The organism is Citrobacter sedlakii NBRC 105722, assembly GCF_000759835.1.
GTDB lineage: Bacteria > Pseudomonadota > Gammaproteobacteria > Enterobacterales > Enterobacteriaceae > Citrobacter_A > Citrobacter_A sedlakii.
In genome coordinates, this window is sequence record NZ_BBNB01000001.1 from 396,307 (window position 1) to 511,649 (window position 115,343).

Annotated in this window: 102 protein-coding genes, 2 tRNA genes and 2 other RNA genes (2 of these 106 only partly in view); 31 read left to right on the plus strand and 75 right to left on the minus strand. The window is 55.7% G+C overall.

Annotated features, from left to right (window positions below; translation table 11 throughout):
- A protein-coding gene (gene cls, locus CSE01S_RS01880; protein WP_042283506.1) for a cardiolipin synthase crosses the window boundary here: on the plus strand, window positions 1-56 show its 3' end. 1,405 nt of this gene lie to the left of the window's left edge; only the last 56 of its 1,461 coding nucleotides appear in the window; its start codon lies beyond the left edge, outside the window; the stop codon is at window positions 54-56.
- A gap of 34 nt (window positions 57-90) precedes the next feature.
- Window positions 91-420 carry an HI1450 family dsDNA-mimic protein gene (locus tag CSE01S_RS01885; protein WP_042283511.1) on the plus strand — a complete coding sequence of 110 codons (330 nt, stop codon included), beginning with the start codon at window positions 91-93 and terminating at the stop codon, window positions 418-420.
- Window positions 421-465: 45 nt separating this feature from the next.
- On the opposite strand, the gene CSE01S_RS01890 is transcribed toward CSE01S_RS01885, so the two are convergent.
- The 7 genes from CSE01S_RS01890 to CSE01S_RS01920 all read right to left on the minus strand — a co-directional run bounded on the left by CSE01S_RS01890 (window position 466) and on the right by CSE01S_RS01920 (window position 8,367).
- The gene (locus CSE01S_RS01890; protein ID WP_042283514.1) at window positions 466-1,302 is read right to left on the minus strand and encodes an ion transporter; all 837 of its coding nucleotides are present in this window, start codon (window positions 1,300-1,302) and stop codon (window positions 466-468) included.
- A gap of 49 nt (window positions 1,303-1,351) precedes the next feature.
- Window positions 1,352-2,356 (minus strand): murein tripeptide/oligopeptide ABC transporter ATP-binding protein OppF, encoded by a 1,005-nt coding sequence (gene oppF / locus CSE01S_RS01895; RefSeq protein WP_042283516.1) that lies wholly within the window; start codon window positions 2,354-2,356, stop codon window positions 1,352-1,354.
- Complete coding sequence (locus CSE01S_RS01900; protein ID WP_042283521.1) at window positions 2,353-3,366, minus strand: ABC transporter ATP-binding protein; 1,014 nt, start codon at window positions 3,364-3,366, stop codon at window positions 2,353-2,355. Before CSE01S_RS01900 ends, oppF begins: the two co-directional genes overlap by 4 nt.
- An 11-nt stretch (window positions 3,367-3,377) precedes the next feature.
- A complete protein-coding gene (gene oppC / locus CSE01S_RS01905; protein ID WP_042283524.1) occupies window positions 3,378-4,286 on the minus strand; it encodes an oligopeptide ABC transporter permease OppC in 909 nt (302 codons plus the stop codon).
- A 14-nt stretch (window positions 4,287-4,300) separates the two neighbouring features.
- Window positions 4,301-5,221: an oligopeptide ABC transporter permease OppB gene (gene oppB / locus CSE01S_RS01910; protein WP_042283529.1), complete on the minus strand. Its 921-nt coding sequence runs from the start codon at window positions 5,219-5,221 to the stop codon at window positions 4,301-4,303.
- Between the two features lie 119 nt (window positions 5,222-5,340).
- Complete coding sequence (gene oppA / locus CSE01S_RS01915; RefSeq protein WP_042283533.1) at window positions 5,341-6,969, minus strand: oligopeptide ABC transporter substrate-binding protein OppA; 1,629 nt, start codon at window positions 6,967-6,969, stop codon at window positions 5,341-5,343.
- Between the two features lie 750 nt (window positions 6,970-7,719).
- Window positions 7,720-8,367 carry a YchE family NAAT transporter gene (locus tag CSE01S_RS01920; protein ID WP_042283539.1) on the minus strand — a complete coding sequence of 216 codons (648 nt, stop codon included), beginning with the start codon at window positions 8,365-8,367 and terminating at the stop codon, window positions 7,720-7,722.
- A 476-nt stretch (window positions 8,368-8,843) separates the two neighbouring features.
- Here CSE01S_RS01920 and adhE point away from each other — a divergent pair, with 476 nt between their 5' ends.
- Window positions 8,844-11,519, plus strand: coding sequence for a bifunctional acetaldehyde-CoA/alcohol dehydrogenase (gene adhE, locus CSE01S_RS01925; protein WP_042283542.1), 2,676 nt, complete (start codon window positions 8,844-8,846; stop codon window positions 11,517-11,519).
- 129 nt (window positions 11,520-11,648) lie between these two features.
- On the opposite strand, the gene tdk is transcribed toward adhE, so the two are convergent.
- Window positions 11,649-12,266: a thymidine kinase gene (gene tdk / locus CSE01S_RS01930; RefSeq protein WP_042283545.1), complete on the minus strand. Its 618-nt coding sequence runs from the start codon at window positions 12,264-12,266 to the stop codon at window positions 11,649-11,651.
- Window positions 12,267-12,865: 599 nt separating this feature from the next.
- Between tdk and hns the strand changes: the two genes are divergently transcribed.
- On the plus strand, window positions 12,866-13,279 hold the full coding sequence (gene hns, locus CSE01S_RS01940) for a histone-like nucleoid-structuring protein H-NS (RefSeq protein WP_012906011.1): 414 nt from the start codon (window positions 12,866-12,868) through the stop codon (window positions 13,277-13,279).
- Window positions 13,280-13,415: 136 nt separating this feature from the next.
- Here hns and galU read toward each other — a convergent pair whose 3' ends face one another.
- From galU to rssA, 3 genes are all read right to left on the minus strand, one after another.
- Complete coding sequence (gene galU / locus CSE01S_RS01945) at window positions 13,416-14,324, minus strand: UTP--glucose-1-phosphate uridylyltransferase GalU (RefSeq protein WP_042283556.1); 909 nt, start codon at window positions 14,322-14,324, stop codon at window positions 13,416-13,418.
- 201 nt (window positions 14,325-14,525) lie between these two features.
- Window positions 14,526-15,539, minus strand: coding sequence for a two-component system response regulator RssB (gene rssB, locus CSE01S_RS01950; protein ID WP_042283560.1), 1,014 nt, complete (start codon window positions 15,537-15,539; stop codon window positions 14,526-14,528).
- 92 nt (window positions 15,540-15,631) lie between these two features.
- Window positions 15,632-16,540 carry a patatin-like phospholipase RssA gene (gene rssA, locus CSE01S_RS01955; RefSeq protein ID WP_042283565.1) on the minus strand — a complete coding sequence of 303 codons (909 nt, stop codon included), beginning with the start codon at window positions 16,538-16,540 and terminating at the stop codon, window positions 15,632-15,634.
- A gap of 111 nt (window positions 16,541-16,651) precedes the next feature.
- Here rssA and CSE01S_RS01960 point away from each other — a divergent pair, with 111 nt between their 5' ends.
- From CSE01S_RS01960 to CSE01S_RS22025, 6 genes are all read left to right on the plus strand, one after another.
- The gene (locus CSE01S_RS01960; protein ID WP_042283568.1) at window positions 16,652-17,110 is read left to right on the plus strand and encodes a YchJ family protein; all 459 of its coding nucleotides are present in this window, start codon (window positions 16,652-16,654) and stop codon (window positions 17,108-17,110) included.
- A gap of 51 nt (window positions 17,111-17,161) precedes the next feature.
- A complete protein-coding gene (purU, locus tag CSE01S_RS01965) occupies window positions 17,162-18,004 on the plus strand; it encodes a formyltetrahydrofolate deformylase (RefSeq protein WP_042283572.1) in 843 nt (280 codons plus the stop codon).
- A gap of 157 nt (window positions 18,005-18,161) precedes the next feature.
- A tRNA-Tyr gene (locus CSE01S_RS01970) sits at window positions 18,162-18,246 on the plus strand.
- 35 nt (window positions 18,247-18,281) lie between these two features.
- A tRNA-Tyr gene (locus tag CSE01S_RS01975) sits at window positions 18,282-18,366 on the plus strand.
- A gap of 45 nt (window positions 18,367-18,411) precedes the next feature.
- A non-coding RNA gene (locus CSE01S_RS21930) (RtT sRNA) lies at window positions 18,412-18,542 on the plus strand.
- Window positions 18,543-18,587: 45 nt separating this feature from the next.
- Window positions 18,588-18,712, plus strand: a non-coding RNA gene (locus CSE01S_RS22025) — RtT sRNA.
- A 48-nt stretch (window positions 18,713-18,760) separates the two neighbouring features.
- Here CSE01S_RS22025 and narI read toward each other — a convergent pair.
- The 5 genes from narI to CSE01S_RS02000 form a co-directional block, all read right to left on the minus strand.
- Window positions 18,761-19,438, minus strand: coding sequence for a respiratory nitrate reductase subunit gamma (gene narI / locus CSE01S_RS01980; protein ID WP_042283575.1), 678 nt, complete (start codon window positions 19,436-19,438; stop codon window positions 18,761-18,763).
- Complete coding sequence (gene narJ, locus CSE01S_RS01985; RefSeq protein ID WP_042283577.1) at window positions 19,438-20,148, minus strand: nitrate reductase molybdenum cofactor assembly chaperone; 711 nt, start codon at window positions 20,146-20,148, stop codon at window positions 19,438-19,440. Before narJ ends, narI begins: the two co-directional genes overlap by 1 nt.
- Window positions 20,145-21,680 carry a nitrate reductase subunit beta gene (gene narH, locus CSE01S_RS01990; RefSeq protein ID WP_042283579.1) on the minus strand — a complete coding sequence of 512 codons (1,536 nt, stop codon included), beginning with the start codon at window positions 21,678-21,680 and terminating at the stop codon, window positions 20,145-20,147. The genes narJ and narH overlap by 4 nt, the downstream gene beginning before the upstream one ends.
- Complete coding sequence (locus CSE01S_RS01995; protein WP_042283581.1) at window positions 21,677-25,420, minus strand: nitrate reductase subunit alpha; 3,744 nt, start codon at window positions 25,418-25,420, stop codon at window positions 21,677-21,679. Before CSE01S_RS01995 ends, narH begins: the two co-directional genes overlap by 4 nt.
- Before the next feature lie 391 nt (window positions 25,421-25,811).
- Window positions 25,812-27,203 carry a NarK family nitrate/nitrite MFS transporter gene (locus tag CSE01S_RS02000; protein WP_042283584.1) on the minus strand — a complete coding sequence of 464 codons (1,392 nt, stop codon included), beginning with the start codon at window positions 27,201-27,203 and terminating at the stop codon, window positions 25,812-25,814.
- Window positions 27,204-27,555: 352 nt separating this feature from the next.
- Here CSE01S_RS02000 and narX point away from each other — a divergent pair, with 352 nt between their 5' ends.
- Together narX and narL are read left to right on the plus strand one after the other, a co-directional pair.
- A complete protein-coding gene (narX, locus tag CSE01S_RS02005; protein WP_042283586.1) occupies window positions 27,556-29,352 on the plus strand; it encodes a nitrate/nitrite two-component system sensor histidine kinase NarX in 1,797 nt (598 codons plus the stop codon).
- The gene (gene narL / locus CSE01S_RS02010; RefSeq protein WP_012906023.1) at window positions 29,345-29,995 is read left to right on the plus strand and encodes a two-component system response regulator NarL; all 651 of its coding nucleotides are present in this window, start codon (window positions 29,345-29,347) and stop codon (window positions 29,993-29,995) included. The genes narX and narL overlap by 8 nt, the downstream gene beginning before the upstream one ends.
- On the opposite strand, the gene CSE01S_RS02015 is transcribed toward narL, so the two are convergent.
- From CSE01S_RS02015 to nasR, 7 genes are all read right to left on the minus strand, one after another.
- A complete protein-coding gene (locus CSE01S_RS02015) occupies window positions 29,996-31,402 on the minus strand; it encodes a YchO/YchP family invasin (protein ID WP_072014933.1) in 1,407 nt (468 codons plus the stop codon).
- Between the two features lie 101 nt (window positions 31,403-31,503).
- Complete coding sequence (locus tag CSE01S_RS02020) at window positions 31,504-34,086, minus strand: nitrate reductase (protein WP_042283589.1); 2,583 nt, start codon at window positions 34,084-34,086, stop codon at window positions 31,504-31,506.
- Window positions 34,083-38,075, minus strand: a complete 3,993-nt coding sequence (gene nirB / locus CSE01S_RS02025) for a nitrite reductase large subunit NirB (RefSeq protein WP_084588968.1) — start codon at window positions 38,073-38,075, stop codon at window positions 34,083-34,085. Before nirB ends, CSE01S_RS02020 begins: the two co-directional genes overlap by 4 nt.
- Window positions 38,076-38,085: 10 nt before the next feature.
- Window positions 38,086-38,874, minus strand: a complete 789-nt coding sequence (locus CSE01S_RS02030; protein ID WP_042283593.1) for an ABC transporter ATP-binding protein — start codon at window positions 38,872-38,874, stop codon at window positions 38,086-38,088.
- A gap of 9 nt (window positions 38,875-38,883) precedes the next feature.
- The gene (gene ntrB / locus CSE01S_RS02035; RefSeq protein ID WP_042283597.1) at window positions 38,884-39,759 is read right to left on the minus strand and encodes a nitrate ABC transporter permease; all 876 of its coding nucleotides are present in this window, start codon (window positions 39,757-39,759) and stop codon (window positions 38,884-38,886) included.
- 1 nt (window position 39,760) lies between these two features.
- Window positions 39,761-41,023, minus strand: a complete 1,263-nt coding sequence (locus CSE01S_RS02040; RefSeq protein WP_042283600.1) for a CmpA/NrtA family ABC transporter substrate-binding protein — start codon at window positions 41,021-41,023, stop codon at window positions 39,761-39,763.
- 229 nt (window positions 41,024-41,252) lie between these two features.
- On the minus strand, window positions 41,253-42,440 hold the full coding sequence (nasR, locus tag CSE01S_RS02045; RefSeq protein WP_148365366.1) for a nitrate regulatory protein NasR: 1,188 nt from the start codon (window positions 42,438-42,440) through the stop codon (window positions 41,253-41,255).
- 73 nt (window positions 42,441-42,513) lie between these two features.
- On the opposite strand from nasR, the gene CSE01S_RS02050 reads away from it, so the two are divergent.
- Window positions 42,514-42,867 (plus strand): DsrE/DsrF/TusD sulfur relay family protein, encoded by a 354-nt coding sequence (locus tag CSE01S_RS02050; RefSeq protein ID WP_042283603.1) that lies wholly within the window; start codon window positions 42,514-42,516, stop codon window positions 42,865-42,867.
- Between the two features lie 260 nt (window positions 42,868-43,127).
- Entirely contained in the window at window positions 43,128-43,373 is a 246-nt protein-coding gene (locus CSE01S_RS02055; RefSeq protein WP_042283606.1) for a DUF1883 domain-containing protein, read from the plus strand.
- A gap of 50 nt (window positions 43,374-43,423) precedes the next feature.
- Here the strand turns inward: CSE01S_RS02055 and CSE01S_RS02060 are convergent, their stop codons facing one another.
- Window positions 43,424-44,119 carry a gamma-glutamylcyclotransferase gene (locus CSE01S_RS02060; protein ID WP_042283609.1) on the minus strand — a complete coding sequence of 232 codons (696 nt, stop codon included), beginning with the start codon at window positions 44,117-44,119 and terminating at the stop codon, window positions 43,424-43,426.
- A gap of 195 nt (window positions 44,120-44,314) precedes the next feature.
- A complete protein-coding gene (gene chaB, locus CSE01S_RS02065; protein ID WP_042283612.1) occupies window positions 44,315-44,545 on the minus strand; it encodes a putative cation transport regulator ChaB in 231 nt (76 codons plus the stop codon).
- Window positions 44,546-44,821: 276 nt separating this feature from the next.
- Between chaB and chaA the strand changes: the two genes are divergently transcribed.
- A complete protein-coding gene (chaA, locus tag CSE01S_RS02070) occupies window positions 44,822-45,922 on the plus strand; it encodes a sodium-potassium/proton antiporter ChaA (protein ID WP_042283615.1) in 1,101 nt (366 codons plus the stop codon).
- 191 nt (window positions 45,923-46,113) lie between these two features.
- On the plus strand, window positions 46,114-48,030 hold the full coding sequence (locus tag CSE01S_RS02075; RefSeq protein WP_042283619.1) for a tyrosine-protein phosphatase: 1,917 nt from the start codon (window positions 46,114-46,116) through the stop codon (window positions 48,028-48,030).
- A 78-nt stretch (window positions 48,031-48,108) separates the two neighbouring features.
- Here the strand turns inward: CSE01S_RS02075 and kdsA are convergent, their stop codons facing one another.
- From kdsA to hemA, 6 genes are read right to left on the minus strand one after another with little or no spacing between them, the layout of a single operon-like run.
- Window positions 48,109-48,963, minus strand: a complete 855-nt coding sequence (gene kdsA / locus CSE01S_RS02080) for a 3-deoxy-8-phosphooctulonate synthase (protein WP_042283622.1) — start codon at window positions 48,961-48,963, stop codon at window positions 48,109-48,111.
- Between the two features lie 36 nt (window positions 48,964-48,999).
- Window positions 49,000-49,809 carry an invasion regulator SirB1 gene (gene sirB1 / locus CSE01S_RS02085; protein WP_042283626.1) on the minus strand — a complete coding sequence of 270 codons (810 nt, stop codon included), beginning with the start codon at window positions 49,807-49,809 and terminating at the stop codon, window positions 49,000-49,002.
- 3 nt (window positions 49,810-49,812) lie between these two features.
- Window positions 49,813-50,205 carry an invasion regulator SirB2 gene (sirB2, locus tag CSE01S_RS02090; RefSeq protein WP_042283628.1) on the minus strand — a complete coding sequence of 131 codons (393 nt, stop codon included), beginning with the start codon at window positions 50,203-50,205 and terminating at the stop codon, window positions 49,813-49,815.
- On the minus strand, window positions 50,202-51,035 hold the full coding sequence (gene prmC, locus CSE01S_RS02095) for a peptide chain release factor N(5)-glutamine methyltransferase (RefSeq protein ID WP_042283629.1): 834 nt from the start codon (window positions 51,033-51,035) through the stop codon (window positions 50,202-50,204). The genes sirB2 and prmC overlap by 4 nt, the downstream gene beginning before the upstream one ends.
- A complete protein-coding gene (gene prfA / locus CSE01S_RS02100; RefSeq protein ID WP_042283633.1) occupies window positions 51,035-52,117 on the minus strand; it encodes a peptide chain release factor 1 in 1,083 nt (360 codons plus the stop codon). Before prfA ends, prmC begins: the two co-directional genes overlap by 1 nt.
- 39 nt (window positions 52,118-52,156) lie before the next feature.
- Window positions 52,157-53,413 carry a glutamyl-tRNA reductase gene (gene hemA, locus CSE01S_RS02105; RefSeq protein ID WP_042283635.1) on the minus strand — a complete coding sequence of 419 codons (1,257 nt, stop codon included), beginning with the start codon at window positions 53,411-53,413 and terminating at the stop codon, window positions 52,157-52,159.
- A gap of 201 nt (window positions 53,414-53,614) precedes the next feature.
- Between hemA and lolB the strand changes: the two genes are divergently transcribed.
- The 4 genes from lolB to dauA all read left to right on the plus strand — a co-directional run bounded on the left by lolB (window position 53,615) and on the right by dauA (window position 58,194).
- A complete protein-coding gene (lolB, locus tag CSE01S_RS02110) occupies window positions 53,615-54,238 on the plus strand; it encodes a lipoprotein insertase outer membrane protein LolB (protein WP_042283639.1) in 624 nt (207 codons plus the stop codon).
- On the plus strand, window positions 54,235-55,086 hold the full coding sequence (ispE, locus tag CSE01S_RS02115; protein WP_042283642.1) for a 4-(cytidine 5'-diphospho)-2-C-methyl-D-erythritol kinase: 852 nt from the start codon (window positions 54,235-54,237) through the stop codon (window positions 55,084-55,086). Before lolB ends, ispE begins: the two co-directional genes overlap by 4 nt.
- A gap of 266 nt (window positions 55,087-55,352) precedes the next feature.
- On the plus strand, window positions 55,353-56,300 hold the full coding sequence (gene prs / locus CSE01S_RS02120; protein ID WP_001518537.1) for a ribose-phosphate diphosphokinase: 948 nt from the start codon (window positions 55,353-55,355) through the stop codon (window positions 56,298-56,300).
- Window positions 56,301-56,511: 211 nt separating this feature from the next.
- Complete coding sequence (gene dauA / locus CSE01S_RS02125) at window positions 56,512-58,194, plus strand: C4-dicarboxylic acid transporter DauA (protein ID WP_072014934.1); 1,683 nt, start codon at window positions 56,512-56,514, stop codon at window positions 58,192-58,194.
- 99 nt (window positions 58,195-58,293) lie between these two features.
- On the opposite strand, the gene ychH is transcribed toward dauA, so the two are convergent.
- A complete protein-coding gene (ychH, locus tag CSE01S_RS02130; protein WP_012906045.1) occupies window positions 58,294-58,572 on the minus strand; it encodes a stress-induced protein YchH in 279 nt (92 codons plus the stop codon).
- Window positions 58,573-58,846: 274 nt separating this feature from the next.
- On the opposite strand from ychH, the gene pth reads away from it, so the two are divergent.
- Together pth and ychF are read left to right on the plus strand one after the other, a co-directional pair.
- Window positions 58,847-59,431, plus strand: coding sequence for an aminoacyl-tRNA hydrolase (pth, locus tag CSE01S_RS02135; RefSeq protein WP_042283649.1), 585 nt, complete (start codon window positions 58,847-58,849; stop codon window positions 59,429-59,431).
- 116 nt (window positions 59,432-59,547) lie between these two features.
- Entirely contained in the window at window positions 59,548-60,639 is a 1,092-nt protein-coding gene (gene ychF, locus CSE01S_RS02140; protein WP_042283652.1) for a redox-regulated ATPase YchF, read from the plus strand.
- 272 nt (window positions 60,640-60,911) lie between these two features.
- Here ychF and CSE01S_RS22040 read toward each other — a convergent pair whose 3' ends face one another.
- The 3 genes from CSE01S_RS22040 to CSE01S_RS23000 form a co-directional block, all read right to left on the minus strand.
- Entirely contained in the window at window positions 60,912-61,469 is a 558-nt protein-coding gene (locus CSE01S_RS22040) for a nucleotidyltransferase family protein (protein WP_072014935.1), read from the minus strand.
- Window positions 61,470-61,622: 153 nt separating this feature from the next.
- Window positions 61,623-61,964, minus strand: coding sequence for a DHCW motif cupin fold protein (locus tag CSE01S_RS02150; protein ID WP_042283658.1), 342 nt, complete (start codon window positions 61,962-61,964; stop codon window positions 61,623-61,625).
- Between the two features lie 60 nt (window positions 61,965-62,024).
- On the minus strand, window positions 62,025-62,177 hold the full coding sequence (locus CSE01S_RS23000; RefSeq protein WP_157449577.1) for a cupin domain-containing protein: 153 nt from the start codon (window positions 62,175-62,177) through the stop codon (window positions 62,025-62,027).
- Window positions 62,178-62,358: 181 nt separating this feature from the next.
- Here CSE01S_RS23000 and CSE01S_RS02155 point away from each other — a divergent pair, with 181 nt between their 5' ends.
- Window positions 62,359-63,150 (plus strand): PhzF family phenazine biosynthesis protein, encoded by a 792-nt coding sequence (locus tag CSE01S_RS02155; protein ID WP_042283660.1) that lies wholly within the window; start codon window positions 62,359-62,361, stop codon window positions 63,148-63,150.
- A gap of 43 nt (window positions 63,151-63,193) precedes the next feature.
- Here the strand turns inward: CSE01S_RS02155 and cobB are convergent, their stop codons facing one another.
- From cobB to lolC, 5 genes are read right to left on the minus strand one after another with little or no spacing between them, the layout of a single operon-like run.
- A complete protein-coding gene (cobB, locus tag CSE01S_RS02160; RefSeq protein WP_042283663.1) occupies window positions 63,194-64,015 on the minus strand; it encodes a Sir2 family NAD+-dependent deacetylase in 822 nt (273 codons plus the stop codon).
- 15 nt (window positions 64,016-64,030) lie between these two features.
- Window positions 64,031-64,942, minus strand: a complete 912-nt coding sequence (nagK, locus tag CSE01S_RS02165; protein ID WP_042283665.1) for an N-acetylglucosamine kinase — start codon at window positions 64,940-64,942, stop codon at window positions 64,031-64,033.
- Between the two features lie 29 nt (window positions 64,943-64,971).
- Complete coding sequence (gene lolE, locus CSE01S_RS02170) at window positions 64,972-66,216, minus strand: lipoprotein-releasing ABC transporter permease subunit LolE (RefSeq protein ID WP_042283667.1); 1,245 nt, start codon at window positions 66,214-66,216, stop codon at window positions 64,972-64,974.
- Window positions 66,216-66,917, minus strand: a complete 702-nt coding sequence (gene lolD, locus CSE01S_RS02175; protein ID WP_042283669.1) for a lipoprotein-releasing ABC transporter ATP-binding protein LolD — start codon at window positions 66,915-66,917, stop codon at window positions 66,216-66,218. The genes lolE and lolD overlap by 1 nt, the downstream gene beginning before the upstream one ends.
- A complete protein-coding gene (gene lolC, locus CSE01S_RS02180) occupies window positions 66,910-68,109 on the minus strand; it encodes a lipoprotein-releasing ABC transporter permease subunit LolC (RefSeq protein WP_042283671.1) in 1,200 nt (399 codons plus the stop codon). The genes lolD and lolC overlap by 8 nt, the downstream gene beginning before the upstream one ends.
- Before the next feature lie 298 nt (window positions 68,110-68,407).
- Here lolC and mfd point away from each other — a divergent pair, with 298 nt between their 5' ends.
- Entirely contained in the window at window positions 68,408-71,854 is a 3,447-nt protein-coding gene (gene mfd / locus CSE01S_RS02185; RefSeq protein ID WP_042283673.1) for a transcription-repair coupling factor, read from the plus strand.
- Between the two features lie 159 nt (window positions 71,855-72,013).
- Complete coding sequence (ldtC, locus tag CSE01S_RS02190; protein ID WP_072014947.1) at window positions 72,014-72,979, plus strand: L,D-transpeptidase LdtC; 966 nt, start codon at window positions 72,014-72,016, stop codon at window positions 72,977-72,979.
- A gap of 92 nt (window positions 72,980-73,071) precedes the next feature.
- On the opposite strand, the gene bhsA is transcribed toward ldtC, so the two are convergent.
- On the minus strand, window positions 73,072-73,329 hold the full coding sequence (gene bhsA / locus CSE01S_RS02195; protein WP_042283675.1) for a multiple stress resistance protein BhsA: 258 nt from the start codon (window positions 73,327-73,329) through the stop codon (window positions 73,072-73,074).
- Between the two features lie 241 nt (window positions 73,330-73,570).
- Between bhsA and comR the strand changes: the two genes are divergently transcribed.
- Both comR and CSE01S_RS02205 read left to right on the plus strand, forming a co-directional pair.
- A complete protein-coding gene (gene comR / locus CSE01S_RS02200; RefSeq protein WP_042283677.1) occupies window positions 73,571-74,206 on the plus strand; it encodes a TetR family copper-responsive transcriptional repressor ComR in 636 nt (211 codons plus the stop codon).
- A gap of 231 nt (window positions 74,207-74,437) precedes the next feature.
- Window positions 74,438-76,627 (plus strand): TonB-dependent siderophore receptor, encoded by a 2,190-nt coding sequence (locus CSE01S_RS02205; protein WP_042283680.1) that lies wholly within the window; start codon window positions 74,438-74,440, stop codon window positions 76,625-76,627.
- Window positions 76,628-76,684: 57 nt separating this feature from the next.
- Here the strand turns inward: CSE01S_RS02205 and CSE01S_RS02210 are convergent, their stop codons facing one another.
- From CSE01S_RS02210 to hinT, 8 genes are all read right to left on the minus strand, one after another.
- Window positions 76,685-77,224, minus strand: a complete 540-nt coding sequence (locus tag CSE01S_RS02210) for a glycine zipper 2TM domain-containing protein (RefSeq protein WP_060571338.1) — start codon at window positions 77,222-77,224, stop codon at window positions 76,685-76,687.
- 201 nt (window positions 77,225-77,425) lie between these two features.
- A complete protein-coding gene (gene ndh, locus CSE01S_RS02215) occupies window positions 77,426-78,730 on the minus strand; it encodes an NADH-quinone dehydrogenase (RefSeq protein WP_042283686.1) in 1,305 nt (434 codons plus the stop codon).
- 248 nt (window positions 78,731-78,978) lie between these two features.
- Entirely contained in the window at window positions 78,979-79,521 is a 543-nt protein-coding gene (ycfP, locus tag CSE01S_RS02220; protein ID WP_042283688.1) for an alpha/beta hydrolase YcfP, read from the minus strand.
- Between the two features lie 21 nt (window positions 79,522-79,542).
- Window positions 79,543-80,568 carry a beta-N-acetylhexosaminidase gene (gene nagZ / locus CSE01S_RS02225; RefSeq protein WP_042283690.1) on the minus strand — a complete coding sequence of 342 codons (1,026 nt, stop codon included), beginning with the start codon at window positions 80,566-80,568 and terminating at the stop codon, window positions 79,543-79,545.
- A gap of 10 nt (window positions 80,569-80,578) precedes the next feature.
- Window positions 80,579-81,403, minus strand: a complete 825-nt coding sequence (gene thiK / locus CSE01S_RS02230) for a thiamine kinase (RefSeq protein ID WP_042283693.1) — start codon at window positions 81,401-81,403, stop codon at window positions 80,579-80,581.
- A complete protein-coding gene (gene lpoB, locus CSE01S_RS02235; RefSeq protein ID WP_042283696.1) occupies window positions 81,384-82,028 on the minus strand; it encodes a penicillin-binding protein activator LpoB in 645 nt (214 codons plus the stop codon). Before lpoB ends, thiK begins: the two co-directional genes overlap by 20 nt.
- 10 nt (window positions 82,029-82,038) lie before the next feature.
- On the minus strand, window positions 82,039-82,413 hold the full coding sequence (locus CSE01S_RS02240) for a YcfL family putative periplasmic lipoprotein (RefSeq protein WP_042283698.1): 375 nt from the start codon (window positions 82,411-82,413) through the stop codon (window positions 82,039-82,041).
- A 2-nt stretch (window positions 82,414-82,415) separates the two neighbouring features.
- Window positions 82,416-82,775, minus strand: a complete 360-nt coding sequence (hinT, locus tag CSE01S_RS02245) for a purine nucleoside phosphoramidase (RefSeq protein WP_042283701.1) — start codon at window positions 82,773-82,775, stop codon at window positions 82,416-82,418.
- Between the two features lie 348 nt (window positions 82,776-83,123).
- Here hinT and fhuE point away from each other — a divergent pair, with 348 nt between their 5' ends.
- Window positions 83,124-85,319: a ferric-rhodotorulic acid/ferric-coprogen receptor FhuE gene (gene fhuE, locus CSE01S_RS02250; RefSeq protein WP_042283704.1), complete on the plus strand. Its 2,196-nt coding sequence runs from the start codon at window positions 83,124-83,126 to the stop codon at window positions 85,317-85,319.
- Between the two features lie 98 nt (window positions 85,320-85,417).
- Here the strand turns inward: fhuE and ptsG are convergent, their stop codons facing one another.
- From ptsG to yceD, 14 genes are all read right to left on the minus strand, one after another.
- Complete coding sequence (ptsG, locus tag CSE01S_RS02255; protein ID WP_042283707.1) at window positions 85,418-86,851, minus strand: PTS glucose transporter subunit IIBC; 1,434 nt, start codon at window positions 86,849-86,851, stop codon at window positions 85,418-85,420.
- Between the two features lie 293 nt (window positions 86,852-87,144).
- Entirely contained in the window at window positions 87,145-87,942 is a 798-nt protein-coding gene (locus tag CSE01S_RS02260) for a metal-dependent hydrolase (protein WP_042283710.1), read from the minus strand.
- Between the two features lie 10 nt (window positions 87,943-87,952).
- Entirely contained in the window at window positions 87,953-88,957 is a 1,005-nt protein-coding gene (holB, locus tag CSE01S_RS02265; protein ID WP_042283712.1) for a DNA polymerase III subunit delta', read from the minus strand.
- Window positions 88,954-89,595, minus strand: coding sequence for a dTMP kinase (gene tmk / locus CSE01S_RS02270; protein ID WP_042283713.1), 642 nt, complete (start codon window positions 89,593-89,595; stop codon window positions 88,954-88,956). Before tmk ends, holB begins: the two co-directional genes overlap by 4 nt.
- The gene (yceG, locus tag CSE01S_RS02275; RefSeq protein ID WP_042283716.1) at window positions 89,585-90,607 is read right to left on the minus strand and encodes a cell division protein YceG; all 1,023 of its coding nucleotides are present in this window, start codon (window positions 90,605-90,607) and stop codon (window positions 89,585-89,587) included. The genes tmk and yceG overlap by 11 nt, the downstream gene beginning before the upstream one ends.
- Window positions 90,608-90,609: 2 nt before the next feature.
- Entirely contained in the window at window positions 90,610-91,419 is an 810-nt protein-coding gene (gene pabC, locus CSE01S_RS02280) for an aminodeoxychorismate lyase (protein ID WP_042283718.1), read from the minus strand.
- A 116-nt stretch (window positions 91,420-91,535) separates the two neighbouring features.
- The gene (gene fabF, locus CSE01S_RS02285; RefSeq protein ID WP_042283721.1) at window positions 91,536-92,777 is read right to left on the minus strand and encodes a beta-ketoacyl-ACP synthase II; all 1,242 of its coding nucleotides are present in this window, start codon (window positions 92,775-92,777) and stop codon (window positions 91,536-91,538) included.
- 85 nt (window positions 92,778-92,862) lie between these two features.
- Window positions 92,863-93,099, minus strand: a complete 237-nt coding sequence (gene acpP / locus CSE01S_RS02290) for an acyl carrier protein (RefSeq protein ID WP_000103754.1) — start codon at window positions 93,097-93,099, stop codon at window positions 92,863-92,865.
- Window positions 93,100-93,299: 200 nt separating this feature from the next.
- Window positions 93,300-94,034 (minus strand): 3-oxoacyl-ACP reductase FabG, encoded by a 735-nt coding sequence (gene fabG, locus CSE01S_RS02295; protein ID WP_042283724.1) that lies wholly within the window; start codon window positions 94,032-94,034, stop codon window positions 93,300-93,302.
- A gap of 12 nt (window positions 94,035-94,046) precedes the next feature.
- Window positions 94,047-94,976: an ACP S-malonyltransferase gene (fabD, locus tag CSE01S_RS02300; RefSeq protein WP_042283726.1), complete on the minus strand. Its 930-nt coding sequence runs from the start codon at window positions 94,974-94,976 to the stop codon at window positions 94,047-94,049.
- A 15-nt stretch (window positions 94,977-94,991) separates the two neighbouring features.
- Window positions 94,992-95,945, minus strand: a complete 954-nt coding sequence (fabH, locus tag CSE01S_RS02305; RefSeq protein WP_042283728.1) for a beta-ketoacyl-ACP synthase III — start codon at window positions 95,943-95,945, stop codon at window positions 94,992-94,994.
- A 77-nt stretch (window positions 95,946-96,022) separates the two neighbouring features.
- Window positions 96,023-97,099, minus strand: coding sequence for a phosphate acyltransferase PlsX (gene plsX / locus CSE01S_RS02310; RefSeq protein ID WP_072014948.1), 1,077 nt, complete (start codon window positions 97,097-97,099; stop codon window positions 96,023-96,025).
- 83 nt (window positions 97,100-97,182) lie between these two features.
- On the minus strand, window positions 97,183-97,356 hold the full coding sequence (rpmF, locus tag CSE01S_RS02315; protein ID WP_000290727.1) for a 50S ribosomal protein L32: 174 nt from the start codon (window positions 97,354-97,356) through the stop codon (window positions 97,183-97,185).
- Between the two features lie 16 nt (window positions 97,357-97,372).
- On the minus strand, window positions 97,373-97,894 hold the full coding sequence (gene yceD, locus CSE01S_RS02320) for a 23S rRNA accumulation protein YceD (RefSeq protein ID WP_042283732.1): 522 nt from the start codon (window positions 97,892-97,894) through the stop codon (window positions 97,373-97,375).
- Window positions 97,895-98,091: 197 nt separating this feature from the next.
- On the opposite strand from yceD, the gene CSE01S_RS02325 reads away from it, so the two are divergent.
- On the plus strand, window positions 98,092-98,676 hold the full coding sequence (locus CSE01S_RS02325; RefSeq protein ID WP_042283735.1) for a Maf family protein: 585 nt from the start codon (window positions 98,092-98,094) through the stop codon (window positions 98,674-98,676).
- A 97-nt stretch (window positions 98,677-98,773) separates the two neighbouring features.
- On the opposite strand, the gene rluC is transcribed toward CSE01S_RS02325, so the two are convergent.
- On the minus strand, window positions 98,774-99,721 hold the full coding sequence (rluC, locus tag CSE01S_RS02330) for a 23S rRNA pseudouridine(955/2504/2580) synthase RluC (RefSeq protein WP_042283737.1): 948 nt from the start codon (window positions 99,719-99,721) through the stop codon (window positions 98,774-98,776).
- A gap of 572 nt (window positions 99,722-100,293) precedes the next feature.
- Between rluC and rne the strand changes: the two genes are divergently transcribed.
- Complete coding sequence (rne, locus tag CSE01S_RS02340) at window positions 100,294-103,542, plus strand: ribonuclease E (protein ID WP_042283743.1); 3,249 nt, start codon at window positions 100,294-100,296, stop codon at window positions 103,540-103,542.
- A 42-nt stretch (window positions 103,543-103,584) separates the two neighbouring features.
- On the opposite strand, the gene CSE01S_RS02345 is transcribed toward rne, so the two are convergent.
- Window positions 103,585-104,535 (minus strand): LysR family transcriptional regulator, encoded by a 951-nt coding sequence (locus CSE01S_RS02345; protein ID WP_233422685.1) that lies wholly within the window; start codon window positions 104,533-104,535, stop codon window positions 103,585-103,587.
- Between the two features lie 95 nt (window positions 104,536-104,630).
- Between CSE01S_RS02345 and CSE01S_RS02350 the strand changes: the two genes are divergently transcribed.
- Window positions 104,631-105,824 carry an MFS transporter gene (locus CSE01S_RS02350; RefSeq protein WP_042283745.1) on the plus strand — a complete coding sequence of 398 codons (1,194 nt, stop codon included), beginning with the start codon at window positions 104,631-104,633 and terminating at the stop codon, window positions 105,822-105,824.
- A gap of 78 nt (window positions 105,825-105,902) precedes the next feature.
- Here CSE01S_RS02350 and flgL read toward each other — a convergent pair whose 3' ends face one another.
- The 10 genes from flgL to flgC form a co-directional block, all read right to left on the minus strand.
- On the minus strand, window positions 105,903-106,856 hold the full coding sequence (gene flgL, locus CSE01S_RS02355) for a flagellar hook-associated protein FlgL (RefSeq protein ID WP_042283746.1): 954 nt from the start codon (window positions 106,854-106,856) through the stop codon (window positions 105,903-105,905).
- A gap of 14 nt (window positions 106,857-106,870) precedes the next feature.
- Window positions 106,871-108,511: a flagellar hook-associated protein FlgK gene (gene flgK / locus CSE01S_RS02360; RefSeq protein ID WP_042283749.1), complete on the minus strand. Its 1,641-nt coding sequence runs from the start codon at window positions 108,509-108,511 to the stop codon at window positions 106,871-106,873.
- 65 nt (window positions 108,512-108,576) lie between these two features.
- On the minus strand, window positions 108,577-109,527 hold the full coding sequence (gene flgJ / locus CSE01S_RS02365) for a flagellar assembly peptidoglycan hydrolase FlgJ (RefSeq protein WP_042283750.1): 951 nt from the start codon (window positions 109,525-109,527) through the stop codon (window positions 108,577-108,579).
- A complete protein-coding gene (locus tag CSE01S_RS02370; RefSeq protein WP_042283752.1) occupies window positions 109,527-110,624 on the minus strand; it encodes a flagellar basal body P-ring protein FlgI in 1,098 nt (365 codons plus the stop codon). The genes flgJ and CSE01S_RS02370 overlap by 1 nt, the downstream gene beginning before the upstream one ends.
- A gap of 12 nt (window positions 110,625-110,636) precedes the next feature.
- Entirely contained in the window at window positions 110,637-111,335 is a 699-nt protein-coding gene (gene flgH, locus CSE01S_RS02375) for a flagellar basal body L-ring protein FlgH (RefSeq protein ID WP_042283754.1), read from the minus strand.
- Window positions 111,336-111,392: 57 nt separating this feature from the next.
- The gene (flgG, locus tag CSE01S_RS02380) at window positions 111,393-112,175 is read right to left on the minus strand and encodes a flagellar basal-body rod protein FlgG (protein ID WP_042283756.1); all 783 of its coding nucleotides are present in this window, start codon (window positions 112,173-112,175) and stop codon (window positions 111,393-111,395) included.
- A gap of 13 nt (window positions 112,176-112,188) precedes the next feature.
- Window positions 112,189-112,944: a flagellar basal body rod protein FlgF gene (locus CSE01S_RS02385; RefSeq protein ID WP_042283758.1), complete on the minus strand. Its 756-nt coding sequence runs from the start codon at window positions 112,942-112,944 to the stop codon at window positions 112,189-112,191.
- 20 nt (window positions 112,945-112,964) lie between these two features.
- Window positions 112,965-114,239 (minus strand): flagellar hook protein FlgE, encoded by a 1,275-nt coding sequence (gene flgE / locus CSE01S_RS02390; RefSeq protein WP_042283760.1) that lies wholly within the window; start codon window positions 114,237-114,239, stop codon window positions 112,965-112,967.
- A 25-nt stretch (window positions 114,240-114,264) separates the two neighbouring features.
- Window positions 114,265-114,963 carry a flagellar hook assembly protein FlgD gene (gene flgD / locus CSE01S_RS02395; RefSeq protein WP_042283762.1) on the minus strand — a complete coding sequence of 233 codons (699 nt, stop codon included), beginning with the start codon at window positions 114,961-114,963 and terminating at the stop codon, window positions 114,265-114,267.
- A gap of 11 nt (window positions 114,964-114,974) precedes the next feature.
- On the minus strand, window positions 114,975-115,343 hold the 3' portion of the coding sequence (flgC, locus tag CSE01S_RS02400) for a flagellar basal body rod protein FlgC (RefSeq protein ID WP_042283764.1). Its footprint extends 36 nt past the window's final position; only the last 369 of its 405 coding nucleotides appear in the window; its start codon lies beyond the right edge, outside the window — the gene reads right to left on this strand; it ends in the stop codon at window positions 114,975-114,977.

The window sequence follows — 115,343 nt, forward strand, 5'->3', positions numbered from 1 at the left end:
CACTCTGGCAGCGGATTGCCGAGCGACTGTTTTACTTCTTCAGTCCATTGCTGTAAAACGTGCCCAATAGTGGGTAAACAGGTAGTCATTATGGATATGGATCTGAACAATCGCCTGACTGAAGATGAAACGCTTGAGCAGGCTTACGATATTTTTCTCGAACTGGCGGCCGATAACCTCGACCCGGCAGACATAATTCTGTTCAATTTACAGTTCGAAGAACGCGGTGGAGCGGAATTGTTTGATCCGTCTGAAGACTGGCAGGAACACGTCGATTACGACCTGAATCCTGATTTCTTTGCCGAGGTAGTGATTGGGCTTGCCGACAGTGAAGACGGCGAGATTAACGATATTTTTGCCCGCGTTCTCCTGTGTCGCGAAAAAGACCATAAGCTCTGCCATATTCTCTGGCGCGAATAACCCTCCGTCATGCCGGAAAGCCGCCCGCTTTCCGGCGTTCTTCCCTTACCCCGGTAATTTACTGCCACAGTGGTTGCAATACCGCGCGCTGTTTTCGTGCTTGCTTTGCTGGCAGTGCGGACACTTGCGCGGCTGATTATCCTTTTGAAACGCGGTACTCATATGGGTAGTAATTAAGCCGGTTGGGATAGCAATCACCGAATAGCCAATCAGGATCAACAGCGAGGCAACAATCCGCCCAAGCGGCGTATGTGGCGTGATATCGCCATATCCGACGGTGGTGACCGTCACTATCGCCCAGTAGACAGAAGCGTTCAGCGTAGTAAAACCGTATTTCGGCCCCTCGATGAGATACATCAGCGTGCCGAAAATAATCATGACGATGGCGATAAAAGAATAAAACAGAATCAACTGATGCCGCGCGCTGACAATTGCCTGCCAGAATACGCGCAAAGAAGGCATAAAGCGCAGCAGCTTTAAGATACGCAATACGCGGATCGCCCGCATGGCGCGCCAGGCAAAGACATAATTCAGGCTGATCTCCGGCCATAGCCACATAACGTAGAGCGGCAGTATGGTGGCTAAATCAATTATTCCCCAAAAACTGAACACATATTTTGCCGGGTTCGGCCAACTGATCAGACGCAGCAAATATTCGACGGTGAAAATGAGCGTGACGAACAGTTCCAGCCAGACAAAAAGATGCCATTCGTCATAGGTCAGGTGATACTGGGTTCCCAGTCCCGATTCGACAAAAATAATGACCACGCTGATCAGCGCAAACAGCGCGCACAGACCTTCAAAGCGCCGCCCCGAGCGGGTATTCAGATCAAATAAGGTGTGGTAAAGACGACGCCGAATCGACGATAAAGAAAGTGACACGGTAACCTCACAATAAAAAACAGGGCTGACGTGATATCAGCCCTGGCAATTATAACGGGTCTACTTTCAGGCAGGAAACAGCATGTCGGAAACTGCCTTCCAGCACCGGGCGTGTTTTTGCGCACTCCGGCCCGGCGATCGGGCAACGGGTGCGAAATACACAGCCGGAAGGCGGGTTAATTGGCGAAGGCAATTCCCCTTCCAGCAGTTGGATGGTCTTGTTTTTTTCCCGATCGGGATCGGGGATCGGCACGGCAGACATCAACGCTTTAGTATAGGGGTGCAGCGGGTTGTGATACACCTCATCGTAGGTCCCCAGCTCTACCGCATGCCCCAGATACATCACCAGTACGCGGTCGGAGATATGCTTCACCACCGCCAGGTCATGGGCGATAAATATCAGCGACAACCCCATCTCACGCTGCAATTGTTGCAGCAGATTCACCACCTGCGCCTGGATGGAGACGTCGAGTGCCGAAACCGGCTCGTCGCAGATAATGAGCTTCGGCTCCAGGATCAGCGCACGCGCAATACCGATACGCTGGCACTGACCGCCGGAAAACTCGTGCGGGTAACGGTTGATGAGATTTGGCAGCAACCCCACTTTCATCATCATCGCCTTGACCCGTTCGCGTACGTCCTGCCGCGGTAGCGCCGGATGATAGGTGCGCAGCGGTTCAGCGATAATTTCTCCGATGGTCATGCGTGGGTTCAGCGACGCCAGTGGATCCTGAAAAATCATCTGGATATCGCTGCGCACGTTGCGCCACTCTTCCGCTTTCATACCCAGCAGATCTTTTCCCAGCCAGGCCACTTTGCCGTCGGTCGCTTTCACGAGACCAATAATCGCCCTTGCGAAGGTCGATTTTCCACAGCCTGACTCCCCCACGACGCCCAGCGTTTCGCCTTCGTACAGCCGCAGCGTCACGCCATCCACCGCCTTCAGCGTTTTTGACGGCTGCCAGAACCACTGCTTGCCGTCTTTAATCGCGAAATGAACCTTCAGATCGGCAATTTCGAGGAGGACTTTACGTTTTTCATCTACAGCATTCATACCAGTTCCTCCACCGGTTTAAAGCAGGCGCGCAGGCGACCCGGGCTGAACTCGTCGAGCGGCGGCGCGTTGCTGCATATCTCCATCGCGTAGGGACAGCGCGGCTGAAACGGGCAGCCTTTCGGCAAACGCAACAGGTTTGGCGGGTTGCCGGGAATCGTTAACATCTCTTCGCCTTCGCCATCCAGACGCGGCACCGCGTTAAGCAAGCCGATGGAATAGGGGTGAACGGGACGGTAAAAGACGTCGCGCGCTGCGCCGTACTCCATAGTGCGCCCCGCGTACATCACCAGCACTTTGTCGCAAATACCCGCCACAACGCCAAGATCGTGGGTAATCATAATGATTGCCGTATTGAACTCCCGCTTCAGATCATTGAGCAGGGTCATGATTTGCGCCTGCACGGTCACGTCCAGCGCGGTAGTCGGTTCATCGGCAATCAGCAGTTTTGGTCGACACAGCAACGCCATCGCGATCATGACGCGCTGGCGCATGCCGCCGGAAAACTCATGAGGAAACATTCTCATGCGCTTGCGGGCTTCCGGCATTTTGACGGCATCCAGCATTCGCACCGACTCTTCAAATGCCTCAGCTTTGCGCATTCCTTTATGCAGCATCAGCACTTCCATTAGCTGCTCCCCAACGCGCATATAAGGGTTCAGCGAGGTCATTGGGTCCTGGAAGATCATCGAAATTTGCTCGGCGCGCAGTCTGTTCAGTTCCCGTTCGGGTAGATTAAGGATCTCACTGCCATTGAACTTTGCCGATCCGCCAATCCGGCCATTGGGGGCCAGCAGCCCCATCAGCGCAAACGCGGTCTGCGATTTGCCTGAGCCGGACTCGCCGACAATTCCTAAGGTTTCCCCGGCACGCAAGGTAAAGTTCAGATCGTTTACGGCAGTGACGTCACCGTCCGGCGTACTGAAGGTCACGCGGAGATCCTGTACGTCCAGCAGTGCGTTAGCCCGTTGCTCCGCGAGCGGCGCGGTTGCTGTTTCAATTACGCTCATGGCTGCGCTCCTTAACGGTCTTTCGGGTCGAGGGCATCACGCAAGCCATCGCCAATAAAGTTAAAACAAAACAACGTCACCACCAGGAATCCTGCCGGAAACAGCAGCAACCACGGCGAAACTTCCATTGAGTTCGCGCCGTCGCTTAATAACGCGCCCCAACTGCTCAGCGGCTCCTGGGTTCCCAATCCCAGGAAGCTAAGGAAAGATTCAAACAGGATCATGCTTGGCACCAGCAGCGACGCGTAGACCACCACCACCCCAAGCACGTTGGGCACAATGTGGCGGATAACGATATTCGTCGTGGAAACGCCGCCCACCTGAGCGGCCTCGATAAACTCTTTACGCTTCAGGCTCAGCGTCTGACCGCGCACGATACGCGCCATGTCCAGCCAGGAGACCATGCCGATAGCCACAAAAATCAGCAGGATATTTTGTCCAAAGAAGGTGACCAGCAGGATCACGAAGAACATAAACGGGAAGGAGTTGAGGATTTCCAGCAGGCGCATCATCACCGAATCCACTTTGCCGCCGAGATAGCCGGAAAGCGAGCCGTATAGCGTCCCCACAATCACCGCCACCAGCGCAGCGGCGATCCCCACCATCAGAGAAATACGTCCGCCAATCGCCACGCGCACTAGCAGGTCGCGACCGGACGAGTCAGTGCCGAAATAGTGTCCGGACTCAACGTCCGGCGCGCTCGACATCATTCCCCAGTCGGTATCAAAATAGGTGAACGATGACAGCATTGGCGCCAGCGCGACGAACAAGGCAATAATGACCAGAACAACCAGACTGGCAACCGCCGCACGGTTATGCATAAAGCGTCGGCGGGCATCCTGCCACAGGCTGCGCCCTTCGACCTCCAGCTTTTCACTGAAATTCTCCAGCGCCTCGCTGTTTTTCTTACTTAACATCATCGCGAGCTCCAGTCTCAGTAACGGATTTTCGGGTCGATCACGGCATACAACACATCGACAATCGCATTGAATACGATGGTTAACGTCCCTACCAGAATCGTCAGGCTTAGCACCAGCGAATAGTCACGGTTCAGCGCGCCATTCACAAAAAGCTGGCCGATGCCAGGCAGGCCATAGATAGTTTCAATGACCATTGAGCCGGTGATGATGCCGACAAAGGCCGGTCCCATGTATGAAAGCACCGGTAACAGCGCCGGTTTCAACGCATGGCGAAAAATGATGCGTCGCATCGGCAGCCCTTTCGCCCGTGCGGTGCGAATGAAGTTGGAGTGCAGAACTTCAATCATCGAACCGCGGGTAATACGGGCGATGCTGGCGATATAGGCCAGCGATAAGGCGACCATTGGCAGGATCATAAATTTCAGCGCCCCGCCATTCCAGCCTCCGCCCGGCAGCCAGTGCAGCGTGATGGCAAATATCATCACCAGAAGCGGCGCGACCACAAAGCTCGGGATGACGACGCCGGTCATTGCCACCCCCATCACCATGTAATCCCAGCGCGTATTTTGCTTAAGCGCCGCGATAACGCCCGCGCTAACGCCGAGGATCACCGCTAACAGGAAAGCCGCCGCGCCCAGTTTCGCCGAAACCGGGAAACTCGACGCCACCAGATCGTTAACGGTGTAATCTTTGTATTTAAATGAAGGACCAAAATCCCCATGCGCCAGTTGTTTCAGATAGCTGAAATATTGGGTCATGATGGGGTCGTTGAGATGATATTTCGCTTCGATATTCGCCAGCACCTCTGCCGGCAATGCGCGCTCGCCGGTGAAAGGACTCCCCGGCGCCAGACGCATCATAAAGAACGAAATGGTAATAAGAATAAATAGCGTCGGAATCGCTTCCAGACAGCGGCGTAAGATAAATTTCAACATTGCCCGTACCTTCTGGCGTGTGCCTTTATACCTCGCCATGCTGAACGTGTGCAGCGAGGTAGTAATAGTCGACGATAAAAGACACAGTGGGGCACGCTATTCTGCCCCACCCTTTGCCATTAATGCTTGATAATATACAAGTCTTTAACGTGAATATTATCCATCGGGTCTTTACCGGTGTAACCCCCTACCCACGGTTTAACCAGGCGAGCGTTGACATAATAGAACACCGGCACTATTGCAGAGTCTTTATCCAACTGCTGCTCGGCTTGAGCATAAAGTTCAGAACGCTGCGCGTCATCTTGTGCATTCAGCGTATCGGCAATGATCTTGTCAAACGCCGGGCTCTTATAATGCGTGGTGTTGTTCGAACTGTCAGACAGCACCATATTCAGGAAAGAGGTCGGCTCGTTGTAATCCGCACACCAGGCGGCGCGGGAAACGTCATAATTCCCCTGATGACGCGTATCCAGGAAGGTTTTCCACTCCTGGTTTTCCAGTTTCACGTTGACGCCTAAATTTTTCTTCCAGATAGACGCGGCGGCAATGGCCAGTTTCTTATGGAGATCGGAGGTGTTGTACAGCAAGTTAAAGGTCAGCGGTTTATCGGCGGTATAACCGGCTTCAGCCAGCAGTTTTTTCGCTTCTTCGTTACGTTTTTCCTGCGTCCAGCCAAACCATTCCGGCTCCACCAGTTTCGCCCCGTCGGTATACGGCGGCGTAAAGCTATAGGCTGGCAAGTCGCCCTGGTTTTTCACTTTGTTGACGATGATATCGCGATCCAGCGCCAGCTTGAGCGCGGTACGCACGCGCACATCCGTAAACGGGGCTTTCTGGTTATTGATTTCGTAATAGTAGGTGCATAAATACGGGTCAACGTGTACTTCGTTCGGGATCTCTTTCTTCAGCTTCTGAAACAGTTCAATCGGCATGTTGTTGTAGGTCATGTCGATTTCACCGCTACGGTAGCGGTTAACATCAGTGACTTCTGAGGAGATCGGCAGGTAGGTGACCTGATTAATAACGGTTTTGGCGTTATCCCAGTATTGGGGGTTACGCTCAAGGACGATACGCTCGTTAACCACCCAGTCCTTCAGTTTGTAAGCGCCGTTACTGACTATATTCGCTGGCTGCGTCCACTTATCACCGAATTTTTCAACCACCGCCTTCGATACCGGAGAAACGGACGAGTGCACCAGCAGCTTATAGAAATAAGGCACCGGCTCGCTCAGCGTCACTTCAAAAGTATGATCGTCGAGGGCTTTAACGCCCAGATCGGTCACCGGTTTTTTACCGGCGACGATATCGTCAATATTCACGATATGTCCGTACTGCAGATAACTGGCATAAGGCGAAGCGGTGTTGGGATCGGCCAGACGCTGCCAGCTATAAACGAAATCCTGAGCGGTCACTGGGGAGCCGTCGGACCATTTTGCATCTTTACGCAGATGGAACGTCCAGACTTTAAAGTCTTTATTGTCCCACTTTTCCGCCACGCCGGGAGAGGGTTTGCCCTCTACGTCGCTTATTATCAGCCCTTCGAACAGGTCGCGGCTGATGTTGGATTCCGGTACCCCTTCGATTTTATGCGGATCGAGAGACTGAACTTCCGAGCCATTATTGCGCACCAGCGTTTGCTTTTCCGCCAGCTGCACGCCTGCGGGAACGACCGCAGCCATTGCCGCATTTCCGGCGAGGAGCGCAGAGAGAACCCCTGCGGCCACTAAACTTTTTTTCGTGTTGGTCATTGTGTTTGTACTCCCTCATTATAATTACTGGTTTTATTACCAGCCTGTTAATCCCGCTAAGGATCCCTGATCAGCCCCGGAGACTTTCTGCTGTCAGGTGCTTTACTGCCTGCTATCACCGACTTTATTTATTCTGGCGATTCGAACGACCGCCTTACGTCGATTCTTTTTGCGCGCCTCCCCTGTCAGAAACGCGCGCCGTATTCGGGCAAAAAGCGTGTTGATATTAATTCTCATCAACGCACATTCTGCTGAGAAATAGAGTGTCGGAAAGTAACAAATGCGTTTCTCGTCCGCCAATACAATTTACAGATTTGTTAAGCAATTCTCTTTTGTAGAAAAAAAACCGCCCCAAAAGAACGTATCAAAACCGCGAATTAACGCATAACTTACTGTTAAATAACATGTAATCTATAATTAACTGATTTTGACATCCTGCGCTTTCACCCATGAACTCAAATGCACAAAAAATTAACAATTGTTTATTATTTAGCACATTCATCTGAGAGGTCATTGAAATAACTAATAACATTTCAATAATCCTTCATCAAGTCCCGGATTGTGATGTGAAAAAATTTACACCTTGTGCACCAGCCTTTTGTAGAGAATCTCTGCTAAATCAATGCAATAAATAAATGGTATCTATACCGCAGACGAACGACTGCAGTACAAGCGCAACGGAAAGTGAAAATAATGACGGGAGAAAAACGGAGCCATTAATGCTCCGCCTATTCTTTCATTTGAAAGGTATTAACTTAACAGACCGGGGAATATCGCCTTAATACCGGTAACGATAAATTCGATGCCCAACGCCATGAGCAGCAGACCCATAATACGCGTAATCACGTTAATTCCGGTTTGCCCGAGGACCCGGACCAGCCACGGCGCCATGCGAAACAATCCCCAGCAGCAAAGCGCGAAGAGCGCAATGGCAATAAAGAAGCCAAACAAATACATCAGGCTATGGTAGCGGGTTCCCCAGACGATAGTGGAACTGATCGCCCCCGGCCCCGCCATTAACGGCAGCGCCAGCGGCACGACGCCCACGCTTTCCCGAATCGCCGTTTCTGATTTTTCCTGTTTGTTCTGTTTATCTTCCCCCAGCTTACCGCTGATCATCGACATGGCGATGGTCACGACAAGAATGCCGCCAGCAATACGGAATGAGTCGATAGAAATGCCAAAGACCTGGAGAATGCCATCGCCAAGGAACAAAGATGTCCACAAAATGATGGCAACGGACAGGTTCGCCGTCAGGTTGGTCTTATTACGTGCCGCCGCCGTCTGGTAGCTGGTCATGCTGATAAAGACGGGGATAATCCCGACTGGGTTCACTAACGCAAATAACCCTATGAAAAATTTAAAATAAACAGGAAAATCAAACAGCGTTTGAGTCACGGTTAGCTCCGCAGCGTTAGCCGTATAAAGTTAATCAAAGAGTAAAGGGTAAAAACCGTGCTGAAGATACGCCTTTTCACAGCACTTTTCACCTGCTTCACGCAAAATTGCTCCCTTTCCTGAGTGTTATTAATATGTATTAATTATGCTAACTTAAAGAGCATTCACCTATACAATTAATCAACACTTAACGTTTAGCGCTAAAATGCCCTGCTGAAAGGTGTCAGCTTTGCGAAATTTTGATCTGGATCACGTAATCGCTACTCAGAAGTGAGTAACCTTGCTTACGCCACCTGGAAGTAACGCGTTAGAGTTAGATGACGCTGACGTATAAGCTCTTTTAGTAAATCAGAGCGAACTGGACGTTAAGTAACCATTTGATTTTTCGGTTGTTATACAAACTTATGCCCTCTGTCTATACTCACGTATCGCGCAGATGATTTACTAAAAAAGTTTAACATTATCAGGAGAGCATTATGGCTGTTACTAATGTCGCTGAACTTAACGCACTCGTCGAGCGCGTCAAAAAAGCCCAGCGTGAATATGCCAGTTTCACTCAAGAACAGGTCGACAAAATCTTCCGCGCCGCCGCTCTGGCAGCCGCAGATGCCCGTATCCCCCTCGCCAAAATGGCCGTAGCCGAATCCGGCATGGGTATCGTTGAAGATAAAGTGATCAAAAACCACTTTGCTTCCGAATACATCTACAATGCCTATAAAGATGAAAAGACCTGTGGTGTGCTGTCTGAAGACGACACTTTCGGGACGATTACCATCGCTGAACCGATCGGTATCATCTGCGGTATCGTACCGACCACTAACCCAACCTCCACAGCTATCTTCAAATCGCTGATCAGCCTGAAGACCCGTAACGCCATCATCTTCTCTCCGCACCCGCGTGCCAAAGACGCCACCAACAAAGCGGCGGATATCGTTCTGCAGGCGGCCATCGCTGCCGGTGCGCCAAAAGATCTGATCGGCTGGATCGACCAGCCTTCGGTTGAGCTGTCCAACGCCCTGATGCACCACCCGGACATCAACCTGATCCTCGCGACCGGCGGTCCGGGTATGGTGAAAGCGGCCTACAGCTCCGGTAAACCGGCCATCGGCGTGGGCGCGGGTAACACGCCTGTTGTTATCGACGAAACCGCCGACATCAAACGTGCCGTTGCGTCCGTGCTGATGTCCAAAACCTTTGATAACGGCGTTATCTGTGCGTCTGAGCAGTCTGTCGTTGTTGTTGATTCTGTTTATGATGCGGTTCGCGAACGCTTCGCCAGCCACGGCGGCTACCTGCTGCAGGGCAAAGAGCTGAAAGCCGTTCAGGACGTTATCCTGAAAAATGGCGCGCTGAACGCCGCTATCGTGGGTCAGCCAGCGTATAAAATCGCTGAACTGGCAGGCTTCTCCGTACCGGCAACCACCAAAATCCTGATTGGCGAAGTCAAAGTGGTTGACGAAAGCGAGCCGTTCGCACACGAAAAACTGTCCCCGACCCTGGCAATGTACCGCGCGAAAGATTTCGAAGATGCGGTGGACAAAGCCGAGAAGCTGGTGGCAATGGGCGGTATCGGTCATACCTCCTGCCTGTACACCGACCAGGACAACCAGCCGGAACGCGTCGCTTACTTCGGTCAGATGATGAAAACCGCCCGTATCCTGATCAACACCCCGGCTTCTCAGGGCGGTATCGGCGACCTGTACAACTTTAAACTCGCACCGTCCCTGACGCTGGGTTGTGGTTCATGGGGTGGTAACTCCATCTCTGAAAACGTTGGTCCAAAACACCTGATCAACAAGAAAACCGTTGCTAAGCGAGCTGAAAACATGTTGTGGCACAAACTTCCGAAATCTATCTACTTCCGCCGTGGCTCCCTGCCGATCGCGCTGGATGAAGTGATTACCGATGGCCACAAACGTGCGCTCATCGTGACCGACCGCTTCCTGTTCAACAACGGCTATGCAGACCAGATCACTTCTGTGCTGAAAGCGGCTGGCGTTGAAACCGAAGTGTTCTTTGAAGTGGAAGCTGACCCAACCCTGAGCGTTGTACGTAAAGGCGCTGAACTGGCCAACTCCTTCAAACCAGACGTGATCATCGCGCTGGGCGGCGGCTCCCCGATGGATGCGGCGAAAATCATGTGGGTGATGTACGAACATCCGGAAACCCACTTCGAAGAACTGGCGCTGCGCTTTATGGATATCCGTAAACGTATCTATAAGTTCCCGAAAATGGGTGTGAAAGCGAAAATGATCGCCGTCACCACCACGTCCGGTACCGGTTCAGAAGTGACGCCGTTTGCGGTGGTAACCGACGACGCGACCGGTCAGAAATATCCGCTGGCAGACTACGCGCTGACGCCGGATATGGCGATTGTCGACGCTAACCTGGTGATGGATATGCCGAAGTCGCTGTGTGCGTTCGGTGGTCTGGATGCGGTGACTCACGCCCTGGAAGCCTACGTTTCCGTGCTGGCGTCTGAGTTCTCTGACGGTCAGGCGCTGCAGGCGCTGAAACTGCTGAAAGAAAACCTGCCGGCGTCTTACAACGAAGGTTCGAAAAACCCGGTTGCCCGTGAACGCGTACACAGCGCCGCGACCATTGCCGGTATCGCGTTTGCTAACGCCTTCCTCGGCGTGTGCCACTCCATGGCGCACAAACTGGGCTCCCAGTTCCACATTCCACACGGTCTGGCGAACGCCCTGTTGATCAGCAACGTTATCCGTTATAACGCCAACGACAACCCGACCAAGCAGACGGCATTCAGCCAGTACGACCGTCCGCAGGCGCGTCGTCGTTATGCTGAAATCGCTGACCATCTGGGTCTGAGCGCACCGGGCGACCGTACAGCGGCGAAGATCGAGAAACTGTTGGCCTGGCTGGAAAGCCTGAAAGCTGAACTGGGTATTCCGAAGTCTATCCGCGAAGCCGGCGTTCAGGAAGCAGACTTCCTGGCTCACGTTGACAAGCTGTCTGAAGATGCCTTCGACGACCAGTGCACCGGCGCTAACCCGCGCTACCCGCTGATCTCCGAGCTGAAACAGATTCTGCTGGATACCTACTACGGTCGTGAGTTCAGCGAAGGCGTAACCGCAAAAGCTGAAGCCGTTGTGGCTCCAAAAGCTGACAAAAAAGCGAAGAAATCCGCCTAATTGCGGTTCTGCGAAAGCATACTAAAAGCGGCCTCTGATGAGGCCGCTTTTTTATGGCTGATCCACGACTGCACACGCTATGCTCACAAGAATGCCGTCAGGGCTCCTCAGTCGCCCTCTGCGGGCAGCTTAACGGTGGCAGTGACGTTCCTGTATCGCCGTCAGAGAGCCTTCTTCCAGCGCCTCTTTATAATGTTTACGGCAAACGGAGACATAGCGCTCATTGCCGCCAATCACCACCTGCTCCCCTTCATTATACGGTCTGCCCGCCTGGTCAAGGCGTAATACCCTACTCGCCTTACGACCACAGAAGCAGATCGTTTTTAATTCAACCAGCTTATCTGACCATGCAAGCAGATACTGACTGCCCGTAAACAGTTCACCGCGAAAATCGGTGCGCAAGCCGTAACACAGCACCGGAATGTCGAGTTGGTCAACAACTTCCGATAATTCATAAACCTGCTGGCGAGTTAAAAACTGACATTCATCAACCAGCACACAGTGTATCGGCTCGCGCGTATTATCAGCGGCAATCTCTGCATACAAAGATGACTGTTGATTAAACAATTTGGCAGGAGATGACAACCCTATACGCGAACTGACTTTTCCTGCGCCAAAGCGGTCGTCTATTTCCGCGGTATATACGACGGTGCGCATCCCACGTTCCTGATAATTGTAGGAAGATTGCAGTAAGGCAGTCGACTTACCTGCATTCATTGCTGAATAGTAGAAATATAGCTGCGCCATCGGCCACAGACCCTCACCAGAGTGAATAAAGACGGGGCCGAGTGTACCATAATTTCCCGTTGTTCAGCGTCGGATAGCACGTTAACGGGTGGCGGAATGCACGCTTCCGCCTTCCGCGCGTTCACGTTGCGACGGCGACCGTAAGGAAAATACGAATTAACAATTGAACAAACATCAGGCGACAAATCCCATTGTTGCGATATTGCAGACGCGATATACATCAATAGCGCTTATCAACGCCAGCTAAATGGAAACCCTGTACTTATTGTTACTGTTCTACATAACTCTTGCAAAGTAATAGCGTATAGCCCCGTGGGAAACTAATACAAAAGGTTGAAATCTCTGAATTGCGTAACTATTTCGCCACATAAAATGTGAGCTGAATCCGTCCGCCGTCGGGTAAAAAAAGGAGTAACCGCTCTGCCAATAAGCTCTTTTTTGTGCGTTCCTTCAAGAAAATTTTAAGTTCGGATATTAATTGGGGGCAAAAAATAAAGCGCAATTTTGAATTCCTTACATTCCTGGCTATTGCACATCTGAATTTAACGCTCTATTATTAGCTCAACAAACCACCCCAATATAAGTTTGAGATTACTAAAATGAGCGAAGCACTTAAAATTCTGAACAACATCCGTACTCTTCGTGCGCAGGCAAGAGAATGCACCCTGGAAACGCTGGAAGAAATGCTGGAAAAATTAGAAGTTGTTGTTAACGAGCGTCGTGAAGAAGAAAGCGCGGCAGCGGCTGAAGTTGAAGAACGCACTCGTAAACTGCAGCAATACCGCGAAATGCTGATTGCTGATGGCATTGACCCGAATGAACTGCTGAATAGCATGGCTGCGGTTAAATCCGGCACTAAAGCTAAACGTGCAGCACGTCCGGCTAAATATAGCTACGTTGACGAAAACGGCGAAACCAAAACCTGGACCGGCCAGGGCCGTACTCCGGCAGTGATCAAAAAAGCAATGGAAGAGCAAGGTAAACAGCTGGAAGACTTCCTGATCAAGGAATAATCGGTATTTACTTGCCTGAAATCCCGCGTCTCGCGGGATTTTTTTTGCCTGTAATTTCCCAAAATCCCCAGACGCGGAGCATAAAAAACGGCGCTGGAGTGCCGCGCCGCTTAATCACGTTAATTATAACGTCCGGTTACCGCTTAATACCCACTTCGTCTTCAAGCCAGGCCTTAAATTCGCTACCCAGAGAATTATGGCGGATACCATATTCCACAAACGCCTGCATGTAGCCTAATTTATTGCCACAGTCATGGCTCTTGCCTTTCATATGGTAAGCTTCAACGGTTTCTTTTTCGATCAGCATGTCGATTGCATCGGTCAGCTGAATCTCGTCACCGGCTCCCGGAGGCGTTTTCGCCAGCAGTGGCCAGATATCTGCGCTCAGGACATAACGGCCCACAATCGCCAGATTAGACGGCGCGACGTCCGCTTTCGGCTTCTCTACCACGCCAACCATCGGAACGCTCTCGCCCGGGGTTAATTCAACGCCTTTGCAGTCTACGACACCATAAGCGGTTACGTCATCGACCGGTTCCACCATAATCTGGCTATTACCGGTTTCGTCAAAACGGCGAATCATTTCGGCCAGGTTATCCTGAGAAAGATCGGATTCGTACTCATCCAGAATAACGTCCGGCAGAATAACCGCGACAGGCTCGTTGCCCACGACGGGATGCGCGCACAATACGGCATGACCTAACCCTTTTGCCAACCCCTGACGTACCTGCATAATCGTGACGTGCGGTGGGCAAATAGACTGTACCTCTTCGAGCAGCTGACGCTTAACACGTTTTTCCAGCATCGCTTCCAGTTCAAAACTGGTATCAAAATGGTTTTCGATCGAATTTTTCGAAGAGTGAGTCACCAGCACAATTTCAGTGATGCCCGCAGCAATACATTCGTTAACGACATACTGAATTAATGGCTTATCAACCAGCGGCAACATCTCTTTCGGGATCGCTTTTGTCGCCGGTAACATCCTGGTTCCTAATCCCGCTACCGGGATAACGGCTTTTTTGACTTTCGAGTTAATGGCAGCCATTTAAATTCTCCTGGACTGTTCATGTATTGAACGTGTTCATCAATCTGTACCGCATCGAGTATATCAGCACTGACAGAAGCCTCAGGTCCGAAAAGGATGCGCATGCGTATAATTAAGACAAATACGTATAAAACTGGCGCCGATAGTAACACCGGCAGAGAAAGGCAGGGTAAAGCAATTTGCTTGCGCCTGCCCGATTGTTCATTCCGCAGACAACATAAGACGCAACCTGCCGCCTGCTCCCCAAATTTGACATTGCCACGACTCGCAGCGCTGGCTAATTTGGTTGAGATAAGTATTTCCTAACGTCCCAAGCGGAACGCCATTACTGATTTGTACATTATGTGAGCCGGTATTTAATGTTGCATTCAACCCGGCAGAAACCAGTATCAGATTTTTAATCCCGCTATGGTAATACCCCACCAGCAGCGGAAATTGACCGGGTAAATTGGCCTGGCGGAGCAGATGGTTCACCTGTTTTAGCACTGCGCCCAATTCAGGCAGGCGTTGATTCTGATGCCCGAGCTGCTCCTGCAACAGACCATTAAATAAGGCCCGCAGGAGTAATGCCGCCAGTACGCCATTATCCCCTGCGCGTGTTACGTCCAGACAATAAAAAGCCAAATCGTTGTCCGACAGCGGCGCGATATCCAGAACCAGCCCCGGTTTATCCGCTGAGACTAACTGCCGGTAATTCACCCGGCAGCGAGAAATAACCTGCTGCACCGGCGGCTGCAGCTCCTGCAGTAATTTTCTGGCGGCAGTCGGATCGCCAACCATCGCATCCCAGTCGCGGAACAGCCTTTCTTCTTCTTCCACCCGAGAATTGAACATATTGGGATAAAGACAGGCGAAGACGGTTTCGCGAAGACGATTGAGATCCTTTACCGGCTTTAGCAATACGTCATCGACCCCCAACCGTAGCGCCTTAGCAATATCGGCCATATTTTCCGTCGCGGAGATAACCAGTATCGGCGTCTGGTCCCCACGGTTACGTAATTGCTCGACAAGTTTGAGTCCGTTCATTCTCGGCATCGCAAGATCGCATATCATGAGATCGGGCGTGAATTCATCAAAACGCTCCAGTGCCTCAACCCCATCACTCGCCAGTGCCGTTGTCGCTCCCAATGAGGAAAACCACGAATCCAGAAGCGAGCGAAATACCGGCTCATCCTCAACGATAAGAATCTGTTTCCCGACCAATGGCTGCGTCATGTTCTCTCCCCTGACTGGCTTTGATCAATAGTGGCATGGTATTGCCACACCTGCCTGTCAGAATTTGCTTAAGTGTAGATAAAAAAGATGCGTCAAACTTCAGCACGCACCAGAGGTAATAGTTCGTCCATCTTTTTTTCCACCGCAAGCCGCCCTGCTTCAATGGCGGCATGGGCACGATGAAAATCCAGTGTGGATATTTGTGGACAGAACGGTTGTATTAATATGTCAGGCGGATCGCCCGCCATGCGGTTACGCTTAAGACGATTTTCCAGAATCTGGATAGACGTCGTCATGATTTCCATCGCGGTTGGCGCGGACACTACTCGTCGTGCCGTCATACTGCCCAAACGTTCTTTTAAGCGCGCACGCCAGGACAGGCCTTCAACGTCAGTCTCAGCGCCGTCGCCGTTGACATTGGGTGAGAGGAGATCTTGTTGCATCAGGTGCGCATCGTGCTGCAGATCAACGGCAATCACGATATCGGCGCCCATGGCGCGGGTCAGTGAAACAGGAACGGGATTCACCACACCGCCGTCCACCAGCCAGTACCCCTTGTGTGCGACAGGAGACATCAGACCAGGAATACTGCAGGAGGCCCGTACCGCAAGATGCAGATCGCCTTCGGTAAACCACAGTTCGCGACCGGTACTGAGGTTAGTGGCGACTGTGGCGAAACGCCGCGAGCACTGTTCGATAGTCTCCACCGGCATGATATTACGATAGTGATTGAACACGCGCTCGCCGCGCAGCAGTCCTCCCCGTCGCCACGAGAGATCCATCAGGCGAAGGACATCCCAGTAGCTGAACGAGCAAACCCACTTTTCCAGCGCAGGTAATTTATCACTGGCATACGCCGCGCCGACTAACGAACCGATGGAACAGCCGGCGACGATGTCAATATCAATGCCCATGTGCCTGAGCGCTTTGATGACACCAATATGTGACCAGCCCCGCGCCGCACCAGACCCCAGCGCCAGACCTATTTTCATCTTTCTCATGTGACCTACAAACTTCCCCTGGCTTTCGAGCGTAGCAACATCTCCATCGCTCAGTTAACATAGCGCCACCTGGACTTTTTATCCGCTGTTTTTTTATCAGGGAGACTATTCGTGTCACAGCTTTGTCCCTGCGGTAGCGCTGTCGAGTATAGCCTATGTTGCCACCAATATGTGTCTGGCAAGCAAGTTGCGCCCGATCCGTCACATCTCATGCGTTCTCGCTACTGCGCTTTTGTGATGAAAGACGCAGATTATTTAATCAAAACCTGGCATCCGGACTGCAATGCCGCGGCGTTCCGCGATGAGATAAGCGCCGGGTTCGCCAGTACCGAATGGCTCGGCTTAACCGTGTTTGAACAGAGCGGCGCCGAAAGCGATGAACTCGGCTACGTCAGCTTTGTCGCCCGTTTTCGTGAAAACGGCAAAGCGGGCGTCATCCTTGAACGTTCTCGTTTTTTAAAAGAAAACGGTCGGTGGTACTATATAGACGGCACACGCCCACAAATTGGACGAAATGACGCCTGCCCCTGCGGATCAGGTAAAAAATTCAAAAAATGCTGCGGTCAGTAACGCCCGACAGCATTCCTTATGCAAACATTCTCAACAGGATTACCGCTGCAAATGCATTCATTACAACGCAAAGTGCTTCGTACTATTTGCCCGGATCAAAAGGGCCTTATCGCGCGTATTACTAATATTTGCTACAAGCACGAACTGAACATTGTGCAGAACAATGAGTTCGTAGACCACCGCACCGGACGTTTTTTTATGCGTACCGAACTGGAAGGCATTTTTAACGACGCCACGCTGTTGGCCGATCTCGACAGCGCATTGCCTGAAGGCTCCATTCGCGAGTTGAATCCGGCAGGACGTCGTCGTGTGGTGATTCTGGTCACGAAAGAAGCGCATTGTCTGGGCGATCTGCTAATGAAAGCCAATTATGGCGGACTGGATGTTGAAATTGCCGCTGTGATAGGCAACCACGAGACCCTGCGTTCTTTAGTGGAGCGTTTTGAGATTCCTTTCGAGCTGGTCAGCCATGAGGGTCTGACTCGTGAAGAGCATGATAAGCAGATGGCGGACGCCATTGACGCGCACCAGCCGGACTACGTCGTGCTGGCAAAATATATGCGGGTACTCACGCCAGCGTTCGTTGCGCGTTTCCCGAACAAGATCATCAATATTCATCACTCGTTCCTGCCTGCCTTTATCGGCGCGCGTCCGTACCACCAGGCCTACGAGCGCGGCGTAAAAATCATTGGCGCGACAGCGCACTATGTCAACGACAATCTGGATGAAGGCCCTATTATCATGCAGGACGTAATCCACGTGGATCATACCTATACCGCGGAGGATATGATGCGCGCGGGTCGAGACGTAGAGAAGAACGTGCTGAGCCGCGCGTTGTATCAGGTACTGGCCCAGCGCGTCTTTGTGTACGGTAACCGAACGATCATTCTTTAATCGGCAGCGAAATGAATTGGTTACCTTTGCGTCTTTACGGGCAAAAATCAGGCAACCAGTTCATTTTTGTCACCGGAATGCTTTACAGTGGCGCGTCATTTGATATGATGCGCCCCGCTTCCCAAAAGGAAGCAGGCCAGTAAATGCTTTACCCCGTGGTGGGGTTCCCGAGCGGCCAAAGGGAGCAGACTGTAAATCTGCCGTCATCGACTTCGAAGGTTCGAATCCTTCCCCCACCACCATTTCCGAGCTGTATCTCAAACGATGAATTACCCCTGGTGGGGTTCCCGAGCGGCCAAAGGGAGCAGACTGTAAATCTGCCGTCACAGACTTCGAAGGTTCGAATCCTTCCCCCACCACCATCACTTCCAAATATCCCAATACTACCCTAAAGCACAATGCCTTATGTTCTTCCATTGCGGGGAAGGATGAGAAGCGTCGACTAAGGTTCGATTCGAGCGCAGCGAGAAAGCGTTGCCGCAGGCAACGACCCGAAGGGCGAGGCGCTATGCGCCGGGTAATCCTTCCCCCACCACCATTACTTCCAAATATCCCAATACTACCCTAAAGCACAATGCCTTATGTTCTTCCATTGCGGGGAAGGATGAGAAGCGTCGACTAAGGTTCGATTCGAGCGTAGCGAGAAAGCGTTGCCGCAGGCAACGACCCGAAGGGCGAGGCGCAGCCGCCATCCGACGCTTTCACTGAAAACAAAAAACCCTGCCGGAGCAGGGTTCAGTACGAGAAATTAGCACATCAGCGACGTGCACGCACAATCTGGTATTTGCGCGTCAGGTACTCTACCGGCGCGCTCCAGATATGCACAAGACGGGAGAACGGGAACAGCAGGAATAGCGTCATCCCGAGTACCAGGTGCAGACGGAAAATAAACGCCACGCCGTCAAGATGCGCCGAGGCGCCACCGTGGAAAGTCACGACAGACTGCGCCCAGCCGACCAGCTTCATCATCTCGCTACCGTCCATATGCTGAGCGGAGAACGGTATCGTCAGCAGCCCCAGCGCGCACTGAATCACCAGCAGCGACAGGATCAGAATATCTGCGCCAGTGGTCGTTGCCCGTACGCGTGGACTGAACAGACGGCGTTTCAGCAGCAGTACGCCGCCGACCAGGGTCATCAGGCCCGCCGCCCCGCCACCGATCATCGCCATCTTTTGCTTTACGTCGACGGGCAGGAAGGATTCATACATCCAGTGAGGCGTTAACATACCGAGAAAGTGACCGGCAAAGATCCCCAAAATGCCGAAATGGAACAGGTTAGACGCCAGGTTCATCCCCTTGCGATCCAGCATCTGGCTGGATGCGGCACGCCAGGTGTACTGACCATAGTCATAGCGTAGCCAACTGCCAATCAGAAAGACCGACCCGGCGATGTACGGGTAGATATCAAAGAAGAACATATTCAGGAAGTGCATTATTGCTGTCCTCCGGTGGTGATATTCAGGTATTGCGGCGCGACGGCGCCAGCAAAACGACGTTGGTGAGCAGCGATTTCCGACTCGCCGCAGCCCTGATCGGCAAAGAATTTCACCTGCTCTTCTTCCCAGACCGCATCAAGCGCCTGCGGCGTATCGTCGCGCACTTCATCCGCAATTTTTTCGGCGACTTTGTCGCTGTCGATGGTGGTCTTCGCCAGCTTCAGCAGCAGGTCGAACAGCACCGCATAGCGGCTTTCACGCTGTTGCAAGCGCGCGCTCAGCAACGCCAGAATCGGCGCGATATCCTGCAAACCGCCCAGCGCCTCGTTTTTCGGCAACTGCGCCAGGTATTCGAGATACAGCGGCAGATGATCCGGCAATTCGCGGCTGTCGAGTTGCAACCCGTGCTGCTCATACTGCGCCATCAGGTCAACCATCGCCTGACCACGATCGCGTGACTCGCCGTGCACATGTTCAAACAGCAGCAGCGACGTAGCGCGCCCGCGGTCAAACAGTTCGCTGTACCTGGCCTGCACATCCAGCATGTCCTGTGCGGTTAAATCACGCAGGAAAACGCTGAGCTGATGCGCATCCTCTTTATCGAGGTTTTCCGATGACGCGAGTGCTTCGTAAAGCTCCTGCTGATGCTGCCACAGGGCAGCATCAGGGTACTCGAGCAGACGCGAAACAATGACGAGTTCAATCATTGGTGCGACTCCGTTTTGCTGGTCACATCGATGGCATCAATGCGGCGACTGTTGAACAGGTTGAACTTGCTGTCAGAACCGTGGCAGCCGTCGCCGAAGGTAAAGCCACAGCCGCTTTTCTCCGGGAACGCATCACGCGCCAGTTCACGGTGGCTGCTCGGCACCACAAAACGATCTTCGTAGTTAGCGATCGCCAGATAACGATACATCTCCTGAGCCTGCGCTTCACTTAAGCCCACTTCTTCCAGCGCGCGGGTATCCGCTTTGCCGTCTACGGTTTCCGCACGTTTGTAATGACGCATCGCCAGCATACGTTTCAGCGCCAGCAGCACCGGCTGGGTATCCCCTGCCGTCAGCAGATTCGCCAGGTACTGAACCGGAATACGCAGGCTCTCCACGTCCGGCAGAATACCGTTGCTGCCCAGTTCGCCCGCATCCGCGGCAGACTGAATCGGCGACAGCGGCGGCACATACCAGACCATCGGCAGCGTACGGTATTCCGGATGCAGCGGCAGCGCCAGCTTCCAGTCCATCGCCATTTTGTACACCGGCGACTGCTGCGCCGCGTCAATCACGCTCTGCGGCACGCCGTCTTTCAGCGCCTGTTCGATCACTGCCGGATCGTTCGGATCGAGGAACACATCAAGCTGACGCTGATACAGGTCCTTCTCGTTTTCGGTGCTGGCGGCATTCTCAATCGCATCGGCGTCGTACAACAGCACGCCGAGGTAGCGGATACGACCGACACAGGTTTCAGAGCACACAGTCGGCTGACCGGCTTCGATACGCGGGTAACAGAAGATGCACTTCTCTGACTTGCCGCTCTTCCAGTTGAAGTAGATTTTTTTGTACGGGCAGCCGGTGATGCACATACGCCAGCCGCGGCACTTGTCCTGGTCGATCAGCACGATGCCGTCTTCTTCACGCTTATAAATGGCGCCGCTCGGACAAGTCGCCACACATGCCGGGTTCAGGCAGTGTTCGCACAGACGCGGCAGGTACATCATGAAGGTGTTTTCGAACTGGCCGTACATCGCCTTCTGCATGTTTTCGAAGTTCTGGTCTTTGGCGCGTTTTTCAAACTCGCCGCCCAGAATCTCCTCCCAGTTCGGGCCGCTGGTGATCTTGTCCATCCGCTGGCCGGTGATCAGCGAGCGCGGACGGGCGATCGGCTGGTGTTTACTTTCCGGCGCGTTGTGCAGATTCTGATAGTCGTAGTCAAACGGCTCATAGTAATCATCAATGCCCGGCAGATGCGGGTTGGCGAAAATTTTACCGAGCAGCATCGCACGGTTACCCATGCGCGGCTGCAGTTTGCCGTTGATTTTACGGATCCAGCCGCCCTTCCATTTCTCCTGGTTTTCCCAGTCGTTCGGGAAGCCGACGCCCGGTTTGCTTTCCACATTGTTGAACCAGGCGTATTCCATGCCTTCACGACTGGTCCAGACGTTTTTACAGGTGACCGAGCAGGTATGACAGCCGATGCATTTATCCAGATTCAGCACCATGCCGACTTGTGAACGAATTTTCATTTTACGCTCTCCTGTACCTGGTCATTGCCTTCGCCATCCAACCAGTTAATGTTCTTCATCTTACGTACCACCACAAATTCATCGCGGTTAGAGCCGACGGTGCCGTAGTAGTTAAAACCGTAGGCCAGTTGCGCATAACCCCCGATCATATGGGTTGGTTTCGGCGTAATACGGGTAACCGAGTTGTGGATCCCGCCGCGCTGCTGCGTGATTTCCGAGCCCGGCAGGTTCACGATACGTTCCTGCGCGTGGTACATCATGGTCATCCCCGCAGGCACGCGCTGGCTGACGACTGCGCGCGCGGTCAGCGCACCGTTGCTGTTAAACACTTCGATCCAGTCGTTATCTTCAATCCCCAGATCTTTCGCATCGATTTCGCTCATCCAGACAATCGGACCGCCGCGAGAGAGCGTCAGCATCAGCAGGTTGTCACTGTAGGTGGAGTGGATACCCCACTTCTGGTGCGGCGTCAGGAAGTTGAGCGCTTTTTCCGGGTTACCGTTGGATTTCTCGCCCATGACCGCTTTCACCGAACGGGTGTCGATTGGCGGACGGTAAACCAGCAGGCTTTCGCCAAAATCACGCATCCACTGGTGATCCTGATACAGCGACTGGCGACCAGACAGGGTTCGCCATGGAATCAACTCGTGAACGTTGGTGTAGCCGGCGTTATAGGACACGTGCTCATCTTCCAGGCCAGACCAGGTCGGGCTGGAGATGATCTTACGCGGCTGCGCCTGAATATCGCGGAAGCGAATTTTCTCTTCCTCTTTATTTGTCGCCAGATGCGTATGGTCACGACCGGTAAACTCGCTGAGCGCCGCCCAGGCTTTGACCGCCACCTGACCGTTGGTTTCCGGCGCCAGCGTCAGGATCATCTCTGCGGCATCAATCGCCGTGTTGAGCATCGGCTGGCCTTTCGCCGGCCCCTCTGCCTTGGTGTAATTGAGTTTGCGCAGCAGATCCATTTCACTTTGGGTATTCCACGCGATGCCTTTACCGCCGTTACCGATTTTCTCCATCAGCGGGCCGATAGAGGTGAAACGCTCATACGTTGCCGGATAGTCGCGCTCCACGGTCATGATGTGCGGCGCGGTGACGCCCGGAATCAGATCGCATTCGCCTTTTTTCCAGTCCTTCACGTCCAGCGGCTGCGCCAGCTCGGCGGCTGAGTCATGCTGGATCGGCAGCGTGACGACGTCCGTTTCCTGGCCGAGATGGCCGACGCAGACCTCAGAGAATTTTTTCGCGATGCCTTTATAGATTTCCCAGTCGCTTTTCGATTCCCAGGCCGGGTCGACGGCGGCGGAAAGCGGATGAATAAACGGATGCATATCCGAGGTATTCATGTCGTCTTTTTCGTACCAGGTCGCGGTCGGCAACACGATGTCGGAGTACAGACAGGTGCTCGACAGACGGAAATCCAGCGTCACCACCAGATCCAGCTTGCCGTCGAGGCCATTGTCCCGCCATTCGACTTCTTCCGGCTTCACGCCGCCCTGCTGTCCCAGATCTTTCCCCTGAATCCCGTTTTCAGTACCGAGCAGATACTTGAGCATGTACTCATGGCCCTTACCGGAAGACCCCAGCAGGTTGGAGCGCCAGATAAACAGGTTACGCGGATGGTTTTTACCGTTTTCCGGCTGTTCGGCCGCAAAGCGAATTGAGCCGTCTTTAAGCGATTTAACGGTGTAATCGACCGGCGTCATGCCTGCTTTTTTAGCTTCTTCTGCGATGGTCAGCGGGTTGGTGCCCAACTGCGGCGCCGACGGCAACCACCCCATACGCTCAGCGCGCACGTTGAAGTCGATCAGATGCCCGCTATAGCGGGATTTGTCCGCCAGCGGCGACAACAATTCCTGCGCGGTGACCGTCTCGTAGCGCCACTGGCTGGAGTGATTGTAGAAATAAGAGGTGCTGTTCATATGGCGCGCAGGACGCTGCCAGTCGAGCGCAAAGGCCAGCGGCTGCCAGCCGGTCTGCGGACGCAGTTTTTCCTGGCCGACATAGTGCGCCCAACCGCCGCCGCTCTGGCCGATACAACCGCAGAACACCAGCATGTTGATCAAACCGCGATAGTTCATATCGAGGTGATACCAGTGGTTCAGCCCGGCGCCAACAATGATCATTGAACGACCGTGGGTTTTATCGGCGTTATCGGCAAATTCACGGGCGATGCGCACGATGTGCGCGCGTGGGACACCGGTGATTTGCTCAGCCCACGCCGGAGTGTACGCTTTAATGTCGTCGTAGCTGGTCGCGCAGTTGGCGTCGTTCAGGCCACGCTCCAGACCATAGTTGGCCATCGTCAGGTCGTACACGGTGGTGACCAGCGCAGAGGTGCCGTCCGCCAGTTGCAGACGTTTGGCCGGCAGTTTGTGCAACAGAACGTTTTCCAGTTCAACTTTGTTGAAATGTTCTGTGCCTTCCCCGCCAAAGTACGGGAAGCCAACTTCGGCGATCTCGTCCTGGCTGCCCAGCAGGCTCAGTTGCAATTCTGTCTCAGCGCCGGTCGTCCCATCGCGCTGCTCGAGGTTCCATTTGCCTTTTTCGCCCCAGCGGAAACCAATTGAGCCGTTCGGCGCCACCATGTCGCCGTTGCTGTTCATGGCGACAGTTTTCCACTGCGGATTGTTTTCCTGGCCCAGCGCATCGACGAGGTCGGCGGCGCGCAGCATACGGCCTGCGGCGTAATAACCGTCGCGCTCTTCCAGCATCACCAGCATCGGCATGTCGGTGTAGCGACGCACATAGTCAGTAAAATACTGGCTCGGGTTGTCGAGATGGAATTCGCGCAGCATAACGTGGCCCATCGCCAGCGCCATCGCCGCATCGGTGCCCTGCTTCGGCGCCAGCCATAAATCACAGAGCTTGGCGATTTCAGCATAGTCCGGCGTGACCGCAACGGTCTTGGTGCCTTTGTAGCGCACTTCTGTAAAGAAGTGGGCATCCGGAGTACGGGTCTGCGGAACGTTGGATCCCCAGGCAATGATGTAGCTGGAGTTATACCAGTCGGCGGATTCCGGCACGTCGGTCTGCTCGCCCCAGGTCTGCGGAGACGCCGGAGGCAGGTCGCAATACCAGTCGTAGAAGCTCAGGCAGGTGCCGCCTATCAAAGAGAGATAACGCGCGCCAGAGGCATAAGAGACCATCGACATCGCCGGGATCGGCGAGAAGCCCGCAACGCGGTCCGGGCCGTAGGTTTTAACGGTATAGACGTTCGAGGCAGCAATCAGTTCATTCACTTCCTGCCAGGAAGAACGCACGAAGCCACCGCGACCGCGCGCCTGCTTGAAGCTTTTTGCTTTGTCGGCGTCTTCAATGATGGATGCCCAGGCATCAACCGGATCGCTGTGCAGTTTTTTCGCCTCACGCCACATCTTCATCAGACGTTTGCGCATCAGCGGATATTTCAGTCGGTTAGCGCTGTAGAGATACCAGGAGTAGCTCGCCCCACGCGGGCAGCCTCGCGGCTCGTGGTTCGGCATGTCGGGACGGGTACGCGGGTAATCGGTTTGCTGGGTTTCCCAGGTCACCAGACCGTTCTTGACGTAGATTTTCCAGCTGCATGAGCCGGTGCAGTTCACCCCGTGCGTTGAACGCACGATTTTATCGTGCTGCCAGCGGCTTCTGTATCCATCTTCCCAGTCCCGGTTAGTTTCGAGAAGCTGGCCGTGCCCATCGGCAAAGGTTTCGCCCTTCTGCTTGAAGTAGCGAAACCGATCCAGGAATTTACTCATCGGTTCTCTCCTGTGGGAGCCTGACGGCTCTCTGATAAATCGACATTGCTTAATTGCTGCTGACGGTAACGCGCTGAAAGGACGTGGGAATTGATAACGATCAAGGCAGACCGGGAACAAAACGACGGGTAAATTTGGTTATACCCCTTTGGGGGGATTTAACAAAAATATATAACATTATGTTTTTAATGAAAATATTTTCAGGCAATACTACGCTAAATGTTAAATTTTACCGGCGTGGGTATTAAGGGGTATGCCCCCTGCATGACCCCTTTACGCCGATGTAACCGACAGGCTAAGCGTCTAAAAATACATCAGTATGTTGTAACTAATTGCAGGATAAAAAAAGCGCGGTCTAACACCGCGCAAAGGATAATCAATAACGACTTTTTTATTTATTGGAATGACGCCCATATACCAGCCAGGTGATAACCACGCAGGCGATATAGAAGAACAGGAACACTTTCATTGCACCAACCGGCGAACCGGTTAACGCCAGCGATGTGCCGAACGCTTTCGGGATAAAGAAACCGCCAATCGCGCCAATGGCCGAGATAAAGCCCAGCGCTGCCGCCGTGTCGGTAGCCGCTTCTCGCATCGCTTTCTCTTCCGAACCGCCTTCCGCTTTTACGCGGTCCATCGTCAGCTTACGGAAAATCACCGAGATCATCTGAAACGTTGAACCGCTCCCCAGCCCGGCAGTCATGAACAAGGCGAGGAACACCACAAAGAAGGCGATAAAGCTGCCGCCGGTACCGTTTGTGGGCAGCGTCAGGAACAACAGACCGCTGAATATCGCCATCAGCACGAAGTTCACCAGCGTGACGCGGGTACCGCCGAGACGGTCGGAAATAGCCCCGCCCGCCGAGCGCGCCAGCGCGCCAATAAACGGCCCAAAGAAGGCGTAATGCAGAATCTGTACATCAGGGAACTGAGTTTTCGACAGCATCGCAAACCCGGCAGAAAAGCCGATGAACGAGCCAAACGTCGCCAGATACAGCAGGCTCATGATCCACAAGTGGCCGCGTTTCAGGACCGGTAGCTGCTCTTTCAGAGACGCTTTGGAAGTCGCCAGTTCATTCATACCAAACCATGCGGCCAGGGTGAAAATGGCCAGGAACGGCACCCAAATCCACGCGGCGTTCGCCAGGTACAGCTGCGAACCGTCGGGTTGTTCAACACCGTGACTGCCGAAGAGGGCGAAAATGGACAGCGAAACCACCAGCGGCGCAACCAGTTGCATGACGCTCACGCCCATGTTGCCGAGACCACCGTTCAGACCCAGCGCGCCACCTTGCTTCTGTTTTGGAAAGAAAAAGCTGATGTTCGCCATACTGGAGGCAAAGTTAGCCCCGGCAAAACCGCACAGCAGAGAGATCAGAATAAAAGTGCTGAACGGCGTGGAGGTATCCTGTACCGCAAATCCTAACCATACGCATGGCACAATCAAAATCCCGGTGCTGAAGGCGGTCCAGCGGCGACCGCCAAATACTGGCACCATGAAAGAGTACGGCACACGCAGCAGCGCGCCGGAAACTGACGGCAACGCAGTCAGCATAAACAGCTGATCGGTGGTGAAGTTAAATCCTACCTTCGGCAAATTGACCGCCACAGCACTGAACAACATCCATACGCAAAACGCCAGCAGCAGACAAGGGACGGAAATCCACAGGTTGCGGCTGGCGATGCGATGACCCCGTTGCGCCCAGAATGCCGGATCTTCCGGACGCCATTCTGTAATTACTGCTCCAGATGCCCTTTCAGGGACGGATGAATGACTCATAGACACCTCTGATACTCGATTTAATGTCTGCCACCTTAGGGTTTACGGGATTTGGTAAGTTGATATAAATCAAAGGAAAAGCCGTCATTCTGCGGCCCAAAAAATGATGATCACCCTAAGTGAGTAGCGCGTATCGGTAAAAAATATGTGGTTTTTCACCATACTGAGTCACCCTACTCCCTCCTTCGCAAAATCCCTGCCACTCGCGGCAATTAAGAGGTAACTCGTTTTAGGTATGGGTATACTCCAGGTGATAGCCGAGAATAACGCCACTGCCCGCCCTCGCCCGCAGTATCGTCATTCATTGGGGTCACGACTCCCCGCAGCCAGTGACCTGAAGGAAGAAGGTTTTATGCTTAAACGTTGTCTCTCTCCGCTCACGCTGGTCAACCAGGTAGCGCTTATCGTCATGCTCTCCACGGCTCTTGGGATGGCGGGAATGGCTGTTTCCGGCTGGCTGGTACAGGGCGTTCAGGGCAGCGCCCACGCCATCAACAAAGCCGGTTCGCTGCGCATGCAGAGCTATCGCCTGCTCGCCGCGGTGCCGCTACAGGGTAACGATCAGAAATTGCTGGACGAGATGGAACAGACGGCATTTAGCCCGGAGCTCACCCGCGCCGCGCAGCGCGACGGCCAGCAGGCGCAGCTTAAGGCCTTACAGGCATACTGGCGCAGCGAGCTGTTGCCCGGTCTGCAACAGGCCAACAGCCGCGAGGCGGTCGCCGCTGACGTCGGACGCTTCGTTACCGGTCTGGATAATCTGGTTTCGGCGTTTGACCATACCACGGAAATGCGTATCGAACGCGTGGTGATGGTACATCGGATGATGGCGATTTTTATGGCGCTGCTGCTGGTCTTTACCATCATCTGGTTACGCGCGCGCTTGCTTCAACCCTGGAAACAGCTGCTGTCGATGGCCCGCGCCGTCAGCCATCGCGACTTTACCCAGCGCGCACGCATCAGCGGACGTAACGAGATGGCAATGCTCGGCGATGCGCTGAACAACATGTCTGACGAACTGGCGGAAAGCTATTCAGTTCTCGAGCAGCGGGTAAAAGAGAAAACCGCCGGGCTGGAGCAAAAGAATCAAATCCTTTCGTTCCTCTGGCAGGCAAACCGCCGTCTGCACTCGCAGGCGCCGCTGTGCGAGCGGCTCTCGCCGGTGCTGAACGGACTGCAAAACTTGACGCTGCTGCACGACATTGAGCTGCGGGTTTATGACCAGGAAGATGAAGATAATCATCAGGAATTTACCTGTCAGTCTGACAGTAGCTGCGACGACAAGGGCTGCCATTTGTGTCCGCGCGGAACATTGCCAGAGAGTGACGGCGGCATGACCCTGAAATGGCGTCTGACCGACACCCACACCCAGTACGGCATTCTGCTGGCAACCCTGCCGCCGGGCGGACACCTGAGCCACGATCAGCAGCAACTGGTCGACACGTTAGTCGAACAGCTTACCGCTACGCTGGCGTTGGATCGTCATCAGGAACGCCAGCAGCAGTTGATTGTCATGGAAGAGCGTGCAACCATTGCGCGCGAACTGCATGATTCCATTGCCCAATCGCTGTCCTGTATGAAGATGCAGGTCAGTTGTTTGCAAATGCAGGGTGACACGTTACCGGAAAGCAGCCGCGAGTTGCTGAGCCAGATCCGCAATGAACTGAACGCCTCGTGGGCGCAATTGCGCGAACTGTTAACCACTTTCCGGCTACAGCTGACCGAGCCTGGACTGCGTCCTGCGCTGGAAGCCAGTTGCCAGGAATACAGTGCCCGCTTTGGCTTTACGGTAAAACTGGATTACCAGTTGCCGCCCCGCCTGGTGCCGTCGCATCAGGCTATTCACCTGCTGCAAATTGCCCGCGAAGCGTTAAGCAACGCGCTCAAACATTCGCAGGCCGATGAAGTGGTCGTCACTGCGGCGCTAAAAGGTAAGCAGGTGAAATTAACCGTCCAGGACAACGGCTGCGGCGTGCCTGAAAACGCCGAACGCAGCAATCACTATGGCATGATCATTATGCGTGACCGGGCCCAGAGCCTGCGCGGTGATTGCCGGGTGCGCCGTCGCGAGACGGGAGGCACTGAAGTCGCTGTCACCTTTATTCCCGAAAAATACTTCACTGAAGTGCAAGGAGATACCCATGAATAATCCGGAACAGGCAACCATCCTGCTCATCGACGATCATCCGATGCTGCGGACCGGCGTCAAACAGCTTGTCAGCATGGCTGCGGACATTACCGTGGTCGGCGAGGCCAGCAATGGCGAACAGGGTATTGAACTGGCGGAATCGCTTGACCCGGATCTGATCCTGCTGGACCTGAATATGCCTGGCATGAACGGTCTGGAAACCCTCGACAAGCTACGGGAAAAGGCGTTGTCCGGCCGTATCGTGGTGTTCAGCGTCTCAAACCATGAAGAAGACGTGGTCACCGCGCTCAAACGCGGCGCGGATGGCTACCTGCTAAAAGATATGGAGCCGGAAGATCTGTTGAAGTCCTTACAGCAGGCCGCCGCCGGCGAAATGGTGTTGAGCGAAGCGTTAACGCCAGTGCTGGCCGCCAGCCTGCGCGCCAACCGCGCCACTTCTGACCGCGACGTGACCCAGCTTACCCCGCGCGAGCGCGATATCCTGAAGCTCATCGCCCAGGGTCTGCCAAATAAAATGATCGCCCGCCGTCTGGACATCACCGAAAGCACGGTAAAAGTTCACGTCAAACATATGCTGAAAAAAATGAAGCTGAAATCGCGTGTAGAAGCCGCAGTATGGGTGCATCAGGAACGCATTTTCTGATTACTCCTCCGGGAGCAGTCGCCAGCGCGGATCGTCATCCGGCATCGCCATAAACGGCTCCGTCAGCGCAAGCGTGATCTCATTGGAGGAGACACGCTGACCTTTTTCGTCTTCCACCACCACCGACAGCCGCCAGCGGTTGGTCGCCCCTTCACTGCTGTCCCATGCTGGCATAATGATCGTCCAGCCATCAATGCTGTCAGGATCAGACCCGGAGGTCAGGCTCAGCGCCTGGGTATCGCCCTGCCAGGTCAGGTGGCGCACCCCGTGCAGACTGCGCACCTGGAGTTTCAGCGCTACCGTTTCTCCGGCATGCAGATCCCACGGCGGCGTCGCCAGAAACACGCTCAACGTTTTGCGCTGACGATATTCCATGGTAGGCAGGTTGTTACGCTGTGGATTGTCATAGCGACTGCCGCGCAGTGATTGACTGGCCGCCACTTCGCTGGCTGACAATTGCTTTTTCAGCGGTACGCCGAAGCGATAGTTGAGGTTCAGACCAAGATTGTTCTGGCTGACGCCGCTCTCGCCCTGCTTGTGCTGGGCGGTCACCGTGACCAGCGGCACCGGGGTGTAATTGAGCCCCAGACTCACCGCCACCGGATTATGGTAGCCCGTCCCGGAGTCAAACAGATCGACGCTGTCGCCAAAATATTGTTCCACACTGACCCGGGTATTGAGGTGCTGGTAGAACGGCATACGCATTTCCGCGCTGAGGTCATATCCGCGCGCCATCCGCTGTTCCAGCGTATCCGTGTGCGTCTGCCAGGAGGCGAACGGCTGGTAATAATTCGCGGACAGGCGTAAATATTCTCCCCACGCTTCCGCTCCCAGCCCTGCGCGCTGCAGGTTCTCATCGAGAAGATTGTCGTAAAAGGTGTTATAGCCCAGCAACCAGCCGTCGCGCGCCCAACGCTGTCCGATACCGACATTGCTCACCAGCCCATCGTCCTGTTGCGTCAGGCCCAGTTGACTCCATGTGAGGTAGCGGGTGTTATCCTGCCAGGGGATAAACCAGCTTCCGCGGCTACCGTTGAAATTGCCTTCGTTGTCGACCTGAACATTGACGCTGGCGTTGCCCCACGGCGACAGCCAGGTTTCCAGTTGCTGGTTCACCTGCTCGCTGAGGGCGTCGCGCACCTGTTCGAAGGCGAACTGTTTCGCCTGCTCGCCCGCATCCAGGCCGTTATCGGTCATACTTGCTTCGCCAAAGGCCTTCATCATTTCCGCGAAATGCTTTTCCCCCTCGTTTGACGTTGGGGTCATTCCCAGGTCGGGCAAACCATCCTGATTATTGTCGAACGGATTCTCGGCCTGATGGATAAACGTAGATTGCGCGCAGGCGTGACCGCCCGCCAGCAGCAGGAACAGGGAGAACAGCGTGGGATGAGAAACAAAACGGCTCAAATCAGCGGCGGCTTCTTACGTCTATCGATCAATAAAACACGGTAAAAGCCTATCCGATTTTTCGCCGTTTTGCAGGCTTTCTCACACTTTCAGGATAATCCTTACGCTTTGCAGGGAAGCATCCGCGCCAGAATCGCTTTTAGCTCCGGTACGCAGGAGCCGCAGTGCGTACCACAGCGCAGGCTTAACCCCAACGCCGCCACCGAGTCGCAACCCTGACCTATGGCCTGAGCAATGGTTTTCTCCCCGACGCTAAAGCAACTGCAGACGATCACCCCCGGATCGGCTTGCTCGCCGTCAGCGTTTCCGCTCAGCAGCGCATGGCGCGCCCTGGCGGTTTCCGGCGGCTGGCGAAAAGCGGAGACGATCAGCGCCTCATCAAGCGCAGGCAGTACCGTTCCTGACCAGAACCCGGACATCAGCCTTCCCTGATGCCAGGCGAGCAGATGCTGCCCGTACGGCGTCGTGGCCCGCTGTATCTGCCAGCCCTGCTCAGTGTAGTGATTTTCCAGCCAGTCGGTAACGGGACGATCGGCAGCCAGCGTATAGCGCAGCCCGCATCGCGTGGCTTTTCGCCAGCGGTGAACATAAGGCGGTAGCGTCAGCAGATCGCGGCAGAACAACTCCCCCTGCCAGCGCGGCTGCCACGGGGTGATACGCACCGCCGTCTGTTTGCTTTCCGGCTGACCGGAATGCGGGTCACACACCGGCGCGACCAGCGCGTTCACCCTCCCCTGACGGGCAAACTGATTGTTCCAGTGCATAGGTGCAAAAGCGCTCCCCTCGCGCTGACCGGGGTGTATCATCACCCTTGCGACCATCACGCCGCGCGGCGAATGGATCCGGCACAGAGCGCCGTCAACAAGCTGAAGTCGCGCGCCATCCTGCGGCGACAGCTCGACGGTCGGTTCGCTGATATGCTGCATCAGGCGTGGGACATTTCCGGTGCGGGTCAGCGTATGCCATTGGTCACGAATGCGCCCGGTATTGAGCACCAGCGGATACAGCGGATCGCCGCAGGTATTCATGCCCTGCGGCGCAACCGGCACCATCCGCAGACGCCGCCATGCCGGCGGCGCGTCTTGCGTGCGGCTTACCGGCCAGCGTACAGGCGTCAGATCCTGCCACTGTTCACGGCTGAGTGCCGCCAGCGCGCCGATATCGAATGCCCGCTCACCGTTATTTTCAAACCCGGAAAGCGCCGCATGTTCGCGAAAGACCTGCCACGCGTCCTGCCAGGCAAATGCGCTGGCGAATCCCAGTCGTTTCGCCATTTGCGCCACAATCCACCAGTCGGCGCGCGCTTCGCCGGGCGCGGGTAAAAACGCCCGCTGGCGCGAGATCCGCCGTTCGGAGTTGGTTACTGTGCCGTCTTTTTCCCCCCACGCCAGCGCCGGAAAACGGATATGCGCATAACGGCTGGTATCCGTCTTTTCCATTACCTCAGAGACAATCACCAGTGGGCACGCCGCCAGCGCCTGACATACCGCATGGCTGTCCGGTAGCGACACCGCAGGATTGGTGCCCATGATCCACACCGCTTTGACCTCGCCGCTGGCGATAGCCGCAAACAAATCGACCGCCATCAGCCCGGGCGTTTGCGCCAGGCGCTCCGTCCCCCAGAAACGGGCGACGCGCGACACGTCAGCGGGTTCAAAATCCATGTGAGCGGCAAGCTGGGTCGCCAGTCCGCCGACCTCGCGACCGCCCATCGCGTTTGGCTGTCCGGTCAGCGAAAAGGGGCCGCAGCCTGCGCGGTTGACCTTTCCGCTGGCGAGGTGAACGTTGATAATAGCATTACACTTGTTGCTGCCGCTGGCCGACTGGTTAATGCCCATGGAGTAAAGCGTGATGGCGGTCCGGGCGCTGAGAAACCAGTCATAGAAGGTGGCGACGGTCTGCCGTTCCAGCTCGCAATATTCCGCCACCCGCGCCAGCGGCCATTCGTCAGCCAGCGCCAGCGCCGCCTGACCATCGACAAAGTCGCTGTTCGCCAGCCCACGTTGCTGAAGCGCGTGGAGCAGACCGACAAACAGCCCGCCGTCGCTGCCCGGCGCGAGAGGAAGATGAAGGTCGGCGATGTCACAGGTGGGCGTACGGCGCGGATCGATCACCACCACCCGCATCGACGGGTTGTCGGCCTTTGCCTGCGCCAGGCGCTGGTAGAGTACCGGATGCGTCCAGGCGGCGTTTGAGCCGACCAGGATCACCAGTTCGCTCTGCTCGACGTCCTCGTAACTGCACGGCACCACGTCTGCGCCAAAGGCGCGTTTGTAGGCGGTTACCGCCGACGACATGCAAAGTCGGGAGTTGGTGTCGATATTAGCGGCGCCGATAAAACCTTTCATCAGCTTGTTCGCCGCGTAATAGTCTTCGGTAAGCAACTGACCTGAGGCATAGAACGCGACCGCCTTCGGACCGTAACGGTCAATAATCGCCTGCAGCCGATGGCCTGCGGTATCCAGCGCCTGCTGCCAGTCGGTGACTTCGCCGTCCACGGTCGGGTGCAGTAAACGTTCCGCCAGCCCGGTGGTTTCGCCGAGTGCTGCGCCTTTCACGCACAGCCGCCCATAGTTTGCCGGATGCGACGGATCGCCTCTTACGGTGACGCCCTTTTCGCTTACCTCGGCAATGACCCCGCAGCCGACGCCGCAGTAGGGACAAGTGGTTCGGGTTTCGCTCATGATGCCTCCGCGCGCAGCAGCAGCGCCTGATTGCCGACCCACACCGTCCCGCCTTCCACTTTCACCGGCCACGCGCGTACCATCGGTTCGCCGCTGTCGCACTGACGGCCATCGCGCAGGCGAATACGCTGTTTATACAGTGGTGAAATGACGATCGGTTCGCCGCCGGCGTCGCCCAGAATGCCGCGGGAAAGCACGTTGGCGTCGCTGCCCGGCTCGCGATCGTCCAGCGCGAACACCGTTTCGCCAAAGCGGAACAGCGCAATCTGCCGCTCACCCAGTCGCGCGCCGACGCCCAGGCGTTCCGGGATCGCCTCAACGGCGCACACCGCCTGCCAGGGTCGCTGGTTTTCCTCCTGCGGCTGGCTGATGAGGGTTGACCGGAACAACGCCAACTGCTGCGGGTCGTTCAACGTGGTTTGCCACTCACACTGGTAGCTTTCCACCACGCGCGCCATCTCCTGCTCCAGCTCGTCGGCAATGCCGAGGCTATCGTTGAGGATCACCTCGCGGAGGTAAGCAATGCCGCCTTCGAGATTATCCATCCAGGTACTGGTACGCTGTAAGCGGTCGGCCGTGCGAATGTAGAACATCAGAAAGCGATCGATGGTGCGTATCAGCGTGTCGCTGTCCATATCGCTGGCAAACAGATCGGCGTGACGCGGTTTCATGCCGCCATTGCCGCACAGGTACAGGTTCCAGCCCTTATCGGTAGCAATAACCCCGACATCTTTGCCCTGTGCTTCGGCGCATTCTCGGGTACAGCCGGACACCGCCATTTTGATTTTATGTGGCGCGCGCAGCCCTTTATAGCGATGCTCAAGCCTCACCGCCAGTCCGGTGGAGTCCTGTACGCCGTAGCGACACCAGGTCGAGCCAACACAGGATTTCACCGTCCGCAGCGACTTGCCGTAGGCGTGCCCGGTTTCAAATCCGGCGGCAATCAGGTCGCGCCAGATATCCGGCAGTTGTTCCAGTCGCGCGCCAAAGAGATCGATGCGCTGACCGCCCGTGATTTTGCTGTACAGCCGATAGCGTTTGGCGATCTCGCCCATCGCGATCAACCCGTCAGCCGTCACTTCTCCCGCCGCCATTCTTGGCACGACCGAATAGGTGCCGTCTTTCTGAATGTTGGCGAAAAAACGATCGTTGGTATCCTGTAGCGGCCTGTGCGCAGGCTTCAGCAGATAGTCATTCCAGCACGAGGCCAGCACCGAACCGACCAGCGGCTTACAAATTTCGCAGCCGTGGCCCTGTCCGTAGCGACTAATCAATTGCTCAAAGGTATGGATCCGGTTAACCCGCACCAGGTGGTAGATCTCCTGACGCGAATACGAAAAGTGTTCGCAGATATCCTTTTTGACCTCCACGCCCTGAGCGGCAAGCTGATGTTCCATCACCTGTTTAACCAGCGCGCTACAGCCGCCGCAGCCAGTCGCCGCCTTGGTGCACTGCCTGATCGCGGGGATATCGGTTGCGCCCGCGCTGACCGCCTGGCAGATATCCGCTTTGCTGACGTTATGACAGGAGCAAACCTGCGCGCTGTCCGGAAGCGCCGCCACGCCGAGGGCAGCAGGCGCGCCAGCGGAAAGCGCAGGTAAAATCAGCGACTCCGGCCGGGCGGGAAGCGCAATCCCGTTCAGCATCATCGGCAACAGCGTGGCGTAGTCGCCCACGTCCCCCACCAGCACACCGCCGAGCAACGTTTTGCCGTCGGCGCTAACGACGATTTTTTTATAGATTTGCTCAGGACCGTCGGTCCACTGGTAGCTTTTTGCGCCTGGCGTGCGGGCCTGCGCGTCGCCAAACGAGGCGACATCCACGCCCAGAAGTTTCAGTTTGGTGCTCATGTCCGCGCCGCTAAAACACGCCGACTCCTGCGCCAGTCCGGCGGCAACCACTCGCGCCATCTGATACCCCGGCGCAACTAGTCCATAAATCCGCCCTTCCCAGAGCGCGCATTCGCCAATGGCGTAGATGGCGTCATCAGAGGTCAAACACCGGCTGTCTATGCGGATCCCCCCGCGTTCACCGACGGCTAATCCGGCGTCGCGCGCCAGCGCATCCTGCGGGCGGATCCCGGCAGAAAAGACCACCATATCGGTTTCCAGACGCTCGCCATCGGCAAAATGCAGGATCAGACCGTCCGCCGTGGTCACAATCCCGGTGGTCGCTTTCGCGGTGTGCACGCCTACGCCCAGCGCGTCGATTTTCTCGCGCAACATCGCCGCGCCAGCGTCATCCAACTGTACCGCCATCAGGTTTGGCGCAAATTCAACAACGTGCGTTTCCAGCCCAAGCTGGCGCAGCGCGTTTGCCGCTTCCAGCCCCAACAACCCGCCGCCGATCACAACCCCACGACGCGCCGCTTTGGCCTTCGCCGCAATGGCGTTCAGATCGTCCAGCGTGCGGTAAACAAAGCAGCCAGGCGAATCATTGCCCTTGACCGGCGGCACGAACGGATACGATCCGGTAGCCAGCACCAGCTTATCCCAGTGGGTTTCATGACCGCTGGCGGTACGAATTATCCGCCTCTCCCTGTCGATAGCGACGACGCGCTGCGACAGTCGTAATTCAATGCCGTAGCGGATAAAAAAGTCCTCCTCCACCAGCGACAGCGACTGCGCGCTACGTCCGGCAAAGTATTCCGACAAATGTACCCGGTCATAGGCGGCGTGACGCTCTTCACCGAATACCACAATCTGATACTGCTCATGCAGGTTGCGGCTTACGCACTGCTCAAGGAAATGGTGGCCTACCATTCCATGTCCCACAACGGCCAGCGTCGGTTTTGTCATCGTCTTCAGTCCTGCAACCGTCGGTTGCGTGTCAAAGTGGTCGAATAACCAGTCAGGATGTGCCGTCGCGCGCTGCGCCAGCAGTTCGGTAAACGGCGCGGCGCTGCGGCAATCGCCCATCAGTAACGCGCCGGCAAGTTTGCCGCCACGAATAAGCAGACGCCGATAATGTCCGCTGAGTGGATCAAGGCTGGAATACACCTCGTCGCCGGGAAGGGTTTCCACCGCGCCTGCGCTGAACAGGTCAATGCCGGTCACTTTCAGGCGGGTTCCCGACTCCTGCCAGCGAAAACCGTCCTGCGGCGCGCCACAAAGACGGGCCGCCAGCACCGCCGCCTGCGCCAAACATGGCGCGACCAGCCCCCATGTCTGACCGTTGATTTCACAGCACTCGCCCATGGCGCTGACATTCGCTATGTTGGTACGTAACTGCGCATCAACAACAATGCCGCGCTGGCACGCAATGCCGCTTTCCTGCGCCAGACGAATATTGGGCTTCACGCCGGTGGCGATAATCACCCGATTTGCCGCCAATACCCGCCCGTCCTGTAGCGTCACGGTCTGTTCTGCAATACGCGCGATGCCGGATGAAAGGAAACAGTGGATCCCGCGGGTGGTGAGTTGCGCTTCCAGTAGCGCACTGGCCTGATGGTCAAGCTGTTGTTCCATAAGACGATCTGCCCGGTGCACCAACGTGACGTTGTCACACGAATAGCGTAACGCCGCGGCGGCTTCTACCCCGAGCACCCCGCCGCCCAGTACTATCGCGGGGCCACCTGCCTGACAGATCTTTTCTACATCCTGGACGGTGCGGAACGCCGTGACATGCGCCTGGTCAGCCCCCTCAACCGGCGGGATAAAAGGGTCGGAACCGGTGGCAAAAACCAGTTCATCCCAGTCCAGGGTGCGCCGGGTGGTGGTAAGCGTTCTGGCGTGGACATCGACGGCGATCACCGCCTCCCCGTTCAGTACCGTAATACCGTGGTCGCGATACCATTGCGGCGCGTGCAGCACCGTTTCAGCAAAGGGCTTTTCGCCACCGAGCACCGGCGTCAGCAGGATGCGGTTGTAAGCAGGCTGCGGCTCATCGCCAATCAGAGTAATGCGATACGGACGCCGTTCGTCGGCAACGAGTATTTCCACCAGTCGGGTGGCCGCCATACCGTTGCCGATAATCACCAGTCGCGTCATCTGCTCCTCCTTACGCCGCCTTCGGCTGTTTTTCGTAGAGGAAATGGAGCACCCGCTGACGCAGGTTGTGATAACGGCTGTCGTCCGCCAACTGCACGCGATGGCGCGGGCGCGGCAGATTCACCGCTAAAATCTCGCCTACCGTCGCCGCCGGACCGTTGGTCATCATCAGCACACGGTCAGACAGCAGTACCGCCTCGTCGACGTCATGGGTAATCAGCACGATAGTGGTGTTGAGCGACTGCTGGATGTGCATCACCGTGTCCTGCAAATGCGCGCGGGTCAGTGCGTCAAGCGCGCCGAACGGCTCATCCATAAGCAGCACTTTCGGCTTCATCGCCAGCGCCCTTGCGATCCCCACGCGCTGCTTCATGCCGCCGGAAATTTCGCCGGGGTGTTTGCGCATGGCGTGGCCCATCTGCACGCGGGCCAGATTGTGTTCGATCCAGTCGCGCCGCTCGGCTTTGCTCATGGTGCGACGAAAAACCTGATCCACCGCCAGCGCCACGTTGTCGAAACAGGTCAGCCACGGCAGCAGTGAATGATTCTGAAACACCACCGCCCGCTCCGGCCCCGGTCCGGCAATTTCGCGGTTATCGCAAATCAACCCGCCTTCACTGGGCAATGTGATGCCGGCAATAAGGTTCAGCAGCGTGGATTTACCGCAGCCGGAGTGGCCGATCAAACTGACGGTTTCCCCTTCGTGAATGTCAAAGGAGACATTTTGCAGCGCCAGAAACTCGCCGCTGGCGGTTGAAAAGCGTTGGCTGACCGCCTGTATCTGTATTAACGGTTTCATGTTTGCCTCCTATTTATCCTGCCAGCTAAAACGCCGCGCCATCAGCATCAGACCCTGCTCCAGCAGCAGGCCAACCACGCCGATGATCACGATAGCGATGAGAATGTTTTCCACATTGAGGTTGTTCCACTCGTTCCAGATCCAGAAGCCGATACCCAGCCCCCCGGTCAGCATTTCGGCGGCGACAATCACCAGCCAGGCGATGCCGATAGACAGTCGAACGCCGGTCAGAACGGCAGGCACAACGGCGGGGAACAGAATGCGGCGCATGATCGTCCACTCGGACAGCTGTAGCACCCGGGCGACATTGAGATAGTCAGCGGGAATGCGCCGCACGCCTTCTGCGGTGTTGATGACCATCGGCCAGATCGAGCAGATAAAAATGGTCCAGCTTGAGGCGGGTTCCGCTTTCTGAAACAACAACAAGCCGATAGGCAGCCAGGCCAGCGGACTGACCGGGCGCAGCAGCGCGATAAGCGGCGAAAACATGTTTGAGAAGAAGGTGAAGCGGCCAATCAGAAAGCCCAACGGGATCCCGACCAGCGCGGCAAGGCCAAAGCCCGTCGCCACCCGCTGTAACGACGCCAGCACGTTCCAGCCAATCCCCATGTCGTTGGGTCCGCCGTTGTAAAAGGGGTCGGCGAATAGCGTCAGCGCCGACTCAAGGGTGCTGAGCGGCGTGGGAAAGCCTTTACTGTTGATGGCCGCCAGTTGCCAGCAGAACAGCAGAAGGCCGATTCCCAGCCCCGCCGGCACCGTTCGCTGCACCCCATGACGCAACCAGCCGGAAAGCGGAGACGCGCGCCTGCGGACCTGTACCGGCGGCAGGACGACCACGTCGGCCACGACGGGTTCAGCCACTTTCTTTTGTGTGTTGTTCTGCATATCAGACTCCCATACGGTTAAGCGAGAAACGGGTGGCGTAGGTTTCCGGCTCGCGCCCGTCCCAAACGGAACCGTCCAGCAGCGTGCTGCTGCGCAACAGGCCAGAAGGCGCGGTTATGCCGCCGCCAATGGCGGTGGCGGCGTCACGCCAGATGTCGGTACGGTTGACCCGTGCGGCAATGGCGGCGTAGTCGGGCGCGTCCTTCAGCAATCCCCAGCGACGGAATTGGGTCAGAAACCACATGCCGTCGGAGTGCCAGGGAAAGCTCACTTCACCCTCCCGGAAGAAACGCATCGGATGCGGATCCTGCCAGCGACGCCCTGCGCCGTTGTCGTATTCCCCCAGCATGCGCCCGGTCAGATACTGTTCTTTGGTATTCAGCCACGCCCGACGAGAGAGGATCTGCGCCGTTTCGCGCTTATTCCTTTCCGACGCGTCAATCCAGCGCGAAGCCTCCAGCACCGCGCTGACCAGCGCCCGCGCGGTATGTGGGTTCTGTTGCACCCATGCGCGGCGCGTGCCGAGCACTTTTTCCGGATGATCGGGCCAGATCGCCTGCGAGGTAGCGGCGGTAAACCCGATCCGATCGTTAATCGCCCGTGCGTTCCACGGTTCGCCGACGCAAAAACCGCTCATGTTTCCGATGCGCATGTTCATCACCATTTGCGGCGGTGGAACAACCACAGTCCGGACATCGGTAAACGGATTAATCTCCGCGCTGGCAAGCCAGTAGTACAGCCACATGGCGTGGGTGCCTGTCGGGAAGGTATGCGCAAAGGTAAACGTACCGGGCGCCTGCGCGGCGATCCTCTTTTTCAGCGCCGCCGCATCGGTGACGCCCTGCGCCTGTAATTCCGCAGAAAGCGTGATCGCCTGACCGTTCTGATTCAGCGTCATCAGGTTCGCCATCGGCTGCGCTTTGCCGGCTATTCCCAGTTCAAGCCCGTACAGCAGGCCATACAGCACGTGGGCGGCGTCCAGTTCGCCGGAAACCAACTTGTCGCGCACAGCTGCCCAGCTGGCTTCTTTGGTGGGTACGAGGGTAATACCGTACTTTTTATCAAAGCCCTTCAGGGCGGCGATAATCACCGGCGCGCAGTCAGTCAGCGGAATAAATCCCACTCTCACTGTCGCCTGCTCGGGCTTGTCCGACCCTGCCGCCCAGACCGCTGACATCGCCCCCGGCAGCAGGCAGGTTGCGCCCAGCACAGCGCTGGCCTGAAGCAGTCGCCTGCGCGTTAACGAAACCGTGTTGTTCTCCATATCCGCTCCCCATGGCAAAAAAAAGCGCCCGGCAATGCCAACGCATTGCAGGACGCCTTTATCCTCAAAACGAACAGACCGCCGTTGGTCCGTCGCTAAAATGTCTGTAATACGATTTGCAATTCAGATGCCAACTTTGCAGAGGCCTGTCTGGCGGACAAACGGTGTAGTGTGTCGCCGCGCTGCACCGCAAACAGGCAACGTTTGCCCATTCACCGTGCAGCGTGTCTTAGCGCGCGCTTTGCATCAGCGATTTCACGGTGAGCACTGCGCGGGCGATATCCACCATTCGCTGGTTTTTATCCATCGCCATTTTGCGCAGCGTTTGCCAGGCCTGTTCTTCGCTGAGCTGCTGGTGATTCATTAACACGCTTTTCGCTTTATCAATCACCTTGCGCTCTTCCAGCGAGTCCTGTAGCGAAGCCAACTGCCCACTGAGCTGCTCCAGCTGTCGCGCCTGCTGGCGCACCACCAGCAGTAACTGTTTATCGCGCCGCAGCGAGAAGGTATCCGCGGCGGCGTCGTTGAGCCAGCTTTCCAGCGGCAGTGCGCACTCTTGCTGGTTCAGTCGACGCTCTACCGCGTTCATCAACTCAGCAATCAGCATTTCTTCGATAGCGCGCAACTGCTCGAGGCGCTGAGTCTGAAGGGTAAACCAGCGTAACGCGCTTGTGCCGTTGTCGGCGTCAGGCTGGCGGGTACAGGCATGCCGTCGCAGTTGTTCGACCGCCCCTTCCGCCTCGCCATACTGGTGGAATTGATGCACCACCGCCGGGGACGCCAGTGAAAGAAAGGTATCAAAGCAGAGCTGCTGACCATCGATGCGATCAACCAGCTCCTGACGCATCTGCGGGCTAAATTCACCGTGGGTGAAGCCTATCGCCCCCAGCGCCCGCTCCTGGCCAACCAGCTCTTTTCCCTGCATAAAGCTGTACAGGGCGACTAAACCTCCGGCGACGTGCGGATGATCGATACTGTCGTTAAGCTCCGGCACGATACTCAGTAAATGGCGTAACAGTCGGCTGTACTGTTCCATCGCCTGTAGCGCGGGCTGATTGCGTCCGCTGACGCTATCGCGCAGCGCCGGTAATTGCTCAAGACACCATACCGCGCTGGCAATGCGATGACACAGCGCGCTGTTGGCTGTCGGCAAATAGTCCTGTAACAGGTGCTGCAACCGCCGGTGTTCCTCATCCACCAGCGCCCGGCTGGCACGGATTTCTGCCACATACAGCGTGCCTTGCGAGCATAACCAAATGTTGGAAGCCCCGCGTTCGCACTGTAGCATATGCACCAGATGGCTGATGCGCGAGACCAGTTTTCCGGACTGCGCCAGTTGCCGAAGCTGCGTGTTTTCAAGCTGGCGCGCGTAGCGGAACCATTGCGTCGCCCCTGGCGTTTCCACGTTTGTCATCATGTCAGCTCTCCCGGATAACAGATTTAGTCAGGAGTAAGCAATATCCATGCCCCTTCAGACAACAGGAGTTAAAATGCAAAAGATAGTGATCGTCGCCAACGGTGCGGCCTACGGAAGTGAGTCCCTGTTTAACAGCCTGCGTCTCGCCATTGCGTTACGTGAACAGTCGCCCGAACTCGACCTCCGACTGTTTTTGATGTCAGATGCCGTCACGGCAGGACTGCGCGGCCAGAAACCGGCGGAAGGGTATAATATTCAGCAGATGATTGAGATCCTCACCGCCCAGAACGTACCGGTGAAGCTGTGCAAAACCTGCGCCGACGGGCGCGGGATCACCGATCTGCCGCTGATCGACGGCGTGGAAGTCGGCACGCTGGTGGAGCTGGCGCAGTGGACGCTGGCTGCCGATAAAGTACTCACCTTCTGACGGTTGCGCAGCCCGGCTTGCTGTAACGACCGGGAATTGCCGAATTTAATCTTCCCGTGGCGCATTTCCCGCAAAAGTAAGTGCGCCCGATCACGCTTTTTCGCCCGATTTTGTCATTTTTGTTTAATCGTTATGCCATTATTTGATCAAAATCAGCATTCCCCGACTCACTCTTTGGTGTTATGCACTGAGTGAAATGTGAACAACATCACGCAATACTTCCGCGAGGAAGTGGGTTGTTTTCAATAACGGGGTGAAAAATGGCATTAGTGAAAGCAAGTCTGAAGTTATTTGGTGGGGATACCGTAGTGGTGCGCTGCTCGGAGCGTTGTCACATCCACCTGATGAGCGAGAAAAAACACGTCAAAGACACGCAGACCGACATTTTAAGCGTGCAGGATCGTGATAACGCGTGGTTGACCGTCCCTTACACCGGCGTCTGGAATGTACTAATCGACAGTCACAGCCAGTCGCTGGAACATTCCATCAGCTATATCGCAGCCTGATAATTATAAGCCCGGCCGCGCTGACGCTGACCGGGCAAAATAACCTGGCGCTACGCGAAGCCGGGACGCATTACCCCTTCGGGCAGCGTTTCCTCTAACAGCCCCCGCACGTTCGCCACCAGATCGTTCAGACAATCATCCTGCATGCCCAGCTTCTTCAGCTCTAGTTCCAGCGAAAACAGATACTGCGCATTGGTGCCAAGCGGACCGCTGGCTTTGGCGATCAGCGGCGCAACCACCTGCGCGCGCGTGTCCGACTCATACAACGGATGACGCGGATCCATAATAAACACCAGCGCGTTCACCGTGCGACCATCGTCCAGCGCCAGCTGACACCAGGTTGGCAGGTAACAGCCGGTGATCATTTCGCGCTTCCATAGCAGAGTCAATTCTTGTTCAAGCGAGATATCCGACAGGCGATAGGCCACGCCAGTGGTGCGTCCGCCCTCTTTCAGTGCAAGCATCCGCCCAGGCTGGCAGGCAGTCCCGCGTCCGGCGGTCAGCTTCAGGCAAAAGGCCCGGTGCCAGCCCACCAGCGTACCGGTACACGACTCATCGAACTCCAACGCCGGGTTCCACATCAATGATCCATACCCGAAGATCCACACCGGTCCGTCGTCCGGTCGGCAGGCCAGCGTCGCCGCAAGGGACGCCGCACGTTGCTCTGCCGACCATAAGAGTGATTCTTCAATAGCGCCAAATGCCGTTTTGCAATCGGCATTCATCAAGAAATCACGCGTTAACACCTTACACCTCCGCCACTGCCTACTTCCCTGCGACAACTTTTGACGCCTTCCGGGCCTTTTAACTGCTCATTTTGAAACCAACAGCAGGACAATATGCAATTCGCGGGCCGCTTGCAAGGCGGCGACAGGGTCAGGCAGCACGATTCGCGAAGCGACTGAACACGGTCATTTTGTTAAACCTTACATTTGAAGCGCTTATGATTTTTTATGCCATTTATCATCATCGCCCTTTTCATAATCATTTTTGACCGCCGCCCACGCAACCTTGTGCGCTGTCTCTTCGCGGCTGGCGTCATCCCGCCGATCTGCTTTGTCTTTGTACTGATCCCAGGCGCTGTTAAAAGCCTCTTTATAAATATCCTGAGCATGAGCGGGTAATACATTCTGTACGCTGTCCGGCAAATCTTTTTTCGATTTATACGGCATGGTTGCCTCCTCTTTCGGCTAAACCTTAAGTGTGGTCAACGCCCCTTTATTTCGCCACCCAGGTGGATGTTTTGCTAAAACACTTTATCTAACTCACTGTTATTGAATTATTCTATAAACAAAAGCGCTTCTTTTTATCGTTTCACAATTAAAACGGTGAGTTGGGGTAAAATTTCGTAAAAATGCCCCTACAACCTTACGTTTTCTGTTATTTTTTATCATCTTTATTACATTTATAACGACAGTTTGCCTGCAGCACTTTAATGGAGAGTATGAATGACACATGCACAGGAGGCGGTGAAAACCCGCCACAAGGAGACATCGCTTATTTTCCCGGTTCTGGCGCTGGTAGTGCTGTTCCTGTGGGGGAGCAGCCAGTCACTACCAGCGGTGATCGGTATTAATATTCTTGCCCTGATTGGGATTTTGAGTAGTGCGTTTAGCGTGGTTCGTCACGCCGATGTATTAGCCCACCGCCTCGGTGAGCCTTACGGCTCGCTTATCTTAAGCCTGTCGGTAGTTATTCTTGAAGTCAGCCTGATATCGGCATTAATGGCCACCGGCGACGCTGCGCCAACGCTGATGCGCGATACGCTTTATTCCATCATTATGATCGTCACCGGCGGCCTGGTCGGTTTTTCTCTGCTGCTCGGCGGACGTAAATTCGCCACGCAGTATATGAATCTCTATGGCATCAAGCAGTATCTGATTGCTCTGTTTCCGCTGGCCATTATTGTGCTGGTCTTTCCCATGACGTTGCCCGGCGCCAACTTCTCCACCAGTCAGGCGCTGCTCGTGGCCCTGATTTCCGCGGCGATGTACGGCGTGTTCCTGCTGATTCAGACCAAGACGCACCAGAGCCTGTTTGTCTATGAGCATGAAGACGAAGGCGATGACGACGATCCGCACCATGGTAAACCCTCCGCACACAGCAACATATGGCATGCGGCGTGGCTGATTGTACATCTGGTTGCCGTGATCGCCGTGACTAAAATGAACGCGAATCCGCTGGAAACCTTGCTGACGGAAATGAATGCCCCGGTGGCGTTTACCGGCTTCCTCGTGGCGCTTCTGATCCTCTCCCCGGAAGGGCTTGGCGCGCTGAAAGCGGTGCTGAATAATCAGGTACAGCGGGCGATGAACCTGTTCTTCGGCTCGGTGCTGGCGACCATTTCACTGACGGTACCCGTCGTGACGCTGATTGCGTGGGCAACAGGTAACGAGCTGCTGTTCGGCTTAGGCGCTCCGGAAATGGTGGTGATGGTGGCCTCTTTGCTGCTGTGCCAAATTTCGTTCTCAACGGGAAGGACGAATGTGCTGAACGGCGCGGCGCACCTGGCGCTGTTTGCCGCCTATCTGATGACCATTTTCGCCTGACGGCCCAGCGACGGCCGGGCCGATGTTTCGCGACATCGCCTGGCCTGAGGGTTAACGACTGCTGTATCACCCATTAACCGACTGTAATCATTAATCTATTTTCGCAGTTAAATTGCCGAACCGTCACAAATTCTTCACGCATGCTCCCTATACTCCGCGCCTGTTAACGTTAACAGACAAGGAGTTTGGTCATGAAAGCATCCCTGAGCCCGCTTACAGCACTTGTTCTTTTCACCTGCGTCAACGCGCAGGCTGCAGATCTTTTACTCAATACCCCACGTCTAAGCGGTATCGACAACTTCCGCGATATCGCCGGGCTAACCACCGCCTATACCACCACCCATAACGGCGTGATGCACGCGGGTGTATTCTATCGCTCAAACGCCCTGACGCCGACAGGAAACGATTTGGCGGCACTGGAGGATCTGCAGGTCACCACGGTCGTTGATTTGCGCTCCCCGTCAGAAATCACCGCTCAGGCCGACACACTGCCGGCGGGCAGCCGTTATGTCGCCGTCGATTTAATCGGTAATAACGGCGCCTTCGTCATCGATCTCAACAATATGAACGTCAGCGACATCGACAAAATGATGCAGGACGGCGAGCGCAGCTTCGTTACCAGCGACTACGCCCGTCAGGGACTGGGCAAGGTTTTCCGCGAGCTTGCCGCCGCAGATGACGCCGCCCTGTTCCACTGCACCGCGGGCAAAGATCGTACCGGCTGGGTCAGCGCCGTGCTGCAAACCATCGCGGGCGTCAGCGACAGGGATATCATGGCAAACTATCTGGCGACCAACGACTACACCGCCGATCGTATCAGTGCGACGCTTGCCACGATGCCGACATCCATGCGCGATACTTACGGCGCGCTGATGGGCGTTCGCGCCAGTTGGCTGCAGGCCGGGCTGGATAGCGTTATCGCCAGCTACGGGTCGATGGACAACTATCTGAAAACGGGCCTCGGCCTCGATCAGGCGACGATCTATGTACTGCGCGGCAAAATGGTGCGCTATCAGACGCTGCCCGGCGAATCCGGCTTCAGCGGCAACTCTGCGCAGGGGGCGTCGCTGCTGAACGCCCTGCAGGACTCCCCGCTGTCGGGACGTGACACGGCATATAACTACTATCTGCAAAGCGCTATCGATCAAGGCTCCCTCGGCGGGGTTGAAAAACAGATTGGCGGACAGGTTTTCGCCGACGCCAGCAGCTATCTGCTTCGCCAGCCGTCACGCCTGTACGATGCGCTCGCCCCGGTGATTTCCGCCCGCGGCCTTCAGGACGAAGAGTCTCAGGTCTGGTTGCAGGGGCTGGCGACCTATCTGGGAACGGATGCGAGCAGTGAAGCCAGCTCCAGCAGCGAACACAGTTGGGGAACGCTGGTCGGCGTCACTCATCGCTTCAACGCGCGCAGCGCGGCAAACGCCTCGATTGGCTATGGCGACGGCAGTATCTCTTCGGCAGGCGGCAAGGTGAAAACCCATACCCCGACGCTGGGACTCGGCGCACGCCACGCGCTCTCCTCGCTGGACAGCGGCCCCTGGGTCGGTCTGCAGGGCAGCGCCGGGTATATCGACTACCAGAGCGACCGCCGTCTCGGCGGCGGGCTGGGCGCCGCATCGGGCGATACCCACGGCCAGTTCTACAGCGGACGAGCCTCTCTCGGCTGGTTCAGTACCGTTTCAACGCTGACTCTCGACCCGGCCATCGGCGTGCAGGTGACGCATTTAACCCTCGACGGCTTTCGTGAACGCGGCAGTGAAGCGGCGCTTGACGTGGATGGGGTGAACCAGACGCAAACCAGCCTGACGGCTGACTTAGGGATCGGGATATTGCCGCAGCAGGTGGGAAACTGGACGCTGAAACCGGGCATTGCGCTGGGCTATGAGCGGATGCTGAATGATAAATCGACGAGCAGTCATGCCACGCTCTATGGGCTGGGCGTCGATCAAACCTCGGCCTTCGGCAGCAAAGCGCTTTATAAAGCGGGCCTGCAGCTGAGCGCGACCTTTAACACTATCACCGTCGGCACTCGGGTGGATTATCTCACCGCCGATACGCACAGCGATGATGGCGTCGCGGGCCAGCTCAACGTGGCGATAGCCTTCTGACGGCGCCCGTACTGAATACCGCAATGCCGTTCACGTCAGCGGAACGGCATTGCGCTTGCGGTTTTCTCTCAGCGAAACTCAGCTCTCGGTATCCAGTTCGTCGAAACTTTTCACCAGCGAGTCAATCGCCTTCATCTGCGCCAGGAACTGTTCCAGCTTCGCCAGCGGCAGCGCGGACGGACCGTCACATTTAGCGTTGTCCGGATCCGGATGCGCTTCAATAAACAGACCGGCCAGACCCACTGCCATACCGGCACGCGCCAGTTCGGTCACCTGACCGCGACGACCGCCGCTTGCCGCGCCAAACGGGTCGCGGCACTGCAGCGCGTGCGTCACGTCAAAAATCACCGGGCTGTTACCGGACACTTTTTTCATCACGCTGAAGCCCAGCATATCCACGACCAGGTTGTCATAGCCGAAGTTAGCGCCGCGATCGCAAAGAATAACGTTATCGTTACCGCCTTCGTGGAACTTATCCACGATATTTCCCATCTGACCCGGGCTAACAAACTGCGGTTTTTTCACGTTAATCACCGCGCCGGTTTTCGCCATCGCTTCCACCAGATCGGTCTGACGGGCGAGGAACGCCGGCAGCTGAATGACATCCACCACATCAGCAACAGGCTGCGCCTGGCTCGCTTCGTGAACGTCGGTGATCACTTTTACGCCAAAGGTCTGCTTCAGTTCCTGGAAAATTTTCATCCCTTCTTCCAGGCCAGGACCACGGTAAGAGTGGATAGAGGAACGGTTGGCTTTATCAAAAGAGGCTTTGAACACGTAAGGGATACCCAGCTTCTGGGTTACGGTTACGTAGTGCTCACAAATGCGCATCGCCAGATCGCGGGATTCCAGCACGTTCATGCCGCCAAACAGCACGAACGGCAGATCGTTCGCTACCTTGATGTCGCCAATGTTAACCACTTTTTGTTTCATAGGATCGCCTTAATGGTGAGTAAGAGTGTCGATAAATTAATGCAGAACAATTTGCTTGTGCGAGATGTTATTAATCTGCGCACGAATCATTTCGCTGATCGGGTCTTCCGGACACTGTTCAACGAAATAGCTTAAATCGGTCAACGCCACGTGTTCACATTCCAGTTGCGCATAGATTAATCCCCGGTCGCGTATTTCATACGGATCTTCCGGATTAAATTGCAGCAACGCTTCACTGGTCCGCAGCGCCAGTTCCATCTGCTGTTCTTCCATCAGAGAGGATTTCAGCGTGTCGAGCAGTTTGCGAATAACTTCCGCGTTATCGGCTTCGTCCAGATCTTCGTTAAACAGTTCCGCGACCGGACTGATATTGCCTTTCAGCCAGACTTCCAGCGTATGCTCATTCAGCGTTTCGCCGTTGAAGGGATTAATCAGCCACATTTCCCCTTCCAGCGACTCAATGCGCAAAATAAGCTGCGTCGGGAAAATGACCGGCACCAGCGGTAATGACAGGCGGTTGGCGACCCACAGTAAGATCGCGCCCAGCGACACCGCGCTGCCCTGACGGTTTTTCAGGACCTGGTCAAGCCATAATGCATCGGACAAACGGTAGACGCCGCGGCTGTCAGTAAAGCCCCATTCGCCGTAAAAAAGTGCCAGCAATTTTTCCAGTTGCTCATCCTGAGACAGGAGCTGGCTAATTTCTTCTTGCGCCAGGCTGACCAGACGTTCCAGCTCGTCGTAGACAGTTTGTGAGGGAAAATCCAGGCGGATAGCTTCCGACGCCAGAATCATTCCGTCGCACAGTGGCGCTTTATTAAATTCGAAATCAGCTAACGATCTCATGACTTACCCCAGTAACGATATTTTTGTGGTGGCGAGTTTAACGATGATGTACAGCGCCACCAACGCCAGCGGAAACGCGATCCACCGCGTCTGCCGACTGCGCGCCCGACGGTAATCAAGCGCGATAAAACCCAAAACGATGTAAATGATAACGCCAAACAGCTTCTCAGTCAGCCATGAGCCCTGTTCGGTGAATGGCAGGATGTGCGTTTTAGCGATTAAGCCGATACCGCTGAGTAACAGGAACGTATCAACAACGGGCGGTACAACTCGCGTCCAGCGGGCATCAGCCTGCGGAGAATGGCTTTCCCGCCACCAGAAACGCAGCACAAACAGGCTGACTGAGAGGGCGATGCTCAGCAAGTGGAGGGTAAGCAAAAGCGTAAAACTGCTCACGGCCGCCAGCGTCCCAGCGTCACCCGCTCGTTATCGCCGTAGTCCCGGCAGGTCTCCACGTCGTGATAGCCCGCGCGGACAAAAGCGTCGCGCACCGCTGTCCCCTGCTGCCAGCCGTGTTCCAGCAGCAACATGCCCTCCGGCATCAGAACGGCGCGCGCACGTTCGATGATGTGCTTGATGTCCGCCATCCCCTGATCGCCCGCGACCAGCGCCGTCAGCGGCTCAAAGCGAACGTCGCCCTGCGAAAGATGCGGATCCTGCTCATCGATGTACGGCGGGTTGCTGACAATCATCTCAAACTGGTTCCCGGCTAAAGCGCTGAACCAGTCGCTTTGCAGGATTCTGACGTTTGTGATGGCGTGTCGGGTGGCATTTCGCTGCGCCAGTGCAACGGCCTCCGGCATCCGGTCCACTGCCGTGACATCGCAGTCAGGGCGCTCGGAAGCCAGCGCCAGCGCAATCGCCCCGGTACCGGTGCCCAGATCCAGGATCCGGCATGATGCAGCAGGCAGACGCGCCAGAGCCTGTTCAACCAGACATTCGGTATCCGGGCGCGGGATCAGGGTGGCTGGCGAGACAAACAGCGGCAGCGACCAGAATTCCCGTTCGCCGATCAGATGGGCGATCGGTTCGCCACGGCGACGGCGCGCCAGCAGCGCAGCCAGTTGCTGGCGCTGGGCGTCGGTTAATTCCGTTTCGCCAAACGCCAGAATCCAGGTGCGCCCCTTGCCGGTGACATATTCAAGCAGGATCTCGGCGTCACGACGTGGCGAATCGCTTTCCTGTAGCTGGCTTATGGCTTCACGCAACCAGTGTTGAAAATTCATTATTCCTGCTCGGATAGCGCCGCCAGTTGGTCAGCCTGGTATTCCTGCACGATGGGCTCGATCAGCATATCCAGCTTGCCTTCCATCGCTTCGTCCAGGCGATACAGCGTCAGGTTGATACGGTGGTCGGTGACCCGCCCCTGTGGAAAATTGTAGGTACGGTTACGGTCGCTGCGATCGCCGCTGCCTAACAGGTTTCGGCGGGTGGAGGCCTCTTCCTGCTGGCGCTTCGCCACTTCCGCCGCGCGAATACGCGCGCCGAGCACAGAGAGCGCTTTCGCTTTGTTTTTGTGCTGCGAACGTTCATCCTGGCACTCCACCACAATGCCGGTCGGCAGGTGAGTAATACGGATCGCCGAGTCGGTGGTGTTAACGTGCTGACCGCCCGCCCCTGAGGAGCGGAAGGTATCAATGCGCAGATCGGCCGGGTTAATATCCGGTAGTTCTGCCTCCGGCAGTTCCGGCATCACCGCGACGGTGCAGGCGGAGGTATGGATACGTCCTTGTGACTCCGTTGCCGGTACGCGCTGGACGCGATGACCGCCGGACTCAAACTTCAGTCGCCCATAGACCCCGTCGCCGCTGATTTTGGCGATGATCTCTTTATAACCGCCGTGTTCGCCTTCGCTCATGCTCATGATCTCTACCCGCCAGCGACGGGTTTCGGCGTAGCGGCTGTACATGCGGAACAGATCGCCGGCAAACAGCGCCGCTTCGTCGCCGCCGGTGCCGGCGCGCACTTCGAGGAACGCGTTGCGCTCGTCGTCCGGATCTTTGGGCAGCAGCAAAAGCTGGAGCTGCTGTTCCAGTTGTTCACTTTTGTCTTTTGCTTCGCGCAGTTCTTCCTGCGCCATTTCACGCATTTCAGGATCGTCGAGCATCATCTGTGCCGTTTCGATATCTTCCTGAACCTGTTGCCAGTCCGTAAAACAGCGAGAAACATCGCTTAATTGTGCATACTCACGCGACAGCGCGCGAAAACGTTCCTGGTCTGCGATGGTTCCCGCATCACCCAGCAACGCCTGAACTTCCTCATGGCGTTCATGCAGGGCTTCCAGTTTGGCAACGATAGAAGGCTTCATAGGCGTAAATGCACCTTGTAAAAAAAGAGGGGTGTGCTGCTACTCCAGCCCGAGGCTGTCGCGCAGAATATTCAGGCGTTCGTCGTCCCCGTCACGGGCAGCCTGCTGTAGAGATTTGGTTGGGGCGTGGATCAAGCGGTTGGTCAGCTTCCAGGCCAGATCCTGCATAATCGCCTGGGCATCGCCGCCCTGCTCCAGCGCAGCCAGCGCTTTGGCGGTCAGCTCGTCGCGCACCTGTTCAGACTGGCTGCGGTATTCGCGGATGGTCTCGCTGGCGCCTTGCGCGCGCAGCCAGGCCATAAATTCGCTGGTTTCCTGCGCCACGATGGTTTCGGCTTCCACGGCCGCGGCTTTACGCTGCGCCAGGTTATGCGAAATGATGCTTTGCAGATCGTCAACGCTGTAGAGATAGGCATTCGCCAGCTTGCCGACTTCCGGCTCGACATCGCGCGGGACAGCGATATCCACCAGCAGCATCGGCTGGTTGCGGCGGCTTTTCAGCGCGCGCTCCACCATCCCTTTGCCAATGATCGGCAGCGGGCTGGCGGTGGAACTGATAATAATGTCCGCCTCCTGCAAACGCGCGTCGATGTCGCTCAGCGCGATGACCTCGGCGCCGACTTCATCGGCCAGCACCTGCGCCCGTTCGCGAGTGCGGTTAGCGATGATCATCTTCTGCACCTTGTGTTCGCGCAGATGACGCGCCACCAGCTCGATGGTTTCTCCTGCGCCGACCAGCAGCACGGTGACAGTAGACAGTGATTCGAAGATCTGCCGCGCCAACGTACAGGCGGCGAAGGCGACGGATACCGCGCTGGCGCCGATGTCGGTTTCAGTGCGCACGCGTTTCGCGACGGAGAAGGATTTCTGGAACATGCGTTCCAGCGCGCTGGCGTTGAGGTGGCCTTTCTGCGAATCGGCAAAGGCTTTTTTCACCTGGCCGAGGATTTGCGGTTCGCCGAGTACCAGCGAGTCGAGCCCGCTGGCGACGCGCATCAGATGGCTAACGGCGGCGTTATCCTGATGCCAGTAGAGGCTGCTGCGCAGATCGTCTTCGTTAAGGTTATGGTAGTCGCATAACCAACGAATCAGCGCCTCCTGCAAATTGTCCTGCTCTTCAACGCTGAGATACAGCTCTGTACGGTTACAGGTCGACAGCACCACCCCACCCTGCACCATAGGCTGCGCGAGCAGGCTGTCCAGCGCCTGATCGAGCGTGTCCGGCGAAAACGTTACACGTTCTCGCAGCGATACAGGTGCCGTTTTATGGTTAATGCCGAGCGCTAAAAGGGTCATGTCTGCGGGAGTAGTACCAGCGTTGATATGGTTAGTCTGCTCGCATCATACAGGATGCGCGTAATCAATAAAAGAGAGCGCCCCCTTTTGGAGTAATCGCTTAACGCTTAAATTAAGATAACGTGAACGTAGACGATATACCCGCGCGGCGCTAGCATTAAGGGTTATTATTGCAACGTATCACAAGGATTCGTCATCACTATGACCCTGCCTGACTTTCGCCTGATCCGCCTGCTTCCGCTGGCAAGCCTGGTACTCACCGCCTGTACGATCAACGCGCCAAAAGGACCGGGCAAAAGTCCCGATTCCCCGCAGTGGCGACAGCACCAGCAGGCTGTGCTTCAGTTAAATCAGTACCAGACCCGCGGGGCGTTTGCCTTTATTTCCGCCGATCAGAAGGTCTATGCCCGCTTCTTCTGGCAGCAAACCGGCCAGGACCGCTATCGCCTGCTGCTGACGAACCCGCTGGGCAGCACTGAGCTGGAGCTGAACGCGCAGCCAGGTCACGTTCAACTGGTGGATAACAAGGGCCAGCGCTATACCGCCGAAGACGGCGAAGAGATGATCGGCAAGCTGACCGGGATGCCGATTCCGCTGAACAGCCTGCGCCAGTGGATTCTGGGCCTGCCGGGTGACGCTACCGACTATAAACTTGACGATCAGTATCGCCTGCGCGAAGTGAATTACCGTCAGGATGGCAAAAACTGGAAGGTCGTTTACAGCGCCTATGACAGCAAAACGCAACCGGCCATGCCTGCCAATATGGAACTTTCGGATGGCGACCTGCGCATCAAGTTGAAAATGGATAACTGGATTGTGAAATGATGACCCACTGGCCATCCCCGGCAAAACTGAATCTGTTTTTATACATTACCGGCCAGCGCGCGGACGGTTATCACACGCTGCAAACCCTGTTTCAGTTCCTCGATTACGGCGACACGATCGACATTACGCCGCGCAGCGACGGCGAGATTCGTCTGCTGACGCCGGTAGACGGCGTGGCGCATGAGGATAACCTGATCGTTCGCGCCGCGCGTTTGCTGATGAAAACAGCCGCGCAACACGGTCGTCTGCCGACCGGCAGCGGCGCGGATATTCGCATCGACAAGCGTCTGCCGATGGGCGGCGGACTCGGCGGCGGTTCCTCTAACGCTGCGACGATCCTTGTGGCGCTTAACCACCTCTGGCAATGCGGCCTGTCGGTGGATGAACTGGCGGAACTGGGGATCCAGCTTGGCGCGGACGTCCCGGTATTTGTTCGTGGCCATGCCGCCTTCGCCGAAGGCGTGGGAGAAATCCTCACGCCGGTTAATCCGCCCGAAAAATGGTATCTGGTGGCGCATCCGGGCGTCAGTATTCCGACTCCGGCGATCTTCAACGATCCGGATTTGCCCCGTAACACGCCAAAAAGGTCAATAGAAACGTTATTAAATTGTGAATTCAGCAATGATTGCGAGGTTATCGCAAGAAAACGTTTTCGCGAGGTTGATGCCGCGCTTTCCTGGCTGTTAGAATACGCGCCGTCGCGCCTGACTGGTACAGGGGCCTGTGTCTTTGCTGAATTCGATACAGAGTCTCGTGCTCGCCAGGTGCTTGAGCAAGCCCCGGAATGGCTCGAAGGCTTTGTGGCGAAAGGCGTCAACCTCTCCCCTTTGCATCGGGCGTTACTCTAAATCATCCACGTTTCAGGAAGATGGCGAGATGACGAATCACCAGCCGCGTACTTCAGTATGTGACGGGTGTGAAGCATTAGAGCCAACATACATGAGAGAGGAATGATGGCGAGTAAGCCGGGCAAGCTGAGTTTCGGTGACAACGTCACCCTGTTCCAGACGTTGCATCGCGCTCTTTAATACACCGCATGGAGAGAATCCTGCCTGGCCCGCACAGTTTTTGGCAGATTCTTTCCACCAATGGACGCATGCCTGAGGTTCTTCTCGTGCCTGATATGAAGCTTTTTGCTGGTAACGCCACCCCGGAACTAGCACAACGTATTGCCAACCGCCTGTACACTTCTCTCGGCGACGCCGCTGTAGGTCGCTTTAGCGACGGCGAAGTCAGCGTACAAATCAACGAAAATGTACGCGGTGGTGATATTTTCATCATCCAGTCCACTTGTGCCCCCACTAACGACAACCTGATGGAATTGGTCGTTATGGTTGATGCCCTGCGCCGTGCTTCCGCAGGCCGCATCACCGCCGTTATCCCTTACTTTGGCTATGCGCGCCAGGACCGTCGCGTCCGTTCCGCACGTGTGCCAATCACGGCTAAAGTTGTCGCGGACTTCCTGTCCAGCGTCGGCGTGGACCGCGTCCTGACCGTTGACCTGCATGCTGAACAGATCCAGGGCTTCTTCGACGTACCGGTTGATAACGTATTCGGTAGCCCAATTCTGTTAGAAGATATGCTGCAGCTGAATCTGGATAACCCGATTGTGGTTTCTCCGGATATCGGTGGCGTCGTGCGTGCCCGCGCTATCGCTAAGCTGCTGAATGACACCGACATGGCGATCATCGACAAACGTCGTCCGCGTGCAAACGTTTCTCAGGTGATGCATATCATCGGTGACGTTGCGGGCCGTGACTGCGTGCTGGTTGATGATATGATCGACACCGGCGGTACGCTGTGCAAAGCCGCAGAAGCCCTGAAAGAGCGTGGCGCAAAACGCGTATTCGCTTACGCAACGCATCCGATCTTCTCTGGCAATGCAGCTAACAACCTGCGTAATTCCGTGATTGATGAAGTCGTCGTCTGCGATACCATTCCGCTGACCGATGAAATCAAAGCGCTGCCGAACGTACGTACGTTGACCCTGTCGGGTATGCTGGCCGAAGCGATTCGTCGTATCAGCAATGAAGAATCCATCTCTGCCATGTTCGAACATTAATCGAACCCGGCGCAAAAACCCGCTGCGGCGGGTTTTTTTGATGATGAATCAGCCCGGTAAGCGGCAACGTTTTTGGACGATGCACACGGCCTGTCATTTCAGAACTTCCGCTACGGCGGTTTTTTTATCTTTAACCACTATTTGTATGACTTATGCCTCCTTCACCTGCCATTTAGTTGACAGATGATGCGCTCATGGATGAAACATTATTGTGAACAGAATCTTTTCCTCACATGTGATGCCTTTCCGCGCCCTCATCGACGCTTGTTGGAAAGAAAAATATACCGCTTCACGGTTTACCCGTGATCTCATCGCCGGGATAACGGTCGGGATTATTGCGATTCCGCTCGCAATGGCGCTGGCTATAGGCAGCGGCGTCGCTCCCCAATACGGTCTCTACACCGCGGCGGTTGCAGGTATTGTCATTGCCTTAACCGGCGGCTCGCGCTTTAGCGTCTCTGGCCCTACCGCCGCCTTTGTGGTGATCCTCTACCCGGTGTCGCAACAGTTTGGGCTGGCAGGCCTGCTGGTCGCGACCCTGATGTCCGGCATATTTCTGATCCTCTTTGGCCTGGCCCGCTTTGGCCGCCTGATCGAATACATTCCGGTTTCCGTGACGTTAGGCTTTACGTCAGGGATTGGTATCACCATTGGTACCATGCAAATCAAGGACTTTCTGGGTCTGCAGATGGCGCACGTTCCCGAGCATTATCTGCAGAAAGTGGGCGCGCTGTTTATGGCGCTGCCAACGATCAACCTCGGCGACGCCGCCATTGGCATCGTGACGCTGGGCACTCTGATTTTCTGGCCACGGCTGGGTATTCGTCTGCCCGGTCACCTTCCGGCTCTGCTGCTGGGCTGCGCGGTGATGGGGATAGTTAACCTGTTCGGCGGTCATGTCGCAACCATCGGTTCGCAGTTTCATTACATCCTCGCCGACGGTTCTCAGGGCAACGGGATCCCACAGTTGTTACCTCAGCTGGTGCTGCCATGGAACCTGCCGGATTCCGATTTTACGTTAAGCTGGGACTCGCTGCGCGCCCTGCTGCCTGCGGCTTTTTCAATGGCGATGCTCGGGGCTATCGAGTCGCTGCTGTGCGCCGTGGTGCTTGACGGAATGACCGGCACCAAGCACAAAGCCAATAGCGAACTGATAGGACAAGGGCTCGGCAACATTGTCGCGCCGTTCTTTGGCGGGATCACCGCCACCGCCGCGATTGCCCGTTCCGCCGCAAACGTACGCGCTGGCGCGACGTCGCCGATCTCCGCCGTCATTCACGCGATTCTGGTGATCCTCGCGCTGCTGGTGCTGGCGCCGCTGCTCTCCTGGTTGCCGCTGTCGGCGATGGCCGCGCTGCTATTGATGGTGGCGTGGAATATGAGCGAAGCGCATAAAGTGGTGGACCTGCTGCGCCACGCGCCGAAAGACGACATTATCGTGATGCTGATGTGTATGTCGCTGACGGTACTGTTTGATATGGTGATCGCCATCAGCGTGGGCATTGTGCTGGCATCCCTGCTGTTTATGCGGCGTATCGCGCGTATGACGCGCCTGGCGGCGGTTAACGTAGACGTGCCGGAGGATGTGTTGGTGCTGCGCGTAATTGGCCCGCTGTTTTTTGCCGCCGCTGAAGGGCTGTTTACCGATCTGGAATCACGTATTGAAGGCAAGCGCGTTGTCGTACTGAAGTGGGATGCAGTACCTGTGCTGGATGCGGGCGGACTGGATGCGTTCCTGCGCTTTGTCAAAAGGCTGCCGGAGGGATGCGAACTGCGGGTGAGCAATCTTGAATTTCAGCCGCTGCGCACCATGGCGCGCGCCGGCATCCAGCCGATTCCGGGACGCCTGGCGTTTTTCCCGAATCGCGACGCCGCCCTGGCGGATTTGACATAAATAAGCAAAAGCCCGGTGGCGTTCACGCTTACCGGGCCTCCCTTTCTTGCCAACTGTCAGACCGGAGACGACATTTGGTTCGCTATCCGGCAATCAGCGTTAACTATGACGGCGATTGTCGTTACGGCGGCAACGTTTATCGTAGTGGCGTACCCACCAGTAGCGGTCACAAACTTGTTCATGCCCGCCAACACGTGCCCCTGCAAGCCAGAGAATGGCGCCGACGAAAATACTCAGCACTGCACCATGTGCGAAAAATTGTGGCAGGTTAAATTGCGGCAGTTGGTTTAAAATTGAATAACCAACGCCAACAACCATCACCACTAACCCCAACCCCATTAGCACATTACCGAGTAACGAAGCGTTTTTGCGTTTCATATGTCACCTCCGGAACTTTTGGGTTGTTTCAGGGAATACCCCTAATCCTTATGTGTAAAGTATAGACAACACGCACCATTCTGAGTGCGGGAGCGATCACAAATACAACGTCACATTCAACAAAACTTTACAAATAAGCCCCTGAAGCCCTTGACTTTCTAATAGTCGACAGCGGCAACTATTCATTTCCCTCTTCTCTGACGCTGTTTTTTGTCAAGCGGGGCTGCAGACAGTACACTACGCGCCAGTGATTGACCTATGCAGGATAGAAAACGTGACGATTAAACTGATTGTCGGCCTGGCAAACCCCGGCGCGGAGTATGCAGCAACACGACACAATGCGGGCGCATGGTACGTCGATTTACTGGCTGAGCGGCTGCGAGCGCCGTTACGCGAAGAGCCGAAGTTCTTTGGCTATACGTCCCGGGTAACCGTTGAGGGTGAAGATGTTCGCCTGCTGGTGCCTACCACGTTTATGAACCTGAGCGGGAAAGCGGTCAGCGCGATGGCCAGTTTCTATCGCATTAATCCTGATGAGATTTTAGTGGCGCATGATGAGCTGGATCTGCCGCCAGGGGTTGCCAAATTTAAGCTGGGCGGTGGGCATGGCGGTCATAACGGCCTGAAGGACATTATCAGCAAACTTGGCAATAACCCTAACTTTCATCGCTTACGCATCGGAATTGGCCATCCGGGCGATAAAAATAAAGTTGTCGGCTTTGTGTTAGGAAAGCCACCGGTCTCTGAACAGAAGCTGATTGACGACGCGATTGACGAAGCGGCTCGCTGTACGGAGATTTGGTTTAAAGACGGTCTGACCAAAGCGACAAGCCGCTTGCATACCTTTAAGGCACAATAAACCGGGATGTGCGGCATTTTTGCCGTACGCTGTGTATAATAGGCAAAGTTGTTTTCATTTCTACAATCTGTTTTCTGTAACAGGTTGATTATCAAGTTATTAAGGTGATTTAAATCATGGGATTCAAATGCGGTATCGTTGGTTTACCCAACGTCGGGAAATCCACCCTGTTCAACGCGCTGACCAAAGCCGGTATTGAAGCGGCCAACTTCCCGTTCTGTACGATCGAACCGAATACCGGCGTCGTACCGATGCCTGACCCGCGTCTGGATCAACTGGCTGAGATCGTTAAACCGCAACGAATTCTGCCGACGACCATGGAGTTCGTGGATATCGCGGGTCTGGTAAAAGGCGCGTCCAAAGGTGAAGGTCTGGGTAACCAGTTCCTGACCAACATTCGTGAGACCGAAGCGATCGGCCACGTCGTGCGCTGCTTCGAGAACGACAACATCATTCACGTTGCAGGTAAAGTTAACCCGGCGGAAGATATCGACGTTATCAATACCGAGCTGGCGCTGGCGGACCTCGATACCTGTGAACGTGCGATTCACCGTGTGCAGAAAAAAGCGAAAGGCGGTGATAAAGACGCTAAAGCCGAACTGGCGGCGCTGGAAAAATGTCTGCCGCACCTGGCCGAAGCGGGAATGCTGCGCTCTCTGGATCTGACCGACGAAGATAAAGCGGCAATCCGCTACCTGAGCTTCCTGACTCTGAAACCTACCATGTACATCGCCAACGTCAACGAGGACGGTTTCGAGAACAACCCATATCTGGATCAGGTTCGTGAAATCGCAGCGAAAGAAGGCTCTGTGGTTGTTCCGGTTTGTGCTGCTGTTGAAGCCGATATCGCTGAGCTGGACGATGAAGAACGTGACGAGTTCATGCAGGAACTGGGGCTGGAAGAACCGGGTCTGAACCGCGTGATTCGCGCGGGCTATCGCCTGCTTAACCTGCAGACCTATTTCACCGCTGGCGTGAAAGAAGTCCGTGCCTGGACTATCCCTGTCGGCGCAACAGCCCCGCAGGCGGCAGGAAAAATCCATACTGACTTCGAAAAAGGGTTTATTCGCGCGCAGACTATTGCGTTTGATGATTTCATTACCTATAAGGGCGAACAGGGCGCGAAAGAAGCCGGTAAGATGCGCGCCGAAGGTAAAGATTACATCGTTAAAGACGGTGATGTGATGAACTTCTTGTTCAACGTCTAACGGCATTGATGCATCAGGAAGCGCTAATTCCTGTTCATTCACACTCTGCAAAATCCACGCCTTAGCGTGGATTTTTTTGGATGATTGCCCTGACAAAACACAACGTGAGGGATGGCAGGTTCATTAAGTTCGGTAACAATATCAGTGGCGTACTTACATCCGATTGTCGCTTATTGCTGACCTTCTGCTCAGTTAGCTTGTCCGCATTGTGCCAGAAACGGTCTATCAATCTAAGATCGAACCGCAGGAGCCGGGATATTAGTATATTGTGTTTATGTGGGAACAATGAGCTGTAATCTTGGATAACGTTCCAGCCATCGCTTTGTCGTGACCCGTTGTTTAAAAGAGTCCAATTTATCAATTTCAAATGCAGGAGTCGGCCGTAAACGCAATTCAAATAAGTCAGAAAGTCCATAAGGCGCACAAATATCAAGACCTTTCTTCCCCAATCTGACGGCTACAGCAGTTGCCGTTTCAGGCCAATGCAGTAGAGCATTTCGTGTTGATGTATAGGGATGATCACCGTTACGTTTATGCATTCTGGCTTGATTCTTCACCGACCAATCTAACGAAGGCACTTGTTGCCTAAGCCTGTCTTCAAGGTAACGATCATGTTCTGGGCTACAGTGCTCTGAGTCAAACCAGACTATATCCACATCACCAGAAACAGGACTTGGGCCATACTCATGTAATTGATCCCAAACTGCATCTCGCACAAACCCAGCCCCAATCCAGCCATCATTGAGTTCAAGTGCCCGAACAGCATCAAGAACCTTCATTCTGACAGGGTCAGTTGACAATATTTTCTGCAGTGACTTTTGGTATTCCATTTTTACCTCTACTGGAAATAGTAGCCCATTGGTTTAAATACCTTCATCTTCCCCATCCATGTCCGCTCCTCGTTCAGTGCAGATCTTAAAACCTTTCCGGCAACCTGTTTCGGAGCAGAAGCAGTCTTTATGGCAACCAGGTTTGCAGGCACGTTAATCAACAATAAACAGCGTTGCGCCTGTCGTTGTGCTGGATTGATGCCGCTCAGCGTTATCGCCAACCTGATAACTCATTCCGGCCTTCAGGACAAATTCTCGTCCATCTTCCAGCACGGTTTTTAACTCGCCTTCAATGCAGAAAAGGATATGCCCTTTTTGACACCAATGGTCCGCAAGGTAGCCAGGCGTATACTCAACCATACGTACACGGATTTGATTGGGTTTGTTACCAAAGTATTGTGTACGCCAGTAAGCGATGCCCGTTTCTCCAGGGTACTCTGTTCTTTCAACTTCGTTCCAGTTCGTGGTGCCAAAAGCAAACGCATCCATCTTCATTGTGTTGGTCCCCGTGGGAATACAAATTATCTGTCAACGGAATAAAGCGACATACACACATTACACGTCATGCTGACGCTTCGCTTCATTTTTCACATGTATGTCCATTTCGCTGGCCCCGTGTTCCATCCAGTCAACAACCTTGCCTCCCGCCCCGGCAATGGCGATATGCGACATGGCCATCTCAGGAGCAGCGCCATGCCAGTGTTTCACGCACCAGCCCCCACTCCCGGAAGTCAGAATGTTATCGTTATGTATGCAAAGGCAAAGCAACTGAAACAATACCTACCTTAAATTGCAGGCCGCGCTTCGGTCTCGGGAAAGAGAATCAAACTGCGCACTGCCGTGTCATGATAAGGTGTGAGTTTTCCGGATATGCCGTGAGGTTGACGCTATGCAAAAAATTGATTTCTACATGATAGATGCCTTTGCCAACACCACCTTTGGCGGTAATGCCGCGGCGGTCTGCCCGCTTACCGAATGGCTGCCCGATGAGACACTTTTAAAAATGGCGAAGCAGCATAATCAATCGGAAACCGCTTTCTTTGTGGTCAACGACAAGGGTTTTACGCTGCGCTGGTTTACCACTCAGGGGGAAATTAATCTGTGTGGACATGCCACCCTTGCGGCGGCGCACGTCATCTTCGAACATCTGAATTATCCTTATGCGACCATTCACTTCGATACCCGATTTGTCGGGCCGCTGACCGTCACCCGCAGCGGCGAGTGGTTGACGCTGGATTTTCCGGCCTGGCAGACGGACCCCGTCACGCCACCGCCTTTATTGCTCGAGGCATTAGGCATTACGCAGTACACAGAAGTGCGCGCCGCACGAGATTATCTGGTGGTCCTGGAACATCAACGCGAGGTGGAAGCGCTGTGCCCTGATATCAGCGCCATGCTGCCTCTTGAAAAAATGGTGTGCGTCACCGCGCCCGGTGCCGGGGAATACGACTTTGTGAGCCGTTTCTTCTGCCCCGGTGAAGCGGTTGCAGAAGATCCGGTCACCGGTTCAGCGCACACCATGCTCATCCCTTACTGGGCTGAAAAATTGCATAAAACGCAGATGCTCGCGTATCAGGGGAGTGAACGCGGCGGCGAACTACGCTGCCAGCTAAAGGGGGATCGGGTTTACATCGGTGGGCAGGCAACGACCTATCTGACGGGCAAGGCGCTGTTGCGCTAAAACGGAGAAATGCTGCCCGGCATTCTTTCCGGGCAGTAACGCGTCACAGTCCTTTCAGTAACTTCTCAACGAACTCAGGGACCACCTGGCTTGCGGGGCCGTAATACTTCTCATCGAATTCGCTGCCGACCTGACTGGGCTCAAGGTTCAGCTCAACCGTGTGCGCGCCGTGCAGTTTCGCTTCGTGGACAAAACCTGCCGCCGGATAAACGTGCCCGGAAGTGCCAATGGCGATAAAGACATCCGCCATGGCCAGCGCCATATAGATCTCATCCATGCCAATCGGCATTTCACCAAACCAGACGACATGCGGGCGCAGCGGCGCCGGAAACTGGCAGCAATGGCATTTATCGTCCGGCGTAACGTCACCGGTCCACGCCAGAATCTGCCCGCTCTGCGAACAATGCACCTTCAACAGCTCGCCGTGCATATGAATAATATTATGATTACCCGCCCGTTCATGCAGATTATCGATATTTTGCGTTACCAGCATAAAACGATCGCCCAGCGCCTCTTCCAGCTTCGCCAGTGCGAGATGCGCCGGATTCGGCTGAATTTCAGGCTGTTGCAGCTGTCGACGACGCGCATTATAGAATGACTGCACCAGCTCCGGGTTACGGGCGAAGCCTTCCGGCGTCGCTACGTCTTCGACGCGATGTTCTTCCCATAAACCGTCCGCCGCGCGGAAGGTGCGAATTCCGGACTCCGCAGAAATGCCAGCCCCTGTAAGCACTAATACTCTCGGTTTCTCCATCACTTCCGGCACCACTCTGTCTCTGAAAAAGATCCGCTGACGCAGACGTTCGCGTAGATGGCGTTTGTTTTTACGAAATCGACTTAACCGATGACCCCGACGCGACAGCATAGCAACCTCTATTGATTAATCGGTAAGATGTAAGAAGGCCGCACCGCGCATTCCGCCCGCGTCGCCGTGACGCGCACGTTCAATACGCGGTACGCGTGCGACAGGCAATAAGTGGCGCGGCAGTCTGTCTGCCAGCTGCGTGGTGACGGCGGTAAAATTCGACAGGCCGCCGCCAATAACCACCAGATCCGGATCGACAATCGTCAGGATATTTCCCAGACAAACGGCCAGTAAGTCCAGATAACGTTCAACATGCGCCCGCGCCTGTTCGTCGCCCTGCTCCCACAGCGCAATGATTTCAGGCGCCTCCAGCGGTTGATGATAATAATGCTGATACAGCCAGGCAAATCCCCGCCCGGAAAGATAATTTTCAATGCAGCCCAGTTGACCGCAGCCGCAGCGACGCAACGGAAAGTCGAACCCCATCAGCGTGAGGGCATCAACCGGCAGACGCATATGCCCAAATTCGCCGGTAATATAACTGCGGCCAGTGATCGGTTTTCCGTTAAGGATCAAACCACCGCCTACGCCGGTGCCGAGGATCAATCCCATCACCAACGGATATTGGGTGAATTCATCGTCCCAGGCTTCAGATAGCGCAAAGCAGTTCGCATCGTTATCGAGGCGAACATCACGGTCAAGACGCGCGCTAAGGTCGGCACGCAAGGGTTTGCCACTGGCGGCGGGAACGTTCGCGGCATACAGGGTGCCATCTTCAGTTTCCGGCATGCCCGGAATACCAATACCGACCGATCCTTTGACGCCAAAGCGCTGGTCAGCTTCCGCCACCAGCTGACATACGGCGTCTAAAAAGGCCGCGTAACCGTCGCGTGGCGTAGGTATACGTTTTTCCCACTGGAGTTTGCGCTGGTTGTCAAACACGCCTAACGCAATTTTTGTACCGCCAATATCAAACCCGTAATACATTGCCGCTCCTTGTCTTTTTTCTTTTGGCGTTACTGGCCGCTGAGCACTCTTGCCGGGTCAATATTGCTGGCGCGCCGCGCCGGATACCAGCTTGCTAACAGGCTCAGCAACAATGCCGTGACCAGTACGTAAATCACATCCAGCCAGTGCAACTCCGATGGCAGGAAGTCAATAAAATAGATATCGCCGGAGAGGAACTGATGGCCGATCAGTTTCTCAATGCCGTTGATAATTGGGGTCAACTGAAGCGAAACCACCACGCCAATCACCACGCCAATCAGGCTACCAAACAGTCCCGCCAGCAGGCCGTACCAGACAAAAATGGCGCGAATAAGGCCATCTTTCGCCCCCAGCGTTCTTAATACCGCAATATCGCCGCTCTTGTCTTTAACCGCCATCACTAATGTTGAAACAATGTTAAAACAAGCCACGCCGATCACCAGCACCATCGCCAGATACATAATCGCGCGGATCATCTGGATATCGCGGTACATATAGCCGTAAGTGCCAATCCAGCTCTTGATGTAAACGTAGCTGTTGGTGACTTCGCCCGCGGCGCGAACCAATTTGTTCGCGTTAAAGACGTCGTTAACCTTCAGCGCAATACCGGAAACCGTGTCAGGCATGTCGAGATACTGCTGGGCATCCGCCATCGGGATCATTGCAAAGCTGTGATCCAACTGACCGCTCAGTTGCAGGATGCCGGCAACATGCAGGCGGACGCGTTTTGGCTGCATCAGTTTATGATCGGCACTGGCGTTGGGGATCATGATCGACACCCAATCCCCCTGCTTCACTTTCAGCGCATCGGCGACGCCTTTGCCAATGATGATCTGTTGTTCTCCGGCCTTAAAGCCGGACCAGGCGTTATTCAGCACAAAGGACGGTAGCGCGCTCAGCCGCTGCTCCTGCTGCGGATCGACGCCTTTGACCTGGATGGCGCGCAGATTGGCTCCGCTTTCCACCAGACCGGTAAAGTTGATATAAGGGGCCGCCGCCGTGATGCCCGGCACCTTCTGCACTTTTTCCAGCGCATCGCGCCAGTTGTTCCATGGCTGATTGACGGCCTCGATTTCACCGTGCGGCACCACCGCCAGAATGCGGTTATTCAGCTCACGCTCGAAGCCGTTCATCGCGCTTAAGCCAACGATAAGCACTGCCACGCCCAGCGCAATGCCGATGGTGGAGATCACCGAAATCAATGACACCATACCGCCACGCCGACGTCCCCGGCTAAAGCGCAAACCAATCAATAACGATAAAGGCGACGCCATTACTCCGCCCCCATCAGGCTCAGTTCCACGGTCAGGCGTCCGTCACGCATTTCCAGTTGGCGACTCATGCGCTTTGCCAGGTGCAGATCGTGCGTGACCACCAGAAACGCGGTGCCCTGCGAACGATTCAGTTCCCCGAGCAACTGGAAAATGCTGTCCGCATTGCGCGCATCGAGGTTACCGGTCGGTTCATCCGCCAGCACCAGACGCGGGTTATTCACCAACGCGCGCGCGATAGCCACGCGCTGACGCTCACCGCCGGAAAGTTCAGATGGACGATGGTTCGCACGATGATCCAGCCCTACCGCTTTCAGCATCTCACGCGCCCGCTGGTCGATCTCCGACGGCTTTTTCTTGCCGATCAGCAGCGGCATCGCTACGTTTTCCAGCGCGGTGAAGTCCGGCAGCAGGTGGTGAAACTGATAAATGAAGCCAAGTTTTTGGTTTCGCAGTTCCGCTTTCGCCGCCGGGGAAAGTGTGCTCATCGGCTGGCCGCTGAAAATCACATCGCCAGAGGTCGGCGTATCCAGTCCGCCCAGCAGATGCAGCAGCGTACTTTTGCCGGAGCCGGAGCTACCGACAATCGCCATCATCTCTCCTTCGCCCACGCTGAAGCTGACATCGTGCAGCACGTCGGTCTGCACGGCGCCTTCCTGATAGCGTTTGCACAATTTGTTGCATTGCAACAGGATCTTATTCATAACGTAAAGCCTCAGCGGGTTGAGTGGCGGCAGCGCGCCAGGAAGGATAAAGCGTAGAAAGCAGCGCGATGGCCATGGCCACTAGCGCAATCACAATCACCTGTAGCGGCTCGATCGCCACCGGCAGCGAAGCGCCATCCAGCAGCACACCGATAACCGGCATCAGGTTGTTTAACTGACTGGCAAGCAACGCGCCAAGCGCCGCCCCCAACACTGCGCCGATAATCCCGGCGCTGGCTCCCTGCACCATAAAGACCATCATGATCTGGCGCGGCGTCAGCCCTTGCGTTTGCAGAATCGCCACTTCGCCCTGCTTCTCCATCACCATCAAACCCAGCGAGGTAATAATATTAAACGCCGCCACCGCCACGATCAGGCTAAGCAGCAGTCCCATCATGTTCTTTTCCATCCTTACGGCCTGGAACAGTTCGCCCTTGCGCTCGCGCCAGTCCTGCCATTTCGTGCCTTCCGGCAGCGTCTGCTGACTGAGAGAGTCCACCTTCAGCGGCTCGTTAAGCCATAAACGCCAGCCGGTAATGTTTCCCGCCGGATAGCGCATCAAACGCGACGCATCCTGAATGTTGGTCAGCATCTGATAGCCGTCGACTTCACTGTTCGCCGCAAACGTGCCAATGACGGTAAACAGACGCTGGCTCGGCAAACGCCCCATCGGCGTGAACTGGCTGGCTGAGGGCACCATCACGCGGATTTGGTCGCCGCGATTAACGCCAAGCTGCCCCGCAAGCTGTTCGCCGAGGATGACATTATACTTACCCGGCTGGAGATCGGTTTGTCTGACATTGACCAGATACGGCGTCAGCGGATCGTTTTGCGCCGGATCGATACCCAGCATTACGCCCACCGCCACGCTGCGCGCGCTTTGCAGAACCACATCGCCGGTGGTCAGCGGCGCGACACGGCTCACGCCGTTGAGCTTGACGGCGTTTTCCGGTAACTGGCCGGGATTCAGCGAGCCTTGCTCAGCGGAAAGAATGGCCTGCGGCATCAGGCCCAGGATGTTATTTTGCAGTTCACGTTCAAAGCCGTTCATCACTGACAAAACCGTGACCAACGCCATCACCCCAAGGGTAATGCCGATGGTGGAAAGCCAGGAGACGAAGCGACCGAAGCGGTCTGCTGCACGCCCACGCATGTAGCGCAGGCCGATGAATAGAGCGACAGGTTGGTACATGAAATCCGTCTGGTTGCGATTAGCAAAGTCACGAGTATATAAGCGAAAGCGGAATGGGTAAACGTCTGAACCGTAAGTGTTCGTCAGCGTACCCGCGAGAGGGGATGAGAAATCGATATGCTAAATATATTCTTTCCCCGGCGCGCTTACCGTTCTGATCTTTCTCCTGAATCATCCAAATGAAGAATATTACGCATGACGATACCGAGGGCGATTCAATTTGCTAAAGAGAAACGATCGCGGATAATAAAGAGCATTGCTTATCAGACGTATACCTAAAAGAGATTCTGACAACCGAATGCCTGAACAACAACGTTACACGCTGCCCGTCAAAGCGGGCGATCAGCGCCTGCTGGGCGAACTGACCGGGGCTGCCTGCGCCACGCTGGTGGCGGACATTGCTGAACGCCATCCCGGCCCCGTCGTACTCATCGCCCCGGATATGCAAAACGCCCTGCGCCTGCATGATGAAATCCGCCAGTTTACCGACCAGATGGTGATGAACCTCGCGGACTGGGAAACGCTTCCTTACGACAGCTTCTCGCCGCATCAGGAAATCATCTCATCACGCCTTTCCACCCTGTATCAGTTGCCTTCTATGCAACGCGGCGTGTTGATTGTGCCGGTGAATACGCTGATGCAGCGCGTCTGCCCGCACAGTTATTTGCACGGCCATGCGCTGGTAATGAAAAAAGGTCAGCGATTATCGCGCGACGCCCTGCGCGCGCAGCTCGACAGCGCAGGCTATCGGCACGTTGATCAGGTCATGGAACACGGCGAATACGCGACGCGCGGCGCGCTGCTGGATCTCTTCCCGATGGGTAGCGAACAACCCTACCGTCTGGATTTCTTTGACGACGAAATTGACAGCCTTCGCCTGTTTGATGCGGATACCCAGCGCACGCTGGAAGAAGTGGATGCCATCAACCTGCTGCCAGCGCATGAGTTTCCGACGGATAAAACCGCCATCGAGCTGTTCCGCAGCCAGTGGCGCGATACATTTGAAGTGAAACGCGACGCTGAACATATTTATCAGCAGGTCAGTAAAGGCACGCTGCCTGCGGGGATTGAATACTGGCAACCGCTGTTTTTCAGCGAACCGCTGCCCCCACTGTTCAGTTACTTCCCGGCCAACACCTTACTTGTCAATACCGGCGATCTGGAAGCCAGCGCCGAACGCTTCCAGGCCGACACGCTGGCGCGTTTCGAGAACCGGGGCGTTGACCCGATGCGCCCGCTCCTGCCGCCAGAATCGCTCTGGCTCCGCGTTGACGCGCTGTTCTCGGAACTGAAGCGCTGGCCGCGCATTCAGCTTAAAACGGAGCACCTGCCGGACAAAGCGGCCAATACCAATCTGGGTTTCCAGCAATTGCCCGATCTGGCGGTACAGGCGCAGCAAAAAGCGCCGCTTGACGCTTTGCGCAAATTCCTCGAGTCGTTCACGGGTCCGGTTGTCTTTTCCGTGGAGAGCGAAGGCCGCCGCGAGGCGCTCGGCGAACTGCTCGCGCGAATTAAGCTCGCGCCGAAGCGCATTCTGCGTCTTGATGAAGCAAGTGGTAACGGGCGCTATCTGATGATCGGCGCCGCGGAACGCGGGTTTGTCGATACCCAGCGCAACCTGGCGATGATTTGCGAAAGCGACCTGCTCGGCGAGCGCGTGGCGCGTCGCCGCCAGGATTCACGCCGCACCATTAATCCGGACACGTTGATCCGTAACCTGGCCGAACTGCATACGGGTCAGCCGGTGGTTCATCTGGAACACGGCGTTGGTCGTTATGCCGGAATGACGACCCTGGAAGCGGGCGGCATCAAGGGTGAATATCTGATGCTCACCTACGCCAACGACGCCAAACTGTATGTGCCGGTCTCCTCGTTACATCTCATCAGCCGCTATGCAGGCGGAGCCGAGGAAAACGCGCCGCTGCATAAGCTTGGCGGCGACGCCTGGTCCCGCGCGCGGCAAAAAGCAGCGGAAAAAGTCCGCGACGTGGCGGCGGAGCTGCTGGATATTTATGCCCAACGTGCGGCGAAAGAAGGCTTTGCCTTTAAGCACGACCGCGAGCAGTACCAGCTATTTTGCGACAGCTTCCCGTTCGAGACCACGCCCGACCAGGCCCAGGCCATTAACGCTGTACTCAGCGACATGTGTCAGCCGCTGGCGATGGACCGTCTGGTCTGCGGCGACGTGGGCTTCGGCAAAACCGAAGTGGCAATGCGCGCGGCGTTTCTCGCCGTTGAAAACCATAAGCAGGTGGCCGTTCTGGTGCCGACCACCCTGCTCGCCCAGCAGCACTTCGACAACTTCCGCGACCGCTTTGCCAACTGGCCGGTGCGTATCGAAATGCTGTCCCGCTTCCGTAGCGCCAAAGAACAGGCGCAGATCCTCGAACAGGCGGCTGAAGGGAAAATCGATATCCTGATCGGCACGCACAAGCTGCTGCAAAGCGATGTCAAACTGAAAGATCTGGGCTTATTGATTGTCGACGAAGAGCACCGTTTCGGCGTGCGTCATAAAGAGCGTATCAAAGCGATGCGCGCCGACGTCGATATTCTGACCCTGACCGCCACGCCCATCCCGCGCACGCTCAATATGGCGATGAGCGGGATGCGCGATCTGTCGATCATTGCCACCCCACCGGCGCGACGGCTGGCGGTGAAAACCTTCGTCCGTGAATACGATAACCTGGTCGTGCGCGAGGCGATCCTGCGTGAAATCCTGCGCGGCGGCCAGGTCTATTACCTGTATAACGACGTCGAAAACATCCAGAAAGCCGCCGACCGCCTGGCGGAACTGGTGCCGGAAGCGCGCATCGCGATTGGTCATGGGCAGATGCGCGAGCGCGAACTGGAACGGGTAATGAACGACTTCCACCATCAGCGCTTTAACGTGCTTGTGTGTACCACGATTATCGAGACCGGGATCGACATCCCGACCGCCAACACCATTATCATCGAACGCGCGGATCACTTTGGACTGGCGCAGTTGCATCAGTTGCGCGGACGCGTGGGCCGATCGCATCATCAGGCGTACGCCTGGCTGCTGACGCCGCATCCGAAAGCAATGACCACCGACGCGCAAAAGCGTCTGGAGGCGATTGCGTCACTGGAAGATTTGGGCGCGGGCTTTGCGCTGGCGACACACGATCTGGAAATTCGCGGCGCGGGCGAACTGCTTGGCGAAGACCAGAGCGGACAGATGGAAACCATTGGCTTCTCGCTGTATATGGAACTGCTGGAAAATGCCGTCGATGCGCTAAAAGCCGGACGGGAACCGTCGCTGGAAGACCTCACCAGCCAGCAGACAGAAGTCGAACTGCGAATGCCGTCGCTGCTACCGGATGATTATATCCCCGACGTCAATACGCGCCTGTCGTTCTACAAGCGAATCGCCAGCGCCAAAAGCGAAAACGAGCTGGAAGAGATCAAAGTGGAGCTTATCGACCGCTTTGGTCTTCTGCCGGATCCCGCGCGTAATCTGCTGGATATCGCCCGTTTGCGTCAGCAGGCGCAAAAGCTGGGGATCCGCAAACTCGAAGGTAACGAGAAAGGCGGCACCATTGAATTCGCCGAGAAAAATCACGTGAACCCGGGCTGGCTTATCGGTCTGCTGCAAAAGCAGCCTCAGCACTTCCGCCTCGACGGTCCGACCCGCCTGAAGTTTATGCAGGATCTGACGGAGCGGAAAACGCGTATGGACTGGGTGCGTCAGTTTATGGCGCAACTGGAAGAAAACGCGGTCGCGTAATAACCCGATGCCGGATAAGGCGAAACCGCCGTCCGGCATGATCTCCCCCGCCTCGCAGATCTTTACAACTCTTTGCACTTCCCTTGCATTTCAGGACATGCCAACCCGCCATAATGATCGTTGGCGTCTTTTATTCCAATAACCCTTTGATTTATGATGATAATGAAAACTCTGCGACTTTCCCGCTGGCTGGCGTTTGTCACGTTTGCCGCCAGCATGGCGCTTGCGCTACCTGCGCAGGCGAATACCTGGCCACTTCCGCCGCCCGGCAGCAAACTGGTGGGCGAAAATAAATATCACGTTGTCGAAAACAACGGCGGTTCCCTGGAGGCCATTGCGAAGAAATACAACGTTGGATTCCTGGCGCTGTTACAGGCAAATCCCGGCGTTGACCCCTACGTGCCGCGCGCTGGCAGCGTGTTGACCATTCCGCTGCAAACCCTCCTGCCGGATGCGCCGCGCGAAGGTATCGTCATTAACCTTGCTGAACTGCGCCTTTATTATTATCCACCGGGTAAAAACGTGGTCACGGTTTACCCTATCGGCATTGGTCAACTGGGGGGCGATACGCTTACGCCCACCATGGTAACCACTGTTTCCGACAAGCGCGCGAATCCGACCTGGACGCCGACGGCCAATATTCGCGCCCGCTATAAAGCACAGGGGATCGAATTGCCTGCGGTTGTCCCTGCCGGGCCGGATAACCCGATGGGTCACCACGCGATTCGTTTAGCCGCCTACGGCGGCGTGTATCTGCTGCACGGCACCAACGCCGATTTCGGCATCGGAATGCGGGTCAGTTCCGGCTGCATTCGCCTGCGTGATGGCGATATTGAAACGCTGTTTAAGCAGGTTACCCCGGGAACCAAAGTCAACATTATTAATACGCCGATCAAAGCCTCAGTCGAGCCAGGCGGCGTACGTCTGGTTGAGGTACATCAGCCGCTGTCAAAAAATATTGATGATGACCCGCAGGTTTTGCCTATCGTCCTGAACAGCACATTGCTGGCATTTAAAGATGCCGCGCAAACCGATGCGCCACTGATGCAGCATGTAATGGATGTCCGCTCCGGCATGCCGGTCGACGTCACTCGACATCACGACGTTAAACAGCAATCCCTGTAAGCCTGAACGAAAAAGCCCCGCTGAACCGTAGTTCAGCGGGGCTTTTTTGTGCAGTGGCAAATCTTAATCAGGCATTAATGAGGGGTTAATGCTTATTTGTAAATTACCGCGGTACCGTGCAGCGTGTTCGGGCCAGTAACCGAGGTAATGCGGAAAGATTTCGCCCCCATTTCATCTGCTTTTTGCGCCAGTTGTTCTTCCAGAGAACCCAGGTTAGTACCTGCGCTGGCAGAGATGGTCCCAACTTTTTGCTGGCCGTCAGGCGTAGATTGCACTTCAACGGCAGCGAAGCTGGCGAATGAAAGAGAGCTGAGTACAGCAGCAGCGATGAGGGCTTTGACGTTTTTCATAATAGTAACCTTTTGCAGATGAACGGGGTCGTAAGCATTTACTTAACGATCGATAGGTAAATGATAGATGTGATCCAGGTCACACGTCAACTCTTTTTTATAACGGTCGTTATATAAATTAAAAAGCACTTATCTTTCATGACAATGCAACGTAATTATTTTTCACAGGAATGCGCTGGAGACTGGACGGTTTTATTTTTATAATGGTTATTCATTAAACCCAGACAGGTACACCGGCATCATGACAACTGACTCGACAGGTTGTGTAAAAAAAAGCCGTGGCCGACCAAAAGTGTTCGACAGGGAAGCCGCGCTTGATAAGGCCATGACACTCTTCTGGCAGCACGGTTATGAGGCGACGTCGCTCTCTGATCTTGTTGAAGCGACAGGGGCGAAAGCCCCCACGCTGTATGCAGAATTCACCAATAAAGAAGGACTGTTTCGCGCGGTGCTCGACAGGTACATCGCCCGTTTCGCCGCAAAGCATGAAGCGCAGCTATTTTGCGAAGAAAAAAGCGTGGAGGCCGCGCTGGAAGATTACTTCACCGCCGTGGCGACCTGTTTTACCAGTAAAGACACCCCGGCGGGTTGTTTTATGATCAACACTTCCGCGACGCTTTCTGCCGCGTCACGGGATATTGCGCATACGGTGAAATCACGCCACGCCATGCAGGAGCAAACGTTGACCCGTTTCCTGCAACAGCGCCAGATGCGCGCAGAGATCCCGACGCAGTGCAACGTACAGCACCTTGCCGAATACCTGAACTGCATCTTACAGGGGATGTCGATCAGCGCCCGCGAAGGCGCGTCGTTTGACACACTGATGCAGATCACCCGTACCACTCTTCGCCTTTGGCCCGAGCTGTTAAAAGCCTGATTGATCCTGCTGACCGGGGAATGCGTTTCCCGGTCCTTCTCTCACCTTTCCCCTACAATCAGTAATGTTTTCACCGGGTTAGACTCAAATTTCTTAAAATATTATTTGATAATAGAAACCATTATCAGCAATATTCGCATTTGATTTTCTATCTGTTTCACAATGTAACAGCCGGAGCCTGCCCGGCAAGAAGAACACCACTTTTACAGATATTTTCAGAAGGGAATGCGAATGAATAAGCGTCTTTGGGTGCTCAACCCAGTCCTGCTTGCGTTAACCCTGCCTGCAACGGCAGCGACGCAAACAGAAGAAGAAAACCTCATCGTCAGCGCTAACCGGAGTCAAAAAACGGTGGCGGAAATGGCGCAGACCACCTGGGTGATCGAGGGTCAGGAAATTGAACAACAGGTTCAGGGCGGCAAAGAGTTTAAAGATGTGCTGGCGCAGTTGATCCCCGGTATTGATGTCAGCAGCCAGGGACGAACCAACTATGGTATGAATATGCGCGGGCGCGCGCTGGTCGTGCTGATTGATGGCGTACGCCTTAACTCTTCGCGTACCGACAGCCGACAGCTGGACGCCATCGATCCGTTCAACATTGCCCACATTGAAGTGATTTCCGGCGCGACGTCGCTCTATGGCGGCGGCAGTACTGGCGGCCTGATCAACATCGTGACCAAAAAAGGCCAGCCGGAACGCGAAGTGGAACTAGAACTGGGTGCTAAATCGGGCTTCAATAACAGTAACGATCGTGACGAGCGCGTTGCCGCCGCGGTCAGCGGTGGGACGGATCGCGCCTCTGGCCGTCTCTCTGTCGCCTGGCAGCGCTTCGGCGGCTGGTACGATGGCAACGGCGATGCGCTAATGCTCGACAATACGCAAACCGGCTTGCAGCACTCCGATCGTCTGGATGTGATGGGTACGGGCACAATTGAGATTGACGACAACCGTCAGCTACAGCTGGTGACCCAATATTATAAAAGCCAGGGCGATGACGACTACGGCCTGTATCTGGGCGAAAATATGTCTGCCGTCACTGGTGACGGTAAAGCCAGCACCCGTAGCGGACTCAGTGCCGATCGCATCCCCGGAACAGAGCGTCATCTGATTAGCCTGCAATATTCAGACGCCGACTTCTTCGGTCAAAATTTGGTCAGCCAAATTTATTACCGTGATGAATCGCTGAAATTTTATCCCTTCCCGTCGCTGACCAGGGGCCAGGTCACCAGCTTTTCTGCCTCGCAGCAGGACACCGATCAGTACGGCGCCAAAATTACCCTCAACAGTCAGTTGATGGATAACTGGGAACTGACCTGGGGTGTCGATGCGGATCACGAGACCTTCGACGCTAATCAGAAATTTTTCGACCTCGCATGGTCGCTTCCCTCCGGCGGCATGGACAACCGTACGGCCTATACCACCGGACGTTACCCCGGCTACAGCATCACTAATTTCGCGCCGTTCCTGCAAAGCAGTTATGACATCAACGATATTTTCACCCTGAGCGGCGGCATCCGCTATCAATGGACTGAAAACCGGGTTGATGATTTCATCGGCTACGCGCAGCAGCAGGGGATCGCCAATGGGCTGGCGAGTTCTGCCGATGCGATACCGGGCGGCAAAACCGATTACGATAACGTCCTGTTCAACGCCGGGCTGCTTGCGCATCTGACCGAACGCCAGCAGGCGTGGTTCAACTTTTCCCAAGGCGTCGAATTGCCGGATCCGGGGAAATACTACGGTAACGGCACCTATCAGTTGGTAGGCGATCATTACCAGCTTCAGCGCAGCGTAAACGTCGCTGACTCGCGTCTGGAAGGGATCAAAGTCAACTCCTATGAACTGGGATGGCGCTATACCGGCGACAGTCTGCGTACGCAACTGGCGGCCTATTACTCTACCTCCGACAAATCCATTGTGATTAACCGCAGCGATATGACCATTCGCGTGGAACCTGACGACCGCCGGATTTACGGCGTGGAAGGCGCTGTGGACTATTTCATTCCTGACAGCGACTGGAGCCTCGGCGCAAACTTCAACGTACTGAAGTCTGAAGTGAAGCAAAACGGGAAATGGGAAAAATGGGATGTGACGCTGGCCTCGCCGTCAAAAGCCACCGCCTGGGTGGGTTGGGCGCCAGAGCCGTGGTCATTGCGGGTGCAAACCCAACAGTCTTTCGATCTGACGGATGCCAGCGGTAATAAGCTGGATGGATACAATACCGTTGACGTTATCAGCAGTTATCAGCTCCCGCTGGGTAAACTGACCTTCAGCATCGAAAACCTGCTGGATGAAGACTACACCACCCTCTGGGGACAGCGCGCGCCGCTGCTGTACAGCCCAACCTACGGCAGCCCATCGCAGTATGAATACAAGGGCCGCGGGCGGACCTTTGGCCTGAACTACGCGTTAACTTTCTGATAAAAAAAGCCCCTCAGCCTGAGCGAATGAGGGGCTAATCAGCAGAGTACAGCTTTTTTATGCTTTGTTATTCAGAATCAACTGGCCGTTGTTATCCAGCGGAATTTGTGTACCCGGATCTTTATCCATCCGGATTTTGCCCTGCTGATCGCCGATCTTGTAGGTCACGTCGTAGCCGAGCATTTTTTCCGATTTGTCATAGACGGTTTTGCAACGCTGCTGCGTAGAGGTGTAGGTGTCGTTTTCCTGCATTGATCCCTGGATCTGGTTACCCGCGTAACCACCGCCCAGCGCCCCGACAACAGTGGCGACATCTTTACCACGGCCCCCGCCAAACTGATGACCAATCACTCCGCCAGCCACTGCGCCAAGAACAGAACCGGCGATGCGGTTTTCATCCTGGACAGGTCTGCGGTGGGTCACCGTGACGTTACGGCACTCCTGACGTGGGGTCTTAATGGTTTCTTTGATAGGTGTTGCAGAAACCACTTGCGCATACTGCGGGCCGCGATCAAAGACGTTCAGACTGGCCACCGCCGCCACGCCCAGCGCAGCAGCTACGCCAATCCCTATACCCGCCAACATTGATTTATTCACGGGAAATCCTCCTTCTTTGCTATTGGTAACAATATTGCAACTAAAGCAAGCAGAAGCCCATCAGATTGCGGATGAAAATATCGTGGGTTGACCTTAAAACAGCATGATTCAGAGAACTCTGAGGAGAGCGACAGGAATATTCAGTGTGCAGAACGGCGCAGACGCTCAGCGCCGCCATTGGCGACGCTGAGCGGAAGGTAATTAATGCAGCTTCAGACGCGGACGGATAACGCGGTTAATACTGCCCACCAGCATCATCAACCCGGTTTTGAAGTAACCGTGCAGTGCAATCTGGTGCATCCTGTACAAAGAGATGTACACGAAGCGGGCAATGCGCCCCTCGATCATCATCGAACCTTTGGTCAGGTTCCCCATCAGACTGCCAACGGTAGAAAAGTTAGACAACGAAACCAGCGAGCCATGGTCTTTATACTGGTATGCCTTCAGCGGTTTACCGTTCATTTGCGCCAGAATGTTATTCATCGCGCAGGTCGCCATCTGATGCGCAGCCTGGGCGCGCGGTGGAACAAATCCGCCTTCCGGACGCGCGCAGGAAGCACAGTCGCCAATCGCATACACGTCAGGATCGCGGGTGGTTTGCAGCGTGGGCTCCACCACCAGTTGATTAATACGGTTGGTTTCGAGACCGCCGATCTCCTTCATGAAGTCCGGCGCTTTAATCCCTGCCGCCCAGACCATCAGGTCGGCTTCAATGTATTCGCCGTCTTTCGTGTGTAAACCGCCCGCGTCGGCGCTGGTCACCATTGTCTGGGTCAGTACGCGGACGCCCAGTTTGCTCAGTTCATTATGCGCCGCGCCAGAAATGCGTGGCGGCAGCGCAGGCAGGATGCGCTCGCCCGCTTCCACCAGCGTGACGTTCAGCGCTTCGTTGGTCAGCCCTTTGTAGCCATAGCTGTGCAATTGTTTCACTGCGTTATGCAGTTCAGCCGAAAGCTCAACGCCGGTTGCCCCACCGCCGACAATGGCGATATTCACCTTGCCGTTCGCGCCCAGGTTCGCGGAGTATTTCAGGAACAGGTTGAGCATTTCCTGATGGAAACGGCGCGCCTGATGCGGGTTGTCGAGGAAGATGCAGTGCTCTTTCACGCCCGGCGTGTTGAAATCGTTAGAAGTACTGCCCAGCGCCATCACCAGCGTGTCGTATGCGATTTTGCGCTCCGGCACCAACAGTTCGCCTTTCTCGTCGCGCAGTTCGGCAATGGTAATTGTTTTGGCCTCGCGATCGATATCCATTACCGACCCCAACTGGAACTGGAAGCCGTGATTCCGCGCGTGCGCCAGGTAGCTCAGCGCATCCACGCCTTCATCAAGTGACCCCGTCGCCACTTCGTGCAGCAGGGGTTTCCACAGATGGCTATGGTTTCTGTCAACCAGCGTAATCTTCGCTTTTTTCTTGCGGCCCAGTTTGTGCCCCAGTTGCGTAGCCATTTCCAGCCCGCCAGCACCCCCACCGACAATCACGATCTTTTTCAATGGTGTAGTCAACGCGACCCCCTTAAATGATTAACCAATTGTTAATTAAAAGTTATTAACATAGCCTTTAATTAACAACAGGTTACGACAATGAAAATGTTCTTCGAGAGTGAGAATAACACATGCGGTGCATTGGTCATACCAAAATTGATGTGCATCAAGTTTTGATGCTGAAAAGATAGACACCTTCTGCCATTTCGCCAAAAAAAAAACCAGCCCGAAGGCTGGCGGTCAGGACGCGCATACGCAGTGGTTGACGGTCAACCCAGCGTTTTGAACGCTTTGATTCGCTGCAGATGGGGGGAAATATTCTTGAACTTATGCGTCTGTTCTTCATCCCATACAATTTCGTAAAAATGGTGCAGTTCTTCAGAAGAGCGCTGACTGTCAAGCGCTTCGTCATGACGGGAAAGAATCACCAGGCAGCGGTCGCGGTTCTTTTCACGGAAGTTCGTCACGCATTTGGTGGCGATATCGGCGTATTCTTCCGGGCGGTCGATTTTGCCTTCCATGTTCTCATACGGGAACAGGTTCGGATTAAACACCACCTGACGGATGTCGCACAGAAAGCCGATGCGTTCGGCCCAGTAGCCTCCCAGACCCACACCGCAAATCAGCGGACGATCGTCAACGTTAAGCTGCAACATTTTGTCCACTTCCTTCAGCAGATGTTGCATGTCATGTTTCGGATGCCGCGTGCTGTAGCTGATCAGCCTGACGTCCGGGTCGATAAACTGCAACTGCAACACTTTTTCGTGGTTACCCGGGCTGTTAGAGTCAAAACCGTGTAAATAGATAATCATCGCACCCTCACCAAACTTGCGTTAATGACCTGCTTTTTCTTCCTGCCAGCGTTCGTGTAACTGGTTGAGCTGCGCGCTGACCTGTTTCCAGCGTGCCGAGTCCATCAGTTCCTGACGAGAAAATGAACCTTTATGATACAAACGTGTAACACGTTCTGCTTTGATCGGCGACAGATTATCCAGCACGCTGACCGCACCTTTACGATTATTGCAGACCAGGATCATATCGCAACCTGCATCCAGCGACGCCTGGCCGCGCTCGGCATAGCTGCCCATGATCGCCGCCCCTTCCATCGAGAGATCGTCGGAGAAAATCACCCCGTCAAAACCCAGCTCCTGACGCAGGACCGTTTTCAGCCAGTGCGACGAGCCGCTTGCCGGACGCGGATCAACCTCGCTGTAAATCACATGCGCAGGCATAATCGCATCAAGTTTGTTGTCGGTAATCAGCGAACGGAACACGGACATATCTTTAGCGCGAATTTCCGCTTCCGGGCGCGGATCGGTCGGCGTCTCTTTATGCGAATCGGCGGTCACCGCGCCATGACCCGGAAAATGTTTACCGGTGGTTTTCATGCCCGCGGCATGCATCCCGTCGATAAAGCGCGTCGCCATCGCCAGCGCTTTTGCCGGATCGGCATGATAGGATCGCTCGCCAATCGCGGCGCTGATATGCCCGACATCAAGTACCGGCGCAAAACTGATGTCGATATCCATTGCTATCATTTCGCTGGCCATCAGCCAGCCTGCGTCTTCCGCCAGTTTGCCGCCCTCTTCCATCCCGTGTAGCGCGGCAAAAGACTGAGCGGCAGGCAGTCGGGTAAAGCCTTCGCGAAAGCGCTGTACGCGGCCGCCTTCCTGATCCACCGCCACCACCAGATGATTGCGCGACGCCGCGCGGATCTGGCGCACCAGTTCGCGCAGCTGCGCCGGATCGTGATAATTACGCGTGAAGAGGATCAAACCACCGACCAGCGGATGGGCCAAAATTTCCCGTTCTTCCGCATCCAGTTCAAACCCTTCGACATCCAACATAACTGGACCCACACTGCTCTCCTTAATCCTTCGTTAAAAGCTGCCGCCAGGTTGCGTCGGCCAGCCCGATAAAGTGTTGTTCGCCGGTCTGTCGCCAGCGGTATTCATACCAACCTGCCTTCAGCATCTGTACCCACGGATCCCAGCGTCGGACCTGCTGCCACAGGCTTTCCGGCGACATATTGCCGCGCACCGCATAGTCGTTCACCAGTTGCCGGCGCCGGGCCACATCGTCCACCCACACCGCCGCCAGCTCAAGCGCGATATCGCCGTCCCCGGCGTACTCCCAGTCGATTAACTTCAGCCCCGACTCAGTGTGTACGATGTTCCCGGCGTGGACATCCATGTGCAGTGGCGCCAGACGCAGCGGTTGTGGCTCCCCTTGCTGACGCAAACGTTTTAACCGCCTCAGCCAGCGCGGCGTTCTGCGTGATGGATCGCTGCCTCGCCAGTACTGTTCAAGCAGCGGCAGAAGGTGAATACGCCAACCGAATCGCGGCTGCTGATGCAGATGATACAGCAAGCCCGCGAGGTCGTCGGTATCCGGCAATTGCGATCTTACCTCGCCGCGCAGATAGTCCACCGCCATCCAGCCGGGAATATACAGGCGCGGCTTCGGCGCAAGACGTTCAGGTAGGCGATTAAGCGCACGGTACTGGCGCAAAAATGGGTATCCGCGCGCATCGGGATCGTGATGGCGGCGAAGCACCAGACGCGTTTCGGCGCGGGCCAGGATAACGCTCCCGCCGCTGAGACCGGTCTGACCGTCAGCAACGGGGCGGTAATGCGGAAAGAAGCGCGACAAGACCTCGTCGCGCGACAGCGCGTTATTGTTGCTGAACGGCACCTTTACCTGACCAGATTATCTCGCCAGTTTGTACCAGCATTAATTGCATTTGCAGCGATGGCGCATTGACGTTGCCGGCGGCGCTGGAATACAGCACATAGTGCGCGCCAACGTTGCGGGCAATACCAATGGCTTTACTGCGCGTTCCCAGGCTGTCCTGCGGAGAAAGGCCTAACTGCTGTTTCGCCATCGACAACTGCTGGGCGGAGACCAGCGTAAACTTGCCGTTGTTAGCCAGCGCGTTGCGCAGGGTTTCCGTGGCGTCGCTCGCGTTCAACGACCCGTTTGTCCGGTTGTTGACGCTGTCCACCAGCAGCACGCTGCCCGAGGTTACGCCATCGGCCTGCAGCATTTTAGCCACCATCGGCTGCATGGCGCCATTCCAGTCGTAGTGACGAACGCGGGGCGCAGGCGCCGCCGTCTGATCTTCATGCTCAATTGGACCAGGCTGACCCGGGATTTCCGGCACAGAAGGTACGACAGGCGCAGGCTGCTGAGGCTGCGCGGGCTGCTCCGGCACCGGTTTGACTTCTTCCACTGGCGCAGGCTCACGCTGCGCCACACAGCCGGAAAGCACTATCGCCAGCCCGGCTAACAGTGCATAGCGACTCAATTTACTCTTCAAGATTCACCCCTTACAAAAAAAGATAAAGTCTGACTTTGTGCGCCCCCAGATAATTGGCGCTGCCATAAAGCGTGACCGACGAACGCGCCGGAACTGTCACGCTGCGTGGCGCTTCCAGAGGATGCATTTCTAATCCTCTGGCGTCATACCAGTAAAAACGATAATGAACGGTAACGGGCTCTTGCCTTTCGTTGTACAGCACTGAAGACGCGGAAGGCTGAAGATCAGAGGTCCTCAACGACGGCGGCTGCGCCGTGATCCCCGCAGCCAGCAGCGTTGATTCCATCACCAGAGACTGCTCGTCGCTGACCGGTATTTCAGGATGCGAACGACACCCCGCCAGCAGCAGCAGTCCCAGCGAAAGCGCAAGGCATCCTTTTTTCATCATTACAGCCCTTTATGCGCAAGCATAGGCCCCAGCGCGCGGCCCCCCAGCAGGTGCATGTGGATGTGATACACCTCCTGGCCGCCGTGACGGTTAGTATTCATAATCAGGCGATAGCCATCTTCTGCGATGCCTTCCTGCGCAGCAATTTTCGCCGCTACGGTGATCATCCGTCCCAGCGCCTGTTCATGCTCGGCAGTGACATCATTGACCGTCGGGATCAGAATATTGGGGATAATCAGGATGTGGGTGGGCGCCTGCGGTGAGATATCCCGGAATGCGGTAACCAGTTCATCCTGGTAAACAATGTCTGACGGGATTTCACGACGAATAATTTTGCTGAATATAGTTTCTTCTGCCACGACGTTTTCCTTTTCTTAAAATTGCCATGCGTGATGCCATGCTACGCTGAGCCACACTGCCAGTATAGAGTATGATCGACTTAAAGCCGCTCTTTCAACCTTAAGCCACGATTTCTTAAGCAAAAAACGCGCATCGCCGTACAGGTTCTCTGCTTTCCCCTCCCCGCGACGTCTAAAAGTTCTGAAACAAGATTTCAGAAAGCCTGTAACCTCTGTTTACACAGTGAATATGAATGCGTATATTTCGCATTTGCATTTTCATGCGCAATGATAAGCCAGACAATAAAAAAGGGTTCATCGCCGCCCCGCGCAGCCTGAATCACTATCTTCACTATTAAGGGTTTTCTCATGTCTTTCATCACACACCGCAGGGACGAACAGCGCCAACCTGCCGCAACCCCATCGTTGCTGGCAGCCTGTATCGCAGTGGCAATGATGCCCTCCGCAAGTTTCGCAGCTTCCGTTACCGAAGATACCGTCATTGTGGACGGTTCCGTCCCGGACATTTCTGATGCCAGCGATGAACACGATTACAGCGTAAAAACCACCAACGCCGCCACGAAAATGGCAATGACGCAGCGCGATATTCCGCAATCGGTAAGCATCGTCAGCCAGCAGCGTATGGAAGACCAACAACTGCACACTCTCGGTGACGTGATGGATAACACGCTGGGAATTAGCCGAAGCCAGGCGGATTCAGACCGCAGCAGCTATTATTCGCGCGGGTTTGAGATCGACAATTATATGGTCGACGGTATTCCTACGTACTTTGAATCGCGCTGGAACCTCGGTGACGCGTTGTCCGACACCGCGCTTTTTGAACGCGTGGAAGTGGTGCGCGGCGCCAACGGTCTGATGACAGGAACCGGCAACCCGTCGGCCTCCATCAATATGATCCGCAAGCATGCCACCCGTCGGGAGTTTACGGGAGATGTTTCTGCGGAATACGGCAGTTGGAATAAACAGCGTTACGTGATGGATCTGCAAAGTCCGCTTACGGATGACGGAAATGTTCGCGCGCGCGTCGTGGCCGGTTATCAAAATAATGACTCATGGCTGGATCGCTACACTAGCGAAAAAACCTTCTTCTCCGGTATTCTCGACGCGGATTTGGGCGAGACCACCAGCCTGGCGGCAGGTTATGAATATCAAAAAATCGATGTGAACAGCCCGACATGGGGCGGCCTGCCGCGCTGGAACACCGACGGCAGCAAAAATAGCTATGATCGCGCCCGTAGCACAGCGCCGGACTGGGCTTACAACGATAAAGAGATCAACAAGGTTTTCGTCACACTCAAGCAGCGCTTTGCCGATACCTGGCAGGCAACAATGAATGCCACTCACTCTGAAGTGAAATTCGACAGTAAGACAATGTATATCGATGCGTTAGTCAATAAAGCCGACGGTACGCTGGTTGGCCCTTACGCCAGCTATGGCCCCGGTTTTGACTACGTAGGCGGTACCGGCTGGAACAGCGGTAAGCGTAAGGTCGACGCGGTAGATCTGTTTGCCGACGGCGGCTACGACCTGTTTGGTCGTCAGCATAACCTGATGTTCGGTGGTAGCTACAGTAAGCAAAATAACCGCTATTTCAGTTCGTGGGCGAATGTTTTCCCGGACGAAATTGGCAATTTCGCTGACTTCGACGGTCATTTCCCACAAACACAATGGACGCCGCAGTCGCTGGCCCAGGATGACACCACGCATATGAAGTCGTTGTATGCCGCGACCCGTGTTTCTCTGGCTGACCCGCTGCATCTGATCCTCGGCGCGCGCTACACTAACTGGCGTATCGACACCCTGACCTACAGCATGGAGAAAAACCATACCACGCCGTATGCCGGTCTGGTTTATGACATCAACGATAACTGGTCCACCTATGCCAGCTACACATCGATCTTCCAGCCGCAGAACAAGCGCGACAGCTCGGGTAAATACCTTTCCCCCATCACCGGAAATAACTATGAGGTGGGCCTGAAATCTGACTGGATGAATAGCCGTCTGACCACCACCCTGTCTCTGTTCCGCATCGAGCAGGACAACCTTGCTCAGTCCACCGGTTCACCTATCGCCGGTAGCAACGGAGAGACCGCGTATAAAGCCGCGAACGGCACCGTCAGCAAAGGGGTTGAATTTGAGATCAACGGCGCGATCACCGATAACTGGCAGATGACCTTTGGCGCAACGCGCTACCTCGCTGACGATAACGAAGGTAATGCGGTGAATCCGTATCTGCCGCGCACGTCGGTCAAACTGTTCACCCGTTATCGCCTGCCGGCGATGCCAGAACTGACCGTTGGCGGCGGCGTTAACTGGCAGAACCGCGTCTACAGCGATACCGTCACGCCATACGGCACTTTCCGTGCGGAACAGGGCAGCTACGCGCTGGTGGATCTTTTCACCCGCTACCAGGTGACCAAAAACTTTTCGTTGCAGGGTAACGTGAACAATCTGTTTGATAAAACCTACGACACCAACATCGAAGGGTCTATCGTGTACGGCGAACCGCGTAACGTGAGCATCACCGCCACGTATCAGTTCTGATATAGCTGCCGGACCCTGTTCGGCTTTTCATACGCACCGTTCAGGATGTAAAAAAGGCAGCCATGCGGCTGCCTTAGTTCTCCCCAACGTCTTACTGCTTAGCTGTTACGGATATATTCATCCATTTCCGTTTTCAGGTTATCGGATTTTGTACCGAAAATCGCCTGAACGCCAGAACCCGCAACAACCACGCCTGCCGCACCCAGTTTCTTCAGGCCAGCCTGATCCACTTTCGCGACGTCAGCCACGCTGACACGCAGACGGGTAATACACGCGTCCAGGTTGGTGATGTTTTCTTTACCACCAAATGCCGCCACCAGTGCCGGAGCCATTTCGCTGGTCGCGCCCGCTTTCGCGTCGTCAGTGCTGTCTTCACGACCCGGCGTTTTCAGGTCCAGCGCCTTGATCAGAACGCGGAAGACGGTGTAGTAAACGATCGCATAACCTGCGCCGACAATCGGGAACAGCCACAGTTTGCTGCTGTTACCGGACAGGACGATAAAATCGATCAGACCGTGCGAGAAGGAAGTACCGTCACGCATACCCAGCAGGATACAGATTGGGAACGCCAGACCGGCCAGGATCGCGTGGATAATGTACAGGATCGGCGCAACGAACATGAAGGAGAACTCGATCGGCTCGGTGATACCGGTCAGGAACGAGGTCAGCGCTGCGGAGATCATGATACCGCCCACTTTCGCGCGGTTTTCCGGTTTAGCCGAGTGCCAGATGGCGATAGCCGCCGCCGGCAGACCATACATTTTGAACAGGAAGCCGCCGGACAGTTTGCCCGCCGTCGGGTCGCCCGCCATATAGCGAGGAATGTCGCCGTGGAAGACCTGACCTGCCGCGTTGGTGTATTCGCCGATCTGCATCTGGAAAGGAACGTTCCAGATATGGTGCAGACCAAACGGCACCAGGCAACGCTCAATGAAGCCGTAGATACCGAACGCCACAACCGGGTTCTGGTAAGCCGCCCACTGCGAGAACGTCTGGATAGCCGTACCGATAGGCGGCCAGATAAAGGAGAGGATCACGCCGGTAAAGATTGCCGCCAGGCCGGAGATGATTGGCACAAAGCGCTTACCAGCAAAGAAGCCAAGATACTCAGGCAGCTTGATGCGGTAGAAACGGTTGAACATGTACGCCGCAATCGCACCGGAGATAATCCCCCCGAGAACACCGGTATCCGCAAGGTGTTTTGCTGCGATCTCTTCAGCCGGTAAATGCAGAACCAGCGGCGCAACCACGGCCATGGTTTTCACCATGATGCCATAGGCAACCACCGCCGCCAGAGCAGACACGCCGTCGTTGTTGGTAAAACCAAGCGCGACACCGATAGCGAAAATAAGCGGCATGTTTGCAAAAACAGAACCGCCTGCTTCTGCCATGACATGCGAGACAACGGCTGGCAGCCAGCTGAAGTTTGCGGAACCGACGCCCAGCAGGATACCTGCGATAGGCAATACGGATACCGGCAGCATCAGCGATTTACCGACCTTTTGCAGGTTAGCAAATGCATTCTTAAACATAATTAGGAGTGCTCCTGAGTATTGGTGTTTTTCTACGTTTTCACGCATTAGCAAGGGGGGAGAGCCTCGCCGTGGACAGGGCATCTAAGCGCCCTTTATTTATTACACAGAGTAAAATAAATCAGCTTATTTTTGTTTGACGACCATCACGTTTCAACTCCGCCCGGTGCCATAAGTTGCACATTTTGACAAAAATCGTTTCATAATGTGTCAAGCTGTTCATTCACCGCCCAGTTTGTGGCGGTGAACTTTACTCGCTTTGCTGATTAATTACGAGCTTTAAAAAAACTCGCTTAAGAGGCGGATTGCAGGCGGGACGCGTCGATATGGAACAGGCGGGCAAAGTTATCGGTGGTGATTTGCGCCAGTTCTTCAACGGCAACACCCTTCAATACGGCCATGTATTCCGCAATATCACGTACCATTGCCGGCTGGTTCTCTTTGCCACGGTGCGGAACCGGAGCGAGATAAGGAGAATCCGTCTCCACCAACAGGCGATCCAACGGCACATAGCGTGCGGCATCGCGTAACTGCTCGGCGTTACGGAAGGTCACAATACCGGAAAAAGAGATATAAAAGCCTAAATCCAGTAATTTACCCGCCGTTTCTCTGTCTTCAGTAAAACAGTGTAGTACGCCACCGCAATCCGTCACCTTTTCATTACGCAGAATCGCCAGCGTGTCGGCGCGGGCGTCACGAGTGTGCACAATCACCGGTTTGTTCAGCTCACGGCCAATCTGAATATGATGAATAAATGACGCCTGCTGACGAACCTTCGTTTCGGGGGTGTAATAATAGTCCAGCCCGGTTTCCCCCATCGCCACAACGCCCTCTTCTGCCGCCAGTCGCCGCAGTTCTTCCACTTCGAACGGCTCATCCTGGTTAAGCGGATGTACGCCGCAGGAGAACACCACGTTATCGCGCTCACCCACCAGCTCGCGCATCGCGCGGTAGCCTGGCAGCGTGGTCGCCACCGCCAGACAGAACTTCACATCGCGTGCGGCGGCTTTCGTCAGCACATCGTCCACGTCCTTATGCAGAGATTGATAATCCAGGCCATCAAGATGGCAGTGCGAGTCGACTAAAAACATAATGTCTCTCTTAAAGATGGGAAACTGGCAACACGGCGCCAGGTTGCAGGTAATGCTCAATTTGTAAAAGGAGATCGGTTAAGACCAGTTCACGGTTTATTGCCGTCATACTGAGCAACTGTTCACGGCAATGGCAGACGGCGCTCAGGATCGCCTGGATCCGGTTTGTAGACAACTGCCCGGCAAGCATTGCCACCAGCTCTCCGGCATCCGCATTGGTTAACCATGTCGCCCCATGCTGGCGCTTCAGCGCATCCATCAGCAGGGTCGCCAGCCAGTGTAGTCTCGCGGGCGCATGCTCATGATTCAACACCGGCAGCAGGCTGTACCAGTCACCGCCGGGCACGCTGCCTGAAAGCGCCTGGCACAGCGCTTCGCGTTGCGCCCAACCGTCGGATTGCAGTAATGCCAGCGCCGCGCCCGGCGAGCCTGCGCTCAGGCGCAGCGCGGTCAACAGCGACGTTTGTGACACCGTCACTTCTCGCGCGAGCCACGTGATCGCATAGTTTTCCGCAGGTGGCGCAAGGTGATGCAAACGACAGCGGCTGCGCAACGTCGCCAGAAGACGCGCAGGTTCCCGCGTAGCAAGAAAGAACCACGTTTGCTCAGGCGGTTCCTCCAGGGTTTTAAGCAAGGCGTTCGCCGCGGCATCGGTCAACAGCGCCGCGTCGGGGATCCACACCACTTTCGCCCCGCCAAGACGCGCCCGCTCGTAGAGTTTCTCCCCCACTTCGCGAACCGCGTCGATGCCCAGCACGTTTTTCCCTTTTTCCGGAAACAGGGAATAATAGTCCGGATGCGTGCCCGCCTGCATCAGCTGGCAGCCACGGCAGTGGCCGCAGCTTTTATGACCGTCCGGCTGCTGACAGAGCAGAAATCGGCTGAGCGCGTAGATCAGGGCATCATCGCCCATTCCCGGCAGTGCCTGGATCAGTAGCGCATGGTGACCCCGTCCTTCCTGATAGCTTGCTACCAGTTTTTCAAAGTCCGGTCGTAACCATGGATACCATTTCATGCGCCCTGCTCCTTCACCCACCCGGTCACAGTGGTACGAATAGCATTCATTACAACGTCCAGCGGCTGCGTCGCATCAATCGTGCGAATGCTTGCATCCTGGGCCGCCAACTCCAGATAGCGGGCGCGGGTGCGATTAAAAAAGTCAAAAGACTCCTGCTCAATACGGTCCAGCTCGCCGCGCGCGCGCGCGCGTTTCAGCCCAACTTCAGGCGTAACATCCAGATAAAGCGTCAAATCCGGCCGGAAATCGCCGAGTACTGCGTCACGCAGTGTGGCAAGCATCTGCTGATCGATACCGCGTCCGCCGCCCTGGTACGCCTGGGTGGAAAGATCGTGACGGTCGCCAATCACCCACGTCCCTTTTGCCAGCGCGGGTTTAATGACCGTTTCCACAAGCTGGACGCGCGCTGCATAAAACATCAGCACTTCGGCTTTGTCGGTGATGATCTCATCGCCGACAGATTTGATGTCCAGCACCAGACTGCGCAGTTTTTCCGCCAGTTGCGTGCCGCCCGGCTCGCGGGTAAAAACCATGTCGCGGATGCCGAGCTGTTCGAGCGTCTCAACCACGATATTTCTCGCGGTCGTTTTACCGGCGCCTTCCAGCCCCTCGATGACGATATACTTACTGCGCATTTTTTTCCTTAAGCACTTTCAGGTAGTCCTGCACAGACCGGTTATGGCTGGCAAGATTGGTATTAAACGTATGGCCCCCTTTGCCGTCGGCGACAAAATAGAGATACGGCGTTTTGGCCGGATGCGCCGCCGCCTTCAGCGAGGCTTCGCCCGGCATGGCGATCGGTCCTGGCGGCAGCCCGGTGATGGTATAGGTGTTATAGGCCGTCGGGGTTTCCAGATCTGCACGTGAGATCTTGCCATTATAGCGCTCACCCATCCCGTAAATCACCGTAGGATCGGTCTGCAGTCGCATTCCGACGCGCAGTCGGTTGATAAATACCGACGCAACCTGATCGCGTTCGCTGGCAACCGCCGTCTCTTTTTCGATGATCGAGGCCATGGTGACCAGTTGATTCTGATCTTTATACGGTAACCCCTCCGCGCGGCCTTCCCAAACCTCATTAACCACTTTCACCATTTTTTGACGCGCGCGCTTAAGCAAGGCCACATCGGTTGTGTTGGCGGTGTACATCCAGGTATCAGGCCAGAACCAGCCTTCGAGACCGTCGGTTTCTTTCAGTTCGAGCGCCTTCGCCACGCTCGCGTAGCTATCGTCGGTCAGGGTATGCTTAACATAAGGCGCATCGCGCAACTGTTTGAGATAGTCGCTAAGCCGCATCCCTTCCACAAAACGCAGCGGAAATTGTGCCTCTTTTCCGCTTTCCAGCAGTTGCAGCATCTCCCGCACGGTCATTCCTGGCGTTAAGCGATACGTGCCCGCTTTGAAGTGCGAAAGCGCCGGTTCAACGCGCAGCAGCCACTGAAATACCCGGGGGCGGTTCACAACCCGGTCGGCATACAGTTGCTCACCGAGCGCCAGACGACCCGTTCCCGGTTTGAGGGTAAAAATGGTTTCTTCTTTAATCAGGATCTTGCTGTCCGCCAGTTGGCGAACCTTCCACAAGCCCACTCCCCCAGCAATGCCTAATACCACACCCAATAAGAGGACAGCGTATAACAATTTTTTCATGACTAATTCGGATACTCACACAGTGGGGCCAGGAATTCATAGAGCGCGCGTGAAGAGAACGGCACAGCGTCAAAAGCGCAGACAGGAATAACCGGCATCAGCGCGTTACAAACCACGATTTCGTCAGCGCGGCGGACATCTTCTTCACGGGCACTGGTTTCGACAACCCGAAAAGACGATTGTGCCAGTTGCTGCAAACAGAATTGTCGCATTATGCCGTTGACACCTGCCAGATCGAGACGCGGTGTATAGACCACATTGTCTTTTCGCCAGAACACATTAGCCGCACAGCATTCCGTAACCCAACCTTCGCTGTCAAGAACCAGCGCCTCATCCGCCTCCGTCTGCTCAAGATGAGAACGAATCAGGACCTGTTCAAGACGGTTAAGATGTTTGATCCCGGCAAGCAGCGGGTTGCGACCAAGACGAACCGGGCTGAGAGTTAGCGTGATTCCTCGATTTCGCCAGTCATCGAAATGCGTCGGATACGGCGAAACGGACAGAATCCGGGTAGGCTGCGAGCAGTTTGCCGCGCTGTAGCCTCGACCGCCGCTGCCGCGGCTGATGATCACCTTCAGCACGCCACGTGAATGCCCCATGGCAAGCGTGTTCATTTCACGCTCAAGCTCATCCCAGAACTCAAAGGCGATCAGCAGTTTATTACAGGCATCCTGCAAACGCCGGAGATGCGCAGCCAGATGGCAAAGCTGACCGTCTAAAATACGTACGGTAGTAAAGCAGCCATCGCCAAACTGTATTGCGCGATCGCTTGCAGCAAGCGATTCCTGTTCACGACCATTTATCAAGAACATAGTGGCTCCTCATCGGTGGCCCGTTAGTGTGGCAGGATGACGAGTGCAGGACAAGGGAAGAAAACGCAATAAAAAAGGCCCGACGAGCGGACCTTTAAGCAACAACGGACAGGCGGTTAGATCTTTTTGAAGATCAAAGAACCGTTCGTGCCGCCAAAACCGAAGGAGTTACACAGCGCATACTCCATTCCACTGACCTGACGCGCTTCGTGCGGAACGAAGTCCAGATCGCAACCCTCATCCGGATTATCCAGGTTAATGGTTGGCGGAACAGCCTGATCGCGCAGCGCCAGGATGGAGTAGATGGATTCTACCGCGCCTGCCGCACCCAACAAGTGACCGGTCATGGATTTGGTAGAGCTGACCATCACACGGCTTGCCGCTTCGCCAAAGACAGACTTAACCGCCTGCGCTTCAGCTTTATCGCCTGCCGGGGTAGAGGTCCCGTGCGCGTTGACATAGCCAATCTGGCCCGGTTCAATCGCCGCATCACGCAGTGCGTTGACCATCGCCAGCGCCGCGCCTGCGCCATTTTCCGGCGGCGACGTCATATGGTATGCATCGCTGCTCATCCCGAAGCCAACGACTTCAGCATAAATTTTCGCGCCGCGTTTTTTCGCATGTTCATACTCTTCGAGTACAACCATCCCGGCACCGTCGCCGAGCACAAAACCGTCACGCTCTTTATCCCACGGACGGCTTGCCGCTTGCGGGTTGTCGTTACGTGTGGACAACGCACGCGCTGCGCCAAAGCCCCCCACGCCCAGCGGCGTACTGGCTTTTTCAGCACCGCCCGCAACCATCGCGTCCGCGTCGCCGTAAGCAATGATACGTGCGGCATGACCGATGTTGTGTACGCCTGAGGTACAGGCGGTTGCGATAGAAATGCTTGGCCCACGCAGGCCATACATGATGGTCAGGTGGCCTGCCACCATGTTAACAATCGTCGACGGAACGAAGAATGGGCTGATTTTACGCGGTCCACCGTTCACCAGAGAACTGTGGTTTTCCTCAATCAGACCGAGACCACCGATACCGGAACCAATAGCGGCGCCAATACGGGTTGCGTTCTCTTCCGTTACTTCAAGGCCAGAATCCTGCATGGCCTGGACGCCAGCGACAATTCCATATTGAATGAAGGCATCCATCTTGCGCTGTTCTTTACGCGAGATGATGTCATCACAGTTAAAATCCTTTACTAAGCCAGCAAATTTCGTTGCATAGGCGCTAGTATCGAAATGGTCGATCAGGCTGATGCCACTCTGACCGGCAAGGAGAGCTTTCCAGGTAGACTCTACGGTATTGCCGACAGGAGACAACATGCCCAGTCCGGTCACAACTACACGACGCTTAGACACGGTTGTCCTCCAGGGAGGGAAAAAAATTCTAGTGGGACAAAAAGATAAAACTCAGGCGGTCGAATGACCGCCTGGAGATGTTCACTTACGCCTGGTGGCCGTTGATGTAATCAATGGCAGCCTGAACGGTGGTGATTTTCTCAGCTTCTTCGTCCGGAATCTCAGTATCAAACTCTTCTTCCAGAGCCATTACCAGCTCAACGGTGTCAAGAGAATCTGCGCCCAGGTCTTCAACGAAAGAAGCATTGTTGGTAACTTCTTCCTGCTTAACGCCCAGCTGTTCGCCGATAATTTTCTTAACGCGTTCTTCGATAGTGCTCATACTCTTAAATTTCCTATCAAAACTCGCTTTCGCGATGGTTTTCGTAGTGTATAAAATGTTGAAAAATTTGCAACTAAATCCCGGCAGGTCTTACCACGATTTTACGCTATTTTGCGGCTTTTCACCCAAATAACGCAAATATTTTTCTACGCATTTTCCTTCAGACTGCTCCAGCCTGGCCGAATTTGCGTAGCTCGTGGTCAAACCATATACATTCCGCCATTGACGTGCAGGGTTTCACCAGTGATGTAACCCGCCTCGTCAGAAGCTAAAAATGCAACCGCGCTGGCAATTTCTTTTGGATCGCCTAAACGACCCGCAGGTACTGCCGCCAGCGTACCCGCACGCTGCTCATCGGTCAGCGCACGCGTCATGTCCGTTTCAATAAAGCCCGGAGCAACAACGTTTACAGTAATGCCGCGTGACGCAACTTCGCGCGCCAGCGATTTACTGAAGCCAATCAGACCTGCTTTCGCCGCAGCGTAATTGGTCTGACCCGCATTTCCCATGGTACCAACCACAGAACCGACAGTGATAATACGTCCATGACGCTTTTTCATCATAGCGCGCATTACCGCTTTTGACAGGCGGAAAACAGATGAAAGATTGGTTTCGAGAATATCGTTCCACTCATCATCTTTCATTCGCATCAGCAGATTGTCGCGAGTGATACCGGCATTATTGACCAGGATATCGACTTCACCAAATTCTGCGCGAATTTTTTCCAGAACGGATTCGATAGATGCAGGATCGGTCACGTTCAACATCAGACCTTTGCCTTTCGCACCTAAGTAATCGCTAATGGCCTGAGCGCCATTTTCGCTGGTCGCTGTACCGATAACGGTCGCGCCACGGGCAACGAGCGTCTCTGCAATAGCGCGGCCAATACCGCGACTTGCACCGGTAACCAGCGCGATTTTTCCTTCAAAACTCATGGTTTTCCTCTTTTATTGCTCAAGCGCCGCAGATACCGCCGCCGGTTCATTCAGCGCCGAGGCGGTCAGGGTATCGACAATGCGTTTCGTCAGACCGGTGAGGACTTTACCCGGACCGACTTCGTAAAGGTGTTCCACGCCCTGCGCGGCCATAAACTCAACGCTACGGGTCCACTGAACCGGGCTGTACAGCTGGCGAACCAGCGCATCACGAATCGCGTCAGCCTCGGTTTCACATTTCACATCCACGTTGTTCACTACCGGCACTGTCGGCGCGCTGAAGGTGATTTTCGCTAATTCAACGGCCAGTTTTTCCGCAGCGGGTTTCATCAACGCGCAGTGCGACGGTACGCTTACCGGTAGCGGCAACGCACGTTTCGCGCCGGCAGCTTTACACGCGGCGCCCGCGCGCTCTACCGCCTCTTTGTGCCCGGCGATAACCACCTGTCCCGGCGAGTTAAAATTCACTGGCGAAACTACCTGGCCTTCCGCCGCGTCTTCGCAGGCTTTAGCGATGGAAGCATCATCCAGACCGATAATAGCAGACATGCCGCCTGTGCCTTCCGGTACCGCTTCCTGCATAAATTTACCACGCAGTTCCACGAGACGCACCGCATCAGCAAAATTGATGACGCCCGCGCACACCAGCGCAGAGTATTCACCCAGGCTATGACCCGCCATCAGCGCAGGCGCTTTACCGCCCTGCTGCTGCCAGACGCGGTACAGTGCGACAGACGCCGCTAACAGCGCAGGCTGAGTCTGCCAGGTTTTGTTCAATTCTTCCGCTGGCCCCTGTTGAGTCAGCGCCCACAGGTCGTAGCCCAGCGCCGCTGAAGCTTCAGCAAACGTTTCTTCTATAACCGGATAGCTTGCCGCCATATCGGCCAGCATCCCAACGGTCTGCGAACCCTGTCCAGGGAACACAAATGCGAATTGCGTCATGTTTAAATCCTTATACTAGAAACGAACCAGCGCGGAGCCCCAGGTGAAACCACCGCCGAAGGCTTCAAGCAGAACCAGTTGCCCGGCTTTGATACGTCCGTCGCGCACGGCTTCATCCAGCGCGCACGGTACGGAAGCCGCAGACGTGTTGCCGTGACGGTCCAGCGTGACCACAACGTTGTCCATCGACATACCCAGTTTCTTCGCCGTCGCGCTGATAATACGCAGGTTAGCCTGGTGAGGAACCAGCCAGTCGAGCTGCGAACGGTCCAGGTTGTTGGCCGCCAGCGTCTCGTCAACGATATGCGCCAGCTCGGTTACCGCCACTTTGAACACTTCGTTACCCGCCATCGTCAGGTGAATCGGGTTGTCCGGATTCACACGATCGGCATTCGGCAGCGTCAGTAATTCACCGTAGCTGCCATCCGCATGTAGATGGGTGGAGATAATGCCCGGCTCTTCGGATGCGCCGAGCACAACCGCGCCTGCGCCATCGCCAAAAATAATAATAGTGCCGCGATCGGTCGGATCGCAGGTGCGAGCCAGCACGTCGGACCCGACGACCAGCGCATAGTCAACGGCGCCGGATTTCACGTACATATCGGCCACGCTGAGCGCATAGGTGAAGCCCGCACAGGCCGCCGCGACGTCAAACGCCGGGCATCCTTTAATGCCCAGCATGCTCTGGATCTGGCATGCCGCGCTGGGGAAAGCATGAGTTGCTGAGGTGGTCGCCACCACTATCAAGCCAATCTGATCTTTATCAATGCCCGCCATTTCCAGCGCCCGCTGCGCTGCGGTGTATCCCATCGTTGAGACGGTTTCATCCGGGGCGGCAATATGGCGCTCACGGATACCTGTGCGAGTGACAATCCACTCGTCAGAGGTATCGACCATTTTTTCCAGATCGGCGTTAGTCCGCACGTGTTCAGGCAGATAGCTGCCAGTACCAATAATCTTCGTATACATGTACGCTCAGTCACTTTTTGGTTATATACCGCGGATCAACAACGACGAAGAGGCCGGGCGCGTTAGCCACACCGCTGTCAGTGTGGCTGCGATGTGTCGCCATGACCCACGTCCCGCCGTTCGAATCCAGTCGGGTATACAGATTCCAGGCGAGCGGCAATTCGCTGAGGAACTTGTCGCTGCACCGCCTGCACTGCCTGTTCAATCGCGACTGTGAAGGCTCGCTGATTGGCCGCACCATGACTCTTAATCACCGTGCCGCGCAATCCTAACAGACAGGCGCCATTATACTGGTCGGGGTTGAGGTGACTGAATCGCCTCGTCAGGCTTTTTTGTAACCAACGTTTTACTATCAGCAGCCACCACGACCGTTTTTTACCCTCACCCTGAGATTTCAGCAGTGAAAGGAACATTCTGACAACCCCTTCCATCGTCTTTAATGTGACATTGCCTGTAAAACCGTCACATACCAGCACATCCGTTTTTCCCGTCAATAATTCATTGGCCTCGAGATAACCGATGTAATTGATGGAGGAGATCGTTTTTAGCACAGCCGAAGCGTCCCGAATACTGTCGAGACCCTTAGTTTCTTCTTCGCCGATGTTGAGCAAGGCCACGCGAGGGTTATCAATGCCAACCACTTCTTCCGCGAGCACCGAGCCCATAATCGCAAACTGCACCAGCATCGTGCTGTCGCAATCGACGTTAGCCCCTAAATCCAGGACCACCGTCTTCCCTTTTTGCTGATGCGGCAACACCGTGACCAGCGCGGGACGCTCAATGCCGTCCAGCGGCTTGAGCAATAATTTTGCCAGCCCCATCAGCGCCCCAGTATTACCGGCGCTCACACAGGCCTGCGCTCGCCCTTCTTTCACGAGTTCCAGCGCCACCCGCATGGAACTACCGCGACTGGCGCGGATAGCCTGCGAAGGCCGGGCATCACTGGCGATAACTGACTGCGCAGGGATAATCTGCAGACGCGAACGTTGTTCAAAGTCAGCTTTAGCAAGTAATGGCGTGATTGTATCGGGATCCCCGACTAAAAGAAGTGTGAGTTGTGAATTAGAATTCAGTGCCTGCAATGCTGCAGGCACTGTCACGGAAGGGCCGAAATCTCCCCCCATGACATCTAACGCCAGGGTTAGACGTGTCAAGGTATCTTCGCCGCCTGGTTTGGTCATTCCCCGCCTGAACGGGGAAATTCCTCACTAAGCTTCATCACGCGAATAACGCGTGATTACTTAGCGATGACCTTGCGACCGCGGTAGTAACCGTCGGCGGTGATGTGGTGACGCAGGTGTTTTTCACCAGAGGTTTTGTCTACAGACAGGCTGGTGACTGCGGTCAGCGCGTCATGGGAACGACGCATGCCACGTTTGGAACGGGTTGGTTTATTCTGTTGTACGGCCATGGACCTTACTCCTCAATTACTTACGCTTTAAGCTGGCTAATACGGCAAATGGGTTTGGTTTTTGCGCTTCATCAGGCAGTTCCCCAAAGACCATGTCCGCCTCGGACACTTCACAGTGTTCAGAATCATGCACCGGAACTACCGGCAAGGAGAGGATGATTTCATCTTCAACCATTGCAAGCAGATCGATTTCACCGAATTCGTTAACCTCAATCGGCTCATACGCTTCCGGGAGTGCTTCAGCCTGTTCGTCAGAACGAACCGGACTAAAACAATACGTTGTGTGAACCTGATGGGTAAACGGCTTACCGCAACGCTGACATTCGAGCGTGACCGAAACCGCAGCGTCGCCGGTAATTACGGCGAGACGTTGGTTGTCGATAGCGAACGACATCGAGCATTCCACATCACTGTCCACACTGACCACAGAATCGGCGACGCGCTCTACCAGATCGGAAGTATAGATACCTTCATAATCGAGGCGTTTTTGAGCCGTACGAACCGGATCCAGAGTCAGGGGTAATTTTACCTTTTGCATAGGGCGCGCATATTAACTTTGTAACGTCATATAGTCAAAGAAAAAGGCAGCCTGCGGTTGCCTTTTGCCAATAATTCGCACACATTGCGGTTAACAGACTTATTTTCGCTCAGCAGACGCCCTGCTTGCGCGTCTGAATGACGAAAGACATAGTTTAAAATGGGTCTCATCAATACGCTATATCTGGTAGAAAAAATATGCCTAATCTTATTCTCGCTTCCACATCGCCCTGGCGTCGCGCCCTGCTGGAAAAACTGGCGATCCCCTTTGAATGCGCCGCGCCGGACGTTGACGAAACGCCGATGCCTGGCGAGAGTCCCCGTCACCTGGTCAGTCGTCTGGCGAAAGAAAAGGCGCAGTCGCTGGCCCACCGCTTCCCTGCTCACCTGATTATTGGCTCCGATCAGGTATGCGTGCTGGATGGCGAAATCGCCGGCAAGCCGTTAACAGAAGAAAAAGCCTGCCAGCAGTTGGCGAAAGCCAGCGGCAACATCATCACCTTCTATACGGGGCTGGCGCTGTATAATTCCGCGACCGGCCATTTACAGACGGAAGTGGAACCGTTTGACGTCCATTTTCGTCATCTGAGCGAAGCAGAGATAGAAGACTACGTGCGCAAAGAGCGTCCGCTGCATTGTGCCGGGAGTTTTAAAAGCGAAGGACTGGGCATTGCGCTGTTTGAGCGCTTAGAGGGTCGGGACCCCAATACGCTGATTGGCTTACCGCTGATCGCCCTGTGCCAGATGTTGCGTCGGGAAGAGATGAACCCGCTGAAAGCCTAACGCAGTGAAGCGCCTGATGGCGCTTCACTTTCAGACCCGCGGAAAGGCGCGGGAGGCAAGCGTCATCTGATAAAACACGTCAGCGACGCGATCAGAATCATTTACGCAATGTCTGGAGACATCTTTTTAACTGCTCATCCATCGGCGCCTCAATGCGCAGTATCTCCCCCGTTCCCGGATGGGTAAACTTCAGCGCGGCAGCATGCAGGAAGAGGCGCGAAAGTCCGGTTCCCGCCAGTTGCTTGTCAAATTCGCGGTCGCCGTAGCGATCGTCAAACGCAATCGGATGCCCGGCATACTGGGTATGCACGCGGATCTGGTGCGTACGGCCGGTAACCGGGCTACAGCGCACCAGCGTGGCAAAGGCATAACGCTCTTCAACTTTAAAGCGGGTTTCTGAAGGCTTACCTTCCTGACTCACACGGACGATACGCTCGCCGCTTTGCAGGATGTTCTTTAATAGCGGCGCCTGCACGTTTTTCACGTGCGATTGCCACTGGCCGCGAACCAGCGCCAGATAGTCTTTCTGCATCCCTTTCTCACGCAGTTGCTCATGCAGCGAACGTAGCGCCGAGCGCTTTTTCGCCACCAGCAGCACACCAGAGGTGTCGCGGTCGAGGCGGTGCACCAGTTCGAGGAACCGCGCCTCCGGACGCAGAGCGCGCAATCCTTCAATCACGCCGAAGCTCAGGCCGCTACCGCCATGCACCGCCGTGCCCGAGGGCTTATTGAGCACCAGGATATGGTCATCTTCGTACAGGATGACATCGGCCAGCGCCGCCACCTTTTGCAGGTGTGGCGACACGGCGTCGTCTTCCCGCTCGGCCACGCGAACAGGCGGGATACGCACTTCATCGCCCGCTTCGAGTTTATATTCGGGTTTGATGCGTTTTTTATTCACCCGCACTTCGCCTTTGCGCAAAATGCGATAAATCATACTTTTCGGCACGCCTTTTAACTGCGTACGCAAAAAGTTATCGATGCGTTGCCCTGCTTCGTCAGCGGAAATAGCAACAATTTTTACGGATGGAGTCTCTGTTTTCATGGGGGCCGATTCTAAATAGCGGCAAGGATTCGCGCCACTCATTTTTCTATGCTTATATTTATCTTTATCTGCCGCCGCACAGCGTATTCATCACAGATTTGGTGGTTATTAAACCAATCACCGCGGATAAGTGAAAAAACTGTGAGTAAGTGGGAGATAAATGGTAAAAGTCATCTTGCTATAACAAGGTTAGCAGTGGAATAATGTCACCGTTTCCGTGTCAAAACTTGTTAGAACAAGCAATTTTACGGAATGACCCATTTTGCCCGAACGATCATCCACGCAGCAATGGCGTAAGACGTATTGATCTTTCAGGCAGTTAGCGGGCTGCGGGTTGCAGTCCTTACCGGTAGATCGGATCTTCTCTGGAGAGTAACACCCAGGCAGTTCCCCTGATAATTGCGCTGTGTTTCCGTATGAAATACAGGCAACCGACACTCTGCGCCTCTTTGAGCTGACGATAACCGTGAGGTTGGCGACGCGAATAGACACGAGGCCATCGGTTCACACCCGGAAAGGCGATACTCTGCCCGCAGCTTAGTCGTCAATGTAAGAATAATGAGTAAGTTACGATGAAAAGAATGTTAATCAACGCAACTCAGCAGGAAGAGTTGCGTGTTGCCCTTGTAGATGGGCAGCGTCTGTACGATCTGGATATTGAAAGTCCTGGACACGAGCAGAAAAAAGCGAACATCTATAAAGGCAAAATTACCCGTATTGAACCGAGTCTGGAAGCGGCTTTTGTTGATTACGGCGCTGAACGTCACGGTTTCCTCCCGTTAAAAGAAATTGCCCGCGAATATTTCCCCGCCAGTTACAACGCGCATGGTCGTCCCAACATTAAAGATGTGTTGCGCGAAGGTCAGGAAGTCATTGTTCAGATTGATAAAGAAGAACGCGGCAACAAAGGCGCTGCGCTGACCACCTTTATCAGCCTGGCGGGTAGTTATCTGGTGCTGATGCCAAACAACCCGCGCGCGGGCGGCATCTCTCGTCGTATTGAAGGCGACGATCGCACCGAACTGAAAGAAGCGCTGGCAAGCCTTGAGCTGCCCGACGGCATGGGGCTTATTGTGCGCACCGCAGGCGTCGGCAAGTCTGCCGATGCGTTGCAGTGGGACTTAAGCTTCCGTCTGAAGCACTGGGAAGCCATCCAGAAAGCAGCGGAAAGCCGCCCGGCGCCATTCCTGATCCATCAGGAAAGCAACGTGATTGTTCGCGCGTTTCGCGACTACCTGCGTCAGGATATCGGTGAAATTCTCATCGATAACCCGAAAGTGCTTGAACTGGCGCGCCAGCATATCGCCGCGTTGGGTCGTCCGGACTTCAGCAGCAAAATTAAACTGTACACCGGTGAAATTCCCCTGTTCAGCCATTACCAGATCGAGTCGCAAATTGAGTCCGCGTTCCAGCGTGAAGTGCGCTTGCCGTCCGGCGGTTCCATTGTAATCGACAGCACCGAAGCGTTAACCGCTATCGACATCAACTCCGCTCGCGCCACCCGCGGCGGCGATATCGAAGAAACCGCGTTTAACACCAACCTTGAAGCGGCCGATGAAATCGCTCGCCAGTTGCGTCTGCGCGATCTTGGCGGCTTGATTGTTATCGACTTCATCGACATGACGCCGGTTCGCCACCAGCGCGCGGTGGAAAACCGTCTGCGTGAAGCGGTGCGTCAGGACCGGGCCCGCATTCAGATCAGCCATATTTCGCGCTTTGGCCTGCTGGAAATGTCCCGTCAGCGCCTGAGTCCGTCACTGGGCGAATCCAGCCATCACGTTTGTCCGCGCTGTAGCGGTACCGGCACCGTTCGTGACAACGAGTCGCTGTCGCTGTCCATTCTGCGCCTGATCGAAGAAGAAGCGCTGAAAGAGAACACTCAGGAAGTTCATGCGATTGTTCCAGTGCCGATTGCGTCCTACCTGCTTAACGAAAAACGTACTGCCGTTAACGCGATTGAAACGCGTCAGAACGGTGTGCGCTGTGTGATCGTCCCTAACGATCAGATGGAAACGCCGCATTACTCCGTACTGCGCGTACGTAAAGGCGAAGAGACACCAACCCTGAGCTACATGCTGCCAAAACTGCATGAAGAAGCGATGGCGTTGCCGTCTGAAGAAGAGTACGCCGAGCGTAAACGTCCGGAACAGCCTGCCCTTGCGACTTTTGCAATGCCGGATGTTCCGCCTGCGCCAGCGCCGGCGGCTGCCGAACCGGTGGTCAAAACTGCCGCGCCGAAAGCCGCAGCCGCACCGGCTACGCCTGCAGAACCGGGTCTGCTCAGCCGCTTCTTTGGCGCGCTGAAGTCGCTGTTCAGCGGCAGTGAAGAAGCGAAGCCTGCAGAGCAACCCGCGCCAAAAGCGGCAGAAAAACCGGAACGCCAGCAGGATCGTCGTAAACGTCAGAACAACCGCCGCGACCGTAACGATCGCAGCGAGCGCCGTGACAACCGCGATAATCGCAGCGAACGCGGCGACCGTTCAGAAAACGGTGAAAGCCGTGACGAGAACCGCCGTAATCGTCGTCAGGCCCAGCAGAATACCGAACGCGATAGCCGTCAGCAGTCCAGTGACGTGGCGGAAAAAGCGAAGGCAGGCGATGAGCCGCAACAGCCGCAGCGTCGCGAACGTAATCGTCGCCGTAGCGAAGAAAAACGCCAGGCCCAGCAGGAAGTGAAAGCGCTGAATCTGGACGAGCAGCAGACTCAGGATACCGAGCAGGAAGAACGTGTTCGTCAGGCGCAGCCGCGCCGTAAACAACGCCAGCTGAGTCAAAAAGTGCGTTACACCGACAATGCGACGGAAGCGGATGCGGTAAGTACGGCAGCAAACGAAGATACCGTTGCCGCGCCGATCATGGCAGAGACCGCGCCTGCGCAGAGCACCGAGCTGGCAAAAGTCCCGCTGCCGGTCGTTGCCGAGGTTGCTCAGGAGCAGGAAGATAACGGCGACGCGCGTGATAACGCCGGTATGCCGCGTCGCTCCCGTCGTTCTCCACGTCATCTGCGTGTAAGCGGTCAACGCCGTCGTCGCTACCGTGACGAACGCTATCCGCTCCAGTCACCCATGCCGTTGACCGTTGCCTGCGCATCGCCGGAGATGGCGTCCGGTAAAGTGTGGATCCGCTACCCGGTGGCCCGTCCTCAGGATATCGAGCAGCAAGAGCAGGAACTCGGGCAGGTTCAGGCGCAGCCAGCGGTAACTGAAGCGCAGGCCGTAGCCGCTGCCGTTGAGCCGCTTCAGGCCATGGCGGAGACCGTTGCCGACGCGCCTGTTCAGCCGCAGGATGCGGTGGAAACGACGCATCCGGAGGTGATTGCCGCCCCGGTTGACGAACAGCCGCAAATCATTGCCGATGCCGATGCGCCCGTTGCTGAAAACGTCGCCGCTGAAGCAGAGCCGGTCGCCGAAACGCAGGAGACTTCGCCGGTCGCAGAACAACCCGCCGATGTCGTGGTCGTTGAGCCTGAAGCCGTGGCGGAACCGGTTGCCGTTGAGCCTGAAGTCATTGCCGAACCGGTTAACGAACAGGACGTTGAAGCACAGGACGAAGTGGAAGTGGTCGTTTCCCCTGCGCCTGTTGCCGTCCAGGTTGAAGCGGCAAAAGAGGAAAAACCTGCCGTTGTCGCCGCGCCGGTTGAGCACAGCCACGCTACCGCACCGATGACCCGCGCACCTGCGCCGGAGTACGTGCCGGAAGCACCGCGCCACAGCGACTGGCAGCGTCCTGCCTTCGCCTTTGAAGGTAAAGGCGCCGCTGGCGGCCACAGCGCGACGCATCACGCGTCTGCGGGTCCGACCCGCCCTCAGCCTGTCGAATAACAGGCGGACTGTCTGAGAAAGCCGACCTCCGGGTCGGCTTTTTTATTCCCCCTGCGGTTGGCGCATTCCCGCCAGTTCTGGCATCACCTCTTTCATTAATTCCAGGAAACGGCGCAGTCGGGAAGGATAATAACGCGCCCACGGATAGACCAGATGTACCGGTAACGGCGCAGCCTGCCAGTCGGCAACCAGTTCAACCAGACGCCCGCTGGCGATATCTTCTTCCACCGTCCAGCTGGAGACAATCGCAACGCCCAGCCCTGCCAGCGCCGCATTGCGTGCGACGTAAATACTGTCAGTACTCAGCCGTGGCGTAATCGGGAAGCTCACCGGTTGGCGACTAATCTGATGGCTCAGCGAGACGTTATGTTGATAGAAAGTGTTGAGCGCGATCCAGGGCAGCGCAGACAACTGATGCGGTTCGCTGACAGGATCAAATTCCGCCAGTAACTCTGGCGTCGCCACCACGCTACGCGGCACTTCCGCCAGCAGCACCGACACCGTGGCCGGATCAACCTCTGCCCCCACCCGAATAGCGCAATCAATGTTGTCGCTCAGGAAGTCGACCGTTTTGTCGTTGAGCATCCACTCCACTGACAGATTCGGGTAACGGGCCAAAAAATGGAGTAACGGCGTCAGGAGCTGCTGCTGGCCGAAAGCATGCGGCGCGCGTACCCGCAGCGTACCTACGGGTTCGTCTTTCGCCGCGTTAAGCCCGTCCTCAAGCGCCAGCCAGGCGTCAATGATGTGTTTCGCGTGCTGATAACCGCGCTCGCCGTCGTCTGTCAGCTTCATTGCATGAGTGGTACGTAACAACAGTTTGACGCCCAGCATGGCTTCAAGCGACTGTAAACGACGGCTGATAGTGGCCTGGGTGGTATTTAACTGTCTTGCCGCTGCCGAGAGCGATCCGGCTTCGACAATACGCACAAACGTCCGCATCAGCTCCACCCTGTCTATACGTTCATTTTTTAGCATGTGCTTTTTACCCATACGTTAAACGTATAACTGTTTTACCATTTCGCCTGCTACCCGGCCACGGCGTATGAGAGAAAAATAGCCTCACACCCGTCATTGAGGACAGCAGTATGAACACACCTTCCCGTTGGCTTATTTTAGTACTGGCGCTGGGCGCCGGATTTAGCGTTGCCGCCATTTATTATTCCCAGCCGCTGTTGCCGTTAATGGGGGAAGATCCTGGCATGAGCATCACCGGCATGGGGTTGGTTCCCACCCTGACGCAAGCCGGTTACGCGTCAGGCATTCTGTTTTTATTGCCGCTGGGCGACCGTTTTGACCGCCGGATGTTGATTCTGATAAAGAGCGTCGTCCTTGCCCTGCTGCTACTGATCTGTAGCGTGAGCGAATCCGCCTCTTCCCTGCTGCTGGTCAGCCTCCTCATTGGCATGGCGGCCACCATGGCGCAGGATATTGTTCCGGCGGCGGCGATCCTGGCGCCGGAAGGGAAACAGGGAAAGACCGTAGGCACAGTGATGACCGGCCTGTTGTTGGGGATCCTGCTGTCACGTACCGTCAGCGGCCTGGTGGGCGAAGCGTTTGGCTGGCGTGAGATGTATCAGCTTGCCGCTGTCAGCATCGCGCTGGCAGGTCTGCTGCTATGGAAAGCGCTGCCGCCGTTTGCCGCCCACTCCACCCTGAACTATCCGGCGCTGTTAGGCACCATGGCGCAGCTATGGCGGCGTTACCCAACCCTGCGCCGGGCGGCGCTGGCGCAGGGTGCGCTTTCTGTCGCCTTTAGCGCCTTCTGGTCAACGCTTGCCGTGATGCTGGCGGAACACTACCGGATGGGCAGCGCTGCGGCGGGCGCGTTCGGCATCGCCGGCGCGGCAGGCGCGCTGGCGGCCCCGCTGGCAGGCCATCTGGCGGATAAAATGGGCGTGGAGAAAGTTGCGCAACTCGGCGCGCTGTTGGTGACACTCTCTTTCGCCGTAATGTATGCCTTACCGTTTCTGTCCGCGCCGGGTCAATGGGTTCTGATCGCGCTTTGCGCCGTCGGGTTCGATCTGGGGCTGCAGTCAAGCCTGGTGGCGCATCAGAATCTGGTGTACAGCCTTGAGCCTCAGGCCCGGGGTCGCCTCAACGCCCTGCTGTTCACGGTCGTGTTTATCGGTATGGCGCTGGGGTCGGTGGTCGGCAGTCAGGTTTACGCGCGGGCAAACTGGCCAGGTGTCGTGACGCTGGCAACGCTATGCGGTGCCGTTGCGCTGGCTATCCGCATGACGGCAAAACGCCAACCTGCACAGCCGCAGACAGAACGCTAAAAAAATGCCCGCCCCGGGGTGTACTGGAGCGGGCAGACAAAACATACCCAGTTTCTTGATATGTTTCAAAACGTGCGGTTAACGGTTGAGCTGAAACAGCGACATTCCCTGCATGTCTGTAAAGGCTTTATACGAGGCCTGCAGCGCCGCCTGTTGCATAACGTACGAGGAGATCGCCTCGTTCCAGTCAACGTCGACCAGATTACTCATCTGCTGCTTTTGTCCCAGCGCGCGGTCGCTGCCTAACGTGTCGAGAGAACTGAGTTCGCTCAGTTGCGTACCCAGCTCCGCCCGTACGCTCAGCACATTGTTCAGTGAATTTTTCAGCCCGCGGTTGGTTTTATCAATCACCGCCTGAGCTTGCTCTTTCAACGCTTCATCGTCGCCTACCGCGGTATTGAGCGAGTCGATGGCTGAGTCCAGCATTCTGAACAGGTTCGTTTCGGATGGTTTACCGTCAGGCTCCGGTACCGCGTTGCTGGTAATGGAATTGAAGATGTCGCTGCCAATATGACCAATGACCATCGAGCGCGCCGAGTCCACCTGCTGCTTAATGCTTTCGGTGCCGCCGTTATAGGTCCCGTCCGCCTGCGCGAACGGGGGCGTTTCGGTTTTATAGCCAGCAAAAATATAGCGACCATTGCCGTCGGTGCTGTTCGCCAGGTTCATCAGCTGATCGCGGATCCCCTGCAGATCGGTTGCCAGCGAGGCACGGTCGTCGTCGCTTAAGGTGCCGTTTCCCGCGCTGACAATTTTCTCCTGTGCCGTCTGAATCGCCGTTGTCACCTGATTCAGCACGTTTTCTTCCAGCGAGACCTTCTGCGTGGCAAAAGTACGGGCCAGCGCGAACTGGCTGTTTTGCGCCTGCGCCTGTGAAAGCACCACGGCCTGGGATGCCGCAATAGGATCATCTGAAGGATTAATAACCCGCTTCCCCGACGACATCTGCTCACCGTATTTCATCCATTCGGCCTGAGCATTGGTGATACCACGCATGTTCTGCTGGTACATCATTTGGGTACTGATACGCATGAGTTCCTTCTCCCTTAGCGGATGTTCAACAGAGCATCAAACAATGAGTTCGCCGTTTGCAGCACCTGGGCATTGGCAAGATAGTACTGCTGAAAGCGCTGCAGGTTGCCATACTCTTCGTCAAGGTTGACCCCGGAGATCGATTGCTGTTGTCGGGTCAACTGCGTAACCACATCGTTCTGAGTGGTGCTGCTGGTTTTCAGCGTCGCAGTTTTACTGCCAACATCGCTCACCAGGGTGGCATAAGCGTCGTTAAACGATTTTGACCCGCCCACGGTGGTGCCGTCGTTTTGCAGATCTAACAGCGCCTGGCCGTTACGGTTATCGCTCGCCCCTGACGTGGCGTCTTGCGCCATGGCGATTTGCGATTCATTGGTCACCTTAACGCTCATATTCATAATGGCGTCGCCGACTGGCTTCAGCGTGAAACTGTCGTTAGCATTCGCCCCGGTTCCCACCGTCACTTCCAGACCGTCAAAGGTCAGTTTTCCATTGGTGGCGGTCGCTTCAAAGCGGGTATTATCGGCCAGGCGAGTGATTTGCCATTTTGCCCCGTCGTAGACCATTTTATAGTCGGTTGCCTGTACCGCTGAGGCATCGGTCACCGCAGCGCTCACGGCTGCGCTACCGGTATTCTTGTCGTTTTTCAGTACTGCCGGGCTGCCGATGGTAAAGAAATCCGTATTGGTATTGCCATTGGCGTCATAACCCTTGCGGTGCTGCTGGTTAAATGCGTCCGCAAACGCCAGCGCCAGCTGTCCCAGCGTGTTACGCGTCTTGTCGAGTTCTTCGGTACGGAAGCTGAGCAGTCCCCCCAGCGAACCTGTTGAAATCAGTTTTTCCGGAATTTCAATATTCCCGGCCTGCTCGTCAACATACGCCACGGTAATACGCGACGGATCGGCATGGGACGGAACCGCCGCCAGTTGACGCGCATTACTGCCCTGTACCAGCGAATAGCCGTTCGCCATTGTGATGTTATAGGTGCCGCCGTCCTGCACGCTGACTTCCACGCCAACCAGTTTATTCAGTTCGCTGACCAACTGGTCGCGCTGGTCCAGCAGATCGTTCGGCGATGCCCCGCCGCCCACGCCGGTCAGACGCGAAATCTGGTCGTTCAGACTGGCGATTTGCTTGCTGTAGTTATTGATCTGATCGACGCTGGAGGTAATCGAAATATTGATCTGTTTGTCCTGGTCGCGCAGGTACTGGTCGGTGGTCTTAAACTGATTCACCAGACCGTTCGCCTTGCCAATCAGCGTCTGGCGCGCCGCCGGATCTTCGGCGTTGCTCACCAGCGTTTGCAGACTGGTGAAAAAGTCCTGCATTGAGGTCGAAATGGAGCTGGTTTTGCTCGCCAGCAGGTTATCGATTTTCGACATCTGCTCGTAACGGGTCGTCAGGCCACTGCTCTGGTTCTGCGCGGCGCGCAACTGATTAGTAATAAACGCATCGTATTCGCGCTGTACACCGGACACATACACACCGTTACCTACCCAGCCGCCAGCGCCCAGCGTGCTGTTGGCCTGCGCCATAATCGTGGTTTGTCGGGTATATCCCGCCACGTTATAACTGGAAATATTATTACTGGCAGTATTCAGCGCCGCCTGGGCTGCATTCAACCCGCTCATGGCGTTATTAATCAAGCTGGACATGGAGGTTCCTTTTAATCCTTCAGTTACAAACCATTATCGGCAGCAGGTCGCGGGACTTGAGCCATTTAGAAGAGATTGTCGAGATTTGCGCTGTAGGCATTGCTTACCTTCTCGCTCATCGACTTCAGCTGTTGGATCATGGTGGTCAGTTTACGCGCGTAGTGGGGGTCGGTCGCATAACCGGCTTTCTGTAGCGCCTGAGCGCCCTGCTCGGCCGTGGCGGCCGTCGTAACGGCGGCATAGCGCGGATTGCGGGTGAGCAGACCGACATAATCCGACAGCGCCTCCAGATACGAACTGTAAACGCGAAACTTCGCCTTCACCTTTTTCGCTTCGCCATTCTCATATTCGGTGGTGGTGATTTCTGTCACCGGCCCTTTCCAGTTGGCGGACGCCTTCACGCCAAACAGGTTGAAGCTCGGTTCGCCGTTCTCGCGGCGAATTTGCCGCTGCCCCCAGCCAGACTCCAGCGCCGCCTGCGCCAGAATCAGATGATGCGGCACGCCGCTTTGCTCGCTGGCCAGTCGCGCCGGCAGCGAAAGCTGCGCCAGAAAATCTTTGCTGTCGCCGGAGAGCGGTTCGTCGCTGCTGACCGGCGCTTTCGGCATTGCCTTGCTCACCAGTTGGGTCAAGGCCTGATGTTGATAGCGGGTCACCGTTTCCAGCGGGAATTTCATCGGTACCTGCGGCACCTCTTCCACCGGTTGCGCCTGCCCCTGGGTCATCTGTTTAACCATCATTTCCGCCAGACCCAGCCCTTTACCGGCGGTCATCTGTTGGGCGATCTGCTGGTCGTACATGCTGGTATACAAACGCGTCTGATCGCTGCTGAACAGGCCATCCTTCGGCAGCGCTTCACGCATGCTTTTCAGCATCATTTGTACAAACATCCCCTCCACCTGGCGCGCCACCGGACGCATGTTCGCCGCCGGGTCCTGGCCCGCTTTGGCCTTCAGATCGTTCAGGGACTGCGCGTCCCAGGCAGCGCTGGCCAGCAGTTTGCTGTCGCTAATCATCAGATAATTTCCAGTTTGGCGCGCAGGCAGCCCGCGCTCTGCATCGACTGGAGGATCGACATCAGATCCATTGGCGTCGCGCCCAGCGCGTTGAGCGCCCGCACCACGTTGTTCAGGTTGGCGCTGGACCGCACGCTTTGCAGGGAGCCGCCGCTCTGGCGCAGGTCGATCTGCGTCTGTGGCGTCACCACCGTTTGCCCGCCGCCGAACGGTGTATCCGGCTGGCTGACGTTCGCCTGACGGTTAACCGTTACAGAGAGATTCCCCTGAGCCACGGCGCAGCTGTCGAGGGTCACTTCACGATTCATCACCACCGAGCCGGTACGTGAATTGATCACCACCTTCGCATCCTGCGGGGTGACGTTGACCTCCATGTTCTGAATATCAGCGAGGAAGCGGACCTGCGAACTGCCGCCGCTCGGCACCCGCACCTGAATGGTTCGTGCATCCAGCGCGGTGGCGCTGCCAAAACCACGGGCGCGGTTGATGGTGTCCGCGATCTGCTGGGCCATCGTGAAATCTTCATTATTAAGCTGCAGATTCAGGGTATTACCCGCCCCAAACTGGCTGGGCAGCTCGCGCTCGATAATCGCCCCGTTGGTGATGCGCCCGCCGTTAAGCTGGTTCACCTGCACGCTGCTGCCGCCCGCGGAGGCGCCCGCGCCGCCGACCAGAATGTTCCCTTGCGCCAGCGCATACACCTGGCTGTCGACCCCTTTTAAGGGGGTCATCAGCAGCGTGCCGCCCCGCAGACTTTTTGCGTTACCCAGCGAAGACACCACCACGTCGATGGTTTGCCCCTGACGACCAAACGCCGGGAAGGTGGCGGTCACCATGACTGCCGCCACGTTTTTCAGTTGCATATTGGTGCCGGTTGGCACCGTGATGCCGAGCTGGGAAAGCATGTTGTTCAGCGTTTGGGTGGTGAACGGCGTCTGGGTGGTCTGGTCGCCGGTACCGTCCAGCCCTACCACCAGCCCGTAGCCAATGAGCGAGTTTTCACGTACGCCCTGTACGCTGGTGAGATCGCGAATACGATCGGCATGAGCCAGCGTGGCGGCGAGAACCAGGACCAGTCCAACTACAGATTTAAACATGGAAGACCTCGCTTACATCGGGGACAGGTTAAGGAAGAAACGCTGGAGCCAGCCCATATTTTGCGCTTCGTTGATATAGCCGTTTCCGACATATTCGATACGGGCATCCGCCACCTGGGTTGACGGAACGGAGTTACTGCCGCTAATGGTGCGTGGATTAACCACGCCGGAGAAGCGGATGAATTCAGTCCCCTGATTGATGGCGATCTGTTTTTCACCCACGACATGTAAATTACCGTTGACCAGCACCTGATCGACGGTCACGGTCAGCGTGCCGCTGAAGGTATTGCTGGCGTTTGCCCCTCCTTTACCGTTAAAGGTGTTACCGCCGGACGCTTCTACGTCGGCACGGGCATTGCCAAACAGTCCTTGCAGATAACGCGGCACGGTATCAAAACCAAAGTTGGTTTTGCCGTCGCGGCTGGCGTTCGCCGACGAGCTTTTACTGGCGCTGACGTTTTCCTGCAATACGATGGTCAGCGTGTCGCCAATATTACGCGGGCGACGGTCTTCAAACAGTGGCTGATAGCCATAGTTGATGGGCTGCGCGGACTGAAAAATCGAACCATTCGCCACCGGCGTCGGTCCCGGAACAGGCTGGGCCGAGGTCGCGCCCTGTACCAGCGGCGTGGAAGGGATCCAGGCGCATCCTGACAGCGAAACCACCAGCAGGGCCATGATCGGGTAAGCGTGCGCAGCGTTTTTTTGCATTGCCTTTATCTTCTGAAACCGGGAGCCGGTGACGCTTTCGCCTCACCGGGCATCACCTTAGAGTTGCGTCAGTTTTTGCAGCATCTGATCGGTCGTTGAGACCGCTTTGCTGTTGATTTCGTAAGCGCGCTGAACCTGGATCATGTTGACCAGTTCTTCCGCGACGTTAACGTTTGAGGTTTCGACATAGCCCTGATACAGCAAGCCCGCGCCGTTCAGCCCCGGCGTGCTCTCATTCGGCGCGCCGGAAGACTGGGTTTCGGTGTACAGATTTTCGCCGATACTCTCCAGGCCGGTGTCATTCATAAAGGTGGTCAGGTTGAGCTGCCCCACCTGCACCGGGGCTGCCTGTCCCTGCTGGGTCACGCTGACAACGCCGTCGCGACCAATAGTAATGCTCAGCGCGTTCGCCGGAATGGTGATCGCAGGTTGAACCTGGAAGCCGCCCGCCGTCACCAGTTGACCATTCTGGTCAACCTGGAACGAACCGTCGCGGGTGTACGCCGACGTGCCGTCCGGCAGCATTACCTGAAAGAAGCCCTGACCTTTAATCGCCACATCTTTACTGTTGTTAGTCTGCGACAGGTTGCCCTGGCTGTGCAGGCGTTCGGTCGCGACAGGTCGTACGCCGGTACCGATTTGCAGACCCGAAGGCAGGGTAGTCTGCTCGGAAGACTGTGCGCCAGGCTGGCGAATCGTCTGGTAGAGCAGATCTTCAAATACCGCGCGCTGGCGTTTAAAACCATTCGTGCTGACGTTTGCCAGATTGTTGGCAATCACATCCATATTGGTTTGCTGCGCGTCCAGGCCGGTTTTGGCGATCCATAATGAACTGATCATAAAATGTCCTGTATTAACTCATCGACAGCAGTTGGTTAGCGCGCCCGGCGTTGTCATCCACGCTGGTGATAACCTTCATCTGCATTTCAAAACGTCTGGCGTTGGCGATCATGTCGCTCATCGCGGCCACCGCATTGACGTTACTGCCTTCCAGTACCCCTGACATGACGCGGATCGTCGGGTCAGCCTGCAATACCGGACCACGGGCGGCCTGAGTCGCGGCGGTCAGACGGAACATTCCGTCGTCGCCGCGCTGTACTTCATTCCCTTCAGCCTTTACCAGCTTCAGACGTCCTACCGGGGCCACCGTGTTCGCCGGATCGCCCGGATTCAGCGCCGAGATAGTGCCATCGGCGGCAATGGTTATCTCCGACCCTTCAGGCACCGCTATCGGCCCGGCTTCGCCAATTACCGGATGCCCCTGAATAGTCAACTGACCGGTGGGGCCCACCTGAATATTACCGTTGCGGGTATACCCTTCGCCGCCGTCGGCGGTTTGCACCGCCAGCCAGCCGTCCTGCTGCAGCGCCACGTCCAGCGGACGCGAGGTGTAGTCCATTTGGCCCGGCGTCATGTTCGCCCCCGGCGTGGAGGCCGTTACCAGCGTCCGGGTGGGCAGCGACAGCCCTTCAACCGGAACCGCTCGCAGTGCGGTAAGCTGGGCGCGGAAGCCCGGCGTCGAGGCATTTGCCAGGTTGCTGGCCGTTACCGCCTGCTGATTCAGGGTCTGGCTCGCTGCCCCCATTGCGGTATAGATTGCGTGATCCATTAAGCTATCCCGTCAGGCGCTTAGCGCAGGTTAACCAGCGTATTGAGGATCTGATCCTGGGTTTTGATGGTCTGCGCGTTCGACTGATAGTTACGTTGCGCGACGATCATGTTCACCAGTTCTTTACTGAGATCCACGTTCGAGGACTCCAGCGCGCCGTTGGTCAGTTTGCCGAAGTTACCCGTGCCCGCCGTACCCAGCAGCTCGACGCCGGATGCCTGGGTCGCCGCCCAAACGTTATCGCCCTGTGACGACAGCCCTTCGTTGTTGGCGAAGTTCGCGAGCACGATCTGCCCCAGCACCTGCTTTTGCTCGTTGGAGTAGTTGCCCACCACGGTACCGTCGTCGTTAATCTGGTAGCTGACCAGGTCCCCCGGCTTGTAGCCGTTCTGGGTGGTGGCAATGACGTTGTTCGCACCGGTGTTCTGCTGCATGGAGTTCTGCAGGCTTAAGGTGAATTCCGCCGGGTCCGCGCCGTTTACCGTGCCGGAGGTGATCCGGAAGGTTGGCGTGGCATTCGGCGTGCCGCTCAGCACCCAGTCCTGGGCCGGTACGCCAGCGTTTGGGGTATATTCTTCTACGTTATCCAGTGCGCCGTTCTCGTCGAACTTCATCTGGGCGGCTTTCACCAGCGGCGAGTTGGCTACGCTGGAATCCTGAGTCCAGACGTCCCAGGTGTTATCGCCGGTTTTCACGTAAAACACATTGATGTCGTGCTGGTTGCCCTGGCTGTCGAACACGGTCAGCGGCGCGCGCTTGTTATAGCTGTCAGCATCGGTCGGTGAAAACGGCTTGTTAGCGGGCACTTTATCTGACGAGTTGAGGTTAATCTGCATCGCCGCGGTATCGGTACTTTTCGCGCCCATCAGCGTGTTCGGGATAGTAATCGGCCCCGGGTTCGCCCCTTGCTGAATGGTCGGCGGCGTGCCGGCTGCCGGGTAACCTGTCAGTTGCATCCCCTGCATATTCACCAGATTACGGTTTTCGTCCAGTTTGAACTGGCCGTTGCGGCTGTAGAAAACGGCGCCGTTGCTGTCCACCAAACGGAAAAAACCGTTCTGGCTGATGGCGACATCAAGGCCGCGTCCGGTATTGGTGGTGGTGCCGTCGGTAAAGTCCTGGGTGATACCCGCCACTTTTACCCCCAGCCCGACTTTGGAACCGGCGAACATATCCGCAAACGAGGCGGTACCCGATTTAAAACCGTACGTGGCGGAGTTAGCGATGTTGTTACCAATGACATCGAGGTTGGTGGCTGCGGCATTCAGACCGCTAACCGCTTGTGAAAAGGCCATGTTGACTCCTGATAAGTGAGAAGGCTTAAATGATCTGCCGTACTTCGTCGAGGGTGGTGGTTCCGTAAGTGCCGAGATCGAGCGTATTGCCGCCGTTACTGCGGATCACCCCTTGCACCAGCGCAAACTGCAACGGCTGCGCCACCAGTTGCGTCGCGCCGTTGCTGGCGTTGATCGCCACGTTATACGAACCGTTTGGCGCCGTGGTGCCGTCGGTCAGTGTGCCGTCCCAGGTAAAGGTATGAACGCCCGCTTTCAGCGCGCCGATCTCAATAGTGCGCACCACTTTACCGTCTTTATCGGTGATCGTTGCGGTGACTTTATCGGCGGACTGCTGTAGCTCAACGCCAAACGGCGTGGTCGTGGTGGTCGCGCCCTCTTCCGTTCCCTTGCCCGCCAGAATCGTGGTGCCGGGGATCATCACCCCGTGACCAATCAGCGCGCTGGCCTGCAGCGACTGGCTGTTATCGATTTGGCCCGAAATAGCGCCCAGCGTGGTGTTAAGCTTTTCGATACCGCTGACGGTACTGATCTGCGCAAGCTGAGTGGTCAGTTCGTTGTTCTGCATCGGATTGGTGGGATCCTGGTTTTTCAGTTGCGCCACCAGCAGCGTCAGAAAGCTGCTTTGCAGATCGGAAGCGTTGCTGCCGGTCAGCGAGCTGCCGCTACCGGTACTCTTCACACCGGTGTTAGTCGGATCGTTAACGTTTACCGCGATAGACATTGCCGTCTCCTTTACTGGCCAAGTGTCAGCGTTTTAAGCATCATGCTTTTAACGGTGTTGAGAACTTCTACGTTTGCCTGATAGCTGCGGGAGGCGGACATGGTGTTGACCATTTCGCCCACCACATCCACGTTCGGCATTTTCACGTAGCCATTGGCGTCCGCCAGAGGATTACCCGGCTCATAGACCAGCTTGTCCGGCGCCTGGCTTTCAATCACGTTGGACACCTTCACGCCGCCCGTCGGCGCACCGGGCGCCGCATCCACCTGAAAAACCACCTGCTTCGCGCGATACGGCTGACCGTCCGGTCCCGTCACGCTGTCGGCGTTCGCCAGATTACTGGCCGCCACGTTGAGGCGCTGGGATTGCGCCGTTAAGGC

Excerpts from the sequence above, each read along its gene's own strand:
- CSE01S_RS01885 (WP_042283511.1), top strand. The coding sequence starts at position 91 with ATGGATATGGATCTGAACAATCGCCTGACTGAAGATGAAACGCTTGAG.
- oppF (WP_042283516.1), bottom strand. The coding sequence starts at position 2,356 with ATGAATGCTGTAGATGAAAAACGTAAAGTCCTCCTCGAAATTGCCGAT.
- CSE01S_RS01900 (WP_042283521.1), bottom strand. The coding sequence starts at position 3,366 with ATGAGCGTAATTGAAACAGCAACCGCGCCGCTCGCGGAGCAACGGGCT.
- oppC (WP_042283524.1), bottom strand. The coding sequence starts at position 4,286 with ATGATGTTAAGTAAGAAAAACAGCGAGGCGCTGGAGAATTTCAGTGAA.
- oppB (WP_042283529.1), bottom strand. The coding sequence starts at position 5,221 with ATGTTGAAATTTATCTTACGCCGCTGTCTGGAAGCGATTCCGACGCTA.
- oppA (WP_042283533.1), bottom strand. The coding sequence starts at position 6,969 with ATGACCAACACGAAAAAAAGTTTAGTGGCCGCAGGGGTTCTCTCTGCG.
- adhE (WP_042283542.1), top strand. The coding sequence starts at position 8,844 with ATGGCTGTTACTAATGTCGCTGAACTTAACGCACTCGTCGAGCGCGTC.
- tdk (WP_042283545.1), bottom strand. The coding sequence starts at position 12,266 with ATGGCGCAGCTATATTTCTACTATTCAGCAATGAATGCAGGTAAGTCG.
- hns (WP_012906011.1), top strand. The coding sequence starts at position 12,866 with ATGAGCGAAGCACTTAAAATTCTGAACAACATCCGTACTCTTCGTGCG.
- galU (WP_042283556.1), bottom strand. The coding sequence starts at position 14,324 with ATGGCTGCCATTAACTCGAAAGTCAAAAAAGCCGTTATCCCGGTAGCG.
- rssB (WP_042283560.1), bottom strand. The coding sequence starts at position 15,539 with ATGACGCAGCCATTGGTCGGGAAACAGATTCTTATCGTTGAGGATGAG.
- rssA (WP_042283565.1), bottom strand. The coding sequence starts at position 16,540 with ATGAGAAAGATGAAAATAGGTCTGGCGCTGGGGTCTGGTGCGGCGCGG.
- purU (WP_042283572.1), top strand. The coding sequence starts at position 17,162 with ATGCATTCATTACAACGCAAAGTGCTTCGTACTATTTGCCCGGATCAA.
- narI (WP_042283575.1), bottom strand. The coding sequence starts at position 19,438 with ATGCACTTCCTGAATATGTTCTTCTTTGATATCTACCCGTACATCGCC.
- narJ (WP_042283577.1), bottom strand. The coding sequence starts at position 20,148 with ATGATTGAACTCGTCATTGTTTCGCGTCTGCTCGAGTACCCTGATGCT.
- narH (WP_042283579.1), bottom strand. The coding sequence starts at position 21,680 with ATGAAAATTCGTTCACAAGTCGGCATGGTGCTGAATCTGGATAAATGC.
- CSE01S_RS01995 (WP_042283581.1), bottom strand. The coding sequence starts at position 25,420 with ATGAGTAAATTCCTGGATCGGTTTCGCTACTTCAAGCAGAAGGGCGAA.
- CSE01S_RS02000 (WP_042283584.1), bottom strand. The coding sequence starts at position 27,203 with ATGAGTCATTCATCCGTCCCTGAAAGGGCATCTGGAGCAGTAATTACA.
- narX (WP_042283586.1), top strand. The coding sequence starts at position 27,556 with ATGCTTAAACGTTGTCTCTCTCCGCTCACGCTGGTCAACCAGGTAGCG.
- narL (WP_012906023.1), top strand. The coding sequence starts at position 29,345 with ATGAATAATCCGGAACAGGCAACCATCCTGCTCATCGACGATCATCCG.
- CSE01S_RS02020 (WP_042283589.1), bottom strand. The coding sequence starts at position 34,086 with ATGAGCGAAACCCGAACCACTTGTCCCTACTGCGGCGTCGGCTGCGGG.
- nirB (WP_084588968.1), bottom strand. The coding sequence starts at position 38,075 with ATGACGCGACTGGTGATTATCGGCAACGGTATGGCGGCCACCCGACTG.
- CSE01S_RS02030 (WP_042283593.1), bottom strand. The coding sequence starts at position 38,874 with ATGAAACCGTTAATACAGATACAGGCGGTCAGCCAACGCTTTTCAACC.
- ntrB (WP_042283597.1), bottom strand. The coding sequence starts at position 39,759 with ATGCAGAACAACACACAAAAGAAAGTGGCTGAACCCGTCGTGGCCGAC.
- CSE01S_RS02040 (WP_042283600.1), bottom strand. The coding sequence starts at position 41,023 with ATGGAGAACAACACGGTTTCGTTAACGCGCAGGCGACTGCTTCAGGCC.
- nasR (WP_148365366.1), bottom strand. The coding sequence starts at position 42,440 with ATGATGACAAACGTGGAAACGCCAGGGGCGACGCAATGGTTCCGCTAC.
- CSE01S_RS02050 (WP_042283603.1), top strand. The coding sequence starts at position 42,514 with ATGCAAAAGATAGTGATCGTCGCCAACGGTGCGGCCTACGGAAGTGAG.
- CSE01S_RS02055 (WP_042283606.1), top strand. The coding sequence starts at position 43,128 with ATGGCATTAGTGAAAGCAAGTCTGAAGTTATTTGGTGGGGATACCGTA.
- chaB (WP_042283612.1), bottom strand. The coding sequence starts at position 44,545 with ATGCCGTATAAATCGAAAAAAGATTTGCCGGACAGCGTACAGAATGTA.
- chaA (WP_042283615.1), top strand. The coding sequence starts at position 44,822 with ATGACACATGCACAGGAGGCGGTGAAAACCCGCCACAAGGAGACATCG.
- CSE01S_RS02075 (WP_042283619.1), top strand. The coding sequence starts at position 46,114 with ATGAAAGCATCCCTGAGCCCGCTTACAGCACTTGTTCTTTTCACCTGC.
- kdsA (WP_042283622.1), bottom strand. The coding sequence starts at position 48,963 with ATGAAACAAAAAGTGGTTAACATTGGCGACATCAAGGTAGCGAACGAT.
- sirB1 (WP_042283626.1), bottom strand. The coding sequence starts at position 49,809 with ATGAGATCGTTAGCTGATTTCGAATTTAATAAAGCGCCACTGTGCGAC.
- prmC (WP_042283629.1), bottom strand. The coding sequence starts at position 51,035 with ATGAATTTTCAACACTGGTTGCGTGAAGCCATAAGCCAGCTACAGGAA.
- prfA (WP_042283633.1), bottom strand. The coding sequence starts at position 52,117 with ATGAAGCCTTCTATCGTTGCCAAACTGGAAGCCCTGCATGAACGCCAT.
- hemA (WP_042283635.1), bottom strand. The coding sequence starts at position 53,413 with ATGACCCTTTTAGCGCTCGGCATTAACCATAAAACGGCACCTGTATCG.
- lolB (WP_042283639.1), top strand. The coding sequence starts at position 53,615 with ATGACCCTGCCTGACTTTCGCCTGATCCGCCTGCTTCCGCTGGCAAGC.
- ispE (WP_042283642.1), top strand. The coding sequence starts at position 54,235 with ATGATGACCCACTGGCCATCCCCGGCAAAACTGAATCTGTTTTTATAC.
- ychH (WP_012906045.1), bottom strand. The coding sequence starts at position 58,572 with ATGAAACGCAAAAACGCTTCGTTACTCGGTAATGTGCTAATGGGGTTG.
- ychF (WP_042283652.1), top strand. The coding sequence starts at position 59,548 with ATGGGATTCAAATGCGGTATCGTTGGTTTACCCAACGTCGGGAAATCC.
- CSE01S_RS22040 (WP_072014935.1), bottom strand. The coding sequence starts at position 61,469 with ATGGAATACCAAAAGTCACTGCAGAAAATATTGTCAACTGACCCTGTC.
- CSE01S_RS02150 (WP_042283658.1), bottom strand. The coding sequence starts at position 61,964 with ATGAAGATGGATGCGTTTGCTTTTGGCACCACGAACTGGAACGAAGTT.
- CSE01S_RS02155 (WP_042283660.1), top strand. The coding sequence starts at position 62,359 with ATGCAAAAAATTGATTTCTACATGATAGATGCCTTTGCCAACACCACC.
- cobB (WP_042283663.1), bottom strand. The coding sequence starts at position 64,015 with ATGCTGTCGCGTCGGGGTCATCGGTTAAGTCGATTTCGTAAAAACAAA.
- nagK (WP_042283665.1), bottom strand. The coding sequence starts at position 64,942 with ATGTATTACGGGTTTGATATTGGCGGTACAAAAATTGCGTTAGGCGTG.
- lolE (WP_042283667.1), bottom strand. The coding sequence starts at position 66,216 with ATGGCGTCGCCTTTATCGTTATTGATTGGTTTGCGCTTTAGCCGGGGA.
- lolD (WP_042283669.1), bottom strand. The coding sequence starts at position 66,917 with ATGAATAAGATCCTGTTGCAATGCAACAAATTGTGCAAACGCTATCAG.
- lolC (WP_042283671.1), bottom strand. The coding sequence starts at position 68,109 with ATGTACCAACCTGTCGCTCTATTCATCGGCCTGCGCTACATGCGTGGG.
- mfd (WP_042283673.1), top strand. The coding sequence starts at position 68,408 with ATGCCTGAACAACAACGTTACACGCTGCCCGTCAAAGCGGGCGATCAG.
- bhsA (WP_042283675.1), bottom strand. The coding sequence starts at position 73,329 with ATGAAAAACGTCAAAGCCCTCATCGCTGCTGCTGTACTCAGCTCTCTT.
- comR (WP_042283677.1), top strand. The coding sequence starts at position 73,571 with ATGACAACTGACTCGACAGGTTGTGTAAAAAAAAGCCGTGGCCGACCA.
- CSE01S_RS02205 (WP_042283680.1), top strand. The coding sequence starts at position 74,438 with ATGAATAAGCGTCTTTGGGTGCTCAACCCAGTCCTGCTTGCGTTAACC.
- ycfP (WP_042283688.1), bottom strand. The coding sequence starts at position 79,521 with ATGATTATCTATTTACACGGTTTTGACTCTAACAGCCCGGGTAACCAC.
- CSE01S_RS02240 (WP_042283698.1), bottom strand. The coding sequence starts at position 82,413 with ATGAAAAAAGGATGCCTTGCGCTTTCGCTGGGACTGCTGCTGCTGGCG.
- fhuE (WP_042283704.1), top strand. The coding sequence starts at position 83,124 with ATGTCTTTCATCACACACCGCAGGGACGAACAGCGCCAACCTGCCGCA.
- ptsG (WP_042283707.1), bottom strand. The coding sequence starts at position 86,851 with ATGTTTAAGAATGCATTTGCTAACCTGCAAAAGGTCGGTAAATCGCTG.
- CSE01S_RS02260 (WP_042283710.1), bottom strand. The coding sequence starts at position 87,942 with ATGTTTTTAGTCGACTCGCACTGCCATCTTGATGGCCTGGATTATCAA.
- holB (WP_042283712.1), bottom strand. The coding sequence starts at position 88,957 with ATGAAATGGTATCCATGGTTACGACCGGACTTTGAAAAACTGGTAGCA.
- tmk (WP_042283713.1), bottom strand. The coding sequence starts at position 89,595 with ATGCGCAGTAAGTATATCGTCATCGAGGGGCTGGAAGGCGCCGGTAAA.
- yceG (WP_042283716.1), bottom strand. The coding sequence starts at position 90,607 with ATGAAAAAATTGTTATACGCTGTCCTCTTATTGGGTGTGGTATTAGGC.
- pabC (WP_042283718.1), bottom strand. The coding sequence starts at position 91,419 with ATGTTCTTGATAAATGGTCGTGAACAGGAATCGCTTGCTGCAAGCGAT.
- acpP (WP_000103754.1), bottom strand. The coding sequence starts at position 93,099 with ATGAGCACTATCGAAGAACGCGTTAAGAAAATTATCGGCGAACAGCTG.
- fabG (WP_042283724.1), bottom strand. The coding sequence starts at position 94,034 with ATGAGTTTTGAAGGAAAAATCGCGCTGGTTACCGGTGCAAGTCGCGGT.
- fabD (WP_042283726.1), bottom strand. The coding sequence starts at position 94,976 with ATGACGCAATTCGCATTTGTGTTCCCTGGACAGGGTTCGCAGACCGTT.
- fabH (WP_042283728.1), bottom strand. The coding sequence starts at position 95,945 with ATGTATACGAAGATTATTGGTACTGGCAGCTATCTGCCTGAACACGTG.
- rpmF (WP_000290727.1), bottom strand. The coding sequence starts at position 97,356 with ATGGCCGTACAACAGAATAAACCAACCCGTTCCAAACGTGGCATGCGT.
- yceD (WP_042283732.1), bottom strand. The coding sequence starts at position 97,894 with ATGCAAAAGGTAAAATTACCCCTGACTCTGGATCCGGTTCGTACGGCT.
- CSE01S_RS02325 (WP_042283735.1), top strand. The coding sequence starts at position 98,092 with ATGCCTAATCTTATTCTCGCTTCCACATCGCCCTGGCGTCGCGCCCTG.
- rluC (WP_042283737.1), bottom strand. The coding sequence starts at position 99,721 with ATGAAAACAGAGACTCCATCCGTAAAAATTGTTGCTATTTCCGCTGAC.
- rne (WP_042283743.1), top strand. The coding sequence starts at position 100,294 with ATGAAAAGAATGTTAATCAACGCAACTCAGCAGGAAGAGTTGCGTGTT.
- CSE01S_RS02345 (WP_233422685.1), bottom strand. The coding sequence starts at position 104,535 with ATGGGTAAAAAGCACATGCTAAAAAATGAACGTATAGACAGGGTGGAG.
- CSE01S_RS02350 (WP_042283745.1), top strand. The coding sequence starts at position 104,631 with ATGAACACACCTTCCCGTTGGCTTATTTTAGTACTGGCGCTGGGCGCC.
- flgL (WP_042283746.1), bottom strand. The coding sequence starts at position 106,856 with ATGCGTATCAGTACCCAAATGATGTACCAGCAGAACATGCGTGGTATC.
- flgK (WP_042283749.1), bottom strand. The coding sequence starts at position 108,511 with ATGTCCAGCTTGATTAATAACGCCATGAGCGGGTTGAATGCAGCCCAG.
- flgJ (WP_042283750.1), bottom strand. The coding sequence starts at position 109,527 with ATGATTAGCGACAGCAAACTGCTGGCCAGCGCTGCCTGGGACGCGCAG.
- CSE01S_RS02370 (WP_042283752.1), bottom strand. The coding sequence starts at position 110,624 with ATGTTTAAATCTGTAGTTGGACTGGTCCTGGTTCTCGCCGCCACGCTG.
- flgH (WP_042283754.1), bottom strand. The coding sequence starts at position 111,335 with ATGCAAAAAAACGCTGCGCACGCTTACCCGATCATGGCCCTGCTGGTG.
- flgG (WP_042283756.1), bottom strand. The coding sequence starts at position 112,175 with ATGATCAGTTCATTATGGATCGCCAAAACCGGCCTGGACGCGCAGCAA.
- CSE01S_RS02385 (WP_042283758.1), bottom strand. The coding sequence starts at position 112,944 with ATGGATCACGCAATCTATACCGCAATGGGGGCAGCGAGCCAGACCCTG.
- flgE (WP_042283760.1), bottom strand. The coding sequence starts at position 114,239 with ATGGCCTTTTCACAAGCGGTTAGCGGTCTGAATGCCGCAGCCACCAAC.
- flgD (WP_042283762.1), bottom strand. The coding sequence starts at position 114,963 with ATGTCTATCGCGGTAAACGTTAACGATCCGACTAACACCGGTGTGAAG.